Source organism: Caballeronia sp. GAWG2-1 (assembly GCF_023631405.1).
In the GTDB taxonomy this organism is placed as follows: domain Bacteria; phylum Pseudomonadota; class Gammaproteobacteria; order Burkholderiales; family Burkholderiaceae; genus Caballeronia.
The window spans coordinates 1-115343 of sequence record NZ_JALQDD010000038.1 but is presented as its reverse complement, the minus strand read 5'-3'; the positions used below and the strand labels follow the sequence as shown (position 1 = coordinate 115343).

At 62.4% G+C, this 115343-nt stretch carries 99 protein-coding genes (1 of these 99 running past the window's edge); 48 read left to right on the top strand and 51 right to left on the bottom strand.

The window, feature by feature from the left end; genetic code table 11:
• Together NCR98_RS33395 and NCR98_RS24885 are read left to right on the top strand one after the other, a co-directional pair.
• Nucleotides 1-1533: the 3' portion of an ATP-binding protein gene (locus NCR98_RS33395; protein ID WP_284503467.1), read on the top strand. 177 nt of this gene lie to the left of the window's left edge; only the last 1533 of its 1710 coding nucleotides appear in the window; its start codon lies beyond the left edge, outside the window; it ends in the stop codon at nt 1531-1533.
• Nucleotides 1534-1914: 381 nt separating this feature from the next.
• Nucleotides 1915-2082 carry a hypothetical protein gene (locus tag NCR98_RS24885; protein ID WP_250469264.1) on the top strand — a complete coding sequence of 56 codons (168 nt, stop codon included), beginning with the start codon at nt 1915-1917 and terminating at the stop codon, nt 2080-2082.
• Between the two features lie 60 nt (nt 2083-2142).
• Here NCR98_RS24885 and NCR98_RS24880 read toward each other — a convergent pair whose 3' ends face one another.
• Together NCR98_RS24880 and NCR98_RS24875 are read right to left on the bottom strand one after the other, a co-directional pair.
• The gene (locus tag NCR98_RS24880; protein WP_250527624.1) at nt 2143-2760 is read right to left on the bottom strand and encodes a hypothetical protein; all 618 of its coding nucleotides are present in this window, start codon (nt 2758-2760) and stop codon (nt 2143-2145) included.
• 134 nt (nt 2761-2894) lie between these two features.
• Nucleotides 2895-4031: a porin gene (locus tag NCR98_RS24875; protein WP_250527623.1), complete on the bottom strand. Its 1137-nt coding sequence runs from the start codon at nt 4029-4031 to the stop codon at nt 2895-2897.
• Nucleotides 4032-4403: 372 nt separating this feature from the next.
• On the opposite strand from NCR98_RS24875, the gene NCR98_RS24870 reads away from it, so the two are divergent.
• Nucleotides 4404-6422, top strand: coding sequence for a TonB-dependent receptor (locus tag NCR98_RS24870; RefSeq protein ID WP_250527752.1), 2019 nt, complete (start codon nt 4404-4406; stop codon nt 6420-6422).
• Between the two features lie 28 nt (nt 6423-6450).
• Here the strand turns inward: NCR98_RS24870 and NCR98_RS24865 are convergent, their stop codons facing one another.
• The 3 genes from NCR98_RS24865 to NCR98_RS24855 are packed head-to-tail and all read right to left on the bottom strand — an operon-like array spanning nt 6451 to nt 8626.
• Complete coding sequence (locus NCR98_RS24865) at nt 6451-6735, bottom strand: DUF3325 domain-containing protein (protein ID WP_250527622.1); 285 nt, start codon at nt 6733-6735, stop codon at nt 6451-6453.
• Entirely contained in the window at nt 6732-8348 is a 1617-nt protein-coding gene (locus NCR98_RS24860) for a PepSY-associated TM helix domain-containing protein (RefSeq protein ID WP_250527621.1), read from the bottom strand. The genes NCR98_RS24865 and NCR98_RS24860 overlap by 4 nt, the downstream gene beginning before the upstream one ends.
• Nucleotides 8345-8626, bottom strand: a complete 282-nt coding sequence (locus NCR98_RS24855; protein WP_250469259.1) for a DUF3649 domain-containing protein — start codon at nt 8624-8626, stop codon at nt 8345-8347. Before NCR98_RS24855 ends, NCR98_RS24860 begins: the two co-directional genes overlap by 4 nt.
• A 22-nt stretch (nt 8627-8648) precedes the next feature.
• Between NCR98_RS24855 and NCR98_RS33390 the strand changes: the two genes are divergently transcribed.
• On the top strand, nt 8649-8777 hold the full coding sequence (locus NCR98_RS33390; protein WP_284503466.1) for a hypothetical protein: 129 nt from the start codon (nt 8649-8651) through the stop codon (nt 8775-8777).
• A gap of 157 nt (nt 8778-8934) precedes the next feature.
• Nucleotides 8935-10419: an MmgE/PrpD family protein gene (locus NCR98_RS24850; protein WP_250527620.1), complete on the top strand. Its 1485-nt coding sequence runs from the start codon at nt 8935-8937 to the stop codon at nt 10417-10419.
• Between the two features lie 361 nt (nt 10420-10780).
• Here the strand turns inward: NCR98_RS24850 and NCR98_RS24845 are convergent, their stop codons facing one another.
• Nucleotides 10781-11977 carry an L-dopachrome tautomerase-related protein gene (locus NCR98_RS24845; protein WP_250527619.1) on the bottom strand — a complete coding sequence of 399 codons (1197 nt, stop codon included), beginning with the start codon at nt 11975-11977 and terminating at the stop codon, nt 10781-10783.
• 213 nt (nt 11978-12190) lie between these two features.
• Between NCR98_RS24845 and NCR98_RS24840 the strand changes: the two genes are divergently transcribed.
• Nucleotides 12191-12664: a hypothetical protein gene (locus tag NCR98_RS24840; RefSeq protein ID WP_244830887.1), complete on the top strand. Its 474-nt coding sequence runs from the start codon at nt 12191-12193 to the stop codon at nt 12662-12664.
• Nucleotides 12665-12681: 17 nt separating this feature from the next.
• On the opposite strand, the gene NCR98_RS24835 is transcribed toward NCR98_RS24840, so the two are convergent.
• Nucleotides 12682-13326, bottom strand: coding sequence for a DsbA family oxidoreductase (locus NCR98_RS24835; RefSeq protein WP_250527618.1), 645 nt, complete (start codon nt 13324-13326; stop codon nt 12682-12684).
• An 85-nt stretch (nt 13327-13411) separates the two neighbouring features.
• Nucleotides 13412-14074: a TetR/AcrR family transcriptional regulator gene (locus NCR98_RS24830; protein WP_250469255.1), complete on the bottom strand. Its 663-nt coding sequence runs from the start codon at nt 14072-14074 to the stop codon at nt 13412-13414.
• 90 nt (nt 14075-14164) lie between these two features.
• On the opposite strand from NCR98_RS24830, the gene NCR98_RS24825 reads away from it, so the two are divergent.
• The 3 genes from NCR98_RS24825 to NCR98_RS24815 all read left to right on the top strand — a co-directional run bounded on the left by NCR98_RS24825 (nt 14165) and on the right by NCR98_RS24815 (nt 18408).
• Nucleotides 14165-15040: an aldo/keto reductase family oxidoreductase gene (locus tag NCR98_RS24825; RefSeq protein WP_250527617.1), complete on the top strand. Its 876-nt coding sequence runs from the start codon at nt 14165-14167 to the stop codon at nt 15038-15040.
• 175 nt (nt 15041-15215) lie between these two features.
• On the top strand, nt 15216-16898 hold the full coding sequence (locus NCR98_RS24820; protein WP_250494509.1) for a phospholipase C: 1683 nt from the start codon (nt 15216-15218) through the stop codon (nt 16896-16898).
• A gap of 97 nt (nt 16899-16995) precedes the next feature.
• Entirely contained in the window at nt 16996-18408 is a 1413-nt protein-coding gene (locus NCR98_RS24815; protein ID WP_502799808.1) for a cytochrome-c peroxidase, read from the top strand.
• Nucleotides 18409-18561: 153 nt separating this feature from the next.
• On the opposite strand, the gene NCR98_RS24810 is transcribed toward NCR98_RS24815, so the two are convergent.
• Genes NCR98_RS24810 through NCR98_RS24790 form a run of 5 tightly spaced genes read right to left on the bottom strand, consistent with a single transcriptional unit; the run spans nt 18562 to nt 25081 of the window.
• The gene (locus NCR98_RS24810; protein ID WP_244830892.1) at nt 18562-19761 is read right to left on the bottom strand and encodes an acyl-CoA dehydrogenase family protein; all 1200 of its coding nucleotides are present in this window, start codon (nt 19759-19761) and stop codon (nt 18562-18564) included.
• A gap of 29 nt (nt 19762-19790) precedes the next feature.
• Nucleotides 19791-21479, bottom strand: a complete 1689-nt coding sequence (locus NCR98_RS24805; RefSeq protein ID WP_250527616.1) for an ABC transporter ATP-binding protein — start codon at nt 21477-21479, stop codon at nt 19791-19793.
• Nucleotides 21480-21490: 11 nt separating this feature from the next.
• Complete coding sequence (locus tag NCR98_RS24800; protein ID WP_250527615.1) at nt 21491-22441, bottom strand: ABC transporter permease; 951 nt, start codon at nt 22439-22441, stop codon at nt 21491-21493.
• 44 nt (nt 22442-22485) lie between these two features.
• Complete coding sequence (locus NCR98_RS24795; RefSeq protein ID WP_250527614.1) at nt 22486-23466, bottom strand: ABC transporter permease; 981 nt, start codon at nt 23464-23466, stop codon at nt 22486-22488.
• A 10-nt stretch (nt 23467-23476) separates the two neighbouring features.
• A complete protein-coding gene (locus tag NCR98_RS24790; RefSeq protein WP_244830896.1) occupies nt 23477-25081 on the bottom strand; it encodes an ABC transporter substrate-binding protein in 1605 nt (534 codons plus the stop codon).
• A gap of 472 nt (nt 25082-25553) precedes the next feature.
• Here NCR98_RS24790 and NCR98_RS24785 point away from each other — a divergent pair, with 472 nt between their 5' ends.
• The 4 genes from NCR98_RS24785 to NCR98_RS24770 all read left to right on the top strand — a co-directional run bounded on the left by NCR98_RS24785 (nt 25554) and on the right by NCR98_RS24770 (nt 31977).
• The gene (locus NCR98_RS24785) at nt 25554-27815 is read left to right on the top strand and encodes a multicopper oxidase family protein (protein WP_250527613.1); all 2262 of its coding nucleotides are present in this window, start codon (nt 25554-25556) and stop codon (nt 27813-27815) included.
• A gap of 36 nt (nt 27816-27851) precedes the next feature.
• Nucleotides 27852-29054, top strand: coding sequence for a 2-methylaconitate cis-trans isomerase PrpF (prpF, locus tag NCR98_RS24780; RefSeq protein WP_502799802.1), 1203 nt, complete (start codon nt 27852-27854; stop codon nt 29052-29054).
• 62 nt (nt 29055-29116) lie between these two features.
• Nucleotides 29117-30307, top strand: a complete 1191-nt coding sequence (locus NCR98_RS24775; protein ID WP_250527611.1) for an AAA family ATPase — start codon at nt 29117-29119, stop codon at nt 30305-30307.
• The gene (locus tag NCR98_RS24770) at nt 30304-31977 is read left to right on the top strand and encodes a cobaltochelatase CobT-related protein (RefSeq protein ID WP_250527610.1); all 1674 of its coding nucleotides are present in this window, start codon (nt 30304-30306) and stop codon (nt 31975-31977) included. Before NCR98_RS24775 ends, NCR98_RS24770 begins: the two co-directional genes overlap by 4 nt.
• Here the strand turns inward: NCR98_RS24770 and NCR98_RS24765 are convergent.
• Complete coding sequence (locus NCR98_RS24765) at nt 31974-32756, bottom strand: AraC family transcriptional regulator (RefSeq protein WP_250527609.1); 783 nt, start codon at nt 32754-32756, stop codon at nt 31974-31976. The two genes, NCR98_RS24770 and NCR98_RS24765, sit on opposite strands and share 4 nt — an antisense overlap.
• Before the next feature lie 87 nt (nt 32757-32843).
• Between NCR98_RS24765 and NCR98_RS24760 the strand changes: the two genes are divergently transcribed.
• On the top strand, nt 32844-33800 hold the full coding sequence (locus tag NCR98_RS24760) for a quinone oxidoreductase family protein (RefSeq protein WP_250527608.1): 957 nt from the start codon (nt 32844-32846) through the stop codon (nt 33798-33800).
• A 25-nt stretch (nt 33801-33825) separates the two neighbouring features.
• On the opposite strand, the gene NCR98_RS24755 is transcribed toward NCR98_RS24760, so the two are convergent.
• A complete protein-coding gene (locus NCR98_RS24755) occupies nt 33826-34791 on the bottom strand; it encodes a GlxA family transcriptional regulator (protein WP_244830902.1) in 966 nt (321 codons plus the stop codon).
• A 109-nt stretch (nt 34792-34900) separates the two neighbouring features.
• Between NCR98_RS24755 and NCR98_RS24750 the strand changes: the two genes are divergently transcribed.
• Nucleotides 34901-35194, top strand: coding sequence for a hypothetical protein (locus NCR98_RS24750; protein ID WP_250527607.1), 294 nt, complete (start codon nt 34901-34903; stop codon nt 35192-35194).
• A gap of 70 nt (nt 35195-35264) precedes the next feature.
• Here the strand turns inward: NCR98_RS24750 and NCR98_RS24745 are convergent, their stop codons facing one another.
• The 9 genes from NCR98_RS24745 to NCR98_RS24705 form a co-directional block, all read right to left on the bottom strand.
• Entirely contained in the window at nt 35265-36287 is a 1023-nt protein-coding gene (locus tag NCR98_RS24745) for an ABC transporter substrate-binding protein (protein ID WP_250469236.1), read from the bottom strand.
• Between the two features lie 26 nt (nt 36288-36313).
• Nucleotides 36314-37222, bottom strand: coding sequence for an SMP-30/gluconolactonase/LRE family protein (locus NCR98_RS24740; RefSeq protein WP_250527606.1), 909 nt, complete (start codon nt 37220-37222; stop codon nt 36314-36316).
• 26 nt (nt 37223-37248) lie between these two features.
• Complete coding sequence (locus tag NCR98_RS24735; RefSeq protein ID WP_250469234.1) at nt 37249-38220, bottom strand: ABC transporter permease; 972 nt, start codon at nt 38218-38220, stop codon at nt 37249-37251.
• Nucleotides 38217-39179, bottom strand: coding sequence for an ABC transporter permease (locus NCR98_RS24730; RefSeq protein WP_250469233.1), 963 nt, complete (start codon nt 39177-39179; stop codon nt 38217-38219). The genes NCR98_RS24735 and NCR98_RS24730 overlap by 4 nt, the downstream gene beginning before the upstream one ends.
• Nucleotides 39176-40672: a sugar ABC transporter ATP-binding protein gene (locus NCR98_RS24725; RefSeq protein ID WP_250527605.1), complete on the bottom strand. Its 1497-nt coding sequence runs from the start codon at nt 40670-40672 to the stop codon at nt 39176-39178. Before NCR98_RS24725 ends, NCR98_RS24730 begins: the two co-directional genes overlap by 4 nt.
• A gap of 61 nt (nt 40673-40733) precedes the next feature.
• The gene (locus NCR98_RS24720; RefSeq protein WP_250527604.1) at nt 40734-41762 is read right to left on the bottom strand and encodes an ABC transporter substrate-binding protein; all 1029 of its coding nucleotides are present in this window, start codon (nt 41760-41762) and stop codon (nt 40734-40736) included.
• Between the two features lie 416 nt (nt 41763-42178).
• Nucleotides 42179-42946 (bottom strand): amino acid ABC transporter permease, encoded by a 768-nt coding sequence (locus NCR98_RS24715; RefSeq protein WP_250527603.1) that lies wholly within the window; start codon nt 42944-42946, stop codon nt 42179-42181.
• Nucleotides 42933-43706 carry an ABC transporter permease subunit gene (locus tag NCR98_RS24710; RefSeq protein ID WP_404989385.1) on the bottom strand — a complete coding sequence of 258 codons (774 nt, stop codon included), beginning with the start codon at nt 43704-43706 and terminating at the stop codon, nt 42933-42935. The genes NCR98_RS24715 and NCR98_RS24710 overlap by 14 nt, the downstream gene beginning before the upstream one ends.
• The gene (locus NCR98_RS24705) at nt 43676-44536 is read right to left on the bottom strand and encodes a transporter substrate-binding domain-containing protein (protein WP_250527602.1); all 861 of its coding nucleotides are present in this window, start codon (nt 44534-44536) and stop codon (nt 43676-43678) included. Before NCR98_RS24705 ends, NCR98_RS24710 begins: the two co-directional genes overlap by 31 nt.
• A gap of 234 nt (nt 44537-44770) precedes the next feature.
• Between NCR98_RS24705 and NCR98_RS24700 the strand changes: the two genes are divergently transcribed.
• Genes NCR98_RS24700 through NCR98_RS24685 form a run of 4 tightly spaced genes read left to right on the top strand, consistent with a single transcriptional unit; the run spans nt 44771 to nt 49049 of the window.
• Entirely contained in the window at nt 44771-45616 is an 846-nt protein-coding gene (locus tag NCR98_RS24700) for an amino acid ABC transporter ATP-binding protein (RefSeq protein WP_284503940.1), read from the top strand.
• Entirely contained in the window at nt 45610-46221 is a 612-nt protein-coding gene (locus tag NCR98_RS24695) for a cysteine dioxygenase family protein (protein ID WP_404989404.1), read from the top strand. The genes NCR98_RS24700 and NCR98_RS24695 overlap by 7 nt, the downstream gene beginning before the upstream one ends.
• Nucleotides 46221-47411, top strand: a complete 1191-nt coding sequence (metC, locus tag NCR98_RS24690) for a cystathionine beta-lyase (RefSeq protein ID WP_250527601.1) — start codon at nt 46221-46223, stop codon at nt 47409-47411. Before NCR98_RS24695 ends, metC begins: the two co-directional genes overlap by 1 nt.
• Before the next feature lie 6 nt (nt 47412-47417).
• Nucleotides 47418-49049, top strand: coding sequence for a rhodanese-like domain-containing protein (locus NCR98_RS24685; protein WP_250527600.1), 1632 nt, complete (start codon nt 47418-47420; stop codon nt 49047-49049).
• 38 nt (nt 49050-49087) lie between these two features.
• Here the strand turns inward: NCR98_RS24685 and NCR98_RS24680 are convergent, their stop codons facing one another.
• Nucleotides 49088-50533 (bottom strand): NAD(P)-binding domain-containing protein, encoded by a 1446-nt coding sequence (locus NCR98_RS24680; protein WP_250527599.1) that lies wholly within the window; start codon nt 50531-50533, stop codon nt 49088-49090.
• 194 nt (nt 50534-50727) lie between these two features.
• Between NCR98_RS24680 and NCR98_RS24675 the strand changes: the two genes are divergently transcribed.
• Nucleotides 50728-52335 (top strand): rhodanese homology domain-containing protein, encoded by a 1608-nt coding sequence (locus NCR98_RS24675; protein ID WP_250527598.1) that lies wholly within the window; start codon nt 50728-50730, stop codon nt 52333-52335.
• 215 nt (nt 52336-52550) lie between these two features.
• Here NCR98_RS24675 and NCR98_RS24670 read toward each other — a convergent pair whose 3' ends face one another.
• The 6 genes from NCR98_RS24670 to NCR98_RS24645 form a co-directional block, all read right to left on the bottom strand.
• The gene (locus NCR98_RS24670) at nt 52551-53348 is read right to left on the bottom strand and encodes an ATP-binding cassette domain-containing protein (protein ID WP_250527597.1); all 798 of its coding nucleotides are present in this window, start codon (nt 53346-53348) and stop codon (nt 52551-52553) included.
• The gene (gene ssuC / locus NCR98_RS24665; RefSeq protein ID WP_250469224.1) at nt 53345-54148 is read right to left on the bottom strand and encodes an aliphatic sulfonate ABC transporter permease SsuC; all 804 of its coding nucleotides are present in this window, start codon (nt 54146-54148) and stop codon (nt 53345-53347) included. Before ssuC ends, NCR98_RS24670 begins: the two co-directional genes overlap by 4 nt.
• Nucleotides 54149-54156: 8 nt before the next feature.
• Entirely contained in the window at nt 54157-55305 is a 1149-nt protein-coding gene (ssuD, locus tag NCR98_RS24660; RefSeq protein WP_250527596.1) for an FMNH2-dependent alkanesulfonate monooxygenase, read from the bottom strand.
• Nucleotides 55306-55466: 161 nt separating this feature from the next.
• A complete protein-coding gene (locus NCR98_RS24655) occupies nt 55467-56435 on the bottom strand; it encodes a sulfonate ABC transporter substrate-binding protein (protein WP_250494491.1) in 969 nt (322 codons plus the stop codon).
• Nucleotides 56436-56641: 206 nt separating this feature from the next.
• Nucleotides 56642-57979: an LLM class flavin-dependent oxidoreductase gene (locus tag NCR98_RS24650; protein ID WP_250527595.1), complete on the bottom strand. Its 1338-nt coding sequence runs from the start codon at nt 57977-57979 to the stop codon at nt 56642-56644.
• 115 nt (nt 57980-58094) lie between these two features.
• The gene (locus tag NCR98_RS24645) at nt 58095-58355 is read right to left on the bottom strand and encodes a hypothetical protein (protein ID WP_250527594.1); all 261 of its coding nucleotides are present in this window, start codon (nt 58353-58355) and stop codon (nt 58095-58097) included.
• Nucleotides 58356-58582: 227 nt separating this feature from the next.
• Between NCR98_RS24645 and NCR98_RS24640 the strand changes: the two genes are divergently transcribed.
• Nucleotides 58583-59410, top strand: coding sequence for a MetQ/NlpA family lipoprotein (locus tag NCR98_RS24640; protein WP_250494489.1), 828 nt, complete (start codon nt 58583-58585; stop codon nt 59408-59410).
• 70 nt (nt 59411-59480) lie between these two features.
• Here NCR98_RS24640 and NCR98_RS24635 read toward each other — a convergent pair whose 3' ends face one another.
• Nucleotides 59481-60821: an LLM class flavin-dependent oxidoreductase gene (locus tag NCR98_RS24635; protein WP_250527593.1), complete on the bottom strand. Its 1341-nt coding sequence runs from the start codon at nt 60819-60821 to the stop codon at nt 59481-59483.
• Between the two features lie 113 nt (nt 60822-60934).
• On the bottom strand, nt 60935-62293 hold the full coding sequence (locus NCR98_RS24630) for an LLM class flavin-dependent oxidoreductase (RefSeq protein ID WP_250527592.1): 1359 nt from the start codon (nt 62291-62293) through the stop codon (nt 60935-60937).
• A 429-nt stretch (nt 62294-62722) separates the two neighbouring features.
• On the opposite strand from NCR98_RS24630, the gene NCR98_RS24625 reads away from it, so the two are divergent.
• The 6 genes from NCR98_RS24625 to NCR98_RS24605 all read left to right on the top strand — a co-directional run bounded on the left by NCR98_RS24625 (nt 62723) and on the right by NCR98_RS24605 (nt 67826).
• Nucleotides 62723-64114 carry a cytochrome ubiquinol oxidase subunit I gene (locus NCR98_RS24625; protein ID WP_244830925.1) on the top strand — a complete coding sequence of 464 codons (1392 nt, stop codon included), beginning with the start codon at nt 62723-62725 and terminating at the stop codon, nt 64112-64114.
• 34 nt (nt 64115-64148) lie between these two features.
• On the top strand, nt 64149-65147 hold the full coding sequence (gene cydB / locus NCR98_RS24620; protein WP_250527591.1) for a cytochrome d ubiquinol oxidase subunit II: 999 nt from the start codon (nt 64149-64151) through the stop codon (nt 65145-65147).
• Between the two features lie 22 nt (nt 65148-65169).
• Nucleotides 65170-65295, top strand: coding sequence for a hypothetical protein (locus NCR98_RS33385; protein ID WP_255784860.1), 126 nt, complete (start codon nt 65170-65172; stop codon nt 65293-65295).
• A 152-nt stretch (nt 65296-65447) separates the two neighbouring features.
• The gene (locus tag NCR98_RS24615; RefSeq protein ID WP_250527590.1) at nt 65448-66983 is read left to right on the top strand and encodes a cryptochrome/photolyase family protein; all 1536 of its coding nucleotides are present in this window, start codon (nt 65448-65450) and stop codon (nt 66981-66983) included.
• 67 nt (nt 66984-67050) lie between these two features.
• Nucleotides 67051-67356 (top strand): DUF4148 domain-containing protein, encoded by a 306-nt coding sequence (locus NCR98_RS24610; RefSeq protein ID WP_250527589.1) that lies wholly within the window; start codon nt 67051-67053, stop codon nt 67354-67356.
• Nucleotides 67357-67427: 71 nt separating this feature from the next.
• Complete coding sequence (locus NCR98_RS24605; RefSeq protein ID WP_244830929.1) at nt 67428-67826, top strand: FKBP-type peptidyl-prolyl cis-trans isomerase; 399 nt, start codon at nt 67428-67430, stop codon at nt 67824-67826.
• 89 nt (nt 67827-67915) lie between these two features.
• Here the strand turns inward: NCR98_RS24605 and NCR98_RS24600 are convergent, their stop codons facing one another.
• On the bottom strand, nt 67916-68458 hold the full coding sequence (locus NCR98_RS24600) for a carbonic anhydrase (RefSeq protein WP_250527588.1): 543 nt from the start codon (nt 68456-68458) through the stop codon (nt 67916-67918).
• A 268-nt stretch (nt 68459-68726) separates the two neighbouring features.
• Here NCR98_RS24600 and NCR98_RS24595 point away from each other — a divergent pair, with 268 nt between their 5' ends.
• From NCR98_RS24595 to NCR98_RS24570, 6 genes are all read left to right on the top strand, one after another.
• A complete protein-coding gene (locus NCR98_RS24595; protein WP_250527587.1) occupies nt 68727-69674 on the top strand; it encodes a GlxA family transcriptional regulator in 948 nt (315 codons plus the stop codon).
• Nucleotides 69675-69908: 234 nt separating this feature from the next.
• Nucleotides 69909-70400 carry a polyhydroxyalkanoate granule-associated phasin gene (locus NCR98_RS24590; protein WP_250469213.1) on the top strand — a complete coding sequence of 164 codons (492 nt, stop codon included), beginning with the start codon at nt 69909-69911 and terminating at the stop codon, nt 70398-70400.
• Complete coding sequence (locus NCR98_RS24585) at nt 70397-71278, top strand: class I SAM-dependent methyltransferase (protein ID WP_250469212.1); 882 nt, start codon at nt 70397-70399, stop codon at nt 71276-71278. Before NCR98_RS24590 ends, NCR98_RS24585 begins: the two co-directional genes overlap by 4 nt.
• A gap of 480 nt (nt 71279-71758) precedes the next feature.
• Nucleotides 71759-71950, top strand: a complete 192-nt coding sequence (locus NCR98_RS24580) for a hypothetical protein (protein ID WP_244830934.1) — start codon at nt 71759-71761, stop codon at nt 71948-71950.
• A 282-nt stretch (nt 71951-72232) separates the two neighbouring features.
• Nucleotides 72233-73834, top strand: coding sequence for a histidine kinase famiy protein (locus tag NCR98_RS24575; RefSeq protein WP_250494479.1), 1602 nt, complete (start codon nt 72233-72235; stop codon nt 73832-73834).
• 107 nt (nt 73835-73941) lie between these two features.
• Nucleotides 73942-76239, top strand: a complete 2298-nt coding sequence (locus NCR98_RS24570; protein WP_250527586.1) for an FdhF/YdeP family oxidoreductase — start codon at nt 73942-73944, stop codon at nt 76237-76239.
• Here the strand turns inward: NCR98_RS24570 and recD are convergent.
• The 3 genes from recD to recC are packed head-to-tail and all read right to left on the bottom strand — an operon-like array spanning nt 76236 to nt 85629.
• Nucleotides 76236-78353, bottom strand: a complete 2118-nt coding sequence (gene recD / locus NCR98_RS24565; protein WP_250527585.1) for an exodeoxyribonuclease V subunit alpha — start codon at nt 78351-78353, stop codon at nt 76236-76238. The two genes, NCR98_RS24570 and recD, sit on opposite strands and share 4 nt — an antisense overlap.
• Nucleotides 78350-82072 (bottom strand): exodeoxyribonuclease V subunit beta, encoded by a 3723-nt coding sequence (gene recB, locus NCR98_RS24560; RefSeq protein ID WP_250527584.1) that lies wholly within the window; start codon nt 82070-82072, stop codon nt 78350-78352. The genes recD and recB overlap by 4 nt, the downstream gene beginning before the upstream one ends.
• Nucleotides 82069-85629: an exodeoxyribonuclease V subunit gamma gene (gene recC / locus NCR98_RS24555; protein WP_250527583.1), complete on the bottom strand. Its 3561-nt coding sequence runs from the start codon at nt 85627-85629 to the stop codon at nt 82069-82071. The genes recB and recC overlap by 4 nt, the downstream gene beginning before the upstream one ends.
• Nucleotides 85630-85812: 183 nt before the next feature.
• Here recC and NCR98_RS24550 point away from each other — a divergent pair, with 183 nt between their 5' ends.
• From NCR98_RS24550 to NCR98_RS24535, 4 genes are all read left to right on the top strand, one after another.
• Nucleotides 85813-86439, top strand: coding sequence for a glutathione S-transferase family protein (locus tag NCR98_RS24550; protein WP_250527582.1), 627 nt, complete (start codon nt 85813-85815; stop codon nt 86437-86439).
• Nucleotides 86440-86466: 27 nt separating this feature from the next.
• Complete coding sequence (locus NCR98_RS24545) at nt 86467-87099, top strand: glutathione S-transferase family protein (RefSeq protein ID WP_250527581.1); 633 nt, start codon at nt 86467-86469, stop codon at nt 87097-87099.
• Nucleotides 87100-87163: 64 nt separating this feature from the next.
• On the top strand, nt 87164-88807 hold the full coding sequence (locus NCR98_RS24540; RefSeq protein WP_244830942.1) for an acyl-CoA synthetase: 1644 nt from the start codon (nt 87164-87166) through the stop codon (nt 88805-88807).
• A gap of 13 nt (nt 88808-88820) precedes the next feature.
• Complete coding sequence (locus tag NCR98_RS24535; RefSeq protein WP_250527580.1) at nt 88821-89609, top strand: enoyl-CoA hydratase; 789 nt, start codon at nt 88821-88823, stop codon at nt 89607-89609.
• 3 nt (nt 89610-89612) lie between these two features.
• Here NCR98_RS24535 and NCR98_RS24530 read toward each other — a convergent pair whose 3' ends face one another.
• Nucleotides 89613-90002, bottom strand: coding sequence for a DUF779 domain-containing protein (locus NCR98_RS24530; RefSeq protein ID WP_250527579.1), 390 nt, complete (start codon nt 90000-90002; stop codon nt 89613-89615).
• 68 nt (nt 90003-90070) lie between these two features.
• On the bottom strand, nt 90071-91591 hold the full coding sequence (gene adh / locus NCR98_RS24525; RefSeq protein WP_244830945.1) for an aldehyde dehydrogenase: 1521 nt from the start codon (nt 91589-91591) through the stop codon (nt 90071-90073).
• A gap of 383 nt (nt 91592-91974) precedes the next feature.
• Between adh and NCR98_RS24520 the strand changes: the two genes are divergently transcribed.
• From NCR98_RS24520 to NCR98_RS24510, 3 genes are all read left to right on the top strand, one after another.
• Nucleotides 91975-93363 (top strand): L-lactate MFS transporter, encoded by a 1389-nt coding sequence (locus NCR98_RS24520; protein WP_250527578.1) that lies wholly within the window; start codon nt 91975-91977, stop codon nt 93361-93363.
• A 13-nt stretch (nt 93364-93376) separates the two neighbouring features.
• Nucleotides 93377-93505 (top strand): MFS transporter small subunit, encoded by a 129-nt coding sequence (locus NCR98_RS24515; protein WP_244830947.1) that lies wholly within the window; start codon nt 93377-93379, stop codon nt 93503-93505.
• Between the two features lie 460 nt (nt 93506-93965).
• Entirely contained in the window at nt 93966-94271 is a 306-nt protein-coding gene (locus tag NCR98_RS24510; RefSeq protein ID WP_250469200.1) for a high-potential iron-sulfur protein, read from the top strand.
• Between the two features lie 13 nt (nt 94272-94284).
• Here NCR98_RS24510 and NCR98_RS24505 read toward each other — a convergent pair whose 3' ends face one another.
• The gene (locus tag NCR98_RS24505) at nt 94285-94785 is read right to left on the bottom strand and encodes a DUF4019 domain-containing protein (protein ID WP_250494470.1); all 501 of its coding nucleotides are present in this window, start codon (nt 94783-94785) and stop codon (nt 94285-94287) included.
• Between the two features lie 154 nt (nt 94786-94939).
• Nucleotides 94940-95563, bottom strand: coding sequence for a copper-binding protein (locus NCR98_RS24500; protein WP_250527577.1), 624 nt, complete (start codon nt 95561-95563; stop codon nt 94940-94942).
• A gap of 399 nt (nt 95564-95962) precedes the next feature.
• On the opposite strand from NCR98_RS24500, the gene NCR98_RS24495 reads away from it, so the two are divergent.
• From NCR98_RS24495 to NCR98_RS24465, 7 genes are all read left to right on the top strand, one after another.
• Nucleotides 95963-97279: an MFS transporter gene (locus NCR98_RS24495; RefSeq protein ID WP_244830951.1), complete on the top strand. Its 1317-nt coding sequence runs from the start codon at nt 95963-95965 to the stop codon at nt 97277-97279.
• A 783-nt stretch (nt 97280-98062) separates the two neighbouring features.
• Entirely contained in the window at nt 98063-98692 is a 630-nt protein-coding gene (locus NCR98_RS24490; RefSeq protein WP_409014814.1) for a (2Fe-2S)-binding protein, read from the top strand.
• Nucleotides 98693-98702: 10 nt separating this feature from the next.
• Nucleotides 98703-99707, top strand: a complete 1005-nt coding sequence (locus NCR98_RS24485; protein WP_284503939.1) for an FAD binding domain-containing protein — start codon at nt 98703-98705, stop codon at nt 99705-99707.
• A gap of 21 nt (nt 99708-99728) precedes the next feature.
• Nucleotides 99729-101963, top strand: a complete 2235-nt coding sequence (locus NCR98_RS24480; protein ID WP_250527576.1) for a xanthine dehydrogenase family protein molybdopterin-binding subunit — start codon at nt 99729-99731, stop codon at nt 101961-101963.
• Between the two features lie 132 nt (nt 101964-102095).
• The gene (locus NCR98_RS24475; RefSeq protein ID WP_250469195.1) at nt 102096-102806 is read left to right on the top strand and encodes a UPF0149 family protein; all 711 of its coding nucleotides are present in this window, start codon (nt 102096-102098) and stop codon (nt 102804-102806) included.
• A gap of 171 nt (nt 102807-102977) precedes the next feature.
• Nucleotides 102978-105152 carry a malate synthase G gene (locus NCR98_RS24470; protein WP_250527575.1) on the top strand — a complete coding sequence of 725 codons (2175 nt, stop codon included), beginning with the start codon at nt 102978-102980 and terminating at the stop codon, nt 105150-105152.
• Nucleotides 105153-105336: 184 nt separating this feature from the next.
• Complete coding sequence (locus tag NCR98_RS24465) at nt 105337-105585, top strand: glutathione S-transferase family protein (RefSeq protein ID WP_250527574.1); 249 nt, start codon at nt 105337-105339, stop codon at nt 105583-105585.
• 96 nt (nt 105586-105681) lie between these two features.
• Here the strand turns inward: NCR98_RS24465 and NCR98_RS24460 are convergent, their stop codons facing one another.
• From NCR98_RS24460 to gbd, 5 genes are all read right to left on the bottom strand, one after another.
• Nucleotides 105682-105867: a 4-oxalocrotonate tautomerase gene (locus tag NCR98_RS24460; protein ID WP_016347879.1), complete on the bottom strand. Its 186-nt coding sequence runs from the start codon at nt 105865-105867 to the stop codon at nt 105682-105684.
• Nucleotides 105868-105894: 27 nt separating this feature from the next.
• On the bottom strand, nt 105895-106671 hold the full coding sequence (locus tag NCR98_RS24455) for a class II aldolase/adducin family protein (protein WP_250469192.1): 777 nt from the start codon (nt 106669-106671) through the stop codon (nt 105895-105897).
• Entirely contained in the window at nt 106649-107599 is a 951-nt protein-coding gene (locus NCR98_RS24450; RefSeq protein ID WP_250527573.1) for an urea transporter, read from the bottom strand. Before NCR98_RS24450 ends, NCR98_RS24455 begins: the two co-directional genes overlap by 23 nt.
• Nucleotides 107600-107726: 127 nt before the next feature.
• On the bottom strand, nt 107727-107930 hold the full coding sequence (locus tag NCR98_RS24445; RefSeq protein ID WP_244830959.1) for a hypothetical protein: 204 nt from the start codon (nt 107928-107930) through the stop codon (nt 107727-107729).
• 114 nt (nt 107931-108044) lie between these two features.
• Complete coding sequence (gbd, locus tag NCR98_RS24440) at nt 108045-109184, bottom strand: 4-hydroxybutyrate dehydrogenase (RefSeq protein WP_250469190.1); 1140 nt, start codon at nt 109182-109184, stop codon at nt 108045-108047.
• 126 nt (nt 109185-109310) lie between these two features.
• On the opposite strand from gbd, the gene NCR98_RS24435 reads away from it, so the two are divergent.
• The gene (locus NCR98_RS24435) at nt 109311-110240 is read left to right on the top strand and encodes a LysR family transcriptional regulator (RefSeq protein ID WP_244830961.1); all 930 of its coding nucleotides are present in this window, start codon (nt 109311-109313) and stop codon (nt 110238-110240) included.
• Nucleotides 110241-110247: 7 nt separating this feature from the next.
• Here NCR98_RS24435 and NCR98_RS24430 read toward each other — a convergent pair whose 3' ends face one another.
• From NCR98_RS24430 to NCR98_RS24410, 5 genes are all read right to left on the bottom strand, one after another.
• On the bottom strand, nt 110248-111267 hold the full coding sequence (locus NCR98_RS24430) for a GntR family transcriptional regulator (RefSeq protein ID WP_244830962.1): 1020 nt from the start codon (nt 111265-111267) through the stop codon (nt 110248-110250).
• Nucleotides 111268-111323: 56 nt separating this feature from the next.
• Complete coding sequence (locus NCR98_RS24425) at nt 111324-112319, bottom strand: alpha/beta fold hydrolase (RefSeq protein ID WP_250527572.1); 996 nt, start codon at nt 112317-112319, stop codon at nt 111324-111326.
• A 9-nt stretch (nt 112320-112328) separates the two neighbouring features.
• A complete protein-coding gene (locus NCR98_RS24420; RefSeq protein WP_250527571.1) occupies nt 112329-113438 on the bottom strand; it encodes a Zn-dependent alcohol dehydrogenase in 1110 nt (369 codons plus the stop codon).
• A gap of 4 nt (nt 113439-113442) precedes the next feature.
• Nucleotides 113443-114279, bottom strand: a complete 837-nt coding sequence (locus NCR98_RS24415) for a phytanoyl-CoA dioxygenase family protein (RefSeq protein WP_250527570.1) — start codon at nt 114277-114279, stop codon at nt 113443-113445.
• A 26-nt stretch (nt 114280-114305) separates the two neighbouring features.
• Nucleotides 114306-115343 (bottom strand): alpha-hydroxy acid oxidase (locus tag NCR98_RS24410; protein ID WP_250527569.1); only part of this gene is annotated, 1038 nt, incomplete at its 5' end.

Genomic DNA, 115343 nt, shown 5'->3' with positions numbered 1-115343 from the left:
GACCGGCAATGGTTCAAGGCGTGCATCGGTCTCGGCGCACGCGAGACCCCACGCGATCAGGCGTTCTGCGCGCATGCCATTCTGGAACCCACCTCGCTGCTGGTGATCGAGGACGCGACGCTCGATCCGCGTTTCAGGGACAACCCGCTCGTGCTCGGCGAGCCGCATATCCGCTTTTATGCGGGCGCGCCTATCGTCACGGACGACGGTCACGCGCTCGGCACCGTCTGCGTGATCGACCGCGAGCCGCGTGCCTTGAGTCAGGAACAATGCACGGCGCTCGAATCGCTCGCGCGTCAGGCTGCCATCATGCTGAAGCTGCGGCGCATGGGCATTCAGCGCGGCGAGGAGAAACGCGAACTGCAGCGCAAGATCACCGACGCACTCGCCGATGACGACGCCGCGCACGAAACGTTCAAGCAGAATCAGCGCGTGGGTTCGGTCGGGCAGTTGACGGGCGGCATTGCGCACGACTTCAACAATCTCCTGCAGACCATCAGCACGTGTCTGCAACTCGTCGAGCATCGCGCGCACGACGCGGATCAGGTGCGCCGTTGGAGCGCCAACGGTCTGCAGGCGGTCACGCATGGCGCGGCGCTCATCAGGCAATTGCTGACGTTTTCCCGGCAGGAATCGGTCGAACTGGAGTCGCTGTGCGTCACGCGTTCGGTGCACGGCATGAAGGAACTGCTGGCGCGCGTGCTCGGGCCCGAAACCCAGCTTGCGTTTCAGCTTCGCTCCGAAGGCGTTCGCGTGCTGACCAACGCGACGCAACTCGAAGCGGCGCTGCTCAATCTCGTCATCAACGCACGGGACGCAATGCAAGGACGCGGGCGCATAGAAGTCGCCACACGTGTTTTCGAAGCCGAGGGCGACCCCGATCTCGCGAATGGCAATTACGTGGAGCTGCGCGTGTCGGATACCGGCCCCGGCATGCCGCCCGAAGTCGCCCGGCGCGCGTTCGAGCCTTTCTTCTCGACCAAGCCCGAAGGCAAGGGCACGGGGCTCGGGCTTTCGCAGGTGTATGGCGTGGCGCTCAAAGCGGGCGGGATCGCGCGTATCGGCACGGAACCGGGCGCGGGCACGACCGTTTCGCTGTATCTGCGAACGGCCGTTCAGGAAGCGGGCGATGCTGACGGCGAATGCGAATCGGCGAGCCCGGTCGCGCTGCGAAAGCGCGTGCGCATCATTCTGGTCGATGACGAAGCCAACGTGCGCGAAGCGTTATCTGAACTGCTGCGCGACGCGAACTACGATGTCGAAGCGGTGAGCGGCGGCATTGCGGCGCTGCAAGCGATCGATCGTTCGCCGCCCGATGTCGTTGTGACCGATCAGGCCATGCAGGGCTTGAACGGCGGCTTGCTCGCGCGCATTCTCGCGGAAACGCATCCGCGTCTGCCGGTGATGTTCATGACTGGCTACGACGATATCGATGCCGTCAAGGCGACGCTGCCCGAGGACGCCATCGTATTGCGCAAGCCCGTCTTACTAGATGAATTCGCGCAGGGCGTGCAGACGTTGCTGGGCGACTAGCGCTGTGGCTCGTTGCGCGGCCAGCTGCAAGAAAACGACTGAGCGTTTCCGCACTACAGGGAAACAAGGTAAGGACTGGTGGAGGGATAGTTCGCCGGTTTCCCGGTCGCTCGTCTATGAATTTTCCTGACGGTATCGATTGCAATCCACAGGTGCTGCGCGCGAGCTTTCGTCGAGTTTAACGAAATACCGCTAAACGTGCGCCGTAAGCGTGCAAATTCCGTGGCAGTCCCGCAAAAAACAACGCCATTGTTGTTTTAACGAGCGCTGATGTTTTCCCCAAGTTACACTCCGCTTCGCAGTCTCTACAGTGCTCACCGCGCATGCGGCGAAGGCCTCGCCGCCGCGCATTTCCAAGCCTTTCTTCTCTGCGAGTTCCTGATGAAAATGTCTCTCAAGAAAGCTGTTGCCCTGTTGGCGGTCGCCGCTATCTTCGCACCGAGCGTGTCGTTCGCCGAAGCGCAATACCCGAACAACAAGCCGCGGCCTGCTTACAAGAAGCACAGCCACAAGCATCACGCAAAGAAGGCCGCAGCGGCATCGCAGTAAGCAGGATCATGAATGCCGGGCGCGGCATTCAGCGGACTTCATGCTCGCCGATTGCCGCGCTCAACCTGCATCGCCTGAACTGATCACCGTCTGCATGCTCTTCAGAAGCGTGCGCAGATATCGCAGTAACCCCACCGTATCGCCAAATTCCATGAAGCCGGGCGTTTCTCCGTCGCTGAAAAGCCGTGCGCCGTCGAGCGCTTCGTCGATGATGATTCCGCCATACGCCGCGTGCGGACGATAAACGCCCGTCTCGACATGCAAGGTATTGGCATTGACGGCGGCATCGCGGATACGCATCAGAAACTGCACTTCGGGCGTGCGCGAACCGGACAGGCGATGCGCATCGAAAAAATCGGCGACGGCGAGAATCGCGTTCGTCGACGGCACGCGAAGCGCGAAAGCCATGCGTTCGGCGGGATCGTCGAGTGACGGAAGCGACGGCGGCGGATCGTCCGGCGCGCGCTTGGCAGGCATGCCGTCTTCACTATGCGTGTGCGCTTCGGGATGCGCGTGGCGCATCGTCAGGAGCCGCTCCACGCCGCTGAAATCGGGTGCAGGACCGCCATTCTCGATCCATCCGCTCAATAGCGCCGCGTGGATATAGAGCGATTGCAACTGGGCGTCGATAAACGCGACACCCATGCGGCAGACATCGGGGGACTGATTCTCGGGCATGTCGTCTCCTGTGAGGCGGAGTCAGCGCAAGCGCGCTGACTCCGGTCCTTCTTCGAATAGCACGAAAGATCGCAATATTCGCACCCGCAAGAGACATCGGCGACGCGGTGCGAACGCGCCGTCATCGATAGCACTTAGAAAATATTGCGCAGCCCGATGGAAACGCCCGTTTGATTCGAGCGTCCCGGCAGTTCCACGAAGCCCGCGCCCGTTACCTTGTTGAAGTCCACCGTGCCGTAGACTTCGGTGCGCTTGGACAACGCGTATTCCGCGACCGCCACGCCCGTATAGCGATTGCCGCTGCCGACTTCTCCACCGCCGATCGCCGCATTCTTCATGTGGTCGTAGTAGAACGCGCCGGTGAGCAAGAGCGCGGGCGTCACTTGATAGGTGATGCCGGCGAAGGGACCATCGTCGCGACGACCCGAGCCTTTGAGGATATCCACGCCCGACACGAGATCGCGCTGCGACAGCGTGCTATCGACGAAACCAGTGTCATCCGTCGAATGCAGATAGCCGACGTAGAGCTTTGCCTGACCGATGGTATAGACCGCGTTGGCGTTCCAGATCTTCTGCTTGTTGCTGGCGTTGTCGCTGTTCTGCTGGTAGCCGCCGCCGATGGCAAGCGGCCCCACGGCATACGAAGCCGTGAAGCCGTACATGTTGCCCGCGCCCATGTGACCCGGCACCTGGCCCGAGAAGCCGCCCGCGCCCGTCGACGTGTAGTTGGTGCCGAACGAGTACATCGCCGCGACCGTCAGGCCCGCGAACGTGCCGTTGTACTTTACCGCGTTATCCGCATAGAGACCGGCGCCGAGCGCGACCGGCAACCACGCATTCTCGAAGTAGTTGCCGACCGTGAGCGGGTCGTAGGTATCGCCCAGCATGTCGAAAAGCGGCGTCTTCTGGCGGCCGAGCGTGAGCGTGCCGTACTGGTTCGACAGACCGACATACGCCGCGCGATTGAACTCGCGCTGGCTATCCGAGTACTGGCCGTTCTGCAATTCCACGCCGCTTTCCAAACGGAAAATCGCCTTGAGACCGCTGCCGAGATCTTCGGTGCCTTTCAAGCCGATCCGGCTATTGGTGATTGCGCCGTTGGTCATGAACACCTTGCCGTCGTTGTTGGCATTGGCGTTGGTGAGATAGCGCACGCCGACATCGGCGACGCCGTACAGCGTGACCGAACTTTGCGCGAATGCGGTGTGACAGGCGAGTGCAATGGCCGTGATGCCAAGGGCGGATACGGCACGCGATGTGATCGTCTTCATGGATGTCGTGAGCTGGATGCTTTGATCGATGTTGTATGTCGCGCTTTGCCGATGGCTCTCGTGAAGCCGATCGAAAAAAGCACGCGGACTTTTATCACATCGAATATCGCAGCGGACACGATGGGGCAAGTCATCGCAAAAAGGTGTGGTGTTTTGCGCAACTGACGCGCGTTGTTTAGTCGATCACGTGACACTGGCGTTTTTGTAAAGATACGTTATATCATCTCACCGCCTGCGGTGGATGCCGTTCCTTACGCCTCCGTACGCTCATCGGATGCAACGTTATATCATTTCGACAGGAGCAATAAAATCTTGCACCACACGCCTTTCGCTCATCCAGCGCCGCGCAGACAGCGCCTCTTGCCACTCGGCATGCTGCTGGTCACCGCCGTGGCACGCGGCCAGACGGCCGCCGGCAACGTAACGGACACCGCGCTCACGCCGGTATTCGTCACGGCGAATCCGCTTGGATCGAACCAGTTGATGTCGCCATCCAGCGCGCTCGACGGCGACGCCCTCGCTCTGCGACGCGGCGATTCGCTCGGCGAGACGCTCAACGGTCTGCCGGGCGTCTCCACGACGACTTACGGTCCGATGGTCGGCCGGCCGATCATCCGTGGCATGGACGGCGACCGCATCCGCATATTGCAAAACGGCGTCGCGGCCTTCGATGCATCGTCGCTCTCGTACGATCACGCCGTCCCGCAAGATCCGCTTTCAGTGGAGCGCGTCGAGATCGTGCGCGGACCGGCGGCGCTGCTATACGGCGGCAACGCGATAGGCGGCGTGGTGAACACCATCGACAACCGCATTCCGCGCGAGCCGATCAAAGGCGTCTCCGGTCAGGCCGATGCCAGCTATGGCGGCGCCAACGATGCGCGCGCGGGCGCGGCGCTCGTGGAAGGCGGCAACGGGCAGTTCGCGTTTCACGTCGATGCCTTCGACCGCGAAACCAGCAAGGAGCGCGTCCCCGGCTTTACGCACTCGGATCGCCAGCGCGCGCTCGACGGACCGGACGCGCAAGAGCCCTACGGCAGCATCCCGAATAGCGACGGGCGCTGGCACGGCGGCGCGGTCGGCACGTCCTACACCTGGGCCGACGGATATGCGGGTGTGAGCTACAACGGCTACGAAGCGAACTACGGATCGGTCGCCGAAGACGATGTGCGTCTGCGCATGCATCAGGATCACGTGACGGCGGCATCGGAGATACGCAATCTGCAAGGACCGTTCAGCCAGCTCAAGTTCAACTTCGGCTATACCGATTACGAACACAAGGAGATCGACGACGGCGAAACCGGCACGACCTTTCGTAACCACGGCTACGAGGCGCGCATCGAGGCGCGTCACAAGAAGATCGGTCCGTTCGATGGCGCCATCGGCGTGCAGTTGAGTCAAAACACATTTTCCGCGCTCGGCGACGAAGCGCTCGTGCCGACATCGCAGACGACGAGCGCCGCGCTCTTCGGACTCGAGGAATGGGCCCTCAACGACGCGCTCACGCTCAGCGTCGGGGCACGCTACGAGCATGTGAAGATCGACCCGACGGCGGGCGGCAACGAGAAATTCGCATCGGCGATGTCGCGTGATTTCAACGCGGGAAGCGTGTCCGCGGGCGCGTTGTTCAAGCTGAATCCGATCTGGTCGGTGGTCGGCAATCTCGCCTACACGGAGCGGGCGCCGACTTACTACGAACTCTTCGCCAACGGTCCGCACGATGCCACCGGTCAGTACCTGATCGGCAATCAGGACGCGCAGAAGGAAAAGGCCGTGTCCACCGACTTGTCCTTGCGCTTCGCGAGCGGCCCCAACAAAGGCAGCGCGGGCGTGTTCTACAGCCGCTTTCGCAACTATCTGACCGAGTTCAACACGGGCCGTCTCGTCAACGACAACGACACGCCCGTGGCGCCGGGCACCGACGACGCGCTCGACGAAGCGGTTTATCGCGGCGTGCGCGCGGAGTTTTACGGCATCGAACTGGATGGCAAATGGCGCGTGCTCGATCAAGGCGCGCATCGGCTCGATGTGGAAGTCGTCGCCGATTACACGCATGCCCGTAATGTCGATACCGGCGAAGCCTTGCCGCGCATCTCGCCGTTGCGCACGACGCTCGCGCTCGACTACGGCTACGGTCCTTACGGCGCGCGCGCGGAAATGGTTCACGCGTGGGCGCAGCATCGCGTGCCGGAGAACGATCTGCCGACGGGAAGCTACACGACGCTCGGGCTCACGCTCACGTACAAGTTCCGCGTCGGACCAACGGACTGGCTCGCTTACGTACGCGGACAGAACCTGACGAATCAGGAAGTGCGTTACGCGAGTTCGGTCGTAAGGGACATCGCGCCTGAAGGCGGTCGTAGCGTGATGATCGGATTACGCACGGCGTTTTGATGGATGCGAGGCGTGGGCGATGCTTCATTCATCCACGAACCTCGCGTCGCTCAAGCAAGATGAGCGCGCCATATACGATGCCTGCGGTAAGACTCGTGCATCCGCTAAAGCTCACGAGTCCGAGCGCCCAGCCTTCGCCGCCGACGAGGTATCGAAGCGCGAGCACGAGGCCGCACCATCCGGCGGTGCGAAACGCGCGCGACTGACCGCGTGACAACTCGCGTCCGAAGAGGGTCTCTTGATGCCGCTCCATTGCCAGCGCAAGAAACGCGAATGACACGACGCAGACCAGCAAGGCGATTCCCTGCGTCACGTGCTTTCCTCCTCGGTTTCCTTCATCGTCACCTTGCGCTCGTCGACGGTTCTCGCGGGCTTCACGCGCGGCGTGTGACGTGCTGTGCGTATCGCCAATGCGGCATGCAACGCGGCGAACGCCCACATCATCAGATCGAATCCGGCGAACACCCAATCGCCTTCCGCGACACTGCGCCAGAACGGCCTTCGCGTCGTGAAGGCATTGAGCACCGGCAAGAGCGCGAGCAAGGCAGCCGCAAGCCAAAGCAGTTCTATCCACGCGCGCTTCGCGGGCCGCGCGAACACCCACGGCAACGTTGCCGCCCAGATGGCAAAGAACAGGTTGATCTCCGCTTCGGCGCGGTCGTGCATCGACACGGGCAATAGTCGATTCGCCCACAGATATCCGGTCATGGCGATGGAAAGTCCCGCAATGCTCGCGATATTCAGCCGCTCGACGAGCCAGAAGCCGAAGTACGGCCGCGTCGGATCGAGCAGCTTTTGACGGCGTTTGACCGTCCACATGACGAGGCCGGTGCCGACCATCGCCGTGCCCGCGAGACTGACGATGAAATACAGCCAGCGCAGTTGCAGACCGCTGAAGCGCCCGAGATGCAACGCATAGAGCACACCGCGCGTTTCGGCGGCTGCGCCCACGCTGTCTTTCACGTCGATGAGCTTGCCCGTCACGCCATCGAAGAGAAGATACTGCGGACTCATCGATACACGCACCGCATCGCCACGCGATACGGCCACGCGTGCCGCGCCGTCGCCCGGATTCGTGATCGTCACTCGTCCCGCGTTTTCCCGGCCCCAGCGCGCTTCGGCTTCGCGCACCATCGGAGCGATGGGCGCGAGCGGAACCTTCGCTCCATCGGGCTTGCCCGGTTGAATGAATGCGCTCAGTTGCGCCGTCATCTGCTGGCGTTCCGCGGGCGTCTTGAATGCGGCCGATGCGCCGAACGGCATGTACATCGCCATCAACGTAACGAGACCGGTGTAGGTGATCATCAAGTGGAACGGCAGGCCGAACACCGACAGGGCATTGTGCGCGTCGAGCCATGAGCGCTGTCCCTTGCCCCATCGAAACGTAAAGAAGTCGATGAAAATCTTTTTGTGCGTGATGACGCCGCTTACGATTGCGACCAGCATGAACATCGCGCAGAAGCCTGCAATCCAGCGTCCCCACAGCGCGGGCATGTAGTAAAACTGGAAATGAAAGCGGTAGAAGAAGTCACCGCCGAGCGTCTCGCGCGTAGTCACTTTCTGGCCGGTTGCAGGATCGAAGCTCGCTTCCGAAAACGCGCGCCGGCCCTGCGCCGCGCCCGGCGTGCGCCAGAACGATCCCATCACGCTGCTGCGATCGTTCGGCAAGTCGAAGCTCCATTGCGAGCTTCCCGCAGCGATGGTGCCGAGCGTCGCGGCGACGCGTTCGGCAGCGGATGCCGCGTCGGGCAAGACCTTTTGATGCGCGACTTCCGGGCGCATCCACTGCGAGATCTCGTCCTTGAAGTAGCTGACCGTGCCGGTGAGAAACATGGCATAGAGAATCCACCCGACGAGCAGACCGGCCCATGTATGCAGGTCCGACATGCTCTGGCGGATGCCGCGCGGTTTGACGTCTGCCTTCATACCGACCACGCCGCGATCAGGAGCGGTATCGATACGATAAGGCATCCGAACCATGCGCGCGTTGCGCTTCGCACCGCGAAGACCCAGATCACCGCGCATACGTAGACGACGAAACTTGCCAGCATGCCGGTGAGCACCGCTTGTGGCTTGCTCATCGGCAGCGCGAGCGCGGCGACGCTCGTCAGGGCGGCAAGCGTGTAACCGCCGAACATCGCGCAGACGATGCGCGATACGAGCGGCCCCACGCGGGCAATTCGGTTCGTAATCAAACCAGTCATTGGCTGGCGAATCCTTGAGTTCATGAGTGCACTGTGTCCCGTCGCGGACACGCGCCGTGTGACCGACGCCGATGGCATCGAAACAGATGGCCGAGCAGAAGTTGCAAGCGCGATGGTCACGCAAGCCAGCGGCGTGATCGATTCAGGCTAAATGATAACCATTATTAATAACAGTTGCTGAACGAGGCTGTCAAGGAGAGGTCCTATCACGCTGGAGGACCGTGAGTCTGATCTCTTCGGGAGCGAAACCTGCTCGCCGCGATACCGAGCCATCTATCACGGCATGAGTACTCAAGGAGACAAAGAAAATGTCCGCATTCGACCGTCGTAATTTTCTCAGGACCAGCGCAGCGGGTGCCTTGGCATCGGCTACCGTCAGTCCGGCTGCGTTCGCTCAATCTAACGCGGCTTCGGCTTCAACACCTGCGCCCGCAAGCGCACCCAACGCCCGCCCGCCGAAAGTCACACGCATGCTTGCGGAGTTCATCTGCAAGACGAGCTACCAGGACTTGCCCGCGCCAGCACGCAAGGAAGGCGTGCGCACGCTCATGAACTGGGTCGGCGTCGCGGTGGGCGGCTCGCACGATGAAACCGTCAGTCGCGCCGTCGCCGCGCTCACGCCATTCTCGGGTCCGCCACAAGCCAATCTGCTGGGCCGCGCCGAGCGCTTCGACATCATGAACGCGGCGTTTATCAATGGCGTCAGCAGTCATATCTTCGACTACGACGACACGCATCTCAAGACGATCATTCACCCAGCAGGTCCCGTGGCATCCGCGATCCTCGCGTTCTCGCAATACCAACCGGTGTCGGGCAAGGACTTCCTCAACGCACTCGTGCTGGGCGTCGAAACCGAACTGCGCATTGGCAATGCCGTGTATCCCAACCACTACGATGTCGGCTGGCACATCACCGGAACATGCGGCGTATTCGGTTCGGCCGTCGCGACCGGCAAGCTCATGGGACTGAGCGTTCAGCAAATGGTATGGGCGCTGGGACTTGCAGCGTCGCAACCGGTAGGACTGCGCGAGTCATTCGGCTCGATGAACAAGAGCTTCAATCCGGGTCGTGCCGCCGCGAACGGCATCTTCGCGGCCTTATTGGCGGCAAGGGATTACACGAGTTCTGACGGCATGATCGAAGCCAAGCGCGGATGGGCCAACACCATCAGTACGAAGCAGGATTACCGCGAGATTACCGAAGGTCTGGGATCGCATTACGAATCGACCTTGAATACGTACAAGCCGTTTGCATGCGGCATCGTCATTCATCCGGCAATAGACGCTGCAATTCAGCTTCGCAACGAAAACAAGCTGCAAGCGGATCAAATAGAACGTATCGATCTTCGCGTGCATCCTCTCGTCCTTGAGTTGACGGGGAAGAAGACGCCGCAGATCGGGCTCGAAGGAAAGTTCAGCATCTATCATGCGGTAGCGATTGCGATCATCGACGGCGCGGCCGGTGAGAAGCAGTTCAGCGATGCGAAGGTGCGCGACCCGAACACCATCGCGTTGCGCGACAAGGTGAATGCGATCATCGATCCCGCGATAAAACCGGAACAGGTCGACATGACGATCGTGCTGAAGGACGGCCACAAGCTGCACAAGTATATTCAGCATGCTATCGGCAGTACCGAAGTGCCGATGACCGATCAGCAATTGGAGAAGAAGTTCTCCGATCTCGCCGATGGCATTCTCTCGCCCGAGCAAACTCGCGCGTTGATGGATAAATGCTGGCAGGTCGAGCAATTAGGGAACGCGGGCGATATTGCGTTGGCGGCGCTTCCACGTTGAATCGTGCATACAGACTCAGCCAAGCAAGTGCTCCAAACCGATACCTCATCAACCGATCCGACCGACTGCCCTTCAGTCCACGCAGTTTCGAACTCTGTGCGTCGCATTGTCCCCGGATGGTTGCTGGCAATAGCGGCACCGCTTAACGAAGGCAAGGTGGTGCCAGCACGGAGTCGTCATGTAGCGAAGGGCTGTCACTGGTGTGGTCAAACATCGCTCGTCGAATCCTTCGGAGCCTGCGCGGCAAGTCGCGCAATGGCTCATCGACGAAATGCGAAGCGAACTGACAAGTGCGTGGCCCTTGCTTGACTCGCTTGAGGCAATCCGTCGATGAGCCGCAGCATCAACCGCCAGGCTAAACTCAACCCGCCAACCCATGCGCCGGCTGCTTCGGCAAGCGCACGCGAAAGATCGCGAACTTGCCTTCGCGCGGGTAAGGATTGGAGAAGTTGTTCAACTCATGCAAATGCGAATCCGCGATATACAAGTAGCCGTTTTGAATAGCAAAGCCATCTGCCCATGAAAGCTGCGGATGCTTGCCTACCAGCGTCTTCTGCACGAGCCCGGGCTTGCCATTCTTCTCGACGACATCGAAGCCCACCACGGTCCGGTTCTCCAGATCGCCACCGTATAGCACGCCAGCTGGACTCATGATGAGACCGCCGGTCAACGCGCCGTCGCCGAGAAACTGCACCTTTTTCGATAGGGCGTCAGCAGAAAGCGACGTATCGATAAGCGCCTTGGTCGGCACTCGCCAATAGTGGTGATCCGTGAGCGGCCGGTAATAAAGCCATTCGCGATCGGGCGAAAGCGCAATGCCATCGGTCTGTAAGACGAGGACGCTGCCATCGCCCTTGCGCGCAATCTGATCGCGGAACATGAGATGCTGCTGCGGGTCCGACACGCTCGACTTGTCGCCCGCGAGCACGAGACGCGACTCGCCAGTTGCAAGGTTCGTCACTGCCACGCCGCCCTGATTTGCAGCATTGCTCAAATACACGTAGCCGTGTTTCAGATCGACGCGAATGTCGTTGAGCGAGTCCTTCGGCGTCACCACACTGCCATAGTCGAACCGACGCACGATCTTCTTCGTAGCCAGATCGAACTCGATCAGCTTCGGTGGCTGACGTGTCTGATCGACCGATGTCAGCGACGAGTCGAGCGCCCACAGATGGTCCTGTTCATCGACCCATAGCGCTTGTACCGAGATCCACTGATGCGAACCATCTTCATCCGGTTTGAAAACATTCCAGCTTTCGTCGGGAAACGGCGTGAGCGCGCCGGTCTTCGTATCGACTTCAACCATGCTGTAACGCGATCGCTTCGCCGAAGCCGGCGCCGTGGCGAACACACGCCCCTCCTTCGATACGCCGATTCCCACGAGACGAAAATCATCGTCGAAAGTTGCCACGGTTTCCAGACGAGGCGCGTTTTTTGCACCTGCAGCAAATGCCGTCTGCGTCGCTGCACCCACACTCATCGTGCCGAGCAAACCCGCGCCGATGGAAGCAAGCACGCGTCGCCGCATGTTCGATTGTCGTGATTCATCGTTGTGCATCAAGTCTCCTTCGCATGGCTTGGACTGTTTCCGTGGCGCGTTGAAAGCGAGTAACCCGTGTTCAACACATAAACCGATGCCGCAAGTTTGGAACCAGCCCGCAGCAGAGGTGTCGCACCAGTATTCAGGCGGTTCGCGTCGTTCGGCAATCCTGCACCATTCGAGGGACGCGCGCCGTTTCATCAATCGATACGCTCATCGAAAGGAGCCCGCATGTCACGTTTGACGATCGCTTTCGCTTTTCTTTTCACGTTGCTGACAGGATGTAGCGCCATTCGAACGCATGAAGCCCGCAACACCGACGGCGCGCTCATCGGCTCCAATGTGCTCGATCTGGTGCAGTCCGTCGGCATTCCCGACAAGACCATGAAGCTCGTGGATCGCAATAGCCCAAGCGACCGTATGGAAGTGCAGTGGAATTTTTCCAACTCCGATGCGGCGCTCGACTTGAACGCGCTCGTGCTGGATTTGAAGGTGGGTGGGGCTGGCAAGTGCAGCATGACCGCGACCGTCAATCGTTGGGGCGGTCAGGTCACGGGCGTGAACTTCCCACAAGCGCATAGCGACAGTGTCGGTTCGGATTACGGCGCATGCGAACCGCTCGTGGCTGAAGCGCTCACGCACAATCCGCACACGCCTATCGATCCGACCTGGGACGCTTTCTCGCTCGTCGGCGCAGCCAAGTAAGCGCGCCCTTCGTTTCCTTACTGCGCCTCGGCGACGATCTTGCGGATGGCCTCCTCGAACGCTTCCACGGGCTGGCCACCGCTCACGAGATATTGTCGATCGAAGATGATCGCGGGCACCGAACTGATGCCGAGTTGCTGGAACTCGCGTTCCTCGTCTCGGACTTCGTTCGCATACGCACCGCTCGTCAACACTTCACGCGCGGCGTCGCCGTCGAGCCCGACGGCCTTGGCGGCTTCGATCAATACATCTCGATTGCTCGGGTTTTTACCATCGGAATGATACGCACGCAGGAGTTCGAGCTTGAGCGGCACTTGCTTGCCTTCGATACGCGCCCAGTGCAGCAACCGATGTGCATCGAATGTGTTGTACACCCGATCGCGCTGACCAAAGGTAAAGCCGGCGCTCGCGCCACGCTCGCGGATCATCGCTTGCGCTTCCTTTATTTGCTCGGGCGTGCGGCCGTACTTCCTGCCCAGGTAATCGACAATACGCTCGCCTTCCGGACCCATGTCCGGGTTCAGTTCGAACGGATGCAGCGTGATGGTTGCATCGACGGTATCGCCTAGGCGTTCCAGCGCGCGTTGCAATGACGAAAGACCAACGGCGCACCACGGGCACGCGATGTCGGAAACGAAGTCGATTTGCAGGGGACGAGACATGATTTTGCAGCCATGAGTTGAGTCGAGACATCAAGCCTAGCTCAAAACTCGAAGGCTGGCTAACTCCGCCCCATGCACGCCGTACTCACGAAGCGCCAGTGCGCTTCAACCGCGCGCGCGGCCTTGCCTCTCGCTCCAGATAACCCAGACATAGCGACTCGAGTTGACGCGGCAGGGCCCGCAACATGGCGCGCGGTGCTCCGCCTTCGACCATCAAGCGCGTGGGTCCAACCATCGCCGCTGCGAGCATGAAGGCAGTGGTATTGAGATCGTCGAAGATGGCGTCCGACGCTGTCGCAAGCATGGCAACGAGCGTAGCGCGGCTTCGGCGTTCCGCGCCTTGCGCAAGCTCCCGCACATCGAGTTCGGCCGCGACCGCATACAGCGCGCGCGCTTCATCTATGCGTGCGGTCTTTGCTCGTACGAATGCCTCCACGACTGTAGACACCATGGTCGCCAGCGACTCGCCATGCACCGACTCCGCCGCCTGCTGGAGCACGTCGCCTACTCTGCCGAGATGCCGCTCCAGCACCGCGAACAACAACGCCTGCTTGTGCGGAAAGTATTGATACAAGGTGCCGATGGACACACCGGCCCTCTCGGCCACGCGAATGGTGGTGAGCCGCTGCAAACCATCGGCCAGCAAAACCTGAATAGTGGCGTCGAAGATTGCATCGACGGTGGCCTGCGAACGCGCCTGGCGCGGCAGCTTGCGGGGCTTCAACGCGGTCTTGTTGTCGCTCGACATATGCGAATGCACAATCTGAAGGATTATTCGTATTATAGACGAGCAGTTTCAAGAATCCATTTCGCATCGACGGATGCAAGGAGCATTGCAATGACCGACGCAAACCGCGCTGGCCTCTATCAACTCGGCGAATCGTCCGTGACGCGCATGGGTTACGGCGCCATGCAACTCGCAGGGCCGCATGTGTTCGGCCCGCCCAAGGACCAAGACGAAGCCATCGCCGTGCTGCGTGAAGCGATCGACAGCGGCATCACGCATCTCGACACGAGCGACTTTTACGGCCCGCACGTGACCAATCGACTGATTCGTGAAGCGCTCTATCCGTATCGCGACGATCTCGTGATCGTCACCAAGGTGGGGGCCAAACGCGGCGACGACGCATCGTGGAATCTCGCGCGGTCTCCCGCCGAACTCGAATCTGCCGTGCACGACAATCTGCGCAATCTCGGCCTCGACGTGCTGGACGTCGTGAACATGCGCGTCATGTTCGACATAGCCGGTCCCGCTGAAGGCGATATCGAGGAACAGGTTACGACGCTTGCGGAATTGCAGCGCAAGGGCCTCATCCGGCATATCGGCCTGAGCAACGTCACGGCGAAGCAACTCGCGCAAGGACAGAGCATCACGCCCATTGTCTGCGTGCAGAACCAGTACAACCTCGCGCATCGCGGCGACGACGCCATGATCGATCATCTTGCGCAGCAAGGCATAGCGTATGTGCCGTTTTTTCCGCTCGGCGGCTTCTCGCCCTTGCAATCCGACATCTTGAATCGCGTCGCGCAACAGGTGAGCGCCACCACCATGCAAGTAGCGCTTGCATGGCTTCTGCAACGCTCGCAAAACATCCTGCTCATTCCGGGTACGTCCTCACGCGCGCATTTGCGGCAGAACATCGAAAGTGCGGGCCTCGAATTGTCGCCGGAAGTGATCGAGGAACTGAACGGCATTGGGGCTGCCGCGAAATAAGAGCCTTACGGAGTCGGATCGGAAACACGCCGGAATACGCCGAATCGTCAATGTGAAGTAAGAGGTGCGAAAGCGCTTCGACTTCGACGCGCAACACGCGAGTGTTGTAATCCGCGTCGAGGAGAAGCCTTTGCGCCTCATCAAACAAAATCACATCGACCCCCGGAGTTCCTTCATGTTTCGTCGAGCCATCATGGTCGCAACATCGGCCGCGATCGCCGCCTTCGGCCTCTACGCCTGCGGCAGCGATCACGACAACAACGCTCAACAGAGCGCGCAAAACAAGCTCGTCACCGCCACGCCCATCAAGCACGTAGTCGTGATCTTCAACGAGAACGTCTCGTTCGATCACTACTTCGCAACCTACCCGAACGCCGCCAACCCCGCGGGCGAGCCCGCCTTCACGGCGGCCGCCGGCACGCCGACGGTCAATGGCCTCACTGGCACGCTGCTCACGGCCAACCCGAACTTCGTCAACACGCTGAACGGCGCGGCTGCCGCCAACCCGTTCCGGCTCGATCGCACGCAAGCCGCGACCGCCGACCAGAACCACGCTTACACCGCGGAACAACAAGCCTATAACAACGGTGCAGCCGATCTCTTCCCGAAATACACGGGAAAGGGTTCGAGCGGCGGCGCGGGTGCATTCGGCACGGCAGGCCAAGTCATGGGCTATTACGACGGCAACACGGTCGCCGCGTTGTGGAACTACGCGCAAAACTTCGCGATGAGCGACAACGCGTACACCGACACCTACGGCCCGTCCACGCCCGGCGCGCTCGAAGTCGTCTCCGGCCAGAACAACGGCATGCAGATCGTGAAGACGAGCAAGCCCGTGTTCAACCTGACGACGGCATCGGGCTCGTACTATGTCGCCGACGGTCAAGGCGGCTTCTCGATGATCAACGATGTCGATCCCGCCAACGACGTCTGTTCGAGCACGACGGATCAGGCGTTGATGACCTCGAAGAACATCGGCGACTTGCTCAATGCGAAGAGCATCACGTGGGGCGGCTTCATGGGCGGCTTCAATCTCGCCACCGTGAACAGCGATGGCTCGACCGGTTGCAAGCGCGCGACCTTCTCGAACGTGGTCAATGCATCCACGGCCGACTACGTTGCACATCACAACTGGTTCCAGTACTACGCGTCGACGGCGAATCCGCAGCATTTGCGTCCGAGTTCGACGGCGGCCATCGGTTCGTCGCTGGAGGCGGATGGCAAGACCGCCGAGCCCGCGAATCACGAATACGATAGCGACGACTTCTTCGCTGCGGTGAAGGCCGGCAACTACCCTTCGGTGAGCTTCATCAAGGCGCCCGCGTTCCAGGACGGCCATGCGGGCTATTCCGATCCGCTCGACGAGCAGGCTTTCACGTCGAAGATCGTGAACTTCCTGCAGCAACAGCCGGACTGGAACACGACGGCCGTGATCGTTGCATGGGATGACTCGGATGGCTGGTACGACCACGCTTATGCGGTACCGACTTCATCGTCGTTCGATCCGCAAGCCGACCAGTTGAACGGTGCGGGCAAATGCGGCTCGGGCGCGGCGCCTGTCGGCGTGAACGGCGGCGCGGTGAATGGCCGCTGCGGTCCGGGCACGCGCATTCCGTTTCTCGTAATCTCGCCTTGGGCGAAGGTGAATTACGTCGATCACACGGCGATCTCGCAGGCTTCGGTGGTGCGCTTCATCGAAGACAACTGGCTTGGTTCGACGCGTCTCGGCAGCGGTTCGTTCGACGCCACGGCCGGCAGCATCATGGGCATGTTCGACTTCTCGGGCAAGGGCAACAACCCGAAGGTCTTCGTCGATCAGTCGCTCGGTTCGCCGGTCGCATCGGTGCCCGCAATCTGAAGGTGGCGCATGGCGTGCGCGTTCAATGCGCGCCATCGCCACTCGTATCGTGTCGCCGCTCGCCGGCGACATCGCGTTTTTCCGAACTCATCCGCACATGTCCGCTACTGTCGAACCCCCCTTCGGTCGTTCCCTTCACAAGCCGCCGCTCAGGCGTCATGCGTTACGCGGCGTTGCTGCCCTCGTGATCGCCGCAGGCGCGTTCGGTGCGTTTGCGTTGATGTATCCATCACATGTGCCTGCGGCCGTCGGCGAGATCGTGGAAAACCTGACCGGCGCGAATCCCGCGCCGGTTGTCTTGCAGCGTCCGCCGGCCGTGCAACTGAGTGCGGTCGCGCAACTCGGCAAGAACATCTTCTTCGACAAGACGCTTTCCGCATCCGGCAAGCAGTCGTGCGCGTCATGCCATGACCCGGCCCATTCGTTCGGGCCATCCAATGATCTGTCCGTGCAGGAAGGCGGACCGCATTTGAGCTTGCAGGGTTATCGGCCGCCGCCTTCGCTCATGTATCTGTATCGGCAACCGAACTTCAGCATTGGTCCCGATGCAGGCGATGCCGACGCCCCGCCCGATCTCGCGCAACTCGCCGATCAGGCCAAAAGCACGCAACGCGCCACGAAGAACGCAGGCGTGGCGCCCGCCGCACCCGCGCTGGTTCCACAAGGCGGCCTCTTCTGGGACGGCCGCGCGGATACCTTGCAGGCACAGGCATCCGGTCCCATGCTGAACCCGGTCGAGATGGCGAACACGAGTCTCGACGAAGTGTCCGGCAAGCTCGCGCATACGGCCTACAAGGGCGAATTCGAAAAGCTCTTCGGCCCGCGCATCTTCGATACGCGCGGCCTGGCCGTGTCGGAAGCCATGTTCGCGGTGGCGCGTTATCAGGTTGAGGAACAGGCGTTTCATCCTTATACGAGCAAGTACGACTACTGGCTCGAAGGCAAGACGCGCCTCACGCAAGCGGAGTTGCACGGCCTGCACCTCTTCAACGATCCCGCCAAGGCCAATTGCGCGGGATGCCATTTGTCGAAGCCTGGCGGCGATGGCCTGCCGCCCATGTTCACGGATTATCAGTATGAGTCGCTTGGCGTGCCGCGCAACGACAAGCTCGCGATCAATCACGATCCGAAGTTCTTCGACATGGGCGTATGCGGACCTTTCCGTGACGATCTGCGCGACCAGACGCAGTATTGCGGCATGTTCCTCACGCCGACGCTGCGCAACGTCGCTACGCGCCACGCGTTCTTTCACAACGGCATCTATCATTCGCTCGACGACGTGATGGCCTTCTACAACGAGCGCAATACCGCGCCGCAAAAGTTCTATTCGAAAGACGCGAAGGGCGCGGTGCGTAAGTACGACGATCTGCCGCCGCGGTATCACGCGAATATCGATGACAAGGACGCGCCGTTCGACCGCAAGTTCGGCGACAAGCCCGCGATGACGGACGCGGATATTCGCGACATCGTCGCGTTCCTGCAGACGTTGAACGACGGCTACAAGCCCTGAGCTTTGCGATGGCTTCATCGCCTCGTGATGAAGGCGATGAAGCGCGACTCGGGCTGCCGCGTCCAGAAGTTCGCGGTTCACCTTTGCGCTGAAAACCTACGCGAGCGCTGGACACTTCGCCGTGCCTCGTCCGGTGAACGGCGTCAATGCAGCTTAGAAAACCTTCCCTTCGGTCAAATGGGTGGTCACGCCGTTCAATTCGTAGTCACCGATCACGCGTGCCTTGTGCAGCAGCGGGTTGTGGCTGAAGATGGTCCGCAGATTGCGCCAGTGCCGGTCGAAGTTATGCGCCCGGGAAGTCGCCGATGCACCGCCCGCCTCGAACATCCGCTCGCCTGCAAACAGCGCGAGCTTGCTGACCACGATCTGCGTGCGCGCCGTCGCAAGCGCGCCTTCGAGCACGAGCGCCTCGGCATTCGCAACGCCATTGCGAATGGCTTGTGCGGAACGCTCCAACTCGCGCGCGTTTTCGCGCACCAGTGCATCGATGCTGTGACTATGCGCACTCAGTTCGCCGATCACCTGCTGAATGAACGCATCCTCGCGCGCGGTGGGCGCGGTGCTGTGCATCACCGGCCGGCCATGCTTCAGCACATAACGCTTTGCATCCGCGACGATATTGCGCACGATGCCCGCCGCCACCGTCACGAGATGCAACTGACGCAACGCGCCGCCATGACGTCCCGTGAGCGTCGACTGCACGCGCGGCGTGACTTCATCGGCATGCACGAGCAGATTGTCGAACTCGAGACTGCCGCTTGCCGTCATGCGCTGGCCCATGCCGTCCCAGTCGTCGATCACGCGAAAACCCTCACGTTGCACGGGCACGATGGCAACGGCCGCATCGCCGTTTTCGTCCTGCACGTTGAGGCGCGCGTAGTCCGAGAACGCCGTGCCAGTCGAGTAATATTTGCGGCCGCTCAGTCGAAAGTGCTCCCCGTCGCGCTGCAAACGGGTCGTGATCTCGCCGGGACGCGACGTGCCCGCTTCGGTCGAAGCTCCGCCGAAGATCGCGCCATCCACCACGCGCCTGATCTGCAATTCGTTGAACGGCGTGCGGGGCGAGAGCAACAGCGCTTCGGTCTGATCGAAGTGAATACGCAGCGCATGCGCGACATTGCTTTCATGCGCGGCAAGCGTGGCGATCACATGAAACACGTCTTCGAGCGACCCGCCGAGACCGCCCCATTCCACCGGCAAGCGCAGCTTGCCAAGACCCGACTGACGAAACAATGCGAAGCCCTCGAAGGGCAACTCGCGGCGCACCTCGCGTGCGGCTGCATCTTCGCCGATCGCCTCGGCGAGCGTGGGCAGCGCATCGAGCGCGGCCTGGCGCGGGTCCTGTTGTGACATACCTTCTTCCTTGTTTGAATGGTTCTGTGTCATGCGGCTTCCGCATCGAATTGCTTCACCGGAATGGCTTCGAGCAGCGTGCGCGTATAAGCATGCCACGGCGCTCGCCATATCTCGCGATGATGTCCACTCTCCACGATGCGTCCGCCCTGCATCACATGCACGCGGTCCGCGATATAGCGCACCACCGAAAGATCGTGCGAGATGAAGAGATACGCAAGCCCGAGATCGCGCTTGAGTTCGACCAGCAGATTGAGAATCTGCGCCTGTATGGATACGTCGAGCGCGGACACGGGTTCATCGCAGATAAGAAGCGCGGGTTCGAGAATCAGCGCACGCGCAATGCCTATGCGCTGACGCTGACCGCCCGAAAATTCATGCGGATAGCGCCCGAGCGCGGCACTGGGCAAACCGACGCGATCGAGAATGGCCGCAGCGCGTGCACGCCGTGTCTTGCCATCGCCGATGCCATTTACTTCCAGCACCGCTTCGAGTATTTCACCCACGCTACGACGCGGATTGAGCGACGCATACGGGTCCTGGAACACCATCTGCACCTGACGGCGCAGCGGGCGCAAGGCACGTTCGGAAAGCGGTGCGAGGTCGGTGCCGCGCAGTTGGATAACGCCGGCAGCGGACGGCACGAGCCGCATGATCGCCTTCGATAGCGTGGACTTTCCGCAACCCGATTCGCCAACGAGACCGACCGTCTCACCGCGTGCGATGTCGAACGACACGCCATCGACCGCACGCAGCAAGTCCTTGCCATGACGATGCGCGTAATGCACCGATAAATCCCGCACTGAAAGCAAGGGCACATCGTCCGCCTGTGCGGTCGGCACGATCCGATGCGGCGCAAGCGGCGTAACGTCGAAGACGGGCTTACCGTCTTCGGTGACGGTGTGCCTTATCTCCGGCAGCTTCCACTCGCGATAATGCAACTCGCCGGACAGATTCAACGAGGCCCCGAGCAATCCCCGTGTATAGGCATGGCTGGGCGCGGTAAAAAGCTGCTCCACGCTCGCTTCCTCGACATTCTCGCCCGCAAGCATCACCGCCACCCGGTCCGCATGGTTCGCGACGACGCCGAGGTCGTGCGTGATGAGCAACAACGACATCGAGAGTTCGCGCCGCAACTCCGCGAGCAATTCGAGGATGCGCGCCTGAATGGTCACATCGAGCGCGGTGGTGGGTTCATCGGCGATGAGAAGACGCGGCCTGCACGCCACCGCCATGGCGATCATCACGCGCTGACGTTGCCCGCCCGAAAGCTCATGCGGATAGTCGGACACGCGCCGCTGCGGCTCGGGAATATGCACGAGGTCGAGCAATTCGATGGCACGTTTATGCGCGGCTTCCTTCGAGAGCGCCTCATGCTGCCGCAAGGTCTCGACGATCTGCGCGCCGATCGACAGCACCGGATTGAGCGATGTCATCGGCTCCTGGAAGATCATCGATATCTGTCGGCCGCGCATCGCACGCATTTCACGTGGGGCCAGCGCAAGCAGATCGCGTCCGTCGAAACGCACGCTGCCCGTCACGCGGCCGGGCTCCGGCACGAGACGCATGAGCGAAAGCGCGGTCGCGGACTTGCCGCAGCCCGATTCGCCGACGAGCGCCAGCGTCTCGCCTTCCGCGATATTGAGGTCGATGCCGCGCACCGCGTGTTGCGCGCCGAAGCTCACGCGCAGGTCGCGCACTTCAAGTAGATTGGCCACGTCGCGCCTCGTCATGGTCGTTCGCGCATGCGCGGGTTGAGTGCGTCGTTGAGACCGTCGCCGAGCAGGTTCAATGCGAGCACGGCGAGCACGATGGCCGCGCCCGGTATCGCCGTCAGATACCACGCGGTACGCAGCGAATCGCGTCCCGCGCCGATCATGCCGCCCCACGTGACGACGTTCGGGTCGCCCATGCCGAGAAACGAAAGCGACGATTCGATCAGGATGGCGCTCGCCACCATCACGGATGCAGTGACGATCACCGGCGGCAACGCGTTCGGCAGAATCTCGCCGAAGATGATGCGCGCGTTGCTGAAGCCCTGGCTGCGCGCCGCAAGCACGAAGTCCGACTGACGCAAGGTGCGGAACTCGGCACGCACGATTCGCGCGACCGTGGGCCACGAAGCAATGCCGATGGCAAGCGCAATGATCGTCACGCTGGGCCGTCCTATAGCGACGATCACGATCACGAGCAGGAACGACGGCACGGTCTGAAAGAGTTCGGTGATACGCACGAGCAGATCATCGACGAGACCGCCGAAGAAGCCGCCGATAGCGCCCACGAGCGTGCCGATCAACAAGCCGATCGCAGCCGCCGATGCGCCGATCAGTAGCGACACGCGCGTGCCGTGGGCTACGCCCGCAGCGACATCTCGGCCAAGCGAATCGGTGCCGAGGCGATACATCGGATCGGCGCCAGGCCATTCGAATGGAACCGCTACCATGTCGAGCGGATCGCCCGGATAGAAGTGCGGCGCGCTCAACGCAAGCACGATGAACGCCGCGAGCAACACGAGTCCCGCAAGCGCCGAAGGGTTGCGCAATAACGCGTGCCATGCGCCACGCCGCGCGCGGGCCGTGGGTGCGCCTTCACCACGGCGGGTGCCGAACAACGCGCCCGCGAGCTGACGCCGCCAGGGCGAGGCATGGGATGAAACGAGTTCGGGGGAATCGGAAGCCATGCGTCCTCGAATGAATGTCAGGCGTGTCGGGCGTGCCGGGCGTATCAGGCTATACGCGGATCGAGCCATGCCTGCAACAGATCGACCACCACGTTCGCCACGATCACGAGCAGCGACGAAAGCAGCAGGACGCCGAGCAGAACGCTGAAGTCGCGCGCCATGACGGCATCGAGCGCGAGGCGGCCAAGCCCTGGCCAACTGAACACCGTCTCGGTCACGGCCGCGCCGCCGAGCAAGGTACCGAAGTGAATGCCGACCATCGTCGTGAGCGGCATCAGCGCATTGCGCAGCACATGCCGCACGGTGACGCGCAACGGATGCAAACCTTTTGCATGCGCCGTGCGCACGAAGTCCTGCCGCTGCACTTCGAGCATGGCGGCGCGCGTGAGACGCGCATAGATCGCGACAAAGAACGTGGCGAGCGTGACCGCGGGCAACAGCACGTGCTTGCCGATATCGGCCAGATAAGCGAAGCCATGAAGGTTCGCGCCAACCGTCACGTCGCCGCCGCTCGGCAGCCAGCCGAGATGCACCGAGAACAGCACGATGGCGAGAAGCCCGACCCAGAAGCCCGGCGTCGAATAGAGCAACAACGCAAGCACGGACAGCACACGGTCCGGCCACTTGCCGGCCCAATGCGCCATGACCGCGCCGAGTACGATGCCCGCCACGATTGCAATGCCAAGTGCCGCGCCCATCAGAATGAGTGTATTGGGCAACCGCGAAAGAATTAGCTGCATGACGGGCGCGTCGTAACGCGGCGAGAAACCAAGACTGCCGTGCGCGAGATGCGAGAGATACGACCACAACTGATGGAGCACCGTCTGATCGAGACCGAACTTCGCGCGCAATGCTTGCAAGCTCTCCGTCGTGGCCGAGCCGGACTCTCCCGCGATGACATCGGCGGCATCGCCCGGCATGAGCTTCAGCAGGAAGAAGTTGAGGATCACGATGGCAAGCATCGTCGGCACGGCTTGCCACGCCGTGCGGCGAACGATGGCGGCGAGGCGCGTGCGTCGGCTCATTTGGATGCCTTCACGCGCTCAGCCAGACATCGGCGAGATTGCCTTCCAGACCTTGCGCCGACACCGTGTGGTTATGCACGCGCTTGTTGGCGACCGTGATCATGCGCGGCGCGATGAGGTTCAGAACAGGCAAGTCGCGATTCACGATCTGCTGGAACTGCTGATAAAGCGCGACCCGTTTGCCTTCATCCGTTTCCACGGATGCCGATTCGAGCAGCGTATCGACTTCCGCATTGCTGTAGTGCGGCGCATTGGAAAACGGCACGCCCGGACGAATATTCTTCGACCAATAGAGACGCTGCACGCCCACGCTCGGATCGAACAGCGTATTCACGCCTATGCTGGTGAAGTCGAACTGGCGGTCCGCATACACGCGCTTCAGGAACGAAGGCAAGTCCTGCGAGCGCACTGTCACGTCGATCCCCACGCGCGAGAGCGCCGACTTCACATAGTCCGCCTGACGCCGATGCATATCGCCATAAGGCAGGAAGTCATGCGTGAGACTGAAACGCGGCCCGCCGTTCTTGCGCGGATAACCCGCCGCATCGAGCAGCTTCTCGGCGCTCGCCGTATCGAACGCATAGGGCGTGATCTTGGCGTCGTGATAGGGCGATGCAGGCGTGATCGGTGTCGGCGAAATATCGGCGTAACCGTATGCAATCGTGCGCTGCACTATCTGCGGATTGATGGCGTGCGCAATGGCCTGACGCACGCGCAGATCCTTCAGGATCGGATGATCGAGATTGAAGTCGATCTCCGATTGCGGCTGAAGAAAACGATACCCGCGCGTTTCCGTGGCAAGCTGCGGCAGTTGCCCAAGACGCGGCAAGTCCGTGAGCGGCACCGGATTCTCGCCGCCGAGATCGAGCGCGCCGGTTTCGAACGCAGCGGAACGCGCCGCCGCGTCGGGAATGACCTTGAACACGAGCGAATCGATATACGGCTTGCCCGCATCCCAGTAGTCCGGGTTGCGCTCATAGACGATATTCGCGCCGCGTGTCCACGACTTGAAGCGGAACGGTCCCGTGCCGACTGGTGCGTTGTTGTGCGGATTCGAGAGCGGGTCGCCCGTGGCGTAGAGATGCTTCGGGACCATCGGCGATTCGCCCGCCGACAACGCCTTCAACAGATACGGTGCGGGCTTCGACAATTCGATCACGGCGGTGCGCGCATCGGGCGTCGAGACCTTCACCACGTTGGCAAACGTGCTACGCCCGCGAGGATGGATCGACTTGAGCAAATCGATGGAAAACGCGACATCGGCCGAGCTGAACGGCTGGCCGTCGTGCCACTTGACGTTCTCGCGCAGCGTGAACGTGTACTTGAGACCGTCCGGGCTTACGTTCCATGCGGTCGCCAATTGCGCTTTCGGTTTCAGATCGAAGTCGTAGGCGAGCAAGCCTTCCAGCACTTTCGAACTGGCGACGAGCGCGGGCCCCGTCGTCTGAAAGATGGATACGAGCACGGGCGGCTCGGGATTGATCAGCATGTTGAGCGTGCCGCCGCGCTTCGGACTTCCGGCGTCGCCCTGAGCGAACGCCAGTGAGGACAGGCTTGCGGACGCGAGCGCCGCGCCCGATGAAATGAGAAATCCCCGTCGATCGATGCCTGCCATGTATTGCCGTTCCTTTGTTTCGTCTGTCGTCGATGATCTTGGCGGCGTTGCTGGGCTGCTGCCGCAGCGCACACGTTAAAACGCCGTCACGCGGACGCGAACGAATCGATTTGCATATGCAAAAGCACGAACGGGTGGAAAGCTTATGACGGGATTGGGAGTGCGCGGACGACTTCGCCTAATCGTCAGACATGAATCCATGGCATTGATGCGATGAATTTCGTCGCATCTGAAGATTGTTTCGGGTTCCGATCTAATTCCATGCAAGCGATGACGCCGAGGCATCGCCCTTCGGTTTCCTTTCATATTCCCCTCTCACGGATTTCAACGCCAACCGGCTTTTACCGTCTCGCTCGGGCCATCGTGTGGTGAAGCGAACAGATCGAAAAAGATTAGGGATACGACATTCTTCCAATCACCTAATGTCCTCTTGCAGCGAGCCAACCGTGTTCGTCCATGCAAGGAGCGGATCATGAAATCCCTCGTTCGTCGTTTCAAAAGCGCTCTGCCGATCGTGCTTCTTGCTTGTGCATTCGCGCCTGCTATGAGCTTCGCGCAGAGCACGTCGAGCACGCTGACCACACGTTCGTTCGACGATCTCAGCGACGACTCCGACACCACGGCGGACAACACAGCGGTCGCAACGCCGGGCGGGCTTGCTTCGATACTCGCGCGGCTTCAGTGCTTGCAAGGGCTGAATCCATCGGGTAATTCGGCCTCGGTCACGCTGTCGGTGCAAAAGGGCAGCTACCGCATCTACAACCCCTCCACCAACGCCTTCGATACCGTGTCGATGCGTTCGTACAATGGCTGCCCATCCGGGCCGACCATCAGCATCAAGCCGGGCGCCGCGCTAAGGCTGAAGCTCAACAACAGGTTGCAGGTGAACGATCCCGTGGACGACTGCCCGGACAATCCGGATCACTCCACGCCGCATTGCTTCAATCACACGAACATCCATACGCACGGTCTGCATGTCTCGCCTTCCGGCAAGTCGGACAACGTGCTGCTGACGGTGCTGCCTCAGCAGTCGCAGCAATACGTCTACAACATTCCGTCGACGCATCCCTCCGGCACGTTCTGGTATCACGCGCATCTGCACGGCTCGACCGCCATCGATGTCGCGAGCGGCATGGCCGGCGTGCTGATCGTGCGCGGTTCACGTCAGGCGCGCCGTGGCGTCGTCGATGGCAGCGCCGATATCGACACCATCCTGCATCGCCGCTTCCTGCTGTTGCCCTTGCCGATGCGCGAACACGTCATGCTGTTTCAGCAGATCGAATACGGCTGCTTCAGCGACGCGCAATCCACCGTGCCATTGGCCGACCCGACCACTTTCGAATGGATCTGCCCATCTGGAAAGGTCGGCGAAATTCGCGGCTATACGAACCAGCTTTCCTTCGTTCAGGACCCGCGGCCCGGTCACACGGGGCAGTTCAATTCGACGTGGCAAATATCCGGCCGTTATACGCAGATCAACGGCGTGGTTCAGCCAGTCTTTCCGAGCGCCACGACCTTCGTACCCGCAGGCGAAGTGCGCCGTCTTCGCATGGTGCATGGCGGCAATCGCGACACCATCAATGTGAAGATCGTGCGTGCAAATCTCTCGGCCGTTGGCGTGGCGGATTCGCAGTCCTTGAGCGCGGCGCAGGTTAACACGGCGACGAGCGCGGCAGCCTCGGCGCTCGCGAAGGACAACACCAAGACGTCGCAGACCCTGACGCTCGATCAACTCTGCAGCGGTGAAACCGTCAAGCAACTCGAGTTCGCCGAAGACGGCATCACCATGAACGCGATGGTCGAAAAGGACGTCAATTCGATGAACCCCGGCTACCGCAGCGACGTGCTCGTGGCCTTTCCATCGCCGGGTGTGTATTGCATACTCGACGAAGCCGCCTCGGCTTCCGCGACCATCAACTTCAGAACCAATTCATCGAAGGCGAAGGACCGGCGTCTGTTGTCGCTCGCGCGTGTCGGTCCCGGCGTCAACATTCCGAACACCACGGTCGGCAATCACTCGCGCTACTGGCAATACATTCGCAATCAACTGGTCGCGGCCAATCCCACGCTCGCGGAACCCGCGAAGACGGATCTCGCATCGCTTACGTTGCGAGCGTTCGCGCCCAGTGTGCCGGTCGATGGCAAGGTGGTCAACGTCGTGCCTGCTGTGTTCGACATCAAGCCGCCCGCATTCACCATCAACGGCAAGAGCTACGATCCGAGCGTCACTGCTTACACCGGCGTGCTCGGCAACATCGATCAATGGAACGTCTCTGCCACGGCCTTCGCCACACACGTGTTTCACATTCACACGAATCCGTTCAGGATCATCGACATCAAGAACGCAGCCGGCAACTCCATTTTCAATGGCTCGGGGGGTTGCACCGACGAAGAGCTTCAAACCGGCGACACGGAGTACTGCAACCTGCAAGGCGTGGAGCGCGATACGCTTTTCATCAAGGCCGGGTATCAGCTTTCCATGCGCACGATCTATCAGGACTTCACGGGCGAATTCGTCATGCATTGCCATATCCTCGATCACGAAGATCGCGGCATGATGGAGAACGTCAGTATCGTCTCGCCGATGACAGCCTATCTGCAACGCGTGACCGCGCCGTTCGCTACTGCATCGGCAAACGCGGGCAAGTGGCTCGCGCGTCTGCGCGGCGAGGATGAAACGCAAGTCGCGCTGGCAGCCTCGCTGTGTTCGGCGAAAGACTATGCCAGGCGTTGAGATGCGTTTGTAAGTTATCCGGGTCGGGACGTTTTGATGTTTAATGAAGACATCGAATGCGTGCACACCCGGAGAATCATCTTGGCTCAGTCGAAGTTTCAGACCGTCTACATGCGCGGCGGCACCAGCAAGGGCGTATTTTTTCGCGACGACTGGCTACCCGCCGACGCTGCCGTGCGCGACGCCGTCCTGCTACGCGTGATCGGCAGCCCCGACCCTTATGGCCAGCATATCGACGGCTTGGGCGGCGCGACCTCCAGCACGAGCAAGGTCGTGATCATCGGTCCTTCCTCGCGTGAAGATTGCGACGTGGACTATCGCTTCGGTCAGGTCGCCATCGACCGGCCGGTGGTCGACTGGTCCGGCAATTGCGGCAACTTGACTGCGGCGGTCGGTCCGTTCGCCATCGCGCAGGGTCTCGTCGATGCCCCGCGTAACGGCACGGCCACCGTGCGCATCTGGCAGGCGAATATCGGCGCGAAGATCATCGCGCATGTGCCGATGAAAGACGGCGAAGTGGTCGAAGAAGGCGACTTCGAACTCGACGGCGTGACCTTCCCCGCAGCCGAGATAAAGATCGAATTCCTCGATCCGGCCGGCGATGCAAACGAGAGCATGTTTCCGACCGGCAACGCTATCGACGTGCTCGACGTGCCCGGCGTCGGCCCGGTCGAAATGACCATGATCAACGCGGGAAACCCGGCCATTTTCGTGGATGCGGCATCGCTCGGCTTGAAAGACAGCGAACTGCAGCGCGACGTGAACAGCGACAGCGTTTTGCTGCAACGAGCCGAAGCCATTCGCGCTCACGCCGCGGTGCGCATGGGTCTCGCCGCGTCAGCCGACGAAGCCACGCAATCGCGCCCGCATACCCCGAAGCTCGCCTTCGTCGCGAAGCCCGCGAGCTATGTCGCATCGAGCGGCAAGCATGTCGATGCGAGCGCGCTCGACATCAACGCGCGCATCTTTTCCATGGGCAAGCTGCATCACGCGATGACGGGCACGGGCGCCGTGGCTATCGCCGTCGCGGCGGCCATTCCGGGGACGGTCGTCAACCGGCTCGTCGCGAATGCGCACGCACCGGTGCGCTTCGGGCATCCTTCCGGCAGTCTCGAAGTGGGCGCGAAAGCCGAGCAACGCGACGGAAGCTGGACCGTGACAAAAGCCATCATGAGCCGCAGCGCGCGGCGTCTGATGGAAGGTTTCGTCTTCGTGCCGTCGTCGGTCACGATGAAGTAAGCTGGACGTGGCGTAACTTTTGATGCACCCTCGCACAGGTCATCGCCCGCGCCTCGCCTTTCATGAACGCCTCTTTCGAATCTTCCACGCGCGACGCGTCTCACGTCGGCGTCTATGTTCATCCCGCCGATGCAAACGCCGGCCAATGGACGGTCAGTCACGCGGACCGGCCGCATCTGTATCGCATCCTGCATCGTCTGAATGCGGGCGAAGTCCGTGTCGATACAGTGGTCGACCTCGACAATCTCGAAGCCAAGCTGCAAAAGTGGCGGCGTGAAGGCTTCGTGAAGCATCGGGAAAATCAGGCGTCGTCTCCAAACCGTCATGCGTTCATGCAGGACTTGAAGCGTGCGGCCGTTGCAAGCGTGGGCGTCGTGAGCATGGTGGGCAGCACGGTGATCGACTCCGTGCCCATGCCGACGGGTGCGGGCGGACCCTTCGTTCCCGCACGGAACCCGGCCTATCTCTTCGCGGCACGCTCACGCGACATCCTCTTGGACATCGTCGAGAACCGGCGCCTCTTGCTGATCGGGCATACGGGAACGGGCAAGACGAGCCTCATCGAACAAGTCGCCGCGCATACGAATCAGGGCGCGCTGCGCTCGAACATGAACGGCCAGACGACAGTCGGCGACTTCGTCGGCTTCTGGACCGTCAAGGGCGGCGAGACCATCTGGATCGACGGCGTGTTGCCCACCGCCATGCGCGAAGGTCTCTGGCTGATCGTCGACGAAGTGGACTTTGCCGAACCCGCGATACTCGCCGTCCTCACCGCCGTGCTGGAACCCGGCGGACGTCTCCTGCTCAAGGAGAAGGGCAACGAGATCGTGACGCCGCATCCCTCGTTTAGATTGTTTGCGACAGCCAATGCAGTCGGCGCGATGAGTCAATATCGGCACTTGTATCAGGGCGCCAACGTGATGAACGAGGCGTTCCTCGACCGCTGGCGCGTGTATCAATTCGACTACCTTTCTCCCACCGATGAAGCCGAGGTGCTCGTGCGTACCTTCGGCGAAGGAGTGAGCGCATCCATGGCGACGACGCTTGCCTCCATCGCGGCGGACTGTCGCGCTGCCTTCGCGCGCGAAGATCTGTCGAGCGCGTTCTCCACGCGCAGGCTGCTCGACTGGACCGCGCTCATGCTGAGAAGCGGCGACCCGGAAGCCGCCGCGGGTCCGACGATCTACGCCAAGGTCAGCGCCGAGGACGCCGCGTTGATCCGCGATATCGTGCAGCATTACATCGCGAGATGAACGCATCGACGCCGATGGATGACGACAATCTCGCGAAGCTCGCGCGCACGCTGGCTCGTCGTGACGATCTGGAAATCGGCTTCTCACCGGACGGGCCTGTCGTGCGCGGCAAGCTGCTTTTGCTGCCGGATACGCTCGACCCGACGACGCAAAACGACACGGTTAAGGGCTATCTCGACTTGCTCGTCGCGCGGCATTGTCATTGCGATTCAGACGCACTCGACAAGACGGCAGCAGGTGCACGCGGTATCGCTCGCGCACTCGACGACAGACGCGCGTGCGCCCTTCTGCTCGATGCTTACCCCGGTGCCGAAGCGTTATTGCGTTCGTACCGCGAGCATCGGCAGGAACTCGTGCTTGGCGGCTGGCAGAAGCTCAGTTGGCGCGAGCAATTTGCTTGGCGCGTCGAACGCGCGCTCTGGAACGAGCAAGCGACGGCCGTGGAGGACACGCCATCGTTGGGCACGGCGCTTCATGTGATGGAAGATATCCTGCGCGAAGGGCGTGCGAGCGTATCGACGGAACAAAGCGTGCGTCTTGCAATGCGCGCGCTCGAACGCATTGCAGCGCTATCGGCGGGCGACATCAACAACATGATGTTCATCGTGGACCACGAGTCGGCATCCGAGCCCGAATACGACGCAAGCAGCGAAGAGTCGACGCCCGCGCATTCCAGCGCGGCGCCACTCGACGATTCCTCGCCCGATTCTCAAGGCGATGCCATCGCGCCCGAACGCAATGCATCGCCGATCGAACGACCGACACGCTCCGTTCCCCTCACCACGGAATTCGATCGCGTGACCGATCTCACCGGCATGGGCGACCCCACCGCATGGCGCAAGCTGCGCACGCTGGCGCGCGCACAAACAGGGCCGTTGAAGGCACGTCTTGAACGCGCATTGAAGGCCGACGAACAAACGCACTGGCAGCGCGAACAGGAACGCGGCGAACTCGACCGGCCGTCGCTCGTGCGTCTTGCAACATCGCCTGGCTATCGCACGCCGTTTCGTGCGGCACGCGCGCGTCCCGGCCGCGATGCCGCCGTCACGCTGCTGATCGATCGAAGCGGCTCCATGGCTGGACGCAAGATCGAACTTGCACGGCTATGCGCGACCGCGCTGTGCGACGCGCTCGAACAACTCGGCTTCGCATGCGAAGTGCTGGGCTATAGCTCGATAGAAGACGCGGACATGCGCGCTTATTACGAGCGCTGGCTCTCTAGTGGACACACGCCGCCCGAAGGCTTCAATCGCTTTGTCGAAAGACTCGATTTGCAAGTCTTTAAGCGCTTCGATTCGGCCAATCTCAGCGGGCTTGCGCGCATAGCATGCGGCCACGAAAATCCCGATGGCGAAGCGCTGACCTGGGCCGCCGAACGATTGCTCGCGAGACGTGCGCGCCGTCGCATACTGATGGTTTTGTCGGACGGTTATCCGGCGACGGGAGAAGGTCATCCCGCGCTTTTGCGTAGCGATCTGCGCGAGCGTGTGCGCGAAGTGCTCGCGCGTAAGGTGGAACTCATTGGTATCGGAATACTCGATGACGCGGTCGAAGAGTTCTATCCCGTATGCAGCGTCGTGGAAGAGCTTCAGCAGTTGCCCGCGGCGGCGTTCGAAGTGCTGGGGCAGACACTGCTCGGGCATCGGGAATGGATGCTGGAACACATCTAAACGCGCTTCCTCGCCATATAGCGGCCGGGCGTCGTGCCGAAGGTGCGGCGAAACACATCGATGAATGCGCTGATGTTTTCATAGCCGAGTTCCAGCGCGATGGTCGTCACCGGCGCGCCATCCGCCACGCGTTCCAGCGAACGCAACATGCGTGCTTGCTGACGCCACTGCGCGAAGGTCAACCCCGTATCCGCGATGAAGCGACGGCTCAACGTCCGAGCCGACACGCCTGCCCACGCGGCCCATTCATCCAGACGGCGATTGTCAGCGAGATCGCGGCCGAGCGCATCCGTTATCTTGACGAGCGCGGCATCGGCGGGACGCGGCAGATGAAGCGGCTCGTCGTGCGCAGCCGCGAGTTCGTCGATGATGACATCCGCGATACGCGCCTGCGATGCATCGAGCGGTTCGCCCGGCCATGTCGCCGCGCGATGCACGGCCTCGCGCATGAGCGCGCTTGCGCGGATGGCTCGCGGTTCCTTCGGCAAGGCCTCGCAGCGCGCTTCGGCAATGAACACGCTCCATCCCGCGAACGGCCCGAAAGACCGCACCGAATGCGCGCGATGCGGCGGAATCCAGATCGCATGAATGGCGGGCACGACCCAGCGGTGAGATTCGAGACCTATCGACATGAGGCCGCTCAACGCGCCCATCAACTGTCCGCGCGCGTGACTGTGCAGGGACATTTCGCGCGGCGCGGCTTGCGTGAGTTCGGCGGCAGCGAGGAAAGGCCCGTCTGGCGAAGTGACGAGGTCGGGGCGAATGAGCGGGGTAGTCATGGCCGGTTTGCCGTATCGATTGGCTTTTATACCGGAGATTGGCCGCGCTCGCATGGCTAGACTGGATGCATTCGTCACGGAGGCACTATGAAAGCCGCAATCGTCAACGCAGCAGGACAACAACCGTTCTACGGCGACTTCGCCGAACCCGTCGCAACGCCGGAACACCACATCGTTCAGGTCAGTGCCGCCGCGCTCAGCCAGCTCGCCCGCGCCAAGGCGTTGGGACAGCATTACTCGTCGGGCAAGCTGTATCCGTTCGTCGCGGGCGTGGACGGCGTCGGGCGTCTGGATGACGGCACGCGCGTCTATTTCTTCAATCCGTCTGCGCCCTTCGGCGCGATGGCCGAACGCACGCTCGTGCCGCAACCACGCTGCGCGCCGCTGCCCAATGCAATCGATGATGTGACCGCCGCTGCCATCGCCATTCCCGGCATGTCGTCGTGGGCCGCGCTTACCGAGCGTGCACGCTTCGTCGCGGGCGAGACCGTGTGGATCAACGGTGCGACGGGCACGTCCGGACAACTCGCGGTGCAGATAGCGAAGCATCTCGGTGCGGGCAAGATCATCGCGACAGGACGCAACGCGGCGGTGCTCGACGCGCTGCGCGAAGCCGGCGCCGATGTCACGATCGCCCTTGATGAAAACGAGGATGCGATGTCGCGTGCTTTCGAAGCGCAGTTCGCGGAAGGCGTCGATATCGTGCTCGACTATCTCTGGGGTCCTGGTGCGCGTGCCTTGTTGATCGCCGCCGCGAAAGCATTGGACGATGGCCGTGTCTTGCGCTTCATACAGATCGGCTCGATTGGCGGCGCCGAGATCGGCTTGCCGGGCGCCGTGCTGCGTTCCACTGCAATCACGTTGATGGGCAGCGGGATCGGCAGCGTTGCACTGCCGCGCTTGCTCGAATGCGTGAAGGCGGTACTGAACGCGGCTGCATCGGGAGCATTACGTGTCGATGCAAAAGCGGTGCCGCTCTCGCAGTTGAGCGAGCACTGGGACGGCAACGACAACAAACAGCGCACGGTGTTCGCCATGCGTTGAAGTTCAAAGTCCCGGCGCACCGCTCTCAGCGCAAGTCCGCGCGAAGGTCTCGCACACCGCGTCCCAGGCGTTGACGCAAGAGCGTGCGCAGGGTTGCGCCATCGACATAACCGACTTCGGCCGCGATAGCTTCGAGGTCGAGACCGCTGCCATGCAAAAGCGCCTGCGCGCGTTCCACCCGCAGATCCTGAAAGTACGCGAGCGGAGACTTGCCGAGCACGTCCTGACACCGGCGTTGCAGCGAACGCGTGCTCGTCGCGAGCGCGCTGGCGGCCTCCTGAAGCGAGAAGCCTGACTTGAGGTGCTCTCGCGACCATCGCTCGAAACGCAGAATGAGCGGATCGGCTTGCGCCAGATGATTGGGGATCATGTAAGGCGCTTGGGAGGAGCGAAGGTCCGCAAGCAGATAACGCGACACCAGATTCGAGAGTTCCGGGCTTGCCTTGCGGATCAGCCACAACGCCAGATCGAGATGTCCCAGTGCCGCGCCGGCCGTCACGCCCACATCGGTCGGCACGAGCATGCGCGATTCGTCGAGCAGCACATGCGGATAGCGCTGCCGGAAAAACGGACCGAGCCACCAGGTCGTCGTCGCTTCGCGATGATCGAGCAGCCCGGTTTCCGCCAGCAGGAACGTGCCGATGCACGACGCTGCGATAAGCGCGCCCTCGTCGTGCCATTGCAGCAGTTGCGCTCTGGCCTTTCTCACATCCGGCCGTTCGAGCGCGGGAACGAGCAACTCGGGTGTGCCGGTGCTCAATGCCGGCACGATCACCCAGTCGGGCTTCAGGTCGGCTGCAACCGGCCGAACCGGAATGCCGAATCCCTGCGCCGAGCGGACCTTCTTGCGCACGCCGACCAGCGAAACATCGAACCGAGGCGCACCGCCCGTGGCCTGAGCGGAGAACTTGTTGGCGAGCGTGAACGCATCGAGCAGGACCGTGAGCCCGGTATCGAACAGGCCTTCCAAAGCGACGATTGAAATTCGCATGGCGTAAATGCCCTCAAAGTTGGCATTTGCGACGATACCGGTTTTTGCGCCCTAAGACTACAGTGAGCTCCGTTGTACATCGCAACGCAGTCAAGGAAGGAGTTCACCCATGAAGGTATTCGCAGTTGGATCGACCACCAATCCGCCCACACCGGAGCAGCAGCAAAGGATCATGCCGAAGGAGGTTCCGCATACCCTGCAGCTTTATCTCGATGGCAAGATCGAGCAATTCTGGTTCCGTCAGGACCGTCCGGGCGTGATGTTTCTGATGGACGTCGAATCGGTCGACGCGGCCCGAGCGGAAGTCGGCGCGCTGCCGCTGACCGAAGGCGGTTTCATGACTTTCGACCTGATTCCGGTGGGTCCGCTCGCGCCGCTTGGGCGGTTGATTCAGAAGGGCTGATCAGGCGCGTCATGAAAGTCGAAGGGCGGCCATTCATCGGCCGCCCTTCGACACGCTACTTCGCAAACGTCTACTTCTTTCCGTCGATCACCGCGACGACCTCATCCCGCGTGTATTCCTTGTTAGCCAGTGCGCCCGTTGGCGTCTTGGCCAACACCGCGTCCAGTTCTTCAGGCTTCACTTCGAGCACCGGCATGCGGATATCGTGCGGAATCTTCTTCCCGGCCAGCACCTGCTGCGTGACCCAGAACGCAAACGACGAAGCCCCCGGCGGAATGGTCACCGACATGGTCTCGTAGCCGGTCTTCTTCTGCTCCGCCCACCACGCCAGTTCTTCCTGCCGGTTGCCGAGGATGATGATAGGCGTCGGCCGGCCCGCCGCCTTGATGGCCTGCGCCGTACCGAAGCCATCGCCGCCTTGCGTGACCACGCCATCGATCTGCGGCAGGGTCGGCAAGATACCCGCAACCTGCTTCTGCGCCACGGTTTGCGTCCAGTCGCCATGCACCGAACCGACGATCTTCAGGCCCGGATACTTCTTGAGCTGATCGACGATACCCTGATGAATCTCGTCATCCACGGAAACGCCCGCGAGCCCGCGAATTTCCAGCAAGTTGCCCTTGCCGTTCAGACGCTTCGCCAGATAATCCACCTGCATGCGCCCCATGCCCTGAAAATCCACGGCGATGCGATACGCGCACGGTTCGGTCGCGATGCCGTCGAACGACACGACCGTCACGCCCGCGCCGCACGCCTGCTTGATGACGCCATTGAGCGCGGAGGGCGAGACGGCATCGACGGCAATGGCCTTGAAGCCCTGCAATATGAGATTCTGAATCTGCTGGACCTGTTCGGTCGCCTGACTCTCGGCGGTCGTAAAGGTGGGTGCGGCCGCGACGACCTTTTGCTTTACAGCCGGGTCCGCCACGTTCGACCAGCTCTTCAACATCTGCTGACGCCAGCTATTGCCCGCGTAGTTGTTCGAAAGCGCGATCTTGAGCGACGAAGTATCGCCCGTCGCGACTTGCGCCGATGCGCTTGCCGACAACGCCACGAAGCAGGCGCCGGCAAGAAACGACAATACTGTTTTCACGTTGCTGTCTCCTTGTAGATGTGTCTTTATCGTCCGACGCCGCGCACGCTCACGGCCACGGAATAGAGTGAAGAAGTCGCCGCGATGAACAAGCGATCGCGATTCAACCCGCCGAAGGTCAGGTTCGCCACCACTTCGGGAATGAGTATCTTGCCGAGCAACGTGCCGTCCGGCGCATAACAGTGCACGCCGTCTTCCGCGCTCGTCCAGACATTGCCATGTTCGTCCAGACGCAAGCCATCCGGCACGCCGCTTGGCATGTCCACGAACACGCGGCTATTGCGCAGCGCGCCGTCCTTCGCGACATCGAACACGCGGATATGACGCGGCGCGGTGTCGTCGTGCGATGCCGCCGAATCGGCGATGTACAGCAATGACTCGTCCGGCGAGAACGCAAGACCGTTCGGCTTGACGAAGTCATCGCAAACCAGGCGCACGTGCGTGTCGTCGGGGGAGACGCAATACACGTTGCATCGGCCGATCTCGCTTGGCGCACGATGCCCTTCGTAATCGCTCATGATCCCGTAATCGGGGTCCGTGAACCAGATCGCGCCGTGTGAATCGACCACGACGTCGTTCGGCGAATTGAGCCGCTTGCCTTCGTATTCCGATGCAATCACGACGATGCCGCCATCGTGCTCCGTGCGTGTCACGCGGCGCGCGCCATGCTCGCAACTCACGAGCCGCCCTTCGCGGTCGCGCGTATTGCCGTTGCTGTAATTCGACGGCGCGCGATACACGCCCACGCCCATGCCCGGCGCCCAGCGCAACATGCGGTTGTTGGGAATGTCGCTCCAGATGAGCATGTCCGCCGCCGGAAAATACACCGGACCCTCGGCCCACAGACAATCGCCCGTGATCTTCTGCAGTGGCGCATTGCCCTGCATCAGCCACTTGAAACGCGCGTCGTGAATCTCGAACTCTCCTGACTTCATGTGTCTCCTCCTTTTTTGAATCCGTTTCAGCGCACCACCTTGCCGCCCGCGGCCACCGTCACCGCGATGATGAGCACGCCATACACGATGGAGCGCACGCCCGCATCCGCACCTACCGCGTTGAGCACGGCATTCGTGAGAAAGAGGAACATGGATGCGCCCCACACGCCCGTGATGGTCGGCTTGCCGCCTGTCACGAGCGTGCCACCGATCACGACCACCGCAATCGATATGAGCATGTACTCCACGCCCATGTCGAGCGATGCGCCGCCCGATACCGAAGCGAGCAGCAAGGCCGTGAGCGCGGCGATCATCGAAGAAAGCACGTACGCGATGCAGCGCGTGCGATGCACGTTCACGCCCGCAAGCCATGCCGCGCGCGAGTTCTGACCGATAGCGGAAAGCTGGCGCCCATACACCGCGCGATGCAAGAGCACGCCCAGCACGAGGGATAGAACCAGCGCCACGAGCGCGATATACGGCACGTTGAGGAAGCGTCCCGTCGCAAAGGCTCCGAGCGCGGGAGGCGGCGGTGGCAGTTGCCGTCCTTGCGTGATGGCGACCGACTGAATGATGAAGCTCGACGACAGCGTGGCGATGATCGGCGGAATGCGCAGCAAGCGAATCAATGCGTAATTCACGAGGCCGATCACGATCCCCACGCCCAGCACCGCCGCGATGCCGAGTGCAATGCCGCCGTTCGTGCCGCCCATCACGTGCATGCCGACGACGCCCGCAAGCGCTATCGTCGATGGCACCGACAAGTCGATATTGCCCACGCCCGACGTGATGACGAGCATCTGCCCGAGCCCGACGAGCACCATGAAGACGCCGTAAGTGAGCGCGGTCTGCGCGACATTGCTCGCAATGCCGAAGCCGAAGATCACGACGATGGCGAACCACACCAGCACCGCGCCGACGAACGACCAGGCCCAGGGCGCCTGAATGCTCTTGAGGCGCGTCCAGGTGCTTCCATTCTTGTCCGCGAGTGTGTTCATCGGCGCTCTCCACGTTGCAGCAGCACGCGCAACGAAAGCACGACGATGAGAATCGCGCCTTGCATGCCGACCTGCCAGTCCGACGAAATGTTGAGGAACGCGAGGAACGATGCCGCGAGCGTCAGCGTGATCGCACCCAGCACCGCGCCGATCACCGACACGCGTCCACCGACGAATTCGCCGCCGCCGAGGATCACGGCCGCGATGGAAAGCAGCGTGTAACGCAGTGCAAGGTTGGCATCGGCGGAAGTGGTGAGACCGAGCAGCGACAGACCCGACAGGACGCCGAACACGCCCGCTATGCCATACAGTGTCGCCTTGCTGCGCACGAGCGACCAGCCGAAGCGGCGCATTGCGCGCGGATTGCCGCCCGCACCACGAATGCGCACGCCCGCCGACGAGCGCATGAGCAGCAAGTGACCGATGATCGCGATCAGCACCGACCACACGATAGGCGCGGCGATGAAGGGCGTCTGATAATTCATTGCGTTGCCGAGCCACGTGGGACTCGTGCCGCCAGGCGACGGCAAGAGCACGATTGCAAGGCCGCTCCACACGAACGAAAGCCCGAGCGTGACGACGATAGACGGTATCTGGCGCAACTCGATGAGCGCGCCGACAGCCGCATATGCGAGCACGCAACCGACGAGCGTCAACGCGCCGAGCCACGGCGTCTTTACGAGCAGCGTCGCGCCGATGCACGCGACGAGACTCACGAATGGCCCGATGGAAAGGTCGAGGTCGTTCACGGTGATGATCGCAAGCTGCGCAAGCGTGGCGAGCACGATCGGCACGGCGAGATTCAGCAGCAGGCTGGAACCGAAGTAGCTCATCACCGTGGGCTGCATGACGAGAATCGGCACCAACACGGCGACGAGCGAGATGGCGGGAAGCAAGGCGCGCAAACGTGCTTGCGTATTCGATGCGTTGGCGCGGGTGTTACTACTGGCGGGCGTCATGCTGCTTGCTCCTCGAAACTCGCCGCGAGCAGCGCTTCTTCCGTGCATTCGTCCGCATGCAGCACACGCGTGACGTGACTCGAACGGAACACGTAAGTGCGGTCGCAGTGCGACAGTTCCTCGTTTTCGGTCGTGTACCAGATGAACGTGCGGCCTTTCGCGGCTTCCGCATGCACGAGCTGATAGATGTCGCGTTTCGTGCCGACATCGACGCCGCGTGTGGGATCGTCCATCAGGATGAGTTCCGCATTCGATGCAAGCGCGCGGGCAAACAGCACCTTCTGCTGATTGCCGCCCGAGAGCGACAAAATGCCCGCGTTCATCGACGCACCGCGTATGCCGATCTTCGCGCGCCATGCTTCGACCACTTCACGGGCCGCCGCGAAATCGACCAGACCGCGCGCGCGTTTCATGCCGCCCGCAAGCCAGCGCAAGTCCAAATTCTGCGCAATCGACCACACCGGGAACACGCCGTCGCGAGCGCGATCGCCCGCCACGAAAGCGACTCTCGCATTATTCGTCGCGGCTTCGTAGATGGCGAGCAACGCTTCGGTCTGCCCTTGTCCCGCAAGTCCCGCAAAGCCGACGACTTCGCCACGCGCGGCATCGACGGATGTCTCGCGTTTGGCACCCAGCGTCCAGCGAAAATGCCGCTCGTCATTGCGCGCGTTCTGTTCGCGCACCGTGCCCGGCGTCTTGTCGGCTTCGAGATGCTGCCCCATCGCCTGGATGATCGATTCGCGCTTCGCATCGTCACGGCCCAGCACGCTGACGATACCGCCATCGCGCATGACCATCACGCGGTCCGCCACGCGCTCTATTTCGCCCAACATATGCGTAATGAGCAGACACGTAATGCCGCTTTGCGCCGCCTTGCGCACGAACGCAAGCAACTGGTCGGCGGTGTGAGCATCGAGCGAAGACGTCGGTTCGTCGAGAATCACGAGGCGCACGGGCGCATCCGTCACCGTGAAGCCGCGCGCGATTTCCACCATCTGTTGCTGCGTGAGGGTGAGATCAGAAACGAGCTCATTGCCCTTCAATCCATTGCCGGGAAAAATCTCTTCGAGCTTCTCGCGCATCAACGCCGTGGCGCGACGCCGCCAGCCGCGTCCATGCAATTGCGGGTGCACGACGCACATGTTCTCGGCGACGGTCAGGTTCGCGCATAGCGACAGTTCCTGGAACACGCAGCGCACGCCTGCATCGCGTGCGGAGTTGGCGTCGTAGCCTTCGGCATTCTTGCCGTCCACTTCGATGGTGCCCTGCGTCGGTTCGTACACGCCCGCGAGCACGGCCATCAGTGTGGACTTGCCTGCGCCGTTATGCCCGGCAATACCCACGCACTCGCCTTGCAGGAAGGTGAAATCGACATCGGCCAGCGCGCGCACGCGGCCGAACGTCTTGCCGATGCCTTCGAAGCGAATCAGCGCGGCGCGCTTGCCGGCATGACCGGTGCCGCCGCTGTTACCGGTATCAAAAGTTGCACTCATTCACGTGCTCCATGTGTGGAGAAAGCGGCGCGGCCCTTGCAGGCATGCGCCGCCATGGAGATCACTTCTTGTCGAGCAGCGCGACGGTTTGCGGCAACGTGTAGGTGACATCGCTGATGCCGCCCGGTGGCGTCGCCGCGAGCTTCGCGGGCAATTCCTGTTGCGAGATTTCAAGCAGCGGCACGTTGATGGTCACTTCCTTCGGGATCTTCTTGCCTGCCAGCACTTGCTGCGCGACCCAGAAAGCAAAGCTCACCGCGCCCGGCGGATTCGACAGCGAACGCGACTGATAGCCGGCTTTCGTCTGCTCATTCCACCAGTTGAGTTCGGGATACGTGCTGCCGATAATCATCGGCGGCGTCGGGCGATTGGCTGCCTTGAACGCCTGCGCGATACCGAAGGACATTTCGCCTTCGGTCGCGACGCCATCCACTTGCGGCAGCGTCGGCAAGATACCCGCCACGGCCTTTTGCGCGACCGATTGCGTCCAGTCGCCATACACGGAGCCGACGAGCTTCATGCCCGGATGCTTCTTTATGCCTTCGAGCACGCCTTCATGCATGAGGTTGTCGACCGAGATGCCGGCCACGCCACGCACTTCGAGGATATTGCCCTTGCCGTTGAGACGCTGCGCCAGAAAATCGACGCCCTGTTCCGCCCAGCCCTTGAAGTCGAAGTTGACGCGATACGCGCAGGGTTCATCGACGATGCCGTCGAACGACACCACGACCACGCCGGCCGCGCATGCCTTCTTGATGGTGCCGTTGAGCGCGGTGGGCGAGACGGCATCGATCACGATGGCGTTATAGCCTTGCAGGATGAGGTTTTGCACCTGTTGCGCCTGCTCCGTGACCTGATTCTCCGCCGTGGTGAACGCGGGCGCGGCGGCGACCTTCTTGTCCTTGACCGCCTGCTCCGACACGGCGTTCCAGCTCTTCAGCATCGACTGCCGCCAGGCGTTGCCGCCGAAGCTGTTGGACAACGCGATCTTCTTCTGCGAGGTATCGCCGGTTGCGACTTGCGCGTGCGCACCGGTTGCGATGAGGCATGAGGCCAGCGCGAGCGCGGCCGTCTTTCCATTGCGGAACATCCTTGTGTCTCCTTTCATGTCGCCTGCTATCGTTGATTGAATTAGCGTTTTGTCAGGCCGAATGCGTATGGACGATCAGGGCGCGTTCGGCCCTCCCTCTGTGTCGAGGGATAAAGAATGGCACGACTGTTCGAGAAAAGTGCGGGCGTTGCGCGGGGCGAGGCCGAGGGTTTGAGACGACATCATGATCACACGCCTTTCGTAAGCGCACGGGCGCGAATGCCGGTGCGATGCTTGCCAGGAGTTGCCATTACCTTTGTCTGTCGCGGTCAGGCCAATTGCAGTGGTCAGGCCACTATACCGCCGAGGCAGTATAACGACTGCCTTTGGCTCGCGCAATTCGATTAACGGAACGGGTAAGGAGATGTCTCCGCGAGCGCGGAGCGCGGGCAACGCCGCGCCTGACGAAGATAAGCCTAGCGCGAACGCAGGCGCCGCTCGACCGCGCGGGTCGCGAGCGTCACCGGATAGCAATAAACGAAGAACAACGCGAGCGCGCTCATGTACATGAGCACGGTGAAGCTCGAATGCGCGACCGTCGTGCTGGCGATCTGCGCGGTATCGAGCACGTCGTGAATGCCGACGAGCGATGACAGCGCCGTGCCCGTCGTGATGATCGCGTAGACGTTCATCCATGGCGGCAGCATGCGGCGCATGCATTGCGGCAGCACGATCAGCAAGAGAATCTGCCGGCGCGACATGGCGAGCGAACCGGCGGCATCCCATTGCGTGGAGGGAATGGACTGCACCGCGCCGCGAAATACCTCGGCAATATTCGCGCTCGCCGGCAGCGCGAGCGCCGCAACCACCTTGAGCCAGTCGGGAAACGGCACGATAAGTCCGCCGAGATCGAACTCGAACGGAAACACATAGGTCGTAAAAAAAATCAGCACGAGCCACGGCGCATTGCGAAACGCCTGCACCCAAAGTCGCGCCGCCCGGCCGACGATACCGCGAGCCAGCGAGAGCGAACCGACGAACACACCCAGCACCGTGCCGAATGTCAACGCGCCGATGCTCACCGCGACATTGATTGCGAAGCCATGCAGCAACGCGGGCAGCCATCGAACGAAATCGGCAAGCAGTTGCGCGCCGGGAATATCGCGCGGCGCCATGAGCCATAGCACGAGCGCGGCCACGGCGATGGTCGCGCCCGCATAGGCGCCGGGTCTATCGCTGACCATAACCGGGCACCGCAAGCCGCCGCTCTATCCAGCGGCCCGACACGTTGACGAGCGCCGTGAGCGCGTAGAAGAACGCGAGTATCAGCAGCATCAACGCGAGTACGTTGTCGCGCTGCGTCCAGATCATGATCGATTGATACGTGATGTCTCCGACCGCGATAGCCGATGCAATCGCCGATGCCTTGACCAGTTCCACCGCATTGTTGACGAGCGCGGGCAGCGCCGCGCGTAACGCCAGCGGCAACTCCACGCGCAAGAAGCGCGTCTTGCGCGAGAAGCCGAGCGAGTCCGCGCCTTCGAGCGTTTCGCGCGGCAAGGCATCGAAACCGGCGCGCAGCGCTTCGGCATGAAACGCGCCCTTGTTGATCGAAAGCACGATCACGACCCACAGAAACGGTTTGAGCGGATTGTCCGCGCCATGCGCCTGCAGATGCTGCGTGATGAGCGTATTGAGCACGAGAAACGCGCAGTACAGTTGCACGATGGTCGGCGTATTGCGCGTGAGTTCGATCACACCGCGCGCAATGCCTTCGAGCAACGCGCTGCTCGAACGCAACGCCACGAGCAAGACCACGCCGACGATTGCGCTGCCGAGCAGCGTCGCCGCAACGATGCCGATCGATAAGCCGATGCCGCTCACGAACGACGCGCGATCGTAGCTATCGAGCAGAAAGCGGTAGTCGAGTCCCGCGTGCTGCGCGCGTGCAATCAACTCGTGCGCGAACGATGTCATTTCGACGACACCTGCGTCGTGTGCCATTGCGCGAGCGCGGGCGATGGCGGGGTGAGACCGTTCTTCGCTTCGACATCGATCAGCCAGCCTGTGCGATGCCAGTCGCGCACGAAGCTATCGATACGTGCGGCCGTGTCCTTTTCGCCCTGCCGCACCCAGATCACCGAAGGCGCGGGCGCGAGTTCGGGCTGCAAGGTTCGATACGCGCGCCACTCGGGATCGCGCTGTTGCAGCGGATAGAGCAGCGGCGCGGCATCGTGAACCGCGGCCACGCAGTTGCCGCCCTTCAGTGCGAGCAAGGACTCGGCCGCGCCGGGAAACGCGCGCGGAATCGCGCCATACTTTTCGACCACGGGTTTGATGTAGCTGCTGCCCTGCGAGATGCAAACCGGTTTGCCGCGCAGATCTTCCCACCGCATGATGCCGCTCGTATTCGCCGTGATCGCCGTGCCGCCCACTTGATAGTAAGGCGTCGCGACATGATCGAGAATCTCGCCGCGCTGCTCGGTGAATTCCATATTGGCGACGAGTATGTCCACCTTGCCCTGCTGCAAGAACTGCACGCGCGTGGAAGGCTGCACTGAAACGAGTTGCGCGTTCACGTTCAGACGCTTCGCAATGTCCTGCGCCAGATCGACATTGAAGCCGCGCAGCTTTTGCGTGGCTGGATCGATGGAACCGAATGGACCGCCTGTGATCATCACGCCCACGACGATCTCATGACGCGAGTCGATGCGATCGAGCGTGGCATCCGCGTGCGCCGTTCCTGCGCTGACGCCTGCGAGAGTCAGCGCGGCGAGCGTCGCGCGCTTGAGCTTGAAAATAAGAGAAGATTGAAGCGATACGGCAGATGACATCGAAGCCTCGGCTTGCATGTTCGAGTTGCGGGACACGCTAGCGTAGGCACAGCGCCGCGCGCTGCAAACGAATCTGATCTGCTAAGGAAAGCACGCGCCGAGAAAAGCGCCGTCACGCCGCATATAAGGTTGTGAAGATTGCTTCGTTCGGAAAGCATCGCGCCATTCCTACAATGGGCCTCTCACTCAAGAGGTAGCGCCGGAGCGCCGAATGATTCCCCTTTCTAGCCACGCATGATGTCTCTCGTCTACGGGCGCGCCGTCGCCAGACTCGATATGGAACCGCCAGCGGGCGTCGTCACGATGCGCGACGTCCATCTGTCGTATGGGACCACGCCCGTGTTGCGCGGTATCGATCTGAGCGTGAAGCGCAATCAGGCCGTATCGATCATCGGGCCTTCGGGCTCGGGCAAGTCGACGATACTGCGTTGCATCAACGGCCTCATCACGCCCGAGCGTGGCGAAGTGCGCGTAAACGGTGTGGATGTCGCGGCCTTGACGCGCGACGAGCAGAAAATCGAATTGCGCAAGCGCATTGGCTTCGTGTTTCAGCAATACAACCTCTTTCCGCATCTCACCGCGCTCGAGAACCTCACCATCGCGCCCGTCCGCGTACTCGGCACGAGCCGCGCGGAAGCCGAACACACGGCGCGCGCATTGCTTGCCAAGGTGCGTCTCGCCGATAAAGCCCACGCATATCCCGGCGAACTCTCGGGCGGACAGCAGCAACGCGTGGCCATTGCACGCGCGCTTGCCATGCAGCCCGAACTCATTCTCTTCGACGAAGTGACCTCCGCGCTCGATCCGCAAACGGTCGGCGAAGTGCTGAACGTAATCGGCGAACTCGTGGACGAAGGCCTTACGTGTGTGCTCGTCACGCACGAGATGCGCTTTGCCGAGGACATCAGCGACCGCGTGGTCTTCACCGAAGGCGGCGTGATCGTCGAGGAAGGCACACCCGCACAACTTTTTCATGCGCCGCGCGACGAACGCACGCAGCGCTTTCTCGACAGCGCGGGCACACGCGTGCGGCGCACGCGTTCGCGCTCATCCCTCACGCTAGCATCGAATCAATCGTGACGACACCCTCCATCGCCCCTCACATCACGCAGCGCGTCGATACGCTCGTCGCTCAAACGCATGCCATTCTCGAACGCGATGGGCTCACGCGTAACGCGCTCGCCAACATCGCGGCCGCATTGCAGACACTTGCAGACCAGCCCGAGCTTTTCACGCGCGAAGCCTTTCCTCCGCCCGATCCGGCCAGTGGCGATACGTCGACGCGCTACCGTCTCAATCCGGGCAGCGATGGCATCGCGCTCTATTTGAACTCGCTGTTGCCCGGCAAGGCGACGATCCCGCATAACCACGACACGTGGGCCGTGATCGTCGCGGTGGAAGGCAGCGAGTTGAACCGCGTGTATCGCCGCACGGACGACCGCAACGACGAGGACCGCGCGAGCGTCGAGGTGGACCGCGAAGTGCTGGTCGAACCGGGCACGCCCATCGCTTTCCTGCCCGACGATATCCACAGCATCCACGTGACCGGCGAGCAGCCTACGCTGCACTTCCATCTCTACGGCAGGCCGCTCGAAACGCTCACGGGACGTCTCGGTTTCGAAAACGGCAAGATCGTTCGATACAACCAGACGCATCTGCACCATCAGACCCAGGCGGTCGGCTGATGACGGACGAGCGTACCGCGCTCGCCACGCGGCTCATGCACGCGGGTCTCGCTGGCTTCGAGAATGGCGCGGCGCCGGTGAACATGCCTGTGGTACGCACGAGCACCGTGCGCTTTGCCAGCAGCGCCGATTACGAGCGGTTGCACAAACAACGCCACGATGGCGAGGATGTCGCGACTTACGGCCGTCATGGCACGGCGACGCATCGAGCGCTCGAAGCGGTGATCGGCGAACTCGAAGGCGCGGCGCACGCGTTGCTCGCGCCATCGGGTGCATCCGCGATTACGCTGGTGTTCCTGGCGTTGTTGTCGCCGGGCGATCACGTCTTGATTCAGGACAGTGTGTATGGCCCGGTGCGCGAGCGCATCGAGCCTCTGCTTGCGCGGTTCGGCATCGCAGCCACTTACTTTGCCGCGCAAGACGGGCCGCCGCGCCATGCGTTGCGCGCGACGACGCGGCTCGTCTATGTCGAGTCGCCGAGTTCGTTTCTGTATGAGGTCGTCGATCTTCCCGCGTTCGGTGCGTTCGCCCGCGAGCACGGCCTCTTGCTCGCCGCGGACAACACGTATAGCGCCGGCGTTCTGCATCGACCGCTCGAACACGGCGCGCATATCTCCATTCAGGCGACGACGAAGTACATAGGCGGACACTCGGACATCATGCAGGGTGCGGTTGCAACGAACGACCGCGCGCTTGCACTGCGTCTGCGGGATACCCACGATGCTCTCGGCCTGGCTGTCGGCGCGGACGATGCCTATCTGGCGCTGCGTGGCGCGCGCACGCTCGGCGTGCGGCTTGCGCAACATGCGCGGCATGCGCTGGCCATCGCCGAATATTTGCAGACGGAGAGCGCGGTCGCGCGTGTCTATCATCCCGCGTTGCCGGACGATCCGTCACACGCGCTTTGGCGTCGTGATTTTCAAGGCGCGAACGGTCTCGTGTCGTTCGCATTCGCACGCGGCAAGACGCCCGATGCAACCCGCGCCTTCGTCGATGCCCTGCGTCTCTTTGCGCAAGGCACGTCGTGGGGCGGCTTCGAAAGCCTTGCGCTCATCGCACCTGCATCGCGGCTTCGCGTGCATGGCTACTTCACTGAAGATGCGCCGGTTGTGCGGCTGCACGCGGGTCTCGAAGACCCCGCCGATCTGATCGACGATCTTCGCCGTGCCTTCCGGCTCACCTGTACCTGACCTCCCATGCCTTCATCATTTGACGCCGTGCGCTTCATCGACGCCGAAACGCTACGCCAGTGGCTCAACGACGGCCGCGAACTCGCGCTGCTCGATGTGCGCGAAGCGGGTCAGTTCGGCGAAGGCCATCCATTTTTCGCCGTACCGTTTCCCTTCAGCCGGCTCGAACTCGATGCGCCGCGCCTCCTGCCGCGCGCCGATGTGCGCATCGCGCTATGCGACGATGGCGCCAACGAAGACGCCGTGGCGCGTCGCGCGGCAGCCCGTCTGCAAGGGCTCGGCTACGGCGATATCGCGATCCTGCAAGGCGGCACGGCCGCATGGCGGCAAGCGGGCTATACGCTCTTTCGCGGCGTGAACGTGCCGTCGAAGACCTTCGGCGAACTTGTCGAACACAAATACGGCACGCCGCATGTCGGCGCCGCGCAACTGCAACGCTGGCGCGCCGAACGCGGCGGCTGTCCGATCTCGCTCATCGACTCACGCACGCGCGACGAACATCGCAAGATGGCGATTCCGGGCGCGGTGTGCGTGCCGAACGGCGAACTGGCGGCGCATATCGACGCCTTCGCGGGCTCGCCCGATACGACCATCGTCGTGCATTGCGCGGGGCGCACGCGCAGCATCATCGGCGCGCAGACCTTGCGCAATCTCGGCATCCGTCGCGATGTCTTCGCGCTGGAAAACGGTACGCAAGGATGGGCGCTCGCCGGTCTTGCGCTGGAACACGGCAGCACGCGCAGCTACGCGGACATCATCCCGAGCGCGGCAAGCGCGCACGACGAGGCCAAGGCACGCGAGCGTGCGCAAGCGCTTGCGCGACGCTTCGGCGTGATTGCGCTCGATGAGGCGAACGCGAACCAGTGGCGTCGCGATACCGCACGCACGACCTATCTGCTCGATGTCCGCACGCCCGAGGAATACGCGCGCGATGGTCTGCCCTTCGCCGCCCATGCGCCGGGCGGTCAGCTCGTGCAGGCGACGGATCAGAGCGTGGCGGTGCGTCATGCGCGTCTCTTGTTGATCGACTACGACGGCATCCGCGCGCCGGTCATCGCTCACTGGCTCGTGCAATTGGGCTACGAAGCGGCGACCGTCGACGTGGCCATCGTGTCGAAGTGGAATACGCATGCGCCCGCTGCCGCTGCGCTGGATCGAACCGATCTCCTCGAAGAAGCGCCATCCGCGAACGCAATCGTGCTCGACCTGCGGTCGAGCGCGGCGCATGAGAACGGCCGGCCGGTTGGCGCGCGCTGGACCGTTCGCCCGCGCGTCTTCGATACGTTGACCGCCTTGCATGCGCGTCTCGACACGCCGCTGGTTTTGTTTGCCGATGCAGCGTCGGAAGCATCGGCGCGTCTCGTCGCCGCCGATCTGCGCGAAGCAGGTTTCGCCGATATCGAACTCGCCGCGTTTGGGCTCGATGCGTGGGAGCAACGTGGCTTGCCCGTGGATCGCGATGCCGTGAAGTTGCCGCAAGAGACGCGCATCGACTATCTCTTCTTCGTGCATGACCGTCATGATGGCAACCTCGATTCCGCGCGCGCGTATCTCGCATGGGAGACGGGGCTGATTGCGCAATGCGAGCCGGACGAGCTCGCCGCGTTCAAGGTCGGCCGGGCGGCGGAACTCGTCTGACGCCGCTTCTCCTTACATGACGAAGCGGGTCGCGCGCTTCAGCTAGCCGGCTGTGCATCCGTTTTCTCATGGAGCCGATGCGCGTAGCGCGAGGCGTCGAAATCGGCGGGCACGTCGCCATGCATGCGCGCTTCGTGCACATCGAGGTCTTCGAGAAACAGATCTTCGCTGATGCGCCGGATCACGGCCGGTATGTCGCGCTTCATGCTCGGCACGTCGCCGACGGGCACGCCACGGCTCACGAATGCCGCCGGATTGAACACATGAATGTTCTTCAGAAACGGCGCGCTGCCCGGCGTTTTCTCGAGATATTCCAGTGCATCTCCAAGATACGGATACGCGCCGAGGGCGTCGTCGCGTTCGTCGGCGGCAGCGTCGTATCGATCGCGCCAAAGCAGAACGTGATCGGCTATCCGCGCAAGCTCGGGCCGTGCATGCAGGTCCACCGCGTAACCCGTGCCGGCGATGACGAAATCGAACGAGAACGTTTCGTCGCCGACTTGCGCCTTCACTTGCTTGCCCGCGGCTTCGGCATGCTGCCAGGGCGCGCCGAGATGCAAATGAAAATGGTCGAAGCGCGCGACGCGATCGATCGCATCGGCGGGCGCGGTCGAACCGGCGCGTCTGAAGCGCAGGGCGAGCTTCCAGCGCGTGGCATCGGGCAGAGCGGGGAAGTTGTCGTAGGCGCCGGGATATGCCTTCGCGCGGCTCACGGGCACCGAAGGCAGCGACGCACGCCGCACGAACAGATGCACGGTGGCCGCGCCCGATTCGAGCGCGGTCGCGGCGGCATCGAAGGCCGAAGCCGCCGAGCCGATCACCGCCACCGACTTGCCGCGCAACGCGTTGAAATCGATCGCGTCGGTGGTGTGAGCGACGTGCGTGGCGGGCAGACCGGCGAGCGGCGGCACGATATTCGGCCGGCCGTTGCCCGCGACGCCATTGCCTAGAATTACCTTGCGCGCGGTTTCCACGCGCGTCTGAGTGCCTTCGTCGGTCCGCACCGAAAGATGCAGCCGGAAATGCGTGCCCAACGGTTCGATCAGCGTCAGGGTCGTGCCGTATCGAATGGGAATGGCGAGAAAGTGCCGGTACCACGCGAGGTATTCGGCCCATTGCTCGCGTCCGATGCGCTCGATATCCGCATACGACGCTTCGCCATGCCGCGCCTCGTGCCACGCCTGAAAGCTCAACCCCGGCAAACCGGCCTCGGGTCCGGCGAGACTTTTCGGCGTGCGCAGGCGATTCATCCGCGCATAGGTTTGCCAGACGCCCGCACGCGTATCGTCGGGCGCGGCATCGATCACGCTCACCCGGCCGATGCCCGCGCGCCGCAGCCCGAACGCGAATGCCGCGCCCGTCTGGCCGCCGCCGACGATCACGACGTTATGGTCGATGCCCTCGCGGCTCGCGACCCAGTCGTCCGGATCGGGACCGATGAGGCGCAGCGTTTCGCGTGCTTGCTGATCGAAGGCTTGGGTCATGGAGCGGGGCGTCCTGGAATTGTCGGGATACCGAGTATCGAGCCTCGGATTGGCGGTGCAAACGAAGGAATCGTGCTTTTCTAATGAGCACGCCGCGAACCGCGCCCATATCCTTATGCCAATCCGCTATTTCGCTTGCGCCCCGCGCGGTGATAGCCTCGAACGCCTGGAAAACCGATGGAAGACCGCACGACATGAAGACCTATCCCGTTCGCACCTTCGAGGACGTGCGCGAGCGCTTGCTTGCCGGCCAGGAGATCGCGCTGCTCGACGTGCGTGAAGAAGATCCGCATGCGCAGAGCCATCCGCTTTTCGCAGCCAATTTTTCGTTGACGCGTCTCGAACTCGACGTGCATGCGCGTTTGCCGCGCCGCGATGTGCCGATCGTTCTCTTCGATGCCGGCGAAGGTCTCGCCGTGCGCGCCGCCGACAAGCTCGACGCGCTCGGCTACACGAACATCGCGCTGCTCGCAGGTGGTCTCGATGGCTGGATTCGCGCGGGCGGCGAAGTCTTTCGCGATGTCAACGTGCCGAGCAAGGCCTTCGGCGAGTTCGTCGAAGCGAAGCGTCACACGCCTTCGCTTTCCGCTGAAACGCTCGACGCGCTGCAGAAGAACGGCGACGATCTCGTCGTGCTCGACGCACGCCGCTTCGACGAATATCAGACCATGAACATTCCGGGCAGCGTGAGCGTGCCCGGCGCGGAACTCGTGCTGCGCGCACGCGCGCTCGCGCCCGATCCGGCTACGCGTATCGTCGTGAATTGCGCGGGGCGCACGCGCAGCATCATAGGCGCGCAATCGCTCGTGAATGCAGGGCTGCCGAACAAGGTGGCGGCGCTGCGCAATGGGACCATCGGCTGGACGCTCGCGGGGCAGACGCTGGAACACGGCAGCAAGCGCCGTTTCGAGGATGACACGGGACGCGCGCCTCGCGATCTGCAAGCGTCACGGCAGGCCGCGTTTGCCCTTGCGCAACGTGCAGGCGTTCGACGTTCCTCGCTCGATGAAGCCGCCCGCTGGGCGCGCGATACGTCGCGCACCACGTATCGTTTCGATGTACGCACGCCAACCGAATACGAAGCCGCGCACGCGCCCGGTTTTCAGAGCGCGCCGGGCGGTCAGCTCGTGCAGGAAACGGAGATGTTCGCGCCGGTGCGCGGCGCGCGCGTCGTGCTCTTCGACGATGACGGCGTGCGCGCCAACATGACCGCCTCATGGCTCGCGCAGATGAACGTCGAAGCGTATGTCGTCGATGAAGCCGGCCCCGATGCGTTGACCGAGAGCGGCCCGTGGCGTCCCGAACGGCCCGCGCCCGCTCCCGTGCCGACCATCGCGCCGAAGGAATTGTCGGCTTTACTCGACGATCCCGCGAGCGGCGTCGTGTTGCTCGACGTTGCACCGAGCGCAAACTACGTGAAGGCGCATATCGTCGGCGCGCACTGGATTCTGCGTTCGCGCATCACGCCCGCTCACGACGATCTGCGCGACCTTCCCGATGCGAAGCGCTACGTCGTCACATGCGGCACGAGCGCGCTTGCGCCCTACGCCGCAGCTGAAATCGCGACGCTCACGAACAAGCCCGTGCATGTGCTCGAAGGCGGCAACGCCGCGTGGGTGCGCGCCGGTTTGCAGACCGAAGGCGGGGAAGCACGGCTTGCGTCGCCACGCATCGACCGGTATCGCCGTCCGTATGAAGGCGTGGGCAATGCGCGCGAAGCCATGCAGGCTTATCTCGACTGGGAATACGGCCTCGTCGCGCAACTGGAGCGCGATGGCACGCATGGGTTCTTCGTGGTGTGATGCCTGGAGAAAGGCGCGTGGTCGGTTCTCATGACGACGCGCCTTTGCGCAATGGCCGCGAGCGGCCTTTGAATCAATGGTCGGGGTTCCAGGCTGCGTTGGGTTTTGAATCGGGGGCATGCTCGTGTTCGCTCGATGAACCCGAGCCGAGGTTGGCATGACATCGTCTCGTACGTTTTCATGCGCGAGTACCGAACAGCGTACAACCCCAGCCCTCACGACCGCCGCAGAACCCGCGACAAAACCGCCTCCTCCAACTCCGCAAACCCCTCCGCCGCACGCGAGCGCGGACGCGGCAGCGCCACTTTCGTATCCAGCGTGATACGCCCTTCCTCGATCAGCACCACGCGGTCGCCAAGCGACACCGCTTCCTGCACGTCGTGCGTGACAATCAGCGCGGTGAATCGATGCTCCCGCCACAGCCGTTCGATCAACCCGTGCATTTCGATGCGCGTCAACGCATCGAGCGCACCGAGCGGTTCATCGAGCAGCAGCAAGTCCGGCCGATGCACCAGCGCCCGCGCCAGCGCCACGCGTTGCCGCTGACCGCCCGACAACTGCGAAGGCCAGTCGCGTTCGCGCTCGGAAAGGCCCACTTCGGCAAGCGTCGCGCGGGCTTCGTCACGCGCCGAACGCGGCAGGCCGAGCATCAAGTTGTCGAGCACGCTCTTCCACGGCAAAAGACGCGCGTCCTGAAACATGATGCGAACCTGCAACTCGGCATCCGGCGTAGCGGCCCGGCGTTGCAGCACGCCAGCCGTGGTCGCTTCGAGGCCGGCGATCAGCCGCAGCAGCGTGGACTTGCCGCAGCCGCTGCGTCCGACGATCGACACGAAACTGCCGCGCTCGATCGAAAAATCGAGCTTCGACAACACCGTGCGCTCGCCGAAACGCTTCTCCACGCCTTGCAGCGATACCGCGAGATCGCCCTCTGCCGCACGCACGACCGAGCCTGAACGAGGAGCATGACGCGCGATAACGCCGCGTTCGAGAGTGGGATTCACCGTGCTCATGTGCGCGCCTTGGTCTGATAAGCCGGATGCCAGCGTAGCGTGACGCGCTCGATGGCCCTTGCCGCCATGTCGGCGAGCTTGCCGAGCAGCGCGTAGAGCAGAATGCCGACGAGCACCACATCGGTCTGCAAAAACTCGCGGGCGTTCATGGTCATATAGCCAATGCCCGATTGCGCCGAAATGGTCTCGGCGACGATCAGCATTACCCACATCAGCCCGAATGCGAAGCGCACGCCGACGAGTATGGAAGGCAACGCGCCCGGCAAGATCACATGCCGATACAACGCCATGCCCGACAGCCCGTAGCTGCGCGCCATCTCAATGAGATCGCGATCCACCGAACGAATGCCGTGATACGTGTTCACGTAGATGGGAAAGAACACGCCGAGCGCAACCAGCACGAGTTTCGCTTCCTCGCCAATGCCGAACCACAGGATCAGCAACGGAATCATCGCGAGTGCAGGGATGTTGCGGATCATCTGCACAGTCGAATCGAGCGCGACTTCCGCAGGCTTGAAAAGACCCGTGGCCAGGCCGAGCACGAAGCCGGTGGCGCCGCCCATCGCAAAGCCCGCGAGTGCACGCCACGCACTGACCTTCACGTTGGCCCACATGTCGCCGGACAAGATGAGCGCCCACGCCGCCTTCACCACGGCGAGCGGTTCGGGCAGCACGCGCGAAGAGAGACCGCCCGTGCGCGCCGCCGCTTCCCATGCGACGAGAATCAGCAGCGGCACGATCCAGGGCAGCGCCTTTGCACCGATGCCGCCCAAAGCCGTTCGAGCAGATTGATTTGCCATGACGATACTCAGCTTTGCGCGACCTTCGGCAGTTCGGACGTGCCGATCACTTCGCCGAACGGCCCCGAGAGCGGCCCGTTCGCCGCTTCCTTTTGCTGGCGCGGCAAGAGCGGGAACACGAGTTCGGCGAACCGATACGACTCTTCCAGATGCGGATAGCCCGAGAGAATGAAGGTATCGATACCGAGTTCCGCGTACTGCTTCATGAGACCGGCGACCTGTTCCGGATTGCCGACGAGCGCCGTGCCCGCGCCGCCGCGCACGAGGCCGACGCCCGCCCACAAATGCGGATACACCTCGAGCTTATCGCGATTGCCGCCATGCAACGCGGCCATGCGGCGCTGTCCTTCCGAATCCATTTTCGCGAACGATGCCTGCGCGCGCTGAATGGTTTCATCGTCGAGCTTGCTGATGAGGCGGTCCGCGTCGGCCCAGGCTTCCTTTTCGGTTTCACGTACGATCACATGAAGGCGAATGCCGAACTTGATGCTGCGGCCTTCGGCGGCAGCGCGCTTGCGGATGTCCGCGAGCTTTTTCTCGACTTCGGCGGGCGGCTCGCCCCACGTGAGATAAGTGTCGATATGCTTGGCCGCGATCTCGTGCGCAGCCGGCGACGACCCGCCGAACCATAGCGGCGGATGCGCCTTCTGCACCGGCGGATACAGCACCTTGCCGCCTTGCGAACGCAGATGCTTGCCGTCGAAATCGATACTGCCGTTGTCGTGAGACTTTTCGAGCAGACCGCGCCAGATGCTCAGGAACTCGTCGGTGATTTCGTAGCGCGTGTCGTGGCTTTCGAAGACGCCATCGCCCGCGAGTTCGGTCGGGTCGCCGCCCGTCACCACGTTGATGAGCAAGCGCCCGTTGGAAAGCCGGTCGAACGTCGATGCCATGCGCGCCGAGAGCCCCGGCGTACTCAAGCCCGGCCGGATCGCGACGAGAAACTTGAGGCGCTTGGTGGCGGGAATCAGGCTCGAAGCCACGACCCAGGCGTCCTCGCAAGAACGGCCCGTCGGCAAGAGCACGCCTTCGTAGCCGAGCGTGTCGGCGGCGACCGCGATCTGGCGGAAGTAGTCGTAATTAGCGGCACGCGCGCCTTGCGACGTGCCGAGATAACGACTGTCGCCATGAGTTGGAATGAACCAGAAAACATTCATCGGGAGGTCTGCCTTTCGAATTCGTTGTGTCGTGAAGACGGGCGTGCGGCTACAAGAAAAAGCCCGGCGCTCGGGTCAGTCTAGCGACGCGGCGACGCTTGCCCAACCATCGATTCGCGCTAAGAATGTGCGCGAAACTGCTAACCCGAATCTGCTGAGAATTACGCGACGTTCCAGCGCGCTTCGGTGACGTCGAGCTTCTTCGGAATGAGCTTGAGGTTGCTAAACACGTCGGCGATCTGCTGCTGATATTCGAGCGTTGCAGGCGCGACGCTCTGCACGCCGTAAGCCGTCCGTTTCAGCGCGACTTCGAGAATGCCCGCATCGAGACCGACGAGGGGCGCGAGTTGCGTGGCGACGGCAGGGATGTTGTCGCGCGCCCAGCGATCGACCAGATCCAGTTCTTCGAGCACGGCACGCACGAGTTGCGGTTGCGCGGTGGCGAACTTGCGCGTGGCGAGGTAGTACTGGATGTTGCGCACGAGGTTCGTGCCATCGGTGATTTGACGTGCGTTCGCCTGCTTCTCGGCGGCGGCGAGATACGGGTCCCAGATCGCCCATGCATCGACGCTGCCTTGCACGAAGGCGGCGCGCGCATCGGCGGGGGCGAGATAGATGGGCTGGATATCCGTGTAGGCCAAACCCGCTTTCTTGAGCGCTTCCACGAGCAGATAGTGAACGTTGGAGCCTTTGTTCAGCACGACTTTCTTGCCGCGCAACTCGGCCACCGTTCGAATGGGCGAATCCTTCGGCACGACGATGGCTTCGGCGCGCGGCGCGGATGGCTCGTTGCCGACATAGACGAAATCGACGCCCGCGGCTTGCGCGAAGATCGGCGGCGTTTCACCGACGGTGCCGATATCCACCGCGCCCGCGTTGAGCCCTTCGAGCAATTGCGGACCAGCGGGAAATTCGAGCCATTGCACGGTGACGCCTTGCGCGGCAAGCCGCTTGTCGAGCGTGCCGCGTGCCTTCAACACCACGAAGTTGCCGTACTTCTGATAGCCGATGCGCAAGGTCTTGCCTGCATCGGCGGCAAAGAGGCGGCTCGACGCGAAGGCGCCTGCGCTGACGGCGGCCAGTTGCGCGAGCGCACGCCGGCGCGACAGCGAGAGAGAACGATCGGACATGCGGAGTTCCTTGGGATAGGGTCGTAAAGCCGAAGCAGACAGGCGCCAGAGCGTCTTCAGAAAAGACGTCTATAGCCATCAATCCCTACTATGCGAGACGCGCGCCAAAAGCGGAACCAAGCAAATGTCATTTGCAAATGAATACGCCGTGACGCGGCTAAGCGCACGGCGCATATAAGGCGGTGGATGCGTGTGTGCGAATAAGCTTATGCGTTATTCGCGGGGAAAAAGCGATTGCCGGGTCTTGGCAAACCGAAGTGCTCGCGCAACGTGTTGCCTTCATACGCGCGCCGGAAAATGCCACGCCGCTGCAATTCCGGCACCACCTTGTCGACGAAATCGTCGAGACCCGCGGGCAGATACGGGAACATCACATTGAAGCCGTTGCTGCCTTCCTCGGCGAGCCACTGCTCCATTTCATCGGCGATATCGTTTGCCGTGCCGATCATCTGCAAGCCCGAAAAGCCGCCCGCGCGTTGCGCCAGTTGCCGGATGGTCAGCCCTTCCGTGCGAGCCATTTCGACCACGCGTTCGCGCGCGCTCTTGCTCGCATTGGTCTCGGGAATCTCGGGCAAGGGACCATCGGGATCGAACGAGGAGACATCGTGGCCGAGCGCGATGGAAAGCGAAGCGATACCGCTTTCGTAATGCACGAAGGTATCGAGCAATGCGCGCTTCTCGCGTGCTTCCTCGCGCGAGTCGCCCACCACGACGAACGCGCCGGGAAGAATCTTCAGGTGCTCGCGCGGGCGGCCGAGTGCATCGAGCCGGCTCTTTACATCCGCAAAAAAGCGCTTGCCCGCGGCCAGATTCGGTTGCGAGGTGAAGACCGCGTCGGCGGTTTCGGCCGCGAGCTGCTTGCCCGCTTCCGATGATCCGGCCTGCACGACGATCGGCCAGCCTTGCACCGGCCGCGCGATGTTCAACGGGCCGCGCACCGACAGATATTCGCCCTTGTGACCGAGCACGTGAAGTTTGGCGGGATCGAAGAAGAGGCCGCTTTCGGTATCGCGCACGAACGCGTCGTCGGCCCAGCTGTCCCACAGGCCCGTGACGACATCGTAGAACTCGCGCGCGCGGCGATAGCGCTCGTCGTGCTCCATGTGATCCTCGCGGCCGAAGTTCAATGCGGCATCCGGGTTCGACGTGGTCACGAGGTTCCATCCGGCGCGTCCGTCGCTCAAGTGATCGAGCGAGGCAAAGCGCCGCGCGATGTGATACGGCTCGTCGAATGTCGTCGATGCCGTCGCGACCAGCCCGATCTTCTCCGTCACCGAAGCCAGCGCGGAAAGCAGCGTGAACGGCTCGAAGGATGTCGCGGTGTGGCTGCGTTTGAGCGCGTCCACGGGCATGTTGAGCACGGCGAGGTGGTCGGCCATGAAGAATGCGTCGAAACAGGCGCTCTCAAGCTTTTGCACGAACTGCTTGAGATGGCGGAAATTGAAGTTGGCATCCGCATACGCGCCGGGAAAACGCCACGCGCCGGTATGCAGGCTCACCGGCCGCATGAATGCGCCGAGATGCAGTTGTCGGGAAAGGGTCATGTGAAATCGGTTCGAGTCCAGGTCAGCGCTTACGTTACTTCAGGCATGCAAACGTTGCTTGGATCGACGATGAACCGACGCGCCGGAATCGTGGCGCGTCGATGCGGATGCGGATTTAGTGCGGCGGAAGATCGGCAGGCGACTGAAATAGATCGACCGTATAGCCCATGTTGAAGTAGCCCGCGCGCGCATAAAGCGCGATGTGTTCGAGCCGGTCGGCGCGCGTGCTTTCGTCGTCGGGCAGCTCGATTACGCTCATGGCATTGCAGCCGCATGCGGCGCGGGCACGTTCCAGCGACCGCAATTGCCAGCGCTCACGCATGCGTCCGGCGGGCGCGTAGATGGCTTGGAGATAGTGCGACAGGAACTGCGGCATGGCTCATCCCCTTCAAATGGTGAATGAATCAAATCTAGGCCGCCCGCAACGCTTTCACAAACAAGGTTTTCTGCAAAGCAATACACCGCCTGCATGCCTTATATAGCGCTCAAACCGCCCGTCACGGCAAACGAAAAGGCGCTATATCGATAGCGCTCGATATTATTTGTCGCGAGGCGCTGCCGCCTCTAGCATCACGTCTCTCCCAACTTATCAGCTTTTGCCCCATGAAAATAAAGTCGCCGATAAAAACCGCGCTGTTTTCCCTGCTGCTTGCATGCGGCGTGATGAGCGCCGCACCGTCGTTCGCGGCAAATCAGACGGTGCGCGTGGGCATCATGTCGGGCGAGGACGAGGATGTCTGGCGCACGGTGGCGGCCAACGCAGCCAAACAGGGCCTGACGGTGAAGGTCACCACTTTCGCGGATTACACCCAGCCGAACGAAGCGCTCGCGCAACACGATCTCGACGCCAACTCGTTCCAGCACAAGCCTTATCTCGATGCGCAGATTCAGGCGCGCCATTACGACATCGTGCCGGTCGGCTTCACTTACGTGCAGCCTATCGGGCTTTATTCGCGCAAGGTGAAGTCGGTCGCCGCGCTGCCGCAGAACGCAACCATAGCCGTGCCGAATGATCCGAGCAATGAAGGCCGTGCGCTCTTGCTGCTGCAGGCGAACGGCGTCATCAAGCTGCGCGACAACGTCGGGTTGCTGCCGACGGCGCGTGACATTGCCGACAATCCGAAGCATGTCCAGATCAAGGAACTCGATGCGGGTATCGTCGGCCGCGCGATCGGCGACGTGGACGCTGCCGTGGTGAACACCGACTGGGCCATCAAAGCGGGCATCCAGATTCCGCAGGAACGCATTGCGCAGGAGAAAGTGCCGGGCAATCCGTATCGCAACTTTCTGGCGGTGAACGCGAAAGATGCACAGGCGCCGTGGGTCAAGACGCTGCAGACGAGTTATCAGCAGGCCAACGTCGCCGCGACGATCCTGAAGGTGTATCACGGTGCGACCTTGCCAGCATGGGACGGCGCGCCGCAGAAGTAACGCGCGTGTGATGTAAGCGCCGACGCCCGGCATGACCGGGCGTTGATCGTTTGAGCGCTGTTTAACTCGCCTAAACCGCCTCTTCCACTCGATACCCCGCCGGCACATCGAGCCCGAGATGCCCGCGCAAGGTAGTCCCTTCGTAAGCGCGTCGGAAGATTCCGCGCTTTTGCAGAATGGGCACGACGCCATCGACGAAGGCTTCGAGCCCGCCCGGCAACGCGTCGGGCATGAGGTTGAAGCCATCGGCGGCGCCGTCTTCGAACCAGTGCGCGATGTCCTCGGCAACCTGTTCGGGCGTCCCGACAATCACGCGATGCCCGCCGCCGCCCGCCAGCGCGCGGATGAGTTCGCGCACCGTATAGCCATGCGCGCGCGCCTGCGCGATGGTCGCGTGAAAGAACGTGTGATTACCGTTGCCGTTGTTGGGCAGCGTGAGATTCTCGGGAAGATGCTCGTCGAGCGAGAGCGAATCGGCGGGAATGCCGAGCGTGCCGGCAATCCGGTTCAGGCTGTAGCGCCATGGAATGAGATCGACGAGTTCATCGCGACGGCGGATGGCTTCGGCCTGCGTCGCGCCGATGATCGTCGTGAGACCTGCGAGCACTTTCACCGCATGCGGCCCGCGTCCGTAGCGCGCCGCACGCACGTTCAGATCCTCGCGATACGCCTTCGATTCGTCGAATGATTGCGACGCCGAGAACACCGCTTCCGCATGACGCGCCGCGAGATCACGCCCGTCGCCGGATGCGCCCGCCTGCACGAGCACCGGATGCCCTTGCTTCGAGCGCGGCAGATTGAGCGCGCCTTGCACCGCGAAGAAGCGTCCGCGATGCGCGGCGGGATGCAGCTTGCCGAGATCGACGAACTGGCCGGTCGCTTTGTCGGCAACGAGCGCATCGTCCTCCCAGCTATTCCACAACGTCTTCACGAGCGTGGCGAACTCTTCCGCGCGCGCATAGCGTTCGGCGTGATCCGGGACGGCTTCCAGCCCGAAGTTGCGTGCCGAAGGCAGATCGGCCGTCGTTACCATGTTCCAGCCCGCGCGGCCGCCGCTGATCAGATCGAGCGTGGCGAAGCGCCGCGCAAGGTTGAACGGCTCGTTGTAACTCGTGGATGCCGTCGCGATCAGCCCGATATGCTTCGTCGCGGCCGCGACGCTCGCGAGCAGCAGCGTGGGTTCGAGCGCCGTGATCGGGCGCATGTCGAGTTGGTCGGTGATCGCGGCGCTATCGGCGAGGAAGATCGCGTCGAGACAGCCACGCTCCGCGATCTGCGCGAGACTCACGTAATGATCGATATCGATGAAGGCGTGCGGATCGGCGTCGGCCAGACGCCATGCGGAAGGCACGAAGCCGGAATGAAGCGCATTGATGTTCAGATGCAACTGGCGCGGGGCTTCGCCGCTCATGGGTGACACTCCGGGAAAAGTCGGACCTTCGATTGTCCGATGCGAACCGGGTGCCGCGCCACGAACGATTTCGTGGATTCATATTCGCTGGGGCGCTAAGGGACTAGCGGCATTTATCGATAGCTCGCGCCGACGTGCGGCGCTTGCAGATAGGCGCCGTTGCCAAACAGCTTCTCGCGCAGGGTGCCTTCTGCATATTCGGTCTTGTATGCACCGCGCCTTTGCAGCTCGGGCACGAGATATTGGACGATATCGTGGAACGTGCGCGGCGACTCTACCCACGCGAGATTGAAGCCGTCGATATCCGTTTCTTCCACGAGCGCCTGCAATTCGTCGGCAACCTGAGCCGCATCGCCGACCACGACCGCGCCGCGTCCGCCGATCGTCACGAATTCCACCGCATCGCGCACGGTCCACACGCGTTCCGGGTCCAGCTTGCTGAACGATGCAAGTGCGGACTGGCCGGCATCGGTATCGACGTAAGCGAGGGTATCGTCGGGCTTATAGCGCGAAAGATCGATGCCCGTCCAGCCGGATAACAACGCCAGGGCACCTTCGTAACTCGCGCGCGCCTGATACGCGGCATAGCGTGCCTGCGCGCGTTCGGCGGTTTCATCGACGATCACGGTCAGCATGGCGAACAGCAATGCGCTGTCCGGTGCGCGGCCCGCCTCCGCGAGCGCGGTGCGGATGGACTGCGCCGACTTGCGCAAGCCATTGCGCGTGGGCGCGCCAAGAAAGATGCATTCCGCATGCTTGGCCGCGAATGCCGTGCCGCGCGTCGATCCGCCCGCCTGGAACAGAAGCGGCGTGCGCTGCGGCGAAGGCTCGCACTGGAAAATACCTTCGCTTTCGAAGTAGCGGCCCTTGTGTGTGATCTTGCGCACGCGCGCGGGGTCGGCGTAGATGCCGCGTTCGGCATCGCGCAGCAATGCGCCTTCTTGCCAGCTTCCTTCCCAAAGTTTGTAGCAGACTTCGAGAAACTCATCGGCGCGATCGTAGCGTTCGTCATGGGCGCGCAGTTCCGTCTGCCCGAGACTCAACGCGCCGCTTTGCAGATACGACGTCACCACGTTCCATGCGACGCGTCCCCGGCTCAACTGATCGAGCGTGGTGAAGCGCCGCGCCAGCAGATACGGCGCTTCATAAGCCACCGATACCGTCACGCCGAAGCCCAGGTGCTTGGTCGCGTGCGCCATCAAGGGAATCAGCGGCACGGGGTCGTTCATCGGCACCTGGGCGGCGGTGCGCAACGCGGCGGCGGGACTGTCGCCGTAGACATCGTAGATGCCGGTGACATCGCCGAGAAAGAGGCCGTCGAAAAAGCCCTCTTCCAGCACCTTTGCAAGCTCGACCCAATAGCGGGTGTCGAGATAGCCGATTGAATCGTCTGCAGGCGCTGTCCACTGACCGGGCGCGAGATGCCCCACGCAATTCATCATGAAGGCATTGAACCGGATCTGGCGAGGCATAATCGACTTGGCTGGACGCGTGAAAACCCTCGAGTCTAGTCATTTGATCGCGCTTGGAGAAAGGCCGTATCGTCATGCGCTTATTACCGTCGGAAGAATATGCAAAGCGTGGATGCATCTATAAGCGGCATCCATGAGGCTGGCGCGCCGTCTTGCTCCGACGAACCCGCGCATTTCAGATTCGCACGCTATTTGTCTTCCCGCCCGCGCGCCAGCGGCATGTCGCCCTTTCGCTATACATACGTATAAATGCCGAAGGTGTTTGCAGAAGCCATGATGTCGTCAGATTGACACCGGCCCGTCAGGCGTTTCCAAGAAGCGAACGCCCCGGCCCGATGACGTGGCCCGTGATTCGCCATGCGCGGATCACGGTTCGATCAACCGCGCCAAGGTCCGCCGGGCTAGCGCGCAGCCTTGGTGGATGCTCCGATGAATCTCGACGCTCTCGACCTTTCGCGCCTTCAGTTCGCCTTCACGGTCTCGTTTCACATCATCTTTCCGGCATTGAGCATCGGGCTTGCGAGTTTCATCGCCGTGCTCGAAGGCTGCTATCTCAAGACCGGCAAGCCGCATTACAAGGTGCTTTGTCTCTACTGGTCGCGCATCTTTGCCGTGGGCTTCGGCATGGGCGTGGTGTCGGGCGTGGTCATGGCCTATGAGTTCGGCACTAACTGGTCGGGCTTCGCACGCTTTGCCGGACCCATCACCGGTCCCTTGCTCACCTACGAAGTCATGACCGCCTTCTTTCTCGAAGCGGGCTTTCTCGGCATCATGCTGTTCGGCTGGGAGAAGGTCGGCCCGAAAGCGCATTTCGGCGCGACGATCATGGTGGCGATCGGCACGCTGATCTCCACGTTCTGGATTCTCTCGTCCAATAGCTGGATGCAGACGCCGCAAGGCTTCAGGATCGAGAACGGACACGTGGTTCCGGTCGACTGGTTCGCCATCGTGTTCAACCCGTCGTTCCCGTATCGGCTCGCGCATATGACGCTTGCGGCGTTCATCGTCGCCGCGCTCGTGGTTCTGGCAACGGGCGCATGGCATCTGCTGCGCGGCAGGCGCGACGCGGAAACGCGAACCATGGTGTCGATGGCGCTCTGGCTGCTGCTCGTGCTCGCGCCGGTTCAGGCGCTCGTGGGCGACCAGCACGGTCTCAACACGCGGCGCTATCAGCCTGCGAAGATCGCGGCGATAGAAGGCCTTTGGCAAACCGAGAAAGGCGGCACGGCGCTCAATCTCATCGGCTTTCCCGATATGAACGCGGAAGTCACGCGTCACGCGATCCAGATCCCGCATCTCGGCAGCTTGATTCTCACGCATAGCTGGGACGGCGAGATTCGCGGGCTCAAGGACTTTCCCAAAGCGGACCGGCCGAATTCGTCGCTGATCTTCTGGACCTTCCGCGTGATGGCCGGTCTCGGCATGCTGATGATTCTCGTCGCCGTGACGGGTAATCTGCTCAGGCGCGGCGGACGCTTATTCGAAGCGCGCTGGTTCCAGTGGACCGCCGTCCTGATGGGCCCGACTGGTTTCATCTCGCTGCTCGCCGGATGGATCACGACGGAAGCGGGCCGCCAGCCCTGGGTGGTCTATGGCGTGTTGCGCACCTCCGATGCAGTCTCGCCCATCACACAGGCTTCCGCCGGGCTTTCCCTGCTGCTGTTCGTGCTGGTGTATTGCCTCGTCTTCGGCATCGGGCTCTACTACATCTTCCGCATGATCGGCCAGGGACCGCAAGGAACGCCGCCGCTGCCTGCCGACGCCACGCGCGATCCCACCGAAGCCACGGGCCGCCGCCCCTTCTCCGCCGTCTCGCGCTAACCGTGCGGCACGCCAAATCACGTGAGGTGACGACATGGATCTGACAATCGTTTGGGCGGCGATCATCGCCGCAGGCATCTTCATCTACGTGGCGCTCGATGGCTTCGACCTCGGCGTCGGCATGATCTTCCCGTTCTTTCCCGACGATGCCGAACGCGACCTGATGATGCACAGCATCGCGCCGATATGGGATGGCAACGAAACCTGGCTCGTGCTCGGCGGCGCCGCGTTGTTCGCGGCCTTTCCGCTTGCGTATTCGATCGCGCTGTCGGGGCTTTACCTGCCGATCATCTTCATGCTGGTATGTCTGATCTTTCGGGGCGTGAGCTTCGAAGTGCGCGCCAAGGCAACGCGCACGAAAAATATCTGGAACCTGTTCTTCATCTGCGGCTCGGCTGGCGCGAGCTTTTTTCAGGGCGTGATTCTCGGTGCCTATCTGCACGGCATACCCGTGAGCCAGAACGCATTCTCGGGCGACCCGTTCTTCTGGATCGCACCTTTTCCGTTTCTCACAGGGCTTGGTCTCACATGCACTTATGCGCTGCTGGGCGCGGGTTATCTCGTCCTCAAGACGGATGGCGATCTGCAACGACGCATGCGCGCGCTCATCCTTCCGCTCACGGCCGTGCTGCTTGCGTTCATCGCGGTCGTATCCGTGTGGACGCCGCTCACCGATGCGCGCATCGCCGAACGCTGGTTTCATTCGTCGTTTCATCTTTGGCTGTATTTGGTGCCGGTCGCGGTGGTGCTGACGGCGGTCGCCATGTACTTCGCGATCAAACGCGAGTCAGAGGCCGGTCCGCTCGCTATCGCGCTGCTGCTCGTGTTCCTGGGATATATCGGGCTGCTCTTGAGCGTGTGGCCTTATGCGTTGCCCGGCAGCGTGACCTTATGGGAGGCGGCATCGCCGGAAACGAGTCAGGCGTTCACGCTCGTGGGTGCGGTCATCATCATCCCGATCATTCTGGCTTATACGACGGTGGGCTACTGGGTGTTCCGGGGCAAAGTGAAGCCCGGCTCGGCTTATCACTAATCTCGCGCGGAGGATGACGCTTATGAAACCGAGCCCGGCACTCCGCCGCTTTCTCTGGTTCGTGCTGCTCTGGTGCGTGGGTGTGGCGGGTACCGCGCTCATTACTTACCCGTTCCACTATCTGGCCGTCAAGGCGATGGGGCATTGACCGAGGCGACGTTCTCGCGCAAAGAGCATCGACAAAACGTCCACACGCAGGCGTATTCGCGTTGCCAAAGCGGCGATCCGGGTTGCGATGCATGCCGGGCGTCTGGATTGCTGGCATGAGGAGATTGCCGCCAAAATCTCCACGCCATCGCCATGACTACCTTGCGCCTGATTCTCGGCGACCAGTTGAACACCGCGCATAGCTGGTTCGTCGAGCCCGACGCCACCGTGCATTACGTCATGATGGAGGTGCGGCAGGAGACGGATTACGTGCTGCATCACGCGCAGAAGATCATCGCCATCTTCGCGGCGATGCGCCGTTTCGCGGACGGTTTGCGTGAGGCTGGACATCGCGTTCACTATCTGAAGATCGACGATACGGCCAACGAGCACTCCGTTCCCGCGAATCTGGACGCGTTGATTGCGTCGCAGGGAATCGATCGCTTCGAGTATCAGGCACCCGACGAATGGCGGCTCGATCATCAGCTCGACGCTTATGCGAAGGCGCTGCCGATCGCCACGCAAATGGCCGACAGCGAACACTTCTTCACCGGGCGCCACGAAACGAAGCAGTTCTTCGACATCCACGGCAAAGGACAATGGCTGATGGAGCGGTTCTATCGGCATATGCGTACCCAGCATGGCGTGCTGATGGAAACGGAGCATCGGCCAGCAGGCGGCCAGTGGAATTACGATCACGACAATCGCCGCGCATGGCATGGCGAACCGCCGCCGCCCGAAGACCCTCGGCCGGTACATGACCATTCGAAGCTATGGCGCGATATCGTCGCCGCAGGCGTGAACAGCTTCGGCAATCCGCAGGCCGCGCGTATTCGCTGGCCGCTCGATCGTGCAGAAGCGCTCCAGCATCTCGCGCGCTTCATCGAGGAAGCCTTGCCTAACTTCGGCGCATGGCAGGACGCAATGAGCACGCACGAGCCGCGTCTCTTCCACTCGCAGCTTTCGTTCGCGCTCAACACGAAGATGCTCAACCCGCGCGAAGTGGTCGAAGCGGCTGAAGAGGCGTATCGCGCGCACCGTGCCGAATTGCCTTCGGTGGAAGGCTTCATTCGGCAGATCATCGGCTGGCGCGAATACATTCGCGGCGTGTACTGGGCGCAGATGCCGCGCTACGCAAGCAAGAACGTGTTCCGTCACAAGCGCGCGCTGCCGCAGTGGTTCTGGTCCGGCGACACTCGCATGCGTTGCCTGAAGCATGCGGTCGGCCAGTCGCTCGAAGAGGCGCACGCGCATCATATTCAACGGCTGATGATCATCGGCAATTTTGCGTTGCTCGCGGGTCTCTCCGTCCCCGAAGTCTGTGCGTGGTATCTCGGCGTTTATATCGATGCCTTCGAATGGGTCGAGTTACCCAACACGCTAGGCATGAGCCAGTTTGCCGACGGCGGCTTGATGGCGAGCAAACCTTATGTTTCGAGCGCCGCGTACATCGACCGCATGAGCGACTACTGTAAAGGCTGCGCATACGACAGAAAAGGCCGCAACGGAGAAGACGCTTGTCCCTTCAACGCGCTCTACTGGGACTTTCTCGCGCGCAACGAGGCGACGCTCGGGCGTAATCATCGGCTTACGATGATCTACAAGCAGTTGAGCCGGATGCCCGATGAAGAACGCGCGGCCATAGCCACGAAAGCGCGTGCGCTGAAGGCGAATCTGGATTCGCTATGATGGCCCGCACGGTGTAACGTTGGCTGGCACGCAGCGCTTGAGAACTGGACTTCACTGGAGACATGACATGAAGCACTTGCCGAGATTCCGGCCTCTGATTTGCGCGACGGCCATCCTGCTCACCGGTTGCGCCACCAGCATGCAGAACGGCACGACGCATCTTAGCCCTGCACAGTGCCGCGATCTGACCGCGCTCAAGAACAATGCGCCGATCACATCCGAGCGTAATCGCAGCGAATTGGCGGCGCTGGAAACAGCGGGCTATCACCCGTCCATGTTTTTCGATCCGTATTACCCCGACGATCTGCAAGCGGCGCAACGTCAGGTGGATCGTTGGTATCAGGTGGAATGTCAGTCGATGCCGCCAAGCTGAAGCGCCGCGTGCCGACTCGGGACGAGGGAACGCGCCCGATATAATCAGGTTTTGACAAACGAGGATCTCGCATGAAATTCGTCATTGCTTTGCTTGCTGCTTCGACTCTTGCATCGACTGCATTCGCTGCAAACCCGGTCGACAAGTTGCCGTCGGGTGTCGTCGTCGAACACATCAAGCAAGGAACGGGACCGCAACCTACCGCCGACGACGTCGTGCGCGTGAACTATCGCGGCACGCTCGCGAACGGCACCGAATTCGACGCGTCGGACAAGCACGGCGGCCCGGCCAGCTTCCCGCTCGGTCGCGTGATTCCCTGCTGGACGCAAGGCGTGCAGAAGATGAAAGTCGGCGGCAAGGCCAAGCTGACGTGCCCGGCAGCGACCGCTTACGGCGAACGCGGTATAGGCTCGATTCCGCCGAACAGCGATCTCACGTTCGAGATCGAGTTGCTTGGCATCGGAAAGTAAGCCGTTACCAGGATCGCTCAAAGGCATGCTGCCTTGCCCGGAAGTTGTCCGGCAAGGCAGCATGCAAGGGCGCTCGCCGCACCGGTCAATCAGGCAGCCGCTTCACGCAACGGCGCCGGCGGAACAACCGTTTCGACACGACCGGTCTTTACGTCATAGACCAAACCCGACACCACAAGATCATCCGGCAGCGTCGTATTGGCCTTGAGCGCCGCGACGTCCAGCGCGACTGCCTGGTAGGGCTCGGTAATGGCAAGGGCATCGAGCGCGGAAGGCTCGACATCGAGATACTGCGCAAGCAGCGCAGGCGCATGCCGATGGCATCCGATGATTCCGCAATCCGTATGCTGAAGCACCACGAGGTTGCGCCCGCCATTCGGGCGTCCGGCCGCACGCGCCACGACGCTCAGCACGGCCAGCGTTTCGAGCAATGATCGATTGAGACGCCCGCCCACGTTGCGAATCACCGCCGCTTCGCCTTGTTCCAGCCCAAGCACGGCGGCAGGATCGACACGCGGATCCACACAGCCAACGACAATCGTCCCCAGCGACGGCAGCATCTTCAGTTCAGGCTCGAACCGCGTTTGAACGAAGTGCGCGTTACGTTCCGCGATGAGATGGTTGAAGTCCATGTCCTTTCTCCTGGCGATCAGGGCAAATAGCCCGATGGTTGTATTCGGTGCGCGGCGCCCGCTCGAGACATACTTTTAGACCAAGCCTTCGCGGCTTTAAAGGACCGCCACTATCTGCTCGGCTGCGGCCCGGGCGATTTGCGACGCAATGTTCGTCGTCTCACTCGATGCGAGCGGATGCGGAAATCGCTTGTACCTTAACGTTCCGCGCCGTTACGATCCATGTCGTAGTTGCCACCATTCAGGACATCACACGGCGGGACTAACCATGCATCGGATCGGTTTCATCGTGCCGCAAAGGTTTCAGATGATGAGTCTTGCGGCCTTGACGGCGTTCGAACTGGCGAACCTTCCGCCGACCGGCCCGTACTACGACATTCGTCTGTTGTCCGAACACGGTGGCTTGATCGAGTCGTCGGGTGGCATGACGCTTTCGACGGAGGCTTTCGACGACCCGGCTTTCGACACTGTCATCGTCGGGTCGATCACCGAACTCAAAATGCCTTCATTCGATGCGAATCTGATCGCGTTCGTGCAAGCGGCGGCCAAGGCATCGAGACGGATTGCTTCCATTTGCAGCGGCGCTTTCGTGCTCGCCGAAGCAGGACTGTTGGACGGACGGCGCGCGACCATGCACTGGGCGCATGCACCCGAATTCAGGGCGCGTTTTCCGGACGTGACGACGGACGAGGACCGGATCTTCATCAACGATGGCCCGGTCTGGACCTCGGCCGGCATGACCGCCGGCATCGATCTCATTCTGGCGCTGATCGACAATGACCTCGGCCCGGATGCCGCGAAGCTCGTCGCCCGGCTTCTCGTGATGCATCAGCGTCGGCTCGGCGGGCAGAAGCAGCATTCCGCGTTGCTTGAGATGACGCCTAGGTCCGATCGTATCGAGTTGGTCGTCGCGCACATTCGCCGCAATCTGCGCAATCCACTCACGGTCGAGGAACTCGCGGCGGTGGCGAACCTTAGCCCGAGGCAATTCAGCCGAGCGTTCATGGCCGAAACGGGTCAGTCGCCGGCCAAGGCCGTTGAACAGATTCGGCTGGAAGCCGCGAGATTCATGATCGAGCAAGGGCGTCACACGATCAACGTGGTCGCCGATGAAACCGGCTTCGCCGACCGCGAACGCATGCGTCGCGCGTTCTTGCGGACCTTTGGCGTACCCGCCGATGTGCTGCGCAGGAACGCACGCAGCGAACTGCGTTGAAAACTAGCTGATCGTCGCTTGTGAATGACCGTTCTTTTCATGCAGGCATCGCATTGCTCGACTAATAGCAGCGACATGTGCTTTTATGTTGCGTCGCAACATTTATCGGCCTATCATGGGCCTGTGCATTGCTCGCGGTTCCACTAGCCGCGCTCGCATCGTCAAGTTGCAGTCGACAATCGACAATCGTCAGTAGGCCATCCGCCTAGTTTCCACTATCAAAGGAGCGCCTACATGGCCGCATCTACGTCCGCTTCCCCCCTTCGCGACCTCTCGACCAGCTGGCTCGAAACGCTCTCCGACGCAAGCGAGATGTTCCGCGCGACCTCGCAGGTGGTGGGACATCGCACGGTCCGCATGGCAATGGCGGGACCGTTGCCGAGCGAGCGCGATCAAACCGAATTCAGTTTGATGAGCACCGAAAAGAAAGAAGCCGCGACGGAAGCGTTGCAAGCGCTCGGCTCCGGCTGTCTCAGCCTCGCCATCACGCTCGCCGCCGACACGACGCGGCTCATCTGGGAAGCCTCTTCCGCGACTATCGCGCTGGCATCCAGCCAGACTGCGTCACAATGGCTGGAGCGGCAGGCCGTTTTGCTTGGCGTCGTCAATAATGCGCCGATCAATCCGCTGCGTCTGGCCAATTCGGCCACGCACGTGATCCAGGAAACGCTTGCTCCCATTCACGACCGCGCGACAGCCAATGCCAAACGGCTAGGTGCCTTGTGAGCACCGCGACTGTCCCGCTACGGCGCCGACGTGCCGCCGCGCGCCAGTCGAAAAGCGGCGAAGCGAAGGCAGATATCGTGGTGAACCTTCAGGGCGTATCGGAAACGATGCTGTGGACGCTGTATGACCGCGCGTGCGAGGCCAGACGGCCGAACCCCGTGTTGTCCGATCCCGAGAGTTCCAGAATCTGCGCTGCGATCGATTACGACTTCGCGGGACGCTTCGGTGTCCCGGACGGCTCGTTCGCGGCACGCGCCGCCGAAATCGATCATCTGGTCTTGCGCTGGCTCGAAGATCATCCGAATGGCGTTGTCGCTTCGCTGGGCGAAGGCCTTGAAACTCAGGCACACCGTGTCGATAACGGCCGCATGAAGTGGCTCACCGTCGACCTTCCCGCTGCCATCGCGTTTCGGGAGAATTTTTTGCAGCCATCGAAGCGCTTTCGTCACATTTCGGCGAGCGCGCTCGATCCGCTGTGGGCAAAAGAGATCGATTCGGACGGCGATGTGCTGGTCGTCGCTCAAGGCTTGCTGATGTACCTCGACCCGGCGGCGGTGAAGCGCCTGTTCAACGATATCGCCGCGCGCTTTCCCAAAGCCCAGATGATCTTCGATGTCATACCGCAATGGTTTTCGTCGCTGACCATGTGGGGTGTGATGAAAACGCCGTACTATCGCTTACCGCCAATGCCGTGGGGCATCGATACCAACGACATCGAAGCTTGTCTGCGCGCGTGGTCACCGGGCATCGAATCGGTGAGCTTGCTCGAATACCGCGCGCCGCGTGGCTGGCCGAGGCTCGCGGACAACTTGATCCGCATGCATCCGGGCAGCGAAAAGTATCTGCCGTGTCTGGTGCATGTGACGCTGGGCCGGTAGGATTATTTCACTTTCGCTTTGCTTCTGCGTGCAAGTCGCGGGGCGCATGACTCGACACCTGAGTCGTTTGCCAGTTCCAAACGCCTTCCCAGGCAACCATCTTCCGTCTACCGATACTTCCTGTGCGCGTCTCCACGGGTGCTGTCGCAGTCCGTGCTGGCAATCGAACGAACCTCCCCCGCTCGTCTACCGCTTGGCCTGCAAGCCACGCAAGCCCTACCGCAAGTCCTACGCGTTCCCCATCGAAACCGCCTTTTTTGACATTCGGAACGATTCATGCTGATTGTTAAGGATCACCGAGGGTCGTGGTCAGGGGATGTCTCCTGACGCGGTGATTTCGCCGGGCAGAGAGTCGACAGACCCGCCATTGCGCGCCGCCCGTGGCAGGCCCGTCGCGGGTGCTTTTTGGCTTTTGCCGAATACCTCGGGCGCCTTGCCATTGCGCTTGCAACAGACCTTCAACTGGAATCAAGGGACGACATGAACTACAAACCCATGCCTTCGGGTAATGCAGAGCAGCACCCCGCCGATAAAACCGATTCGCTGACTGACGACGAAGTCCAGGAAAAACTGGATAACGGCGACAGTGAGAAGATCGACTCGGTGCTCGACGATCTGGATGTCACGGACAGCCCGGAGCACAAGGATCAGGCAGACAAGCCGGCTACCTAAAATACGACGTCGTAGAGCACGAGAGGCGCTCATTGAAACGCGGGCACTCGATGTCGCGAATCGCGCGGCGCTTGAGCGTTGCCGAGGGTAAAGCACGGACCAAGCCGAAAAGCGAGCGCAAACCGCTTGGCGGCAGCTTTGTCTTCGTGGCGGTGAGGCTTCGATGGCGTATCGAACCATCATTCGCCCCCGGTGCTCAACCAGCTCGTGCAAATAATCCCTCGCAGCCGGCGCAGAGCGCGCAAACTGCGTGTCTGCGGAAACGTTCTGCGAGCAGCGATCATGCACTCACCCATACATGGCCCACGACCTTTCGTCGAACAGAACCGGGGACTCGACCCGCGCCGGGACGATCTGTTCTTCGCGGCCGCCACCACCACGCGCACGCCCATGCTGGTGGCGGACGCGCGCCTTCCCGACTACCCGATCATTTTTGCCAACGATGCCTTTCGCAAGCTCACGGGTTACACCGACGCCGAGATCTACGGCCGCAATTGCAGGTTTCTGCAAGGTCCGGACACCGACCTGACGGCGCTTGCCGATCTCCGCGTCGCGCTGAAAGAAGGCAGAGAGTTTGCCGCCGAAATCCTGAATTATCGAAAGGACAAGACGACATTTTGGAACGAGCTTTTCATTGCGCCCATCTTCACCGAAGAGAACGAACTCGTGTACTTCTTCGCGTCCCAGGTCGATGTGAGCCGCAGGCACGAAGCCGAAGAAGGTCTGCATCAGGCGCGGAAAATGGAAGCGCTCGGTCAACTGGCCGGCGGCGTGGCGCACGATTTCAATAACCTGCTGCAAGTCATGGTCGGTTATGTCGATCTGCTCGACCTCAGCGTCAAGACCGATGCACGCGACGAAACCATCCTGAAGAACATCGCCAAGATTCGCGGCGCGGTCAAAACGGCGTCGTCGCTCACACAGCAAATGCTGTTGTTCGCGCGCAAGCAGGTGCTGGTCGGGCGCACGGTGAACCTGAACGGCATCTGCGACGACTTGTTGGAACTCGCGCGTCACACGCTCGGCGACACCATTTCAATCCGCACGGAATTTGCCAGTGACTTGCGCAATTGCCAACTGGACGTCGGGCAACTCGAAATGGCCATGCTCAATATCATCCTGAATGCGCGCGACGCATTGAGCGGCCAAACCGACGCGCAAGTGCTCCTGCGCACGGATAACTTCGAACTGACGAAGGCCAATTCAACAGGCCTCGTCGATCTACCCGAAGGACGCTACGTCACGCTATCCATCACCGACAACGGCACGGGCATGACGCCGGAAGTCGCCGGCAAGGTGCTGACGCCGTTCTTTACCACCAAGGGCCGTGGCAAGGGCACGGGGCTTGGCTTGAGCATGGTGGCTTCGTTCGCGCGTCAGACAGGCGGCGCGCTCACCATATCGTCCGATTACGGCGTCGGCTCGACGCTCACGTTCTATTTCCCCTCGGTGGATGTGGCCGAGGAGGCGTCGCAAGATACCTCGCACGTGATCAGCCAAAGGGGAACCGAGAAAGTACTGATCGTGGATGACCGGCGCGACGTGGGCGAAGTCGCGCAAGCCATGCTCGACGAAATGGGCTATTCGACGAAGCTCGCGCTCAACGCAGCGGACGCGCTCGCCATTCTCGCATCCGACGAAGCATTCGATTTGCTCTTCACGGACTTCGTGATGCCGGGTGCGTTGACCGGCGCGGGGCTCGCGCGCGAAGCCAAGCGTCTGAAGCCCGAACTGCGTGTACTGGTGGCGACGGGCTACGCCGAAACCATCGAGGATATCGCCGATGCAAATGGCGTGCGCTTCAAGGTCATCCACAAGCCTTATCGTCAGGCCGATCTTGCACGCGAAGTACGCCTGGTGCTGGACGACCCGCGCTGGCGATAACGGCGCCGTGCCTATCCGCTAAAACCGTTCGATCCTGCACGACCTCCCCCGCTTCAGATGCGACGCTCACGTCATGGCAGCAACGCTATCAACGTCCGGGAGTCGTCATGGCAGATCATCGGAAAGTGCAAGGCATCGAGCTCTACGACAGCCCGGCAGGCGGCTGGGGCGCGCTCAACGCCACCGCGCGCGCCGTGCGGCAGCAAATGGACGCCTTCAAGGCGCCGCTCACGCTCTTGCGCACCAATCAGCCCGACGGCTTCGACTGCCCCGGCTGCGCGTGGCCGGATAAAGAGCATCGCTCGACATTCCAGTTCTGCGAGAACGGCGCCAAGGCCGTGACTTGGGAAGCCACCAAGAAGCGCGTCCCGCCTGAATTCTTCGCCAGACACACCGTCACGTCTTTGCTCGAATGGTCCGACTACGACCTCGAAAACGAAGGCCGCCTGACGCATCCGATGGCCTACAACAAGACCACGGACAAATACGAGGCCATCGAATGGGACGCCGCGTTCAGGCGCATCGGCGAAGTCATGCGTTCGCTCGCCTCGCCGGATGAAGCCGAGTTCTACACGTCGGGGCGCGCATCGAACGAAGCCGCCTTCCTGTACCAGCTTTTCGCACGCGAATACGGCAGCAACAACTTCCCCGACTGCTCGAACATGTGCCACGAAGCGACGAGCGTCGGCTTGCCGCAATCGATCGGCATCGGCAAGGGAACGGTCTCGCTCGAAGACTTCGATCATTGCGAACTGCTCATCGCGATGGGACACAATCCCGGCACGAACCATCCTCGCATGATGGGCACGCTGTGGGAAATGGCGCGGCGCGGCGTGCCCATCATCGTGTTCAATCCGTTGCGCGAGCGCGCGCTGGAACGTTTCGCCGATCCTCAAGACGCCGTCGAAATGGCCACCATGCGCTCGACGGACATCGCCTCTTCGTACTATCAGGTGAAAGTGGGCGGAGATGCGGCGGCGCTCAAGGGCATTCAGAAGGCGATCATCGCGCTCGACGACGCCGTCGATGCCGACGGCACCGTCATCGACCATGAGTTCATCCGAGGCCACACGAACGGCTACGAAGCCTTCGTCGCCGATCTGCACGCCACCGAATGGGCCGATATCGAGAAAGCCAGCGGCCTCACGCGCGACGAACTCGAACTCGTCGCGCGCGCCTACGTGAAGTCGAACGCGACCATCGTCACGTATGGCATGGGAATTACGCAGCACAGCAAGGGCACGGCCAACGTGCATCAGATCGCCAATCTGCTGTTCATGCGCGGCAACTTCGGCAAGCCGGGCGCGGGCATCTGTCCGTTGCGCGGACATTCGAACGTGCAGGGCAATCGCACGGTCGGCATCACCGAAAAGCCGCCCGCCGACATGCTCACGCGCATGGAAGCGACTTACGGCTTCGTGCCGCCCAAGGCGCATGGGCACGACGCCGTGCGCGCGATTCAGGCCATTCTCGATGGCAAATCTAAGGCGCTGTTTTGTCTGGGCGGCAATTTCTCGGTCGCCCTGCCCGACTCGACCAAATGCTTCGCCGCCATGCGCAAGCTCGATCTTGCCGTGCACATCAACACCAAGCTCAATCGCAATCACCTTCTCACGGGCAAGGAATCGTTCATCTTCCCTTGTCTCGGGCGCACGGAGATGGACGAGCAGGCGAGCGGCGCGCAAGCCGTGACCGTCGAGGATTCGATGTCGATGGTGCATGCCTCGCGCGGCAAGCTGCCGCCCGCGTCGCCTTCGTTGCGCTCGGAGCCTGCGATCATCGCGGGCATTGCGCAGGCGACGCTCTTGCATAGCAAAGTGCGCTGGCTCGACATGATTGCCGACTACGACCGCATCCGCGATGGCATCGAAGCCGTATTCTCAGGCTTCGAGCGCTTCAACGAGCGGATTCGCATACCGGGCGGTTTCCGCCTGCCCTTGCCGCCGACCGAACGCGTGTGGACGACGCCATCGGGCAAAGCGGAGTTCATCACGTTTGGCGGACTGAACGAAGAGAATGCGCTCGAAGCCGACGACGTGCTCAAGCTCACGACCTTGCGCAGCCACGACCAATACAACACGACGATCTACGGACTCGACGACCGCTATCGCGGCGTGTTCGGCCGTCGCGATGTGATCTTCATGAACGAAGCGGACATGGCCGTGCAGCAGCTCGAACATGGAGATGTCGTCGATGTCGAAACGGCCCTGCCTGGCCATGCCAACGATGGCACGCAGAAGCTCGCGGGCTTCACGGTCATCGCGTACAAGATCGCTCGCGGCTCCATCGGGGCTTATTATCCCGAGGCGAACGTGCTGGTGCCGCTCGACTACATCGACAAGGAAAGCGGCACGCCTTCGTACAAGTCGGTGCCTGTGCGCATAGCGAAAGCAGCGGCCGCCTAATCCGATGCCTGCGTCCCGAAGCCCGCCGACAAGCCGCTCGCCCGCAGCACGCGCGCCTGCACCGCGCGCTCGACGACACTCTTGCCGCCCGCGCTCGCGATCGTGAGAAAACGCCGCGCCCGAGTAATGCCGGTATAGACCAGCTCGCGCGTCAGCACGGGGCTCAAGCGCTCGGGCAGCACGAGCGCCGCATGCGTGAACTCGGAGCCTTGCGACTTGTGCACCGTGAGCGCGAAGACGGTCTCCACGGCTTGCAGACGGCTTGGCAGCACCCAGCGAATGCGTTCGCTGCCATCGCCCGCGGCGAAGGCTACGCGCAGGCTCCAGGTGCCATCGTGCACCGGCAAGGCAAGCGTGATGCCGATATCGCCGTTCATGAGCCCAAGCTCGTAATCGTTGCGCGTCACGAGCACCGGGCGGCCGAGATACCACTCCGCGTTCGCGGCAATCAAGCCTTCCTCGTGCAGCATGCGTGCAATGCGCTTGTTCAGCCCTTCCACGCCCCACGCGCCGCGACGCAGCGCGCACAGCAACTGAAATGCGTCGTGAGCGTGAAGCACCGCGCGCGCCCACGTGTCGAAGGCGGCGGCGTCGGCGTCGTGGGCGGGCTGCCGCTCGCGCATCGTTTGCAGATAGTGACGATAACCCTGGCGCTCCGGTACTTCGCTGGCGTGCCCCGCCGTGCCTTCCACGGCGAGCGCCTTCAGTACCGCGTCGCTATCCGGCGGACATTCGACGAAGGCGAGATCGTCGTGGCCATGCGACCAGACTTTCTGGACTTCGAGCGCATCGCCCTTGTTGACCGCATCGGCGAGTTGCCCGATACCGCTCGCCGCCGAGAAGCGATGACTCACCCGCAGCATCGCGATGGACTGGTCGAGCGCGCTGCCGTTCGCATCGATGTATTCGCCGTCTAAATGCTCGCCCGTCGCCGCTTCGATCCACGCTTGCGTTGCGGGCGTGTAATGCGCCTTCGATGCGCGTCTGCACAATTCGCCGAGTACCGCGCCCGCTTCGACGGACGCAAGCTGGTCCTTGTCGCCGAGCAGGATCAGGCGCGCGTCCGGCGGCAGCGCGGCGAGCACGGCGTTCATCATCTCCAGATCGACCATGGAGGCTTCGTCGATCACGAGGACATCGAGCGACAGCAAATTCTCCGCATGATGCCGAAAGCGCCGCGAATCCGGCACCGTTCCGAGCAAGCGATGCAACGTGGTCACGGCGACGGGGATCGCCGCGCGGATGTCGGCGCCGTTCGCGAAGGCATCGAGCGGCAGTCGCGCGACCGCGCCCGCGATCGATTCGTTCAGACGCGCGGCGGCCTTCCCCGTTGGCGCGGCGAGGCGAATGCGCAACGCGCGCGCGTCGCCGCCCGTGGCAAGCGCCTGTGCCTGCAATAACGCCAGTAGCTTGACGACGGTCGTGGTCTTGCCCGTGCCCGGCCCGCCCGTCACGATGCTGAAGGCGCTTTTGGCGGCGAGCGCGCAGGCGATCTTCTGCCAGTCGGTCGCCGCCGATGCGGAGGAAAACAGCGTGTCGAGCGCGGCACGCAACGCGGCTGCATCGGGCGCGTTCGCGGAGGCATCGAGCCGTTCGCGAATGGCGCGGCACACGTCCTGTTCGTAGCGCCAGTAGCGCCGCAGATAAAGCCGCGTGCCGGTGAACACGAGCGGCGTCGCACCCGCGCCATGGCCGACGAGCGCGGCATGCGCCAGCGCTTCCTGCCAGCGCGCGAGTGTCAGGCCTTCGAGCACTTTGGATGGCAGCAGGTCTTTTTCCTCGTCGTCGCTCGCGTCCGGGTCGAGATGGCCATCGGGCGGCAACGAGAGCACGAAGCCGGGATCGGCCAGCGTCGCGGCGAGATCGAGGCAGGCGTGTCCGCGTCCGAGTTGATGGCTCGCCAAAGCCGCCGCGAGGATCAGCAGACCGTGCGCGTCGGCGGCTTCGCGGGCGAGGAAACGGGCGAATGCGGCATCGACTTCACGCAGCCATCCACGCTTTACCCAGGCATCGAGCAGATGCGCGGTGTCTTCGGTCGTATCGAAGACGGATTGCGTGGGTTCGCTCTCTTCGAAGGAAAATTCGGCTTGCGTGCCGGACGGCAAAAGGCTCATTCCCACTCCGTTTCTGCGATGACAGCGCGGGCCTCGCCCATGAACAACGCGTCGAGTTGCTCGATCAGCGCGCGTGGCGGACGTTCGGCGTAGAGACCTTGAGTCGGGGCGTCGAGGCCGCGCACGAAGAGATAAACCGCGCCGCCGATATGCTCGTCGTAGTCGTAATCCGGCTGACGCGCCTTGAGCAGCCGATGCAACGCAAGCGTGTAAAGCACGAACTGCAGGTCGTACCGCGAGCGCAGCATCTGCGCGCGAATGCGCTCGGTCGTGTAGGCCGAATCGTCCGAACCGAGCCAGTTCGACTTATAGTCCGCCACGTAATAGCGCCCTTCGTGCTCGAACACGAGGTCCATGAAGCCCTTCAGCATGCCGTTGAGTTGCGCGTGTTCGAGCGTGGGCCGCGCGGCGCCGCCGGCCGTATGCGCGCACACGAGCCGGTCGACGGCGGTCGTGTCGACGTGCCGCGCCTCGAACCAGAACTCCATTTCGGCGAGCGACGTGTCGAGGTCCGCCAGCGCAATGGCAGTCGCGCGCATGCCGTGCGCGGCCTTCACGACGAAACGCGTCGATACGATCTTCAGAATCCACGCGGTGAGCGGCGCGATCCAGCGCTCCCAGCCACGCACGGCGCAGCGCCGCGCGACGAGTTCGCGTAACGCGGCGGGGTCGTCGGCGGTGTGTTGGAAGCCTTGTTGCGCGGCCCATTCCAGCAAGTCGTGCAAAAAGCTGCCTTGCTCCGAGCCACGCGGAAAGTCATGCAGCGTGCGTCCGGACGATGACACCGCGCGCGGTGCATCGGCGTCTTCTTCCTGCGACGCTTCGCTTTGCGCATCGCGCGTTTCGATGAAGACGTCTTCGACCGGCGTATCCGGCGCGGCATGCGTGCCGCCCGACGTCTTGAGACTCGAATAGCTCGCTATCCACCAGGCTTCGCGCACCACGCGCACCGACTTGCGGGCGTCGCTGGCGAGCGCGGTTTCGGCACGCGCGGCAAGGCGCTCGGCGCGAGCCTCGGGTGCGGGCAAAACCGCGATATTCGCCGATGCCCCGAACACATCGCTCAGCCGGTCGAATAATTCGGCCGGGACGACAGGCTCCCGCCCGCCCGTCAAATAACCGATGGCGCTGCGTTCGAGCGCTTCGAGCGGCGCCATGCCGATCCACGTCGCATAGCGCGCGCGCGTCAGCGCCACGTATAACTTGCGCAGGTCTTCCCCGAGGCGTTCGTCGTCGGCCTTGACGAGGATGTCTTCGTCGCCGTCGAGCGTAACGTTGAGCTCGCCGGTTTCATCGTGCCATTTCAAGGGTAGATCCTTCGGCGTCACCGCACGATGCGCGCACGCAAAAGGCAGAAACACGAGCGGATACTCCAGCCCCTTCGATTTGTGGATGGTCACCACCTTGACGAGATCGCCGTCGCTTTCCAGACGCATCTGGCGCGCATCGCCGCCGCTGCCTTCGAGCGCCGCCTCGTGTTCTTCCACCAGATGCCGGATCAACCCGTGCTCGCCTTCGATCAGCACGCTTGCCTGTTGCAGCAGTTCGGCCAGATGCAGCAGGTCGGTCAGCACGCGCTCGCCGTTGCCGGCTTGCAGTTCGAAAAGACGCGCGGGCACGTCGAAGTCGTTGAGAAGGCGCCGCAGCATCGGCAAGACGCCCTGACGCCGCCAGCTTTCGCGATAGCCGCGAAATTGCAGCACGCACGCTTCCCATTGCGTTTCGTTGCTGAAGAGCGCGTCGAGTTCGCCGAAGTCGAGTCCGAGCGTCGGCGTGGAAAGCGCGGCGCGCACGAGCCGTCCGTCTTCCGGTTCCGCGCAGGCGGCAAGCCAATGCACGAGTTCGCCCGCCTGGTCACTCGCGAATACCGAGTCTTTGTCCGACAGATACACCGAACGCACGCCGCGCGCGCGCAACTCCCGCCGGATGGCTTCGGCTTCGGTGCGGTTGTTGACGAGCACGGCGAGATCGGCGGGAGAGAGCGAACGGCGGCCACGCGATCCCTCGAAGCCCGCTTCGCCGCGCTGCCCAAGGTTGAGCAAACGCACGATTTCGCTTGCGCAGCCCGGCGCCATCCGCTGAATGTAGGCGGTCTTGCTCGTCGGCTTGCCGTCGTCGCTGGGCGGCAGGCACCAGACGGTGAGCGCGCGTGGCGTTTCGCCATCGATGACGAACGCATCGTCGCGGCCTTGCGCGCTCACGTTGATGAACGGCACCGGGTTGTCGTCGCCGCTGCGAAACAGGAACGCGCCTTCGCCATCCGCGCGCGCTTCGGCCATGTCGAAGCAATGGTTGGCGGCATCGACCATGGCGGCCGTCGAGCGGAAGTTCTTCGCGAGCGTAAAGAGTTGCGTGCCCGGCGCGCGGCGCGCGGCGAGATACGTGTAGATGTCCGCGCCGCGAAAAGCGTAGATGGCCTGCTTCGGGTCGCCGATCATGATGAGCGCCTGTCCCGCGTCTTGCGCGTGATAGACGGCATCGAAGATACGGTACTGGACGGGATCGGTATCCTGGAACTCGTCGATCAGCGCGACCGGAAACTGATGACGAATGACTTCGGCTAGACGCGCGCCGTTCGCGCCATGCAACGCGGCATCGAGCCGCGCGAGCAGATCGTCGAAGCCCATTTGCGCGCGCCGTGCCTGTTCGCCCGCAAAGCGTTCCGCGACCCAACGCGCCGCGTGCGTGAGAATCTCGGTGCGGCTCGCTTCGAGTGCGATGAGATCGGCCTGCAAGGTCAGCATGGCTTCGAAGGCTTCATGCGACGGCGGCTCGCCTTCGCAATGCTCCGCGAGCGCGGTGGGCGTCAGCCGTGACCACGCGGTGCTCGTCAGATCGGGCATGAGCGCGTGCGGGTCGTGCGCCCATTCGACGAGCGTCCTGAGCCAGCGGTCGCAATCGCTTTTGCCGTAACTGCGCGGCTTGAACCGCTTGGCAAGCCGCGCCTGATCGATCAACTCGCCCATGATCTCGGGCCACGTCTTCCACGGCTCCTTGATCTGCGCGAGACGCAAGGCGCGCGCATCGAGCACATCGGCGGGAGCTTGCGCATCGGGCAAACGCTCGGCTAGGTCAATGAGATTGCGCAGCGTCTTTTGCAACTCGCGCGGACCGGATACCCACGTGGCCACCGTTTCCGCGCGGCGTTCGTCGAGCGGCGCTAAAAACGTGCGCCAGTAATCGCGTACGACTTGCGCCAGCAGATCGCTTTGATCGGTTTCGAGCGTCTGGTCGAAGAGGCTGTCGCTATCGAACGCATGCTCGCGCAGCATGCGGTTGCACCACGCGTGAATGGTCGACACCGCCGCCTCGTCCATCCATTCGGCCGCGAGTTGGAGCCGGCGCGCGCAGGCAGGCCACGCTTCAGGCTCGTATTCTTCGCGCAAGGCCTGCAGCAGGTCTTCGTCGCCAGGGTCGAGCGCTTCGATTTCGCTTGCGTCTTGCTGGAAGTAGCGCGCCGCTTCGGTCAGACGCGCGCGGATACGGTCGCGCAGTTCCTTGGTCGCGGCATCGGTGAAGGTGACGACGAGGATCTCGGGCGGCGTGAGCGGGCGCGCCGCGCCGTTGCCGGGATCGTGGCCGAGCACGAGCCGCACATACAGCATGGCGATGGTGAAAGTCTTGCCCGTGCCCGCGCTCGCCTCGATCAGACTGCGCCCCGCAAGCGGAAAACGCAGTGGATCGAGCGGCTGGACGGTCTGCGAATCGAATGCGTTCATGCCTTGGCAGCCTTCTCTTTCTTGACCACGGTGGAGACGAGCGGGTCGAGCAGATGCTCCGCCAGTTCCACGAATTCGCCGCTTGCCGCGAGCGCGGCGAAGTGGGGATACGCACGCAGCAGCGAGGCATTTTTCTGCACTTCGCCCTTGTTGTAGTCGTCGCCTTCGTACTTGCGGCGCGCGGCGCCGTGCGCTTCGGCGGGCTCGATGCGATGTTTGAAAAGCCACTCGAGCGCGGATTCCAGCGCGAACGGCAGCGGCCGCGTCATGCCGCGCTCCCAGACCTGCAGAAGCGTGGTCATATGCCGCCGCGCCACGCTCGCTTCGAGCGGCGCGAATTCGACGACGCCCTTCTTGCTGACGATCACGGTCGTTACCTCGCGTCCGTCGAGATTCGCCGCGAGGTGTTCCACCCATGCGCCCGTGAGCCTTGCATACCGATACGCCTTGCCCGAAACGAGTTCGCGCGTTTCCATGATGAGGCGTGCCTCGCGGCCATCGGCGTCGGCGCGCCAGTTGCCGAGCCAATCCGCGAGCGCGAGCGTCTGCGTCGCGCCTTCGATCGTGAAGCGCACTTCGCGATCGCGCTCCCTAGCCACCGGCCAGCGCTCGACCTCCTCGCGCCACGCTTCGAAGAGCTTGTCCATCGGTTCGAGCAGCTTGCCGCTCGCGATGTCGCCGAAGCCGCCCGTCGCCAGGTCGCCACGGCGGCGGATCATCGCCATGCGGGTTTCGCGGGCTTCTTCCAGCGCGCCTTCTTGCAACGCGCCCGTTTCGTTCAATATCGATGCCTGCGCGCGGATCAGTTCGTCCTGAAGCTTCCAGATGGCGAGCGCATCGAGCTCGAAAGGCTCGTCGTCCTCGCTCGCCATCTGCTCCACTTCGAACGACACGCGCAGACGTTGCCGGAAGAACTGGCGCACCGGATTCTTCAGAAAGTCGGCGAGTTCGCGCAGCGTGAGCGGCTCTTCGCGCACGAGCGGCGCGAGCGTTGCAAGCGGCGTGTCATCGGATTGGGCGTGCCCCGGTCGGCTCGATGCCCGCCATTCGGCCGCATAGGTAAAGAGCGGCGATGCCTCGTCGTCCGCGTTGAAGTAATCCGCGCTGAACGGTTGCAGGCGATGCTCCACGGTCAGCGCATTCACGAGCGATGCGTCTTCGTCGAAGAGACGCCAGCCTTGCGACAAATGATCGCGCAGTTGCCCGATCAGCACCGAAGGCGGCCGCTCGCTGTTGTCGTTGATGCTGCGCCCGACCCACGAAACATACAGATGGTCGCGCGCCGACAACACCGCTTCGAGCAGCAGATAACGGTCGTCCTCGCGACGCGAGCGGTCGCCCGGCCGGTAGTAGCCGCGCATCAGGTCGAAGTCCATCGGCACGCGCGCGCGCGGATAGTCGCCGTCGTTCATGCCGAGCAGGCAGACGTGACGGAACGGAATGGCGCGCATCGGCATGAGGGTCGCGAAGGTCACCGCACCCGCGAAGAAGCGCTGCGACAGCGCGCCCTGGTCGAGTTGCGAAAGCCAGTAGTCGCCGACGACGGAAAGCGGCAATTCATCGTCGAGGCCCGCTTCGTTGCAGGTGTCGAGCCAGTCCTGCAGCACGTTGTCGAGACGCGCGAACGTGTAGGCGTCTTCGGCGTCGTCGCTCTCGAAGAACGCGACGCGCAGCGCGCGCAGGCGTTCGCACCAGACAGGCACGGTGGCCGGCTCGCGCAGACTGCGCCAGGTGTGATCGAGCGCATCCAGAAGGCGCACGAGCGGCCCGAGCAACGCGGCATCAAGCCCGCCGACTTCGCCGAACGGTTCGATGTCGTTCCACGCTTGCGCATCGCTACCGACGGCGTAGCCGAGCAGCATGCGGCGCAACCCGAACGCCCACGTATGCGGCGCGGCGCTTGCCTGATCGCGCGGCAAGCCGAGACTCGCGCGCTGTTCGGCATGTAGACCCCAGCGCACGTTGGCGCCGCGAATCCACGAACGCAGACGCGGCAAATCGCTTTCCTCCATGCCGAACCGGCGGCGCAACGCGGGCACGTCGAGCAGATCGAGCAGATCGCTCACCGCGAAGCGCGATTGCGGCAGGCCGAGCAACGCCTCGAGCGCGCCGAGCAGCGGATCGGCGGCGCGCTGTCCGCGATCGGCCACGCTGAATGGAATGTAGCGCGGATCGCTGCGCTCGAAGAGACCGAATACCGCCTGAATATGCGGCGCGTAGGTTTCGATATCCGGCACCATCACGATGATGTCGCGCGGCCTCAATTGCGGGTCCGCATTGAACGCGGCGAGCAACTGATCGTGCAGGATCTCGACCTCGCGCTGCGGGCTATGCGCGATATGAAAGCGTATCGACGTATCGAACTCCGGGTCTACTTCGGGCCAGTGGTCGCGGCTTTCCCGCACCGGCCGAAGGTCGCGGATATCGTCCTGCAACTGCTGCAGCATGGTGTCGGCTTCGCGCTCTTCGAAGAGATCGATACGCTGCCCGATACTCGCGAATTGCGGGCTATAGCTCTCGCGCGCCTCGGCGCTGTCGAATTCGTCCAGCAAGCCGATGAAGTCGCGTCCTTGCTTGCCCCACGACGCAAGCAGCGGATGCGCATGCAGATGCAACTGTTCCGGCTGCAATTCGGCGGGCGCGCCTTCGCGACGCGTCTGCCGCGCGTGCGAGGCACGCAGCAATTCCTTGTCGGGCACGATGTCGGCCCAGTAATGCGCGCACGGATTCGGCACGCACATGAGCACCTGCGACCAGCGCGACAACGCCGCCAGCGCTTCCAAGGACTGACGCGGCAGACTCGATATGCCGAACACCACGATGCGGCGCGGCAAGCCCGCCGGCCGCTTGCCTTCCGGCCAGCTCGCTGCGCGCTGCATGAAGGCTTCGTGGACCGCCGCGCGGCCGCCGAGCGACGAGATTTCGTTGGGATTGTCGTGCGGACTTTGTTCGACATCGGCCAGCAGCGCGCGCCAGAGCGCCGCCTGCCAGCGCTGTTCGGCGGGTAGCGCATGCGCCTGCCCGCGCGCGTCGATCACGACATCCTCGCCCGAGGCCCACTTCGCGAGCCAGTCCGCGCGATACATCTGATACTGATCGAACAGATCGGCAATGCGCTCGGCCAGTTGAAAGCGCTTGCGGCGATCGTCGTCATGACGGATGAAGCGCCGCAGCGGTTCGAATTCCTCGCGCCCGACGAGCGCGGGCACCACGCGCATGAGCCGCCAGACGACGCGCGCCTTGTCGAACGGCGAGACTTCCGCGACCGCGTCCGCGCCCAGCACCGCGCGATACGCTTGCCAAATGAAGCGAGAAGGCAGGCTGATATCGAGCGCGGCGGCGATACCGCAACCGCCCTCGCCGCTCGCGGCATCCACATGCGCGGCGAGCGCCAGCTTGAGCCACTGCGCGATACCGTTGCTTTGCACGAGGATGATCTCGTTTTCCAGCGGGGCGAGCGGATAGCGCTTCATCCACTCGACGAGCAGATCGCGCAGCCGCTCGGAGCGGTTGCCGTGGATGAGCATGAGCCCCGGCGACAGCGAATTCGGCTTCAAAAAAGGCTCCGTGAAGAGTTCGACGGCGACAAGACATCGATTCTAAGCGACGCGGCCAGCGGCCCGCGCGCATGGGTAACCTACAAGCCGTCGTCACGCGGCTTGCGCCGGCACAGCGCGGGCGCGTCGCTTAACCGTTATGCTTGCAAAAAAGAACGCAGTGACAACGGAGGACGACATCTCATGCTGACAATCTGGGGCCGGGCCAACTCGGTCAACGTACACAAAGTGCTCTGGTGCTGCGACGAACTCGGGCTCGCTTACGAGCGCATCGACGCGGGGCTGCAATTCGGGCGCAACAACGAACCCGACTATCTCGCGATGAATCCGACCGGCCGCGTCCCCACGCTGGTCGACGACGACTTCGTGTTGTGGGAATCGAATTCCATCATTCGCTATCTCGCGATGCAGTACGGGCAGAATCAGGCGCTCTATCCGGCGGACCCGAAGGTGCGAGCAAGCGTGGACCGCTGGCTGGACTGGGCGCTTTCCACGCTGCAACCCGCCGAACGGCCCGTGTTCTGGGGCTATGTGCGTACGCCCGCAGCCGAGCGCGACCCCGCTCAACTCGATAGCGCCGCGCGCGAAGTCGAGAAACTCTGGCGCATGGTCGACGCGCATCTCGAAGGGCGCGAGTATTTCGAAGGCAGTACCTTCACACTCGCGGATATCGTCATCGCGGCGTATGCGCGGCGCTGGTTCGGAATCGCGGAACTTGCGCGCCCGACGCTGCCGGAGCTCGAACGCTGGTATGGGCAACAGGCTTCGCGCGACGGCTTCCGGCGCCATGTCTCGGCGCCGCTGACCTGAACTTCCACCTGGCATTGAAGCATCGACATGACTATCGAACTGCATACCTGGAATACGCCCAACGGACGCAAGATCAGCGTCGCGCTGGAAGAAATGCAACTGCCCTACTCCGTGAAAACGGTGAACATCTCGAAGGGCGAGCAACACGCGCCGGATTTTTTGCGCATCAGCCCGAACAACCGGATTCCGGCGATTATCGATCCCGACGGCCCGGACGGACAGCCGATCAGCGTGTTCGAATCGGGCGCGATTCTGCTTTATCTCGGCGAGAAAACGGGCCAGTTCTTGCCCGCGAGTCTGCGCGATCGCGTGCCGGTGCTCGAATGGCTCATGTGGCAAATGGGCGGCTTCGGACCCATGCCGGGACAAGTGCATCATTTTCGCGCCGTGGAAGCGGAAGCCGACCGGCGCTATGGCCTCAAACGCTATTCGGACGAAACGCGCCGGCTCTACGGCGTGCTCGACAGACGGCTCGCGCAAGTGGGATTCGTCGCGGGCGCGTTGTCGGTGGCGGATTTCGCCATTCTTGGCTGGGCGTGGCGGCACGAGCGTCATCAGGTTTCCCTCGACGACTATCCGAACGTCAAGCGCTGGTACGACACGCTATTCGCGCGCGAAGGCGTGAAGCGCGGCTTCGAGATCAAGCTCGACGACAATTAAGGCACATGTAATATTGGGAGCCTCGAGCAGAATAAAACAGCACGCCGCCACGGAGGAGACGACCATGACAGCCGGCCAATACGACGAAGGGCTTCCCAAGACCGCCGCCAACTACGCGGTGCTCACGCCGCTGATGTTCATCGAGCGCGCCGCGACGGTGTATCCGACGCGGCCGGCCGTCGTGCATGGCGACGTGCGCCGCAACTGGAGCGAGACTTACGCGCGCACGCGGCGGCTTGCATCGGCGCTGAGTTCGCGTGGCATCGGCTTGGGCGATACGGTCGCCGCCATGCTGCCGAACACGCCCGAAATGGTCGAAGCGCACTTTGGCGTGCCAATGACGGGCGCCGTGCTCAACACGCTGAACACGCGGCTCGATGCAGCGACGCTTGCCTTCATGCTCACGCATGGCGAGGCAAAAGCAGTGATCGTCGATCGCGAGTTTTCCGGCGTGATGCGCGAGGCGCTGAAGAGCGTGCCGCAACCCGTGCTCGTCATCGACGTGAACGATCCGCAGTACACCGGCGCGGGAGAAAGCATCGGCGAGATCGATTACGAAAGCCTGCTGGCAAGCGGCGACCCCGCCTGCGAATGGTCGCCGCCATCGGACGAATGGAACGCCATCTGCCTGAATTACACCTCGGGCACGACGGGCAATCCGAAGGGCGTGGTCTATCACCATCGCGGCGCCTACACCAACGCGCTCAGCAATATCCTCGAATGGGACATGCCGAAGCACGCGGTGTACTTGTGGACGCTGCCCATGTTCCATTGCAACGGCTGGTGTTTTCCGTGGACGGTCGCGGCGCGGGCGGGCGTGAACGTGTGTCTGCGCCGTATCGATGCAAAGACAGTGTTCGATTTGATTCGCCGCGAAGGCGTCACGCATTATTGCGGCGCGCCGATCGTGCAGAACCTGCTCGTGAATGCGCCCGACGAACTGAAGACGGGCATCGCGCACAAGGTCCACGCCATGGTCGCGGGGGCCGCGCCGCCCGCCGCGATGATCGAAGGCATGGAGCGCCTGGGCTTCGAACTCACGCATGTCTACGGGCTCACCGAAGTCTACGGTCCCGCGACCGTCTGCGCGCGGCAGGCTGAGTGGAGCGAACTCGACATCGGCGAGCGTGCGCGGCTCAATGCACGGCAAGGCGTGCGCTACCACTTGCAGGATGCGGTGAGCGTGCGCGATTCCCTCACCATGGAGCCCGTTCCCGCGGATGGCGAGACCATCGGCGAGATCATGTTTCGCGGCAACATCGCGATGAAGGGTTATCTGAAGAACGTGCCCGCCACCGAGGAAGCGTTTCGCGGCGGCTGGTTCCATACGGGCGATCTGGCGGTCGCTTATCCAGATGGCTACGTGCGTATCAAGGACCGCAGCAAGGACATCATCATCTCGGGCGGCGAGAACATATCGAGCATCGAAGTGGAAGACGTGCTGTACCGGCATCCGGCGGTGCTGGCGGTCGCGGTCGTTGCCAAACCGGATGCGCGCTGGGGTGAAACGCCTTGCGCGTTCGTCGAATTGAAGGCGGGCGCCGAGGTCGGCGCGGAAGAACTGATCGCGCATTGCAGGAAGCATCTGGCGGGCTTCAAGGTGCCGCGCGCCATCGAATTCTGCGAGTTGCCGAAGACATCGACCGGCAAGATACAGAAGTTCGAGTTGCGCAAGCGCGCGGGCTCGGTTGCGGCAATCGACGTTTGATGGAGACAACGCCATGAACGAAGCGCTCGTGACTTCCGAACCCGATGCCTACGGCGTCGAAGGTGCGGTCAGGCTCACGCTGAACCGGCCCGAAGCGTTCAACGCGCTTTCCGAAGCCATGCTCGATGCACTCGAACGCGAGTTGCAGGACATCGCGCAATCGCAGGCGCGCGTGGTCGTGCTTGGCGGCGCGGGCCGTGCGTTCTGCGCCGGGCACGACTTGAAGGAGATGCGCGCGGCGCCGTCGCTCGATTACTACCGAGCGCTTTTCGAGCGCTGCTCGCGCATGATGCTGACCATTCAGCAAATGCCGCAGCCGGTAATCGCGCGCGTGCACGGCATTGCAACGGCGGCGGGTTGTCAGCTCGTTGCAATGTGCGATCTCGCGGTGGCATCGAGCGAGGCGCGCTTCGCGGTATCGGGCGTGAATCTCGGGCTATTCTGCGCGACGCCGAGCGTGGCGTTGTCGCGCAACGTGTCGCGCAAGGAAGCGTTCGAAATGCTCGTGACGGGCGATTTCATCGACGCGCACACGGCTCTGGAACGCGGGCTCGTGAATCGGGTTGCCTCACCGGACGCGCTCGATGAAGCGGTAGGCGCGCTTGTAAAGAGCATCGCGACGAAGCCACGCGCGGCGGTTGCGGCGGGCAAGCGGCTGTTTTACCGGCAGATCGAGACGGGTATCGAAGACGCGTACGCGCTTGCATCCGAGACGATGGCCTGCAACATGATGGATGGCGACGCGCTCGAAGGCACGCAGGCGTTTATCGAAAAACGTCCGGCGCGCTGGAGCAACGAGTAATACTCATCCCGCGTGCTCCACGGGGTGCTGTTCGAGCCACGCGTTTTCCGCATCGTCGTAAAGCCGGGAGCGCGTGAGAAAGCGCAGACCCGACGGCCGTTCCAGCGAAAACATGCCGCCGTTGCCCGGCACGCAATCGATGATCAACTGGGTGTGCTGCCAGTACTCGAACTGCGATTCGCTCATGTAGAACGGCACGCCGCCAATCTCGCCGAGCTTTACGTCCGAGCCGCCGACCATGAACTCGTTGGTGGGAAAGCACATCGGTGCGCTGCCGTCGCAGCATCCGCCGGACTGATGAAACAGAATCTTGCCGTGTTCCGCCTTGAGCTTGCCGATCAGTTCGATGGCCGCGGGCGTCGCGATCACGCGCTCTATTACCTGTTCGCTCATGATGTCCCCGTTATTCGTTCGAAGCGGAACCGCCGCGTGAGCGGCGGCCCCGCTTTACAGCCGATGGATCAGAAGAAGCCGAGGGGCTTGTCGCTATAGCTGACGAGCAGGTTCTTCGTCTGCTGATAGTGATCGAGCATCATCTTGTGATTCTCACGTCCGATACCCGATTGCTTGTAGCCGCCGAACGCCGCGTGCGCCGGATACGCGTGATAGCAGTTGGTCCACACGCGTCCCGCCTGTATGCCACGGCCAAAGCGATACGCACGCGTGCCATCGCGCGTCCACACGCCCGCGCCGAGACCGTACAACGTGTCGTTGGCGATTTCGAGCGCTTCCTCTTCGTTCTTGAAGGTCGTCACCGAGACCACCGGCCCGAAGATTTCCTCCTGGAAGATGCGCATTTTGTTGTGACCACGGAACACGGTCGGCTTGATGTAGTAGCCTTTTTCGAGCTCGCCGCCCAGCGCGTTACGCTCGCCGCCAGTCAGGCATTCGGCGCCTTCCTGCTTGCCCAGATCGATATACGAGAGAATCTTTTCGAGCTGTTCCTGCGATGCCTGCGCGCCGATCATCGTCTTGCTGTCGAGCGGATGGCCTTGCGTGATCGCTTCCACGCGCTTGAGGGCACGTTCGATGAAGCGGTCGTAGATCGATTCCTCGATCAACACGCGCGACGGGCACGTACACACTTCGCCCTGATTCAGCGCGAACATGGCGAAGCCTTCGAGCGCCTTGTCGAAGAAACTGTCGTCGGCGTTGAGGACATCGGCGAAGAAAATGTTCGGGCTCTTGCCGCCCAGTTCCAGCGTCACCGGAATCAGATTCTGACTCGCGTATTGCATGATGAGCCGGCCCGTGGTCGTCTCGCCCGTGAACGCAATCTTCGAGATGCGCTTGTTCGATGCGAGCGGCTTGCCCGCTTCCAGCCCGAAGCCGTTCACCACGTTGACGATGCCCGGCGGCAGCAGGTCTTCGATCAGTTCGAGCAGAACGAGGATAGATGCCGGCGTCTGCTCGGCGGGCTTGAGCACGACGCAATTGCCCGCTGCGAGCGCGGGCGCGAGCTTCCACACGGCCATCAGAATGGGGAAGTTCCACGGAATGATCTGCCCGACCACGCCTAGCGGCTCGTGGAAGTGATAGGCGACTGTGTCGTCGTCGATCTGCGAGATCGAGCCTTCCTGCGCGCGCACGGCGCTCGCGAAATAGCGGAAGTGATCGATGGCGAGCGGGATGTCGGCCGCCATGGTCTCACGCAACGGCTTGCCGTTATCGATGCTTTCCGCCACCGCGATACGCTGCAGATTCGCTTCCATGCGATCCGCGATCTTCAGGAGCAGGTTCGCGCGCTCGGTCGCCGAAGTCTTGCCCCATGCGGTCTTGGCGGCATGGGCGGCGTCGAGAGCTGCTTCGATATCGGCTTCGCGCGATCGGGGAATCGAGGTGAAGGCCTCACCCGTGATCGGCGAAATATTGTCGAAATACTCTCCCCCCGCGGGCGGCGTCCACTTGCCGCCGATGAAGTTTCCATACTGCTTCTTGTACGGGTAATCGGTACTCAGGAACTGCATCTCCGCATGGTTCATCTGTGTGCTCCTCGCATGTCGACATGGTTGGCCGGCGCAATGTCGATAGCTGTCGCCGGCGGCTTACATCTGCGAGTTCCGTGCCATTCGGGGTATACGCGGAACGACGCTTATGGCGCTTGATGAAGCGCGTGGCGGACCGCGAGGCGCGTTGTCCATTTTCGGAACACTTGTCGTGCCCTGTAGCGATGCGGCACAACCCGAGTCAGGACAAACGCTTATGGCACGGGCATTCATATTGCCAAGCGCATCGCGCTTGTCTAACGTCACGTCCATCCTTACTGAATGTTTCCATAAGGCTTGGAGCACATTTTGCGTGGGGTGAATTTAAGTAAAAGCAGAAGCGCGTACATGGCTTATCGATACGTGCAAAGGAGACCACAATGAACAGTACGATCAATCCAGGGCCTGCGCCGCACGGCCCACATGGTTTTTTTTCGAAGGAAGCGACCATCGCGCGGCCCGGCTTCTCACGCTGGATGGTGCCGCCCGCCGCGCTCGCGGTCCACTTGTGTATTGGCCAGGCTTACGCGTTCTCGGTGTTCAACGCGCCGCTCACGCGTGTGATCGGCATTACGCAGACCGCGCCCGATGACTGGTCGCTCACGACACTCGGCTGGATATTTTCACTAGCCATCGTGTTCCTGGGACTGTCGGCGGCATTCGCGGGCAAGTGGCTCGAAAAGGTCGGTCCGCGCCGCACCATGTTCACGGCCGCTTGCTGCTTCGGCGGCGGTTTTCTCGTGTCTGCGCTCGGCGTGTCGCTGCATCAGATCTGGCTGCTGTATCTCGGCTATGGCGTGATCGGCGGAATCGGGCTGGGGTTGGGTTATGTATCGCCGGTATCGACGTTGATCCGCTGGTTTCCGGACCGGCGCGGCATGGCAACGGGCATGGCGATCATGGGCTTCGGCGGCGGCGCGATGATCGCGGCCCCCGGCTCGGTCGCCTTGATGAACTACTTCAAGAGCGCGACGAGTGTCGGCGTGACCGAGACCTTCGTCGTGCTCGGCGTGCTGTATTTCATCTCGATGACCATTGGCGCGCTCGCGATTCGCGTCCCGCCCGCCGACTGGAAACCGGCAGGCTGGACCCCGCCCGCGACGTCGAACAAGATGATCACGAAGAGCCACGTGCATATCGATCAAGCGCTCAAGACGCCGCAGTTTTATCTGCTGTGGCTCGTGCTGTTCCTGAACGTGACGGCGGGCATCGGCGTGCTCGGGCAGGCTTCGGTGATGATTCAGGAAAGCTTCAAGACATCGATCACGGCGGGCGCTGCGGCGGGCTTCGTCGGCTTGCTGTCGCTCTTCAACATGGGCGGGCGTTTCGTGTGGGCGTCGGCGTCGGACTGGCTCGGGCGCAAGAACACGTACTTCGTGTTCTTCGCGCTCGGCGCCGTGCTGTACTTTCTCGTGCCGCAGTTCGCGCAGTCAGGGAACATCGCGCTTTTCGTCGCGGCTTACGGCGTGATCCTGTCGATGTACGGCGGCGGATTCGCGACCATTCCGGCGTATCTCGCGGACATGTTCGGCACGGCCTTTGTCGGCGGCATTCACGGACGGCTCTTGACCGCGTGGGCGGCGGCGGGCATCGCGGGACCGGTGCTCGTCAACTACATCCGCGCGTACGAAGTGGCGCATGGCGTCGCGAAAGCGGATGCCTACACGATGACGCTGCACATCATGGCAGTGCTGCTCGTGATCGGCTTTATCTGTAACCTGCTCGTGAAGCGGGTGGATGAAAGCCATCACATGAGAACTGCCGGCTAAGAGGAGAGAGACGATGGATGATCGACAAGCAGGTGCGCCCGCGAACAAGGGCTTGATGCTCGTGTTCTGGCTGTATGTGCTGATTCCGCTCGCGTGGGGGGTGACGAACACGTTGACGCAGGCGGGGAAGTTGTTTCATTGATTGAGTTGATTGAGGCGGCGCCGGACGCTTGGTTACGTCGGGCGCGTCGCCTTTTGTCGTGGCTTCGTTCCCTCAATGCCCCCGCGCCTCAAGCCGTTTCAAACCGCGCCGCGCCAGCGTGCTCATGAACAAGCTTCCGCAAACGAGTGCGGCAACGTAAAAACCGGCCATCATCCATTCAGCTTCACTCACAGTCGTTCTCCTTGCAAAAAATCGCGGCGTTTGCAACCGCGCATTGATACGTTTGCGAACCCTTCTGGCCTGATTTACGGCACGAACGCGCAAAGGTTTAGCGTCGAGTGAATACCTGTCGTTGCGCTCGCGTTAAGAGAAAATGCAAAGAAAATGAGCCTGTGATCCGACCGGTCGTTCGAATTGCAGTCGCGTTGAAAGCTGCCTGCAACGCATTAGGGGTATCGTTCTGAAAATCCTTACGTGTGCCGCGTCCATCTCGAACAAAATGAAACTGACCCGCCGAAAATTCGTCGTGATGAGCGCTGGAGCAAGCGCCTCTCTCTGGCTCATTCGCGCCGATGCCGCAGCCGCGCATCTAAACGAGACCGATCCCGCCGCCGCGGCAGTCGGCTACAGGGAAGACGCCGCGAAAGTGGATAGGACGAAGTACCCCAACTTCGCAGCCGAGCAGTCGTGCGGCAACTGCTCGCTCTTTCAAGGCAAATCCACCGATGCATGGGGCGGCTGCACGCTCTTCGGCGACAAACTCGTGGCAGGCAAAGGCTGGTGCGCCTCCTACACGAATATGTGAGCCAGCCGCCCGGTCAACGTACCGAATACCCCGCGAAGCGCCAGCTATTGTCCGGATCGAGAATGAAAGTGACGATCTCGCGTGACGACTTCTGCGCCTGACTGAATTGCGTATCGAACGTGACGGTGATGTACGAGCCCGCAGGCATGTTGCCCGTGCCATCGAAATGAAGGTGCCTGACACCCATCGGCATACGCATGCCGGCCGCACCGAGCGCGGCGCGATCATTCGTAACCTTCTTCACGAAGTCGTCGCGCGTAATGACTTTCCGGGCCAGCGGCGAGGAAAGATCCCAGATATCGCCCGCCTTGTTTTCATCGACCATCTTCACGATAGTCGACGCCACTTGCGCGATATCCTGATCTTGCTTGTCGAGTTGCGCCTGCTGCTCGCGGGTAAGCGCGTGCGGCGCTTGAGCGGTCTGCGGTGCTTGTTGTGCCTGTTGCGCCTGGCACGCCCCGGCAAACGATATCAGCGAAACAACGAAGAGAAAAAGTTTGAAGCTTGCTTTCATCGAGCGGGCCGTGGTGCGTGTTTCATGGAAGAGATTGTATCGCGCGATTTCGTCACGATAGTAAGAGATACTGAGTTTCTAAATTTCAAACCCGCACGCAAACAAAAGGAGGGTGACTGAAACTCGAGTCACCCTGGATCTGCGACGACGCTGGTTACTTCACAATCTCTCCGTTGCGCGTCACGTCCACCGCGGTTGCGGCCATGTACGTAGCAAGCACGCTGTCGCCAACCTTGAGCTTGTCGAGCGAGACATCCGGCGATACCTTCATGGTCACCACCCGCTTCGGACCCGCAAGCGTGACTTCACGCGTCTGCGGATCGATCTTCTGCACAACGGCCACCACCTGCACGCCCGACGTCGACACCACCACGCCATCCGATGCCGGCGATGTCTGGCTCGCGCTCACCCGCGAACGCACGCCTTTCGGGTCGACCTTGTCCGCGGACATCAACACCGCGCCACGGTACTGGATGTGCAACTCATCGCCTACTTTCAGCTTCTTCACATCCGCAATCGACGGATCGACAGCGATGACCTCTTTGTCACCTCGCGCGCCCTGAATCTCCACGCTGTTGGTATCGGCGAAGACATGTGTGATCTTGGCCGTTGCCTCGACGACAGCCGCATCGCCAATAGCCGGGCTGGCGTTCACTGCCGCAGCCGCGCCTGACTGAGCCTTGTCGTTGGCATGAGCGAAAGGCGCGCCAAGAAGAAGCGCGCTCATCGCGATGGATGTGGAAACGAGTCGAACGAAACAAGAACTGCGTTGTTGCATGCTTTGCTCCAGACAAAAATCCAGGCCACCATGACCCGAACAAAACCGTATCGTCGTTTCCGACAAAAGGCGCGCGCGCTTCAAGTGATCGCGCGACAAAATCGCATGCTTTGAATTTAAAGTCATGAGGGTTGCTAATCAAGCGGGAATCGCCTCATCTTTAAGCAGGTGTGAAACATTTGGTAGAAGTGCGTATGAAAAGAGATGGTCGATGGCTGCCGGACCGCAAACACATCACGCAAAAATAATTCGGCGCGCCCCTTCCTTTCTCAAAGCTTACGAAAACCCGTCGTAAATTATTTATTTTCTTAGTCCGTCAAGGCGTAATGTTCTGTTGTTGCAGAGGCGCGCAGGCGTTCTCCCGTGCGCACCCGAAGACCCACCATCGGAGCACACTCGATGAGTACCGCCTTTCCCGCTTCACATGCGGCCGAACAAAGCGCCACGTCCAATATGTCGGGCCGGCGCGCCATCGTCGTCTCGACCATCGGCAACGCGCTCGAATGGTTCGACTTCATGGTCTACGGCTTTTTTGCCGTCATCATCGCGAAGCTGTATTTTCCGGCAACCAATCCGACCATCTCGCTGCTTGCCACTTGGGCGACGTTCGGCGTGGGTTTTCTTACGCGGCCGCTCGGCGGCATCGTGCTTGGCGCCGTTGCCGATCGCGTCGGGCGCAAGTCCGCGCTCACGCTGACCATTTCGTTGATGGCGGTCGGTATCGCGATCATCGCCTTCGCGCCGACTTATGCGGCAATCGGCGTGGCCGCGCCCCTGCTCATGCTGCTCGGCCGCCTGATACAAGGCTTTTCCGCCGGCGGCGAAGTCGGCTGCGCGACGGCGTTTCTCGTCGAATACGCGCCCTCGAACCGGCGCGGTTATTTCGGCAGTTTCCAGATGGTCGCGCAAGCGGCTGCGAGTCTGTGCGGCTCGCTCTTCGGCGCGGTGCTTACACGCACGCTTTCGCCGGAACATCTCACTAGCTGGGGCTGGCGCGTGCCGTTCGTGCTCGGGCTGATGATCGTGCCCGTGGGGCTCTATTTGCGTTCGAAGCTCGATGAATCGCCGGTGTTCGTCGAAAAAGCGCAAAAGAACGAGCTCTCGGCGCGGCCTATCCGCGATACCGCCACCAAGCACTGGATGCCCGTGCTCGCGGGCTTCGGGCTGACGGTTTTCGGCACCATCGGCACATACATCTTTCTGCTGTATCTGCCGACGCATGCAACGCGCGTACTGCATCTCGCGCTCACCGACGGTCTCATCAGTTCGAGCATCGGCGCGCTGGTGTATCTCGTCTGCTGCCCAATTTCCGGCAAGCTGTCCGACCGCGTGGGCCGCAAGAAGCTGATGACGGGCGCGCTCGTGCTGTCGCTCGTCACGGCGTATCCGATCTTCGCGGTGCTGACCGCGCATCCGAGCCTGCCGATGCTGATCGCCTGCCAGGCGGTGCTCATGATGTATCTCGGCATCTACCAGGGCTGCTATCCGGCATTCATCTCGGAGTTGCTGCCATCGAGCGTGCGTTCGACGGGCATTTCGGTGAGCTACAACGTCGCGGTAATGATCTTCGGCGGCTTTGCACCCGCCATCGTGCAATGGCTGACGATGACCACCGGCGACGCGCTCTCCATCTGCTATTACGTGATGTTCGGCAGCGCGGTCGCGCTTGCGACCATCCTGCCGCTGCGCGACCGCTACAGCGACGCGCTGCGCTAAGTGCCGGTGCTCAGTGCCAAGCGCGGCCACGAACCCGATCAGCGCCCGCTCATTTCGGGTATCTTCATGGCACGCCACGCGGACGCACTTGCCGGAGACGTCCACGCATGCGGATCGCAGCCAGACCGGCGCACGCCTCAAGCCGCTCAAGGCCGCGCGAGGCCACTAGAGCCGCTTAAGTCAGGCTTAAGAATGCGCCCCTAAGCTCAAATCTGACCGATCCACCCCTCCTTCTGGCCGCGTAAGCGGCCAATTTTTTTGGACCGACGCAATGCAATTGATCGTGCGCCTGCTCGTGATCGTCGTACTGCTGGTTGTGTTTTGCACGGCCGGCGCATTCGGCCTCTCCGTGATCGCGCGTATCTTCATGCCTCATTGAAGCCGGCGCGCATCGAATCGGGCAATTCGATTCGAGCCAGTTCACCGCGTTTTGCTGTCGCCGACGCCAGCCAGCGCCGGGCCTTTCGCAGAATCGTTCAACCGAATAGCACGCGTGTGCCTTCGGGCACGCTTCGTGCGGCCAACGCTTTCGAAACTCAAGCGCGGCCGGCCTTCACGTACTCCTTCTGTAATGACCGGACCGCTGCCTATACTGGCTGAGTGTCGTCCTGGCGTCATCGTTCCTGCTTCGCCGCTCGCGTACGCGCTGTTCGAACGTCCTGCCGCATCGCGCAGACCCTCGCCGCGCCGCCATCTTGCGCCGCTTTCACGAGCGCATCGACACACTCTCGCCGCATCCCGTTGCACTTCCAGGCACTGCTGTCATACCCAGGAGAACGCTCGATGCAACATCCAGTCCCCCAATCCACGAACGAACGAGACAGGGCCAAGCGCGCCGCGACGCGCGTCCCTGGCGCCGACGTCGCCTCGCAGCCGCAAATGCAAATGCAGGCCGCGCAAGCCACCGCCGACGTGCTCGCGCCGCCGCCAGCAAGAACCGGCGACGCTAGCGTCAGCTTCAATCTCACCGTCAACGGCCAGAGCCACGCGCTTTCGCTCGATCCGCGCACGACGCTGCTCGATGCGTTGCGCGAACATCTGCATCTCACCGGCACGAAGAAGGGCTGCGATCACGGTCAGTGCGGCGCATGCACGGTGCATGTGAACGGCCGCCGCGTGAACGCGTGCTTGTGTCTTGCCGCCGCGCACGACGGCGACGCCGTGACGACCATCGAAGGCATCGGCGAAGTCGAGGACATGCATCCGCTGCAGGCCGCGTTCGTCGAATGCGACGGCTATCAGTGCGGCTACTGTACGGCCGGTCAACTGATGTCGGCGGTGGCGCTGCTCGACGAACCCGTCGGCACGAGCGACGACGACGTGCGCGAAGCAATGAGCGGCAACCTGTGCCGCTGCGGCGCGTATCAGAACATCGTCATGGCGATCCAGTCCGTGCGCGGCAACAAGGCTTAAGGAGAACGCCATGGAAATGTTCACGCTTTCCCGCGCGCGCGACGTGCGCGACGCGATTGCGGCGGGCGCGTCGGCGCATACCGCGCAGCAAGGCGCGGAAGTGCGCTTTCTCGCGGGCGGCACGACGCTGCTCGACCTGATGAAGCTCAATGTCGAAAAGCCCTTGCGGATTATCGATATCAGCCGTCTGCCGCTCGATCATATCGATGCCACTGATGACGGCGGCATGCGCATCGGCGCGACCGCGCGTAATTCGGACCTCGCGCACCATCCGCTCATCAAGGAGCGCTATCCGGTGTTGTCGCAGGCGGTGCTCGCGGGCGCGTCCGTCCAGTTGCGCAACATGGCGACGACGGCCGGCAATCTGCTGCAACGCACGCGCTGCGTCTATTTCCGCGATACGGCTTCGCCCTGCAACAAGCGCGAGCCTGGCAGCGGCTGTTCCGCGATTCATGGCTTCAATCGCACGCAGGCGATTCTCGGCACGAGCGACACGTGCATTGCGAGCAATCCGTCGGACATGAACGTGGCGCTCGCCGCGCTCGAAGCGACCATCCACGTCGAAGGCGCGAAGGGCCAGCGCGCGATTCCCATCGACGCGTTCTACGTCCTGCCCGGCGACACGCCCGAGCGCGAGAACGTGCTCGAAGCCGGCGATCTCGTCACGCACGTCAGCCTGCCCGCGCCGGTGGCAGGCGCGCGTTCGGTGTACCTGAAGTTGCGCGACCGGGCGTCGTATGAATTCGCGCTGGCGTCGGCGGCGATTGTCGTCGGTGTGAAGGACGGGCGTATCGCGCATGTGCGCGTGGGACTCGGCGGCGTGGCGACGAAACCGTGGCGCTCGCGCGAAGCCGAACAGGTTCTGCAAGACGCCACGCCCGACGAAGCGAGTTTTGGCCGCGCCGCCGATGCCGCCCTCGCCGATGCGAAGCCGCAAAGCGAAAACGGCTTCAAGGTGGAACTGGCGAAGCGCTGCATCGTGCAGGCGTTGAAACTTGCCACCCAGGCATCCTGACACCGACCGAGGAACCCGCCCATGTCCACCGCACCCGACACCACGTCGTCCTTCATTGGACGACCCCAGTCGCGTATAGACGGACCGCTGAAGGTTTGCGGCCGCGCGACTTACACTTCAGACGTCGATCTGCCCGGCATGCTGGTTGCCGTGCCGGTTGGCAGCACCATCGCGAGCGGCAGGATCACATCGCTCGAATTCGCGGCCGCGCAGGCCATGCCCGGCGTGAAGCTGATTCTGCATCGCGGCAATATCGGCAAGTTGTATCGCATTCCCGGCAATTCGTTCGAAGACGGTTATACCGATGAACAACGTCCGCCCTTCGAAGACGACGTGATCCGCTATTACGGCCAGTACGTCGCGTGCGTGATTGCCGAAACCTTCGAAACAGCGAGCGCGGCGGCGGCCGCGATCAAGGTGAGCTACGACGTCACGCCGCACGACGTCAGCTCGGCCCTGACCGCCGCCGAAGAGCCGAAGGTCGCGAGCGAGCGCGGCGATGCCGCGAGTGCTTTCGACGAAGCGCCCGTGAAAATCGACGAGACCTACGTGACGCCCGTCGAAACGCACAATCCGATCGAACTGCATTCGACCATCGCGCACTGGAACGGCGACAGCTACACGTTCTACGAGACGAGCCAGGCGGTGTCGAACCATCGCGGCACGCTCGTGCAGATGCTCGGCGTGCCGAAAGAGAAAGTGCGCGTGATCTCGCGCTACCTCGGCTCGGGTTTCGGCGGCAAGCTGTGGATGTGGCCGCATTCCCTGCTCGCGGCGGTCGCGACGAAGCAGACCGGGCATCCGGTCAAGCTCGTGCTGAGCCGCAAGATGATGTTCCAGAACGTGGGACATCGGCCGACGACGCAACAGCGCGTGCGGCTCGCGGCCACGCAAGACGGCAAGCTCGTGTCGCTGCGGCATGATTTTCTGAACCACGCCGCGCTCGCCGACGAATATGCCGAAGACTGCGGCGAAGCCACGCCGCAGATGTACAGCACGGCCAATCTGCGCGTGACAGGCGGCGTCGCGAAGCGCAACGTCGGTTCGCCCACGTCGATGCGCGGTCCAGGCGCGGTGCCCGGTCTCTACGCACTCGAATCGGCGATGGATGAACTGGCGGTCGCCTTGAAGATCGATCCGGTGGAATTGCGGCTGCGTAACGAACCCACCGTCGATGAAAGCAGCGGCTTGCCGTTCTCGTCACGGCATCTCGTCGAATGTCTCAAGACTGGCGCGGAGAAATTCGGCTGGGCGAAGCGCACGCCCGAGGTCGGGTCCATGAAGCGCGATGGCTTGACGCTCGGTTGGGGCGTCGGCGCATGCAGTTGGCCTGGCTTGCGCTTCTCGGCGGAAGCGGCGGTCGATCTGCGCGCGGACGGCACGGCGCGGGTTGCGTGCGGCACGCAGGATATCGGCACCGGCACGTACACGATCCTCGCGCAGCTGGTGGCCGAGCACACGGGCATTGCGCTACGCAAGATCGAAGTCGGTCTCGGCGATACGGCCTTGCCCATCGGCCCCATTTCCGGCGGCTCGGCGGCGACGGCATCCGTGATTCCGGCGGTGTCGGATGCCGTGCGCGCGGCGGTGAAGATCGTGCTCACACGTGCATCGCAGGCGGAAGGATCGCCGTTCGCGGGCGCGAAGCCGGACGATCTCGCGTTGAGTGGCGCACGCGTGCATCGCAAGAACGAATCGGCGGAAAGCGGCGTGCCTTATACGCGGATTCTCGAGTTGTCGAACATGCATGCGGCATCGGGGAGCGGCAGCGCAAAAGGCGGCTTCGACGATCCACTCAAGAAGAAGTGGTCGATTCACTCGTACGGCGCGCATTTCGCCGAAGTGACCTGGGACGCGGCGACGGCGCGCTTGCGCGTGAGCCGCGTGGTGACGGTGATCGACGGCGGCAAGATTCTCAATCCGCGCGCGGGACGCAATCAGGTGGAAGGCGCGGTGGTGATGGGCGTCGGCATGGCGCTCTTCGAGCATACGATCTACGACGAGCGCAGCGGCGCGCCGATCAACAGCAATTTCGCGGATTACGTCGTCGCCACCAACGCGGATACGCCGAAGCTCGACGTCACCTTCCTCGATCATCCGGACACCATCTTCAACGAACTCGGCGCACGCGGGATCGCGGAGATCGGGCTTGCCGGGATCGCGGCGGCGATCACGGGCGCGGTCTATCACGCAACCGGCGTGCGGGTGAGAAAGCTGCCGGTGATGATCGAGGACTTGCTGGAAGCGGCTGTGTGAGTCGATGCACGGTGAGGCCCGGTCTTTCGAGACCGGGCCTTTTCCTTGGCCTTCGATCGGAGGAAAACAAGCAGGCCGTACAATCGATGAAGTGACTCCTGCCCGAAAACTCTAAACGTCCAATCTTCAAACGTGCCCTCGATCCGCCCCGACAATCTTTCCGACGACGAACTCAACCAGCTCGACGACTTCCTCGCATCCGTTGGTCCGAACGCGATGAACGTCGAGATGGTCGATGGCTTCTTCGCTGCCCTGGCGTGTTGCCCCGACCTCATCAAGTCCAGCGAATGGTTTCCTGAAATCTGGAACACCGATTTCGAGTTCGATAGCGAACGGCAGGCAACCGAGATCACCGGATTGCTGATACGCCACTGGAATGTCGTCGTGGGCGAACTGGCGCGCACGCTCGATAGTTCGCATCATTACGAGCCTGTGCTCGAAGAAGACGAGAGCGGCGTGGCGAACGCGAACGACTGGGCGCATGGCTTCATCCGTGGCGTCGGCATGCGTGCCGAAAGCTGGAGCAGCCTGCTCAGGGACGACACGCGCGCGCGTTTGCTGGCTCCCGTGCTGGCCTTGCATCACGAACACGACGACAACCGCACCTTGCAGTCGCTTTCCATCGAAAACGAAACGCGCGATGGACTAATCGGCCAGATGTGCGAGAACCTGAGCACGATCTACCGGTTCTTCGAGCCGCAGCGAAAGGCGCGGGCAGCCGGTCTCTCTCCCATGCCATTGAAGCGGCTGGAGCCGAAAGTCGGACGCAACGACCCGTGCCCGTGCGGCAGCGGCCGCAAGTACAAGCAGTGCTGCGGCGGCAATCTTCCGACGCTGCATTGATGCGCGGGCCAATCGTCTTCCGGCGCCGTTGCGTACGCACCGGAAGGCGTTCCGTATGAAGCCCGCAGCGCCCACGCTTGCCGTTTCGAACAGCGACCCGCCGTCAATCCGCGCTACCATATTGCCCAGCCCGCCCAAAAACCCCTGAAGCATCGTTCAGCCGGAGTGCCCATGACCGACATGACCCAACAACACGGCCTCAAGGTCGCCACGAGTCTCGCCAAGTTCGTCGAAGAAGAAGCCATTCCCGGCACGGACGTCGATACTGCTTCCTTCTGGAAAGGCTTCGACGCCCTGGTGCACGATCTCGCACCGAAGAACCGCGCGTTGCTCGCCGAGCGCGACCGCCTGCAGACCGAACTCGACAACTGGCATCGCGGCAATCCTGGCCCGGTGCGCGACCTGCGCGCGTATCGCAAGTTTCTGGAAGAGATCGGCTATATCGTGCCCGCGCCTGCCAGCGTGCGCGCAACGACCGCCAATGTCGATCGCGAAATCGCCGAACAGGCCGGTCCGCAACTCGTCGTGCCGCTGTCGAATCTGCGCTATGCGCTCAACGCCGCGAACGCACGCTGGGGCAGTCTGTATGACGCGCTGTATGGCACCGATGCCATCGACGAAAGCGACGGCGCCGAGCGCACGGCCGAGTTCAATCCTAAGCGCGGCGCGAAAGTAATCGCGTATGCACGCGCCTTTCTCGACGACAATGCGCCCCTCGCGCACGGCTCCCATGCCGACGCCACGAAGTACAGCATCGAACAGGGCAAGCTCGTCGTCACGCTGAAGGACGGCAAGAGCCGCCTCGCGAACCCCGAACAGTTCGCGGGCTTTCAGGGCGATGCCAGCGCGCCCCACGCCATCCTCCTCAAGCATAACGACCTGCATGTCGAAATTCAGATCGACGCCGATCATCCCATCGGCAAGACGGATGGCGCGCATGTCAAGGACCTGCTGATGGAAGCGGCGGTGAGCACGATCATCGATTGCGAAGATTCGGTGGCCGCCGTCGATGCCGCGGACAAGACCGCGCTCTATCGCAACTGGCTCGGTCTCATGCAGGGCAATCTCGCCGAGCAGGTGACGAAGAACGGCAAGAGCTTCACGCGCAGCCTGAACCCCGACCGCGAATACACCGCGCCCGACGGCTCGACGCTCAAGCTGCATGGCCGCTCGCTCCTCTTCATCCGCAACGTCGGGCATTTGATGACCAACCCCGCCGTGCTCGATCGCGACGGCAACGAGATTCCCGAAGGCATTCTCGACGCGGTGATGACCACGCTCGGCGCGCTGCACGACCTCAAGAACAAGATCAACTCGCGCACGGGCTCCATCTATATCGTCAAGCCGAAGATGCACGGTCCCGCCGAAGTGGCGTTTTCGGACGAGCTTTTCACGCGCGTCGAGGACCTGCTTGGCTTGCCGCGTCATACCATCAAGATGGGGATCATGGACGAGGAACGCCGCACCAGCGTGAACCTCAAGGCATGTATCGCGGCGGCGGGCGCGCGCGTCGCGTTCATCAACACGGGCTTTCTGGATCGCACCGGCGACGAAATGCATTCGTCGATGGAAGCCGGCCCGATGATGCGCAAGGGCGACATGAAGTCGTCCGCTTGGATTGGCGCATACGAGCGTAACAACGTGCTCGTCGGGCTGAACACCGGCTTGCGCGGCCGCGCTCAGATCGGCAAGGGCATGTGGGCGATGCCCGATCTCATGCACGCCATGCTGCAGCAGAAAATCGCGCACCCGAAGGCGGGCGCGAACACGGCGTGGGTGCCTTCGCCCACGGCGGCCACGCTGCATGCGCTGCATTATCATCAAGTCGATGTGCAGCACGTTCAGCAGGACATGGAGAGCATCGACTACGACGGCGTGAAGAACGAACTGCTGGATGGCCTGCTGACCATTCCGGTGGTCGACAAGCCGAGCTGGTCGGAAGACGACATCAAGAGCGAGATCGAGAACAACGCACAGGGCATTCTCGGTTATGTGGTGCGCTGGGTCGATCAGGGCGTGGGCTGTTCGAAGGTGCCGGACATTCACGATGTCGGCCTGATGGAAGACCGCGCCACCCTGCGCATTTCGAGCCAGCACATTGCGAATTGGCTGCGGCATGGCATCGTCACGGAAGAGCAGGTGAGACAAACGCTGGAACGCATGGCCGCCGTGGTGGACCAGCAGAACGAAGCAGACCCGCATTATCGTCCTATGGCGCCGGCATTCGACAGTTCGTATGCGTTCAAGGCGGCGTGCGCGCTGGTGTTCGAGGGTCGTACGCAGCCTAGTGGGTATACGGAACCGTTGTTGCATAAGTTCCGGCTGGCAGCCAAGCAGACGGCTTGAGTTGCTTTGGATGAAGGGCCGCTTGGCGGTCCTTCGTCGATTAGTCACTTACGCAACGAGAGTTCGGCTGAAGGTACTTAGGTTGCATTCATCGGCGTCAGACCTTGTTCAAAAGCGGTCGACGCTATCGACGCATGGCGCCCCGAAGCGCTCGCCCGCGATTTCCCCTTAAGCCCATCCGATCATGATGAACTTGATGCATTGGCGTTTGCTGGTGGCCGTGGCGGATGCGCGATCTGTCTCGAAGGCCGCCGCACAGGTCGGCGACTTCGGTGTGGCGGACGCCTACCTTTACACGATACTGTCGTGGCTGCCGCACTTCTCAATAGACATCGAGCGCTGGAAGTCGCTCGCACGCTTTGTGGACCGGATCGGCGCACGCCCTGCGGTGAAGGCCGCGCTTGCCGCTGAAGGGGCGTCGCCCGTCGTATGACGCGCGCATCGCGCTCGGATCCGGTGAAAGAATTGAGATCCGGCGATCCATCCAAAAGCGGCAGACAGCCGAAACGTCAGCCACATAAACCCACAACTACTGCTCCGACCAGAGCTTCCCTGCCGTCGCCCAATTCTCGCGCTTCACATCCGTCAGAATGATATCCACGGAGCCCGGCTCGCAGCCGAGCGTCTCGCAAGTCGTACGCGTGATCGCCTCGACGAACTTGCGCTTCTCTTCCGCCGTGCGGCCTTCGAACAGTTGAATATTGAATGTCGGCATGCCGTTGATCTCCTTTGAGTTGAACCTTCATTCCCGATACGACGGGTCGATGCGCTCGAGCTTGCGCAGCAGCGCAGGCCATTCGAGTGCGCCTTCGATCGCATCGTCATCGTGCAATTGTGCGGCCGTGCGCGCGACGACATCCGGATTCGGCACGATCATCTTGCCCACGCCCGCCAGCGCGCGCAGCTGAATATCGCACGCCTTCACGAGCATATCCATCAGCACGTAAGCCTCGGCGATGGTGCGCCCAAGCGTAAGCGGCCCGTGATTGCGCAAGAGCATGGCGCGATGCGCGCCGAGACTCGCAACCAGCCGCTCGCCTTCCGCCGGCGAAAACGCGAGGCCTTCGTAATCGTGGTACGCCAGGTGCCCGTGAAAGCGCATGGCATGTTGCGAGCCGGGCAGCAAGCCGTGCGGTTGCGCGGAGACGGCGATCGCTTCGCGCACGTGAAGATGCATCACGCAAACGGCATCGGCACGGGCGGCGTGCACCGCGCCATGCAGCGCGAAGCCGGTCGCGTTCACGGGATGCGCGCTCGCGCCGATCACGTTGCCATCGATATCGATCTTGACGAGATTCGACGCCGTGACTTCGTCGAAGGAAAGCCCAAACGGGTTGATCAGGAAGCGGCCGGGCTCGCCGGGAACGCTTGCCGAGATGTGCGTATAGACGACATCGTCCCAGCCGTTGAGCGCGACGAGCCGATACGCCGCCGCCAGATCGGCGCGCGTCGCCGCTTCGGCCGCCGAACGCGGTCCGCTTTCCGCGATGCGGCGCTCAGGCGTGTGGGTGAACGACATGTGAGTCTCCTTTATCGACGAGAGCGGGCGCTGCCTGCATGCGATGCGACTTGTCCGTATGCGCCTCGAGACGGCGCGCCATGCAAAGCACCGTCCACGACGCCAGCACGAAAGGCGCGGTCAACGCGGCGACGCCCAGGCAATCGATCACGCGCTCGAACAACACCGATGCAACGATCGCCAGCAGCGCATAGCGGCCGCCGAGCGGCGCGGCGGCCAGCGCCGCGAGCGCCGCATTGAAACCGCATGCACCGGAGAGCGCGACGGCATCGCTTGCGCCGCCGAGTGCGTGCAGAAACGCGCCGAGTCCGCTGCCCGCGAGCGCCCACGCCGCACGCGACGGCCCGGCGGCAAACAGCCCGATTGCGATGAGCGCACCGGCCAGCGCGCCGGTCGCGAAGACAATCGGCGCGAGGCCCGCGAAAGCCGCCTCCAGCATGGAAACGAAGCCCGTCGCGACGGGCGGAATCGCGCCTGTATCGCCGCGCCCGGCCAGAAACGGAAGCCAGCACCAGGTCACGATGATCGCCGGGCTGGAGAAGATCGGCAAGCCAAAGCGCATGAGTCTGCCGGCGAGCGTGGGGGCGATGAGCGTCGCGGCCATCGCCGCGACAATGGCCACAGCCGCCGCCTGCGATGCATCGCCGATAAACGTGAACGCCGCGAGCGCGGCCAATGCGCCGTTGAAACCGTAGAGATCGTCGCGCATGGCGGGTGAATCCGCGTCTTGCGTGATGACGGTAATGACGTTGCCCGTCAACGCGCCGATAAGCAGACCGCACGCGAGCCGGGGATTTGCGCACAGCAGCGCGACGAAGATGCAGACGCCCGTCGCGGCATTGCGCTGCAGGACGATTTGCCCGATGCTGCGGGCAAAGCTCGTGATTTGATCGCCGAAACTGGCGTTGGTTTGGATGGCGGCGGACATGCGTGGCGGCGGAAACGGCTTGAGGAGCCGCCAGCATAAGACAAGGTGCGCGCGCCGTGCGACGGCGGGCCGTATAGCGGGTATGCGACTGCCGCGCTCGAAGAAGGCGAGCGCGGCGACGTGAAACTTAATTGAACGCCATGGGAACGAGCGGCGTGGCGTCGCCACCGGGGTTCGCCAACGAGAGGTCTGAACTCATCTTGACGATTTCCGTGACGTTCTCACGGAAATTAGGGTGGCTTTCCCATGTGATATAGCTCGCGTCCAGCACGGCGGACATGGTGAGAAGGGTAAAAGCGATCTTTTCTACGACAACGAAGCGGCGGCCCATGGCAAGTTCCCCAAAATTTACCAATCATTGTAACAGAACCTAGGGTTTTCCCGTAAGGGTCGTGTTGCAATGCCGCAAATCGGCCGCCGTCGCTCGTCTTGCCTTCCGGCCCGATTACAGGGATGCCTCGAGAATCGCCGTGTAGTCTTCCGTCGATGCCTCGCGCGGATTCGTCTTATGACTGTGGTCCTTCAGCGCGCCCGCGATGATGCGCGGGAACAATTCGCGCGTCACGCCGAGATCGGACAAACCGCGCGGCAGTCCGAGCGTCGCGGTCATCGCGCGGATGGCCTCGCCGACTTCATCGCCGGATGCGAGGCCCATTGCCTGCGCGATGCGCGAAAGCTTGCCCTCTTCCTGCATGGTCGGCGCGCTGCTGTTGAACGCGATGACCGCCGGCAAGAAAATGGCGTTTAGCGTGCCGTGATGCAGCTTCGGGTTGATGCCGCCGAGCGAGTGCGACAAGCTGTGCACACAGCCGAGACCCTTCTGGAAAGCAAGCGCGCCCTGCATCGACGCGCTCATCATGTTCCAGCGCGCCACGCGGTCGGCGGGATTGCGCGTCGCGCGTTCGATATGCCGCCACGCGCGCCACAAGCCGTCGAGCGCGATGCCGTCGGCGGGTGCGTTGAACACCGGCGCCATGAAGGTTTCGAGACAGTGCGCCACGGCGTCCATGCCGGTGGCGGCGGTCATTAGCGGCGGCAGGCCGAGCGTGAGTTCGGGGTCGCAGATGGCGACTTTTGGCACGACATAAGGCGAGATCACGCCGACCTTGCGGCCATCGTCGAGAATCAGGATCGCGCCGCGACCCACTTCGCTGCCGGTGCCCGCCGTCGTCGGAATGGCGATGACCGGCGCGGTCGCCGCCGTGATGCGCGCAAGGCCGCCTTCGATCACCGCGAAACTTTGCAGCGGACCTTCGTGGGTTGCGCAAACGGCCACGCCCTTCGCCAGATCGATGGACGAACCGCCGCCTGCCGCGATCACGCCGTCGCAATCGTTCTCGCGATACATCGCCACCGCCGCGCGCACGGCCGCTTCGTTCGGATTCGGCGGCGTCGCGTCGAATACCGGCGCGGGCGTTTGCGCGCCCAGCGCATCGACGACTTTATCGAGCAGACCGGCTGCGCGAATGCCTGCATCGGACACGATCAGCGGGCGTTTGATGCCGAAGCGTTCGCACTCTCCCGCAAGCAGGCGCAACGCGCCGAAGTCGAACTGAATCTGCGTGATGTAGTTGATGAGGGACATGGTGACTGAGGAAAGGTTATATGGAGCGAAGCGCGCCGCGGTGGTGGTCGAGTATACGTCGGAGAACTTCGCGGCGATACTGACGACAATTGATACCGCTATAACTTTTACTCAACCCTCGCGGCCATGACGCCCAGCATCGACTCGATCATCTCCCGCCTGCATGTCAAACAGTTGCGGCTTCTCATCGCGCTCGAAGAACGCGGCTCGCTGCTCGGCGCGGCAAGGCAACTCGCGCTCACGCAACCGGGCGCGAGCAAGGCGCTCCATGAAATCGAAACCACCTTCGGCGCGCCGCTATTCGTGCGGACCAATCGCGGGCTCGAACCCAACGCGATCGGCCATTGCGTGATCCGCTATGCGCGGCTCATTCATACGGACCTGGCGCATTTGCGTGAAGAGATCGTCGGCATCATGCGTGGATACGGCGGGCGCGTGGCGGTCGGCGTCATCATGGGCGCGGTGCCGCTCGTGACCGATGCGATCACCGAAGTCGCCACGCGTCAGCCGGAGATGTCGGTGGAAATCGTGGAAGATACGAGCGCGACGTTGCTGAGTCTGATCGATGCCGGCCGGCTCGATCTCGCCGTGTGCCGCACGAGCGTGAGTCAGACGCCGTATCTCTACGACAGCGCGATCGTGCAGGACGAGACGCTCGCGGTCATCGCCAATACGGAGCATCCCTTGGCGAAGAGAAAGCGCGTGGCCTTGAAGGATCTGGCGAAGCACCGGTGGGTCGTGTATCGCGCGAACATGCCCATGCGCCTCTTGCTCGAACGCGAGTTTCACGATGCAGGCCTGCGTTTTCCCGCGCATCTGCTCGAAACCACATCTGCGTTCGCGACGCTTTCTCTGCTACAGAAAAACCCGTCGCTAGTGGCGCTGGTGTCCGTGGATGTCGCGCGCTTTTGCACGGCGCATGGCATCGTCTGCACCTTGCCGCTTGCATTGTCGTCGCGTAGCGAGCCTTACGAACTGGTCACGCGGCGCGACGCGCCTCTGTCTCCCGGCGTGCGTCTTTTGATGCAGGCGATCGAAGAAGCCGGCCGCGCGTGAACAGGAATCAGACGCTGCCGAGCGACGAAAGATACGGCGGAAGATCGGGCTGCCTCAAGCGCCGGATGATCTCGAAGCGCAGCATCCACCGTGTATCCGCTTCGCCGATGTGCTCCTGTAAGGTCTGCGCCGCGCGTTCGGGCTTGCCGGCGAGAATGTCGTCGATGATGCGCAGATGCTCCGTGAAGGCATCGCTGATGAGCTGATCGGGAATCTGCAGATACGGGTCGCTCAAATAGCGCGTCGGCACGAACAGCACATGCGTACGCTGCAGCGCAAACACGATCTCCTTGTTCGGGCAATGTGCGAGCAGGTCGATATGCAGGTCTGTTTCCGCCATGTCCATTTCGGCGCCGCCGCGATGCGTGGCCTCGATCGCGCCGATGAGCCGCTCGCGCACGCCTTCGAGAAATTCGCGCGAAACAAGCGGCGCGGCATGCACCAGCGCGGTCGGTTCGAGCAAACGGCGCATTTCGAAGAGATGCCCAATACGCGCCTCGGTCACCTGTTCGGCAATCCAGTGTCCATTGCGGTCCTGCGACAGCGCGCCCACGCTATGCATGCGCGCCATGACGCCGCGCGCCACGGTGCGGCTCACGTCGAAGTACTGCGCCAGCGCTTCCTCGGTGATACGCACCGAGCCGAACAGCACGCGCGTACAGAGTTCGCGCTCCAGATCGGCATACATGCGCTGCCATTGGGGCTCGTTAGTGAGTTCGACCTTGTCGAGCACGGCCGCCTTGCCCGCGCGTTCCGCCGATGCCGTTCCCGCCACGCGATACCCGCGCCCTTCGCTCTCGACGATGATCTTGTCAGCACACAACGCCGCAAGCGCAATACGCGCAGGCGAGCGGCTGATGCAAAAAGACTTCGCGACCTGCGCTTCGAGCAGCTTTTCTCCAGGTGCGATACGTCCGTCCTCGATCATCTCGCGTAACAGCCGGTAAGTGCGATGCTGGATGGAGCCGCCTGCATCGAGCGGCGGGGTATCGGCGGCATTCGTCGCGTAGGTGTTCAACTGGCTCATGTGTTCTTCGTGCAGATTCGATCAATGCTCAACCATACCCCAGCACGTATGCGCCGTCACCGCATGAATTCGGCGATGGCGTCGTTCAGCTGCGCCGCCGCCTGAGGGTCCGCTTCCGAGGCCATCATGTGCCCGCTCGTGCAGGGCAGCCGCAGCAAGGTCGCTTGCGGAATGTGCTCCGCGGCCCAGACGCCCGCTTCAACGGGATTGTAGAGATCGAGCGCGGGCACGCAGACGAGCGTGGGTGCCGCGATCGCGGCCAGCGCCTTTGCGGTGTCGCCATCGAAGCCGGGGGTGGTGCCGACATCGTGGGTATCGTAGGCATGCGACTGCGCAATCCAGTCGAGCGGATCGGCGCGCTGCGTCGCCCACCATGCGGCGCGCGCATCGAGCCAGGCGTATGTGCCGCCCGCTTTCGCGGCGTCATCGGCGAAGCGTTCGGGCGTACGCATGGCGATGATCTGCATCACCGCGAGCCACGCGCTCCAGTCTCCGTTCGACTTAGAAAGCGCGCTGCGTCCCGCATGATTGATCGCCTGCGACCAGGGCGTGGTCTTCGCCATCGGCGTTAGCGCGACGAGCTTGCGCATGAAGCGCGGAAACGTCACGCCCCACTGCAACGCCTGCATGCCGCCCATCGACGCGCCGACCACGGCGGCCACTTCATCGATGCCGAGATGATCGAGCAGCGCCTTCTGGCTCTTCACCATGTCGCGGATGGTGAAGCGCGGAAAGCGCTCGCCGCCCTGGCTCAACGCATTGGAAGGCGAAGTCGACAAGCCATTGCCGAGCGCATCCACGACGATGATGTTCACCCTTTGCGGGTCGAAGGCACGCGCCTCGCCGATCAGAAAGTCCAGCCGATGATGCGTGCTGCCGATCGCGCACAAGCCCAATACCACGGGCCGTGCGCGGTCGCCGATATCGCCGTGCACGACGTAGGACACGAGCAGATCGTCTATATGTTCGCCCGATTCCAGCGCGAAGCGCCCGAGCGTCGCGCTGCGATGCGGCGCGTCGATCCAGCCGGGTTGCATGTCGGGATGACGCATGACGTTCGCTCAGAATTCGATGACCGCGCGCAGCTCCGCGCCGGTGGCGAGCCTTTGCAAGCCGTCGTTGATATCGGCAAGCGCGATATGCGACGTCACGTACTCGTCGAGTTTCAGCGAGCCGTCGAGATACGCTTTGGCGAGCATCGGAAAGTCGCTGGCCGGGTTCGCGCCGCCGTAGCTCGAACGTACGATCTGTTTCTCGCCCATGAGGCTCGCCCAACGAAACGATGCCTCTTCTTCCGCCGGCAGCTTGCCGAGCCACACGACATGCGCGCCGGGCCTTGCAAGCTCCACGCTTGTCCGCAGCGATGCGCGATTGCCCGCAGCCTCGAATACGTAATCCGCGCCGCGTCCCTGGGTCAGATCGGCATGCGCGGCAGCGAGGTTGTCGTCGGCTGAAAGCGCGTGAGTGGCGCCGACCGCGCGCGCGAGATCGAGCTTGTCCGACGAGCGATCCACCGCGATGATGCGCGCCGCGCCCGCGAGCCGCGCGCCCTGCACCGCCGACAAGCCGACCGCGCCGCAGCCGATTACCGTCACGGTACTGCCCGGCTCGACCTTCGCGACATTCAGCGCCGCGCCCACGCCCGTCATCACGCCACAGCCGATGAGACACGCGCGGTCGAACGGCATCTCGTGGGGCACCTTCACCGCACACTCTTCCGACACCACGCACAACTCCGCGAAGCTGCCCGAATACATCAACTGATGCACGGGCGCGCCATCGTCGAGAAAGAGGCGAGGCGTGCCATCGAAATGGAACGACTGCGCCGCGTGATCGCGATACGCCTGGCAGAGAATCGAAAGCTTGCGCGCACAGTAAAAGCACGCGCCGCAATGAGGATTCCACGACGTGACGACATGGTCGCCCACCTTCACGCCGCGCACTGCGTTGCCCGCCCATTCGACGATACCCGCCGCTTCGTGTCCCGGCACGAACGGAAGCGGCGTGCGCAAGTCGCCGCGCACCGCTTCGAGATCGGTATGGCACAGGCTCGTCGCCTTCACGCGCACGATCACATCCGTGTCGGCCAGATTGCCGAGCGTGACGCGCCTGATCTGCAAGGGCTCGCCTTTACGCTCCAAGACCGCTGCTTCGAATTTCGTGTTCGTCATGCGTCTAGCGTCGTCCGGTTGCGGTTTGTCCCGCGCCCTTGTAGAGAATGTTCAGGTTGCGCTCGCCGATCTGCTGATGCAGCGCGACGAACGCCGGGTCCAGTTCCTCGGTCGGACGCGGCTCGTGCTCGAAGGTGTTGTACGTATCGATGCCGCGCACGAGCGTGGCGCTGTCCTCGCCTTCGAGCTGGCGCACGTAAGTCGGGATATAGCGGATGGCATAGCCGATGCGCCGCTTGTCCGAATGGTTGGGCGGCGAGCCATGCACGATTCGCACATGATGAAGCGACATCTCGCCCGGCGCGAGTTCGATCGATACCGCCTGCGCTTCATCCACTTCCACCGCGACTTCCTGCCCGCGTGTGAGCAGATTGTGCTCGTTGAAGGTATCGCGATGCGGCATCTGGTCGAGCAGATGCGTGCCCGGCACGACCTGCATCGCACCGTTCGAACGGTTGCTCTCCGAAAGCGCGACCCACGCGGTCACGACATCGGGCTTGGACAAACCCCAATACGTCGAGTCCTGATGCCACGACACGTAAGCCGGGTCGCGCGCGTTCTTGATGAAGAAGCTGCTTGCCCAGACCAGCAGATTCTCGCCGTAGAGATCGTCGATTGCATCGACTACCTTGTCGTTGCGCACGAGATCGTTGAGCCACGGAAACAGCAGATGGCTCTTTACGTTGAGCGCCTTCTTCGCGAACGAACTTTTCTCGTGCTCGAAGTCCTCCAGGCGCTTGCGCAGTTCGAGCGCGGTCTCTTCGGACATCACGCGAATGGGCGCGACATAGCCGTGTCGCTGGAAATGTTCAACCTGTTGCGGGGTCAATGCCTTCAGCATGATGCGAGTCTCCTTTTTTCCGTGATTCAAGCAACCTGCATGCGCACCGGTGTTTCCAGCGCGCCGCGCCCGGAGGTAAAGCCGCCTGAGCGCAATACGCGGCCGTCTATCGCGCGTGCATCAGTGACGCCTGCGAGGGCCATCGTCATATCGAGTTCATCGCGGATGATTTCGAGCGCACGTGTCACGCCCGCTTCACCTTCCGCGCCGAGTCCATACAGAAATGCGCGGCCTATGTACACGCCGCGCGCGCCGCAAGCGAGCGCTTTCAACACGTCTTGTCCCGAGCGGATGCCACCGTCCATGTGCAGTTCGATATCGCCATGCACGGCTTCTGCGATACGCGGCAGCATGGAAATGCTCGAAGGCGCGCCGTCCAGTTGACGCCCGCCATGATTCGAAACGATGAGCGCGTCCGCGCCGATATCGCGGGCAATGCGCGCGTCTTCCTCGTCGAGGATGCCCTTCAGGATGATCGTGCCGCCCCACTGCTTGCGCACCCAGTCGATGTCCTGCCACGTGAGCGTCGGGTCGAACTGCCGCGCGGCCCAGTCGGCCATCGACGCGATGCCCGTCACGCCCGGCGCATGTCCGACGATATTGCCGAAGGTGCGGCGCGGCGTGCCCAGCATGCCCGCACACCAGCGCGGATAGCGCGACAGATGCGCGAGGTTGCGCAGCGTGAGCTTTGGCGGCGCGGACAGACCGTTACGTTTGTCCTTATGGCGCTGGCCTTGAATCTGCAAGTCGAGCGTGAGGACGAGCGCGGAACACCCGGCAATTTTCGCGCGATAAATCAGGTCCGCAATGAAACCGCGGTCCTTCATCATGTAGAGCTGAAACCAAAAAGGCTTCTGCGTATGCGCGGCGACGTCCTCGATCGAGCAGATGCTGACCGTCGATAACGTGAACGGCACACCGAAGCGCGCGGCCGCGCGCGCCGCGAGAATCTCGCCATCCGCGCGTTGCATGCCGGCGATGGGCGGGGGGGGGATTGGGACCCGCCGCGCAAACCGGGTTACAGCGATAGGCGTCGTGTGTTTTGGCTCGCTGTAAACCACCCG

Excerpts from the sequence above, each read along its gene's own strand:
- NCR98_RS24610 (WP_250527589.1), top strand. The coding sequence starts at position 67,051 with ATGAAGCACTTGCCGAGATTCCGGCCTCTGATTTGCGCGACGGCCATC.
- NCR98_RS24820 (WP_250494509.1), top strand. The coding sequence starts at position 15,216 with ATGTTTCGTCGAGCCATCATGGTCGCAACATCGGCCGCGATCGCCGCC.
- NCR98_RS33390 (WP_284503466.1), top strand. The coding sequence starts at position 8,649 with ATGAGTGCACTGTGTCCCGTCGCGGACACGCGCCGTGTGACCGACGCC.
- recB (WP_250527584.1), bottom strand. The coding sequence starts at position 82,072 with ATGAACGCATTCGATTCGCAGACCGTCCAGCCGCTCGATCCACTGCGT.
- NCR98_RS24680 (WP_250527599.1), bottom strand. The coding sequence starts at position 50,533 with ATGACCCAAGCCTTCGATCAGCAAGCACGCGAAACGCTGCGCCTCATC.
- NCR98_RS24750 (WP_250527607.1), top strand. The coding sequence starts at position 34,901 with ATGAAGGTATTCGCAGTTGGATCGACCACCAATCCGCCCACACCGGAG.
- NCR98_RS24430 (WP_244830962.1), bottom strand. The coding sequence starts at position 111,267 with ATGAGCCAGTTGAACACCTACGCGACGAATGCCGCCGATACCCCGCCG.
- NCR98_RS24875 (WP_250527623.1), bottom strand. The coding sequence starts at position 4,031 with ATGAAGACGATCACATCGCGTGCCGTATCCGCCCTTGGCATCACGGCC.
- NCR98_RS24595 (WP_250527587.1), top strand. The coding sequence starts at position 68,727 with ATGCATCGGATCGGTTTCATCGTGCCGCAAAGGTTTCAGATGATGAGT.
- NCR98_RS24785 (WP_250527613.1), top strand. The coding sequence starts at position 25,554 with ATGAAATCCCTCGTTCGTCGTTTCAAAAGCGCTCTGCCGATCGTGCTT.
- NCR98_RS24580 (WP_244830934.1), top strand. The coding sequence starts at position 71,759 with ATGAACTACAAACCCATGCCTTCGGGTAATGCAGAGCAGCACCCCGCC.
- NCR98_RS24460 (WP_016347879.1), bottom strand. The coding sequence starts at position 105,867 with ATGCCGACATTCAATATTCAACTGTTCGAAGGCCGCACGGCGGAAGAG.
- NCR98_RS24500 (WP_250527577.1), bottom strand. The coding sequence starts at position 95,563 with ATGCAACAACGCAGTTCTTGTTTCGTTCGACTCGTTTCCACATCCATC.
- NCR98_RS24450 (WP_250527573.1), bottom strand. The coding sequence starts at position 107,599 with ATGTCCGCCGCCATCCAAACCAACGCCAGTTTCGGCGATCAAATCACG.
- ssuC (WP_250469224.1), bottom strand. The coding sequence starts at position 54,148 with ATGGCAAATCAATCTGCTCGAACGGCTTTGGGCGGCATCGGTGCAAAG.
- NCR98_RS24755 (WP_244830902.1), bottom strand. The coding sequence starts at position 34,791 with ATGCGAATTTCAATCGTCGCTTTGGAAGGCCTGTTCGATACCGGGCTC.
- NCR98_RS24845 (WP_250527619.1), bottom strand. The coding sequence starts at position 11,977 with ATGCACAACGATGAATCACGACAATCGAACATGCGGCGACGCGTGCTT.
- NCR98_RS24855 (WP_250469259.1), bottom strand. The coding sequence starts at position 8,626 with ATGACTGGTTTGATTACGAACCGAATTGCCCGCGTGGGGCCGCTCGTA.
- NCR98_RS24485 (WP_284503939.1), top strand. The coding sequence starts at position 98,703 with ATGGAAATGTTCACGCTTTCCCGCGCGCGCGACGTGCGCGACGCGATT.
- NCR98_RS24685 (WP_250527600.1), top strand. The coding sequence starts at position 47,418 with ATGCCTTCATCATTTGACGCCGTGCGCTTCATCGACGCCGAAACGCTA.
- NCR98_RS24420 (WP_250527571.1), bottom strand. The coding sequence starts at position 113,438 with ATGACGAACACGAAATTCGAAGCAGCGGTCTTGGAGCGTAAAGGCGAG.
- NCR98_RS24590 (WP_250469213.1), top strand. The coding sequence starts at position 69,909 with ATGGCCGCATCTACGTCCGCTTCCCCCCTTCGCGACCTCTCGACCAGC.
- cydB (WP_250527591.1), top strand. The coding sequence starts at position 64,149 with ATGGATCTGACAATCGTTTGGGCGGCGATCATCGCCGCAGGCATCTTC.
- NCR98_RS24605 (WP_244830929.1), top strand. The coding sequence starts at position 67,428 with ATGAAATTCGTCATTGCTTTGCTTGCTGCTTCGACTCTTGCATCGACT.
- NCR98_RS24870 (WP_250527752.1), top strand. The coding sequence starts at position 4,404 with ATGCTGCTGGTCACCGCCGTGGCACGCGGCCAGACGGCCGCCGGCAAC.
- recD (WP_250527585.1), bottom strand. The coding sequence starts at position 78,353 with ATGAGCCTTTTGCCGTCCGGCACGCAAGCCGAATTTTCCTTCGAAGAG.
- NCR98_RS24815 (WP_502799808.1), top strand. The coding sequence starts at position 16,996 with ATGTCCGCTACTGTCGAACCCCCCTTCGGTCGTTCCCTTCACAAGCCG.
- NCR98_RS24840 (WP_244830887.1), top strand. The coding sequence starts at position 12,191 with ATGTCACGTTTGACGATCGCTTTCGCTTTTCTTTTCACGTTGCTGACA.
- NCR98_RS24445 (WP_244830959.1), bottom strand. The coding sequence starts at position 107,930 with ATGGGCCGCCGCTTCGTTGTCGTAGAAAAGATCGCTTTTACCCTTCTC.
- NCR98_RS24465 (WP_250527574.1), top strand. The coding sequence starts at position 105,337 with ATGATGAACTTGATGCATTGGCGTTTGCTGGTGGCCGTGGCGGATGCG.
- NCR98_RS24655 (WP_250494491.1), bottom strand. The coding sequence starts at position 56,435 with ATGTCCGATCGTTCTCTCTCGCTGTCGCGCCGGCGTGCGCTCGCGCAA.
- NCR98_RS24495 (WP_244830951.1), top strand. The coding sequence starts at position 95,963 with ATGAGTACCGCCTTTCCCGCTTCACATGCGGCCGAACAAAGCGCCACG.
- NCR98_RS24825 (WP_250527617.1), top strand. The coding sequence starts at position 14,165 with ATGACCGACGCAAACCGCGCTGGCCTCTATCAACTCGGCGAATCGTCC.
- metC (WP_250527601.1), top strand. The coding sequence starts at position 46,221 with ATGACGGACGAGCGTACCGCGCTCGCCACGCGGCTCATGCACGCGGGT.
- NCR98_RS24760 (WP_250527608.1), top strand. The coding sequence starts at position 32,844 with ATGAAAGCCGCAATCGTCAACGCAGCAGGACAACAACCGTTCTACGGC.
- NCR98_RS24645 (WP_250527594.1), bottom strand. The coding sequence starts at position 58,355 with ATGCCGCAGTTCCTGTCGCACTATCTCCAAGCCATCTACGCGCCCGCC.
- NCR98_RS24835 (WP_250527618.1), bottom strand. The coding sequence starts at position 13,326 with ATGTCTCGTCCCCTGCAAATCGACTTCGTTTCCGACATCGCGTGCCCG.
- NCR98_RS24480 (WP_250527576.1), top strand. The coding sequence starts at position 99,729 with ATGTCCACCGCACCCGACACCACGTCGTCCTTCATTGGACGACCCCAG.
- NCR98_RS24810 (WP_244830892.1), bottom strand. The coding sequence starts at position 19,761 with ATGTCACAACAGGACCCGCGCCAGGCCGCGCTCGATGCGCTGCCCACG.
- NCR98_RS24425 (WP_250527572.1), bottom strand. The coding sequence starts at position 112,319 with ATGCGTCATCCCGACATGCAACCCGGCTGGATCGACGCGCCGCATCGC.
- NCR98_RS24490 (WP_409014814.1), top strand. The coding sequence starts at position 98,063 with ATGCAACATCCAGTCCCCCAATCCACGAACGAACGAGACAGGGCCAAG.
- NCR98_RS24630 (WP_250527592.1), bottom strand. The coding sequence starts at position 62,293 with ATGCCTCGCCAGATCCGGTTCAATGCCTTCATGATGAATTGCGTGGGG.
- NCR98_RS24670 (WP_250527597.1), bottom strand. The coding sequence starts at position 53,348 with ATGAGCACGGTGAATCCCACTCTCGAACGCGGCGTTATCGCGCGTCAT.
- NCR98_RS24470 (WP_250527575.1), top strand. The coding sequence starts at position 102,978 with ATGACCGACATGACCCAACAACACGGCCTCAAGGTCGCCACGAGTCTC.
- ssuD (WP_250527596.1), bottom strand. The coding sequence starts at position 55,305 with ATGAATGTTTTCTGGTTCATTCCAACTCATGGCGACAGTCGTTATCTC.
- NCR98_RS24770 (WP_250527610.1), top strand. The coding sequence starts at position 30,304 with ATGAACGCATCGACGCCGATGGATGACGACAATCTCGCGAAGCTCGCG.
- NCR98_RS24675 (WP_250527598.1), top strand. The coding sequence starts at position 50,728 with ATGAAGACCTATCCCGTTCGCACCTTCGAGGACGTGCGCGAGCGCTTG.
- prpF (WP_502799802.1), top strand. The coding sequence starts at position 27,852 with ATGTTTAATGAAGACATCGAATGCGTGCACACCCGGAGAATCATCTTG.
- NCR98_RS24435 (WP_244830961.1), top strand. The coding sequence starts at position 109,311 with ATGACGCCCAGCATCGACTCGATCATCTCCCGCCTGCATGTCAAACAG.
- NCR98_RS24545 (WP_250527581.1), top strand. The coding sequence starts at position 86,467 with ATGACTATCGAACTGCATACCTGGAATACGCCCAACGGACGCAAGATC.
- NCR98_RS24715 (WP_250527603.1), bottom strand. The coding sequence starts at position 42,946 with ATGGTCAGCGATAGACCCGGCGCCTATGCGGGCGCGACCATCGCCGTG.
- NCR98_RS24740 (WP_250527606.1), bottom strand. The coding sequence starts at position 37,222 with ATGAAGTCAGGAGAGTTCGAGATTCACGACGCGCGTTTCAAGTGGCTG.
- NCR98_RS24520 (WP_250527578.1), top strand. The coding sequence starts at position 91,975 with ATGAACAGTACGATCAATCCAGGGCCTGCGCCGCACGGCCCACATGGT.
- NCR98_RS24540 (WP_244830942.1), top strand. The coding sequence starts at position 87,164 with ATGACAGCCGGCCAATACGACGAAGGGCTTCCCAAGACCGCCGCCAAC.
- NCR98_RS24625 (WP_244830925.1), top strand. The coding sequence starts at position 62,723 with ATGAATCTCGACGCTCTCGACCTTTCGCGCCTTCAGTTCGCCTTCACG.
- NCR98_RS24860 (WP_250527621.1), bottom strand. The coding sequence starts at position 8,348 with ATGAAGGCAGACGTCAAACCGCGCGGCATCCGCCAGAGCATGTCGGAC.
- NCR98_RS24575 (WP_250494479.1), top strand. The coding sequence starts at position 72,233 with ATGCACTCACCCATACATGGCCCACGACCTTTCGTCGAACAGAACCGG.
- NCR98_RS24790 (WP_244830896.1), bottom strand. The coding sequence starts at position 25,081 with ATGGCAGGCATCGATCGACGGGGATTTCTCATTTCATCGGGCGCGGCG.
- NCR98_RS24700 (WP_284503940.1), top strand. The coding sequence starts at position 44,771 with ATGATGTCTCTCGTCTACGGGCGCGCCGTCGCCAGACTCGATATGGAA.
- NCR98_RS24705 (WP_250527602.1), bottom strand. The coding sequence starts at position 44,536 with ATGTCATCTGCCGTATCGCTTCAATCTTCTCTTATTTTCAAGCTCAAG.
- NCR98_RS24650 (WP_250527595.1), bottom strand. The coding sequence starts at position 57,979 with ATGACCCTTTCCCGACAACTGCATCTCGGCGCATTCATGCGGCCGGTG.
- NCR98_RS24725 (WP_250527605.1), bottom strand. The coding sequence starts at position 40,672 with ATGAGTGCAACTTTTGATACCGGTAACAGCGGCGGCACCGGTCATGCC.
- NCR98_RS24800 (WP_250527615.1), bottom strand. The coding sequence starts at position 22,441 with ATGGCTTCCGATTCCCCCGAACTCGTTTCATCCCATGCCTCGCCCTGG.
- NCR98_RS24550 (WP_250527582.1), top strand. The coding sequence starts at position 85,813 with ATGCTGACAATCTGGGGCCGGGCCAACTCGGTCAACGTACACAAAGTG.
- NCR98_RS24415 (WP_250527570.1), bottom strand. The coding sequence starts at position 114,279 with ATGCTGAAGGCATTGACCCCGCAACAGGTTGAACATTTCCAGCGACAC.
- NCR98_RS24775 (WP_250527611.1), top strand. The coding sequence starts at position 29,117 with ATGAACGCCTCTTTCGAATCTTCCACGCGCGACGCGTCTCACGTCGGC.
- NCR98_RS33385 (WP_255784860.1), top strand. The coding sequence starts at position 65,170 with ATGAAACCGAGCCCGGCACTCCGCCGCTTTCTCTGGTTCGTGCTGCTC.
- NCR98_RS24515 (WP_244830947.1), top strand. The coding sequence starts at position 93,377 with ATGGATGATCGACAAGCAGGTGCGCCCGCGAACAAGGGCTTGATGCTC.
- NCR98_RS24635 (WP_250527593.1), bottom strand. The coding sequence starts at position 60,821 with ATGAGCGGCGAAGCCCCGCGCCAGTTGCATCTGAACATCAATGCGCTT.
- NCR98_RS24505 (WP_250494470.1), bottom strand. The coding sequence starts at position 94,785 with ATGAAAGCAAGCTTCAAACTTTTTCTCTTCGTTGTTTCGCTGATATCG.
- NCR98_RS24710 (WP_404989385.1), bottom strand. The coding sequence starts at position 43,706 with ATGGCACACGACGCAGGTGTCGTCGAAATGACATCGTTCGCGCACGAG.
- NCR98_RS24850 (WP_250527620.1), top strand. The coding sequence starts at position 8,935 with ATGTCCGCATTCGACCGTCGTAATTTTCTCAGGACCAGCGCAGCGGGT.
- NCR98_RS24570 (WP_250527586.1), top strand. The coding sequence starts at position 73,942 with ATGGCAGATCATCGGAAAGTGCAAGGCATCGAGCTCTACGACAGCCCG.
- NCR98_RS24730 (WP_250469233.1), bottom strand. The coding sequence starts at position 39,179 with ATGACGCCCGCCAGTAGTAACACCCGCGCCAACGCATCGAATACGCAA.
- NCR98_RS24530 (WP_250527579.1), bottom strand. The coding sequence starts at position 90,002 with ATGAGCGAACAGGTAATAGAGCGCGTGATCGCGACGCCCGCGGCCATC.
- NCR98_RS24880 (WP_250527624.1), bottom strand. The coding sequence starts at position 2,760 with ATGCCCGAGAATCAGTCCCCCGATGTCTGCCGCATGGGTGTCGCGTTT.
- adh (WP_244830945.1), bottom strand. The coding sequence starts at position 91,591 with ATGAACCATGCGGAGATGCAGTTCCTGAGTACCGATTACCCGTACAAG.
- NCR98_RS24535 (WP_250527580.1), top strand. The coding sequence starts at position 88,821 with ATGAACGAAGCGCTCGTGACTTCCGAACCCGATGCCTACGGCGTCGAA.
- NCR98_RS24830 (WP_250469255.1), bottom strand. The coding sequence starts at position 14,074 with ATGTCGAGCGACAACAAGACCGCGTTGAAGCCCCGCAAGCTGCCGCGC.
- NCR98_RS24615 (WP_250527590.1), top strand. The coding sequence starts at position 65,448 with ATGACTACCTTGCGCCTGATTCTCGGCGACCAGTTGAACACCGCGCAT.
- NCR98_RS24765 (WP_250527609.1), bottom strand. The coding sequence starts at position 32,756 with ATGACTACCCCGCTCATTCGCCCCGACCTCGTCACTTCGCCAGACGGG.
- NCR98_RS24600 (WP_250527588.1), bottom strand. The coding sequence starts at position 68,458 with ATGGACTTCAACCATCTCATCGCGGAACGTAACGCGCACTTCGTTCAA.
- NCR98_RS24455 (WP_250469192.1), bottom strand. The coding sequence starts at position 106,671 with ATGTCGTTCACCCACACGCCTGAGCGCCGCATCGCGGAAAGCGGACCG.
- gbd (WP_250469190.1), bottom strand. The coding sequence starts at position 109,184 with ATGTCCCTCATCAACTACATCACGCAGATTCAGTTCGACTTCGGCGCG.
- NCR98_RS24720 (WP_250527604.1), bottom strand. The coding sequence starts at position 41,762 with ATGTTCCGCAATGGAAAGACGGCCGCGCTCGCGCTGGCCTCATGCCTC.
- NCR98_RS24885 (WP_250469264.1), top strand. The coding sequence starts at position 1,915 with ATGAAAATGTCTCTCAAGAAAGCTGTTGCCCTGTTGGCGGTCGCCGCT.
- NCR98_RS24510 (WP_250469200.1), top strand. The coding sequence starts at position 93,966 with ATGAAACTGACCCGCCGAAAATTCGTCGTGATGAGCGCTGGAGCAAGC.
- NCR98_RS24640 (WP_250494489.1), top strand. The coding sequence starts at position 58,583 with ATGAAAATAAAGTCGCCGATAAAAACCGCGCTGTTTTCCCTGCTGCTT.
- NCR98_RS24735 (WP_250469234.1), bottom strand. The coding sequence starts at position 38,220 with ATGAACACACTCGCGGACAAGAATGGAAGCACCTGGACGCGCCTCAAG.
- NCR98_RS24795 (WP_250527614.1), bottom strand. The coding sequence starts at position 23,466 with ATGAGCCGACGCACGCGCCTCGCCGCCATCGTTCGCCGCACGGCGTGG.